The following is a 109649-nucleotide window of genomic DNA, read 5'->3' as shown; positions in this document are numbered from 1 at the left end:
ACACTGGATCGCCGTGCGGCGCAGGCGGATATCTCCACGGCCGAGATGATGGCAACGGCCGCAACGATTTCCGAGCCGGAGATGGCCCCCGTGCGCCCCGCCGCCCCGGGCGCGCATCCGACGCGGTCGCATCCGGTGCAGTCCCAGGTGTTGGAGGAGGCCCCGGCGGGCAACCGCAAACCGCTGTTGTTCGTGGGTGGGTTCGCGGTGGGGCTGGTGATCGTGGCTGTGGTGTTGGCGGCGATGTTCAGTAATTCGGGGTCGGGATCGTCTGGGGCGCAGACGAATTCGACGTCGGTCGCCGCGTCGGCCAGCGCCAGCAGCACGGCGTCGGCGAACGCCGCGCTTGGGCAGACCAAGGGTGTGAGCGACGCGGATGTCGGCTTGGCCGCATCCATGATCGAAAAACAGTTCTACAACGCCATTCTGGACTCCGACTTCGACACGGCGTGGTCGCATCTCACCCCTGCGGCTCAGCAGGTGTACGGGAGTGAGGATGCGTTCCAGACGTACTGGTCGCAGCACCAGATCACGCACTACTCCGAGATCGAGGGCGTGCGGAACACCCCCAACTCCGACGGCTCCGTGGACATGCGGGTGTCGAGTCTCAGCTACGGCGGCAAGACCAAGACGAATGTGCCGCTGCGCGTAATCAATTCGAAGTCAGGTCCGCAGATCGATAGCGATACTCGCTGAGCGAAACCGGCAGGGGCTGGGCGGTTTCCGGCGTTCCCGAATCATGGCGGTGGCGTTAGGCTTCGGGTATGAGCACGCGAGAGATGTTGCGGGGGGAGCGCGCCGAGTTGGTGGCGTTGCTGCGTGGGTTGTCGGATGCGGAGTGGTTGGCGCCGTCGTTGTGTGCGGGGTGGCGGGTGCGGGATGTGGTGGGGCATCTGTTGTACGACTCGGTTTCGCTGCTCGATTACGCGGGGGTGTCGGTGCGGAGCCGGTTGTCGTTCGATGGGACCAACAACGCGCTCGTGGATCGGTTCCGGTCGTTGTCGACGGCGGAGTTGGTGGATCGGCTGGAGAACTCCGGGGAGCACATCACGCGGTTCATGCCGGGGGTGGGGCTGGCGGACATGCTCGTTCATCAGCAGGACATTCGGCGGCCGCTCGGGAAGCCGCGCGAGATTCCGGCCGAGCGGTTGCGGTTCGTGCTGAGCCATCCGGATCCGTTCGCCCAGCCCAAGCGGTATGTCCGGGGGCTTCGGCTGGTCGCCACGGATGTGGAGTGGTCGCAGGGGTCCGGGCCGGAGGTGCGCGGGCCGGGGGAGGCGCTGGCCCTGGCGATGGTCGGGCGGGCGGTCGCGCTCGCCGATCTCGAGGGGGAGGGGCTGGAGACGTTGCGCGGGCGCATGCCGGGGTGAATCCGCACGCCGACGGCGGTGAATAACCATTGGCACCGACCCGATAGTCTGGTAGCTGGCCCTCGAGCCCTCCGATGACCAGCACCGACGAAGGATTCGCCACCGCCATGACATCCCGCATCGAGCTCGCCCGCGTCGATCTGCGCGGTCGTACTCCCACCGCCGCCGAGCTGCGCGCCGCGCTGCCGCGCGGGGGAGTCGACGTCGACTCGGTGCTGCATCGGGTGCGGCCGGTGGTCGAGGCGGTGCGCGATCGCGGGGTGGCCGCGGCCATCGAGTTCAGCGAGCGTTTCGACGGGGTCGCGCCCGCCGCGGTGCGGGTTCCGGCCGCCGAACTGGAACGGGCCCTGGCCGAACTCGATCCGGCCGTGCAGGCCGCGCTCGAGGTCGCCATCGCCCGCACCCGCGCCGTGCACGCCGACCAGCGCCGCACCGACACCACCACCCAGGTCGTGCCCGGCGGCACGGTGACCGAGCGCTGGGTGCCGGTCGAACGGGTCGGGCTGTACGTGCCCGGCGGCAATGCCGTCTACCCGTCCAGCGTCGTGATGAACGTGGTGCCCGCCCAGGCCGCGGGCGTCGAATCCCTCGTGGTCGCCTCGCCTCCGCAGGCGCGCTTCGGCGGGCTGCCGCATCCGACCATCCTGGCCGCCGCACGGCTGCTCGGCGTCGCGGAGGTGTGGGCGGTCGGCGGCGCGCAGGCCGTCGCGCTGCTGTCCTACGGCGGCACCGACACCGACGGCGCCCGCCTCGATCCGGTCGACATGATCACCGGCCCCGGCAACATCTACGTCACCGCCGCCAAACGGCTGTGCCGCGGCCTGGTCGGCATCGACGCCGAGGCCGGGCCCACCGAGATCGCCGTGCTCGCCGACGCCACCGCCGACCCCGCGCACGTCGCCGCCGACCTGATCAGCCAGGCCGAACACGATGTGCTCGCCGCCAGCGTGCTGGTCACCGACAGCGTCGAGCTGGCCGATGCCGTGGACGCCGCGATCAACGCGCAGCTGGACGTCGTCAAACATCGTGAGCGCGTGTCGGAGGCGTTGTCCGGCAAGCAATCCGGCGTCGTCCTCGTCGACGACATCGCGCAGGGCCTGCGCGTGGTCAACGCCTACGCCGCCGAACACCTCGAGATCCAGACCGCCGACGCGCCCGCCGTCGCGGCCCGGGTGCGCAGTGCCGGAGCGGTTTTCGTGGGGCCGTGGTCCCCGGTCAGCCTCGGCGACTACTGCGCGGGCTCCAATCACGTCCTGCCCACCGCGGGCTGCGCCCGGCACTCCTCGGGGCTGAGCGTGCAGACCTTCCTGCGCGGCATCCACGTGGTCGACTACAGCGAGGCCGCGCTGAAAGACGTTGCCGGACATGTGGTCGCGCTCGCCGACGCCGAGGATCTGCCCGCGCACGGGCAGGCCGTGCGGATCCGATTCGAGGCGCTGTCGTGACCGCCCCCGGTTCGGCCGTCACCCTCGACGATCTGCCGCTGCGGGAGGCCCTGCGCGGTAAAAAGCCTTACGGCGCACCGCAATTGACGGTTCCGGTGCAGCTGAACACCAACGAGAATCCGCATCCGCCCAGCCGGGCGCTGATCGACGATGTCGCCGAGGCCATTCGCGCCGCCGCCGCCGACCTGCACCGTTACCCGGATCGGGACGCGGTCGCGCTGCGCGGTGACCTCGCGGCGTATCTGACCCGGCAGACCGGGGTGGCGCTGGACGTGTCGAACGTGTGGGCGGCCAACGGGTCCAACGAGATCCTGCAACAGCTGTTGCAGGCGTTCGGCGGAAGCGGCCGCAGCGCAATGGGTTTCGTGCCGTCCTACTCGATGCACCCGATCATCTCCGAGGGCATCGACACCGAATGGGTCGAGGCCAAGCGCGCCGCGGACTTCTCCCTCGACGTCGACTACGCGCTCGCCTGCATCGGTGAACGCCGCCCCGACATCGTCTTCGTGACCAGCCCCAACAATCCCACCGGGCACAGCATTCCGCTCGCCGATCTGGTTCGCGTCCTCGACGCGGCCCCGGGGCTGGTGATCGTGGACGAGGCGTACGCCGAATTCTCCGGCGCGCCCAGCGCGATCGAGCTGATCGATCGCTATCCGGCGAAACTCGTTGTGACCCGGACGATGTCGAAGGCGTTCGCGTTCGCCGGGGGACGGCTGGGGTATCTGGCCGCCGCGCCCGCGGTGATCGACGCGCTGCTGCTGGTGCGACTGCCCTATCACCTGTCGGTGGTCACGCAGGCGGCCGCGCGGGCGGCGCTGCGGCACGCCGACGAGACGCTGGCCTCGGTCGCCGAACTCGCCGCCCAGCGCGACCGGGTGGCGAAGGCGTTGCGCGAGATGGGTTTCGAGGTCGCCCCGAGCGACGCGAACTTCCTGCTGTTCGGCCGGTTCGCCGATGCCCCGGCGGCCTGGCAGAAGTACCTGGACGAGGGCGTGCTCATCCGCGACGTCGGCATCCCCGGCTATCTGCGGACCACGATCGGCCTCGCCGCCGAGAACGACGAATTCCTGCGGGTCAGCGCGAAGCTGGTCGGGACGGAGGTGGTGTCATGAGTGAGAACCGGACCGCGCGGGTGGAACGCACCACCAAGGAGTCCAGCATCGTCGTCGAGCTGGATCTCGACGGCACCGGGCGGACCGACATCGCCACCGGCGTGCCGTTCTACGACCACATGCTCACCGCGCTCGGCGCGCACGCCAGCTTCGATCTGTCGGTGCGCGCGGAGGGCGACATCGAGATCGAGGCGCATCACACCGTCGAGGACACCGCCATCGTGTTCGGGCAGGCCCTGGGTAAGGCGCTCGGCGACAAGCAGGGCATCCGGCGGTTCGGCGACGCGTTCATCCCGATGGACGAGACCCTCGCGCACGCCGCGGTCGACGTCTCCGGGCGACCCTACTGTGTGCACACCGGCGAGCCGGAACACCTGCTGCACACCGTGATTCCGACCAACGGGCCCGGCGCGCCCTATTCGACCGTGTTGAACCGGCACGTCTTCGAGTCGATCGCGCTGAACGCCCGCATCGCCCTGCACGTTCGGGTGCTCTACGGCCGCGACCAGCATCACGTCACCGAGGCCGAATACAAGGCGGTGGCACGGGCTTTGCGCGCGGCGGTGGAGTACGACCCGCGGGTGTCGGGCGTCCCGTCGACGAAGGGAACGCTGTGAGCAAGACCGTCGCGCTGCTCGACTACGGCTCGGGCAATCTGCACTCGGCGCAGCGCGCGCTGATCCGCGCGGGCGCCGACGTCACCGTCACCGCCGACCACGAGATCGCCTTGGCCGCGGACGGTTTGGTGGTGCCCGGCGTCGGCGCGTTCGCCGCCTGCATGGACGGGCTGCGGTCGGTGCGCGGGGAACGCATCATCGGCAAGCGGCTGGCCGGGGGGCGGCCGGTGCTCGGCATCTGCGTGGGGATGCAGATCCTGTTCGCGCGCGGCGTCGAATTCGGGGTGGAGAGCGAGGGCTGCGCCGAATGGCCCGGCACCGTCGAACGCCTGCCCGCCCCCATCCTGCCGCACATGGGCTGGAACACCGTGTCCGCGCCCGCCGACAGCGTCCTGTTCGCGGGCATGGACGCCGACACCCGCTTCTACTTCGTGCACTCCTACGCCGCCCAGAAATGGGAGTGGACCGACGAGGGCACGCTGTCCCCGGCCCGCCTCACCTGGGCCGAACACGGCGGGCCGTTCCTGGCCGCGGTCGAGAACGGGCCCCTGAGCGCGACCCAGTTCCACCCGGAGAAGTCCGGGGACGCGGGGGCCGCGCTGCTGCGGAACTGGGTGGCGTCGCTGTAGGGCGAGGCGGCTCGCCGTAACCCCTTACGTCTGGACCGGATCCACGTGGTCGGCGAGCCAGCGGCCGTCGACGTTGCCGAGGTTTACGCGCAGGACCGTGCGGTTGGGGCGGGGGATGCCGAAGGTGGCGTCGCTGCGGGTGTTCTGGTCGACGGTGACGACGGTTTGCGCGTGGGCGGGATCGGAGGTGTCGGTGCGGCATTCGACGGCGACGGCCTCGGCGCGGGTGTGCGCGGCCTCGGCGCGGGCGCGGCGGTCCTCGGCGGAACCCTCGAACTGGCCGCGGAACTCGCCGGTGGAGCGGTCCAGGACGCGGCGGGTGTAGTCGTCGTAGTTGGCGTAGTCGTAGGTGGTGAACTGCCAGCCGAAATCGCAGGCCGCCTGGGTCAGCGGATCGGTGGGCGCGGCGCCGGCGGGCGGGGCCGCCAGGGCGATGGTCGCGACGAACGCCGATGGCAGTGCGAACGCCAAGCGCCGCAAGCACATCCGGGACATGGCTCACCCCTCGTGGTCGATGACGTGGACAAACGACTCGGTGTCCGGGCCCCCGCACCATGACACATCCTCTGTCATCTGTTTCCCGCCGACCGGCCCGTCAAACCCCCGGCACCGCGTGACCGGCGTCCCAAACGGGACATCCCGATGCGGGAAACGGGAAGTCAGCCCAGTAAGCTGCGCACGTGAGTCTTGTGCTGCTACCCGCCGTCGATGTCGCCAATGGTGAGGCCGTGCGCCTGGTCCAGGGGGAGGCCGGGAGCGAAACCAGCTACGGCGCGCCGCGCGACGCCGCGCTCGCCTGGCAGGAGGCCGGGGCCGAGTGGGTGCACCTCGTGGACCTCGACGCCGCCTTCGGGCGCGGCTCCAATCGGGACCTGCTCGCCGAGGTCGTCGGCGAACTCGACGTGAAGGTCGAACTGTCCGGCGGCATCCGCGACGACGAGTCGCTGAAGGCCGCCCTGGCCACCGGCTGCGCCCGGGTCAACATCGGCACCGCCGCCCTCGAGGATCCGGCGTGGTGCGCCCGCGCGATCGGCGAATACGGCGACAAGATCGCCGTCGGTCTCGACGTGCGGCTCATCGACGGCGAGTACCGGCTGCGCGGGCGCGGCTGGGTCAGCGACGGCGGCGACCTGTGGGAGGTGCTCGAACGCCTCGAACGCGACGGCTGCACCCGCTACGTCGTCACCGACGTCACCAAGGACGGCACCCTCACCGGCCCCAATCTGGATCTGCTGCGCGAGGTCGCCAATGCCGCCGAGGCCCCGGTGATCGCGTCGGGCGGGGTGTCCACCCTCGACGATCTGCGGGCCATCGCGGAGCTGACCGACGACGGGGTGGAGGGCGCGATCGTCGGAAAGGCGCTCTACGCGGGCCGATTCACGTTGCCCGACGCGCTGGCGGCGGTGCGCTGAGGCGATGACCGTCCGGGACCGCAGCGCGCTGCTCGCCACGGCGAGCGAGATTTTGGATTCGGCCACAGCGCGTTTCGCCGAGGGGATCGGCGCGCCCAGCGCGGTGCAGAAGGGCCGCGGCGACTTCGCCACCGCCCTGGACCTCGAACTCGAGCGCACCCTCTCCGCGCGGCTGCGCGAACACACCGGAATCCCGGTGCACGGCGAGGAGTTCGGCGGCCCCGAACTCAGCTCCGGCACGGCGTGGGTGCTCGACCCGATCGACGGCACCTTCAACTACTCCAACGGGCATCCGCTGTCGGGGATGCTGCTGGCGCTGGTCGACGACGGCGAACCGGTGCTCGGCCTGACCTGGCTGCCGCTGCTCGGCCGCCGCTACGCCGCCACCCTCGACGGGCCGGTGCTGTTGGACGGAAAACCGTTGCCGCCCTTGGCTTCCGCGCGGCTGTCCGATGTGATGATCGGCTTCGGGGCGTTCAACATCGACAGCCACGGCCGCATCCCCGGGCGGTTCCGCTTCGATCTGCTCGGCGCGCTGAGCCGGTTGTCGGGGCGGATGCGCATGCACGGCTCGACCGGCATCGACCTGGCGTTCACCGCCTCCGGGGTGCTCGGCGGCGCGATCGTGTTCGGCCATCACCCCTGGGACAACGCCGCCGGGGTGGTGCTGGTGCGCGCGGCCGGGGGCGTGGTCACCGATCTGCGCGGCGAGGAGTGGACGCTGGACTCCAAATCCGTGCTGGCCGCCGCGCCCGGGGTGCACGCCGAACTGCTCGAGATGATCGATATCGCGGTCGAGAGCGCCGCGGAGGAGAGGACCGAATGACCCTCGCCGTACGCGTGATTCCGTGCCTGGACGTGGACGCCGGGCGGGTGGTGAAGGGCGTGAACTTCGAGAACCTGCGCGACGCGGGCGATCCGGTGGAACTGGCCGCCGCCTACGACGCCCAGGGCGCGGACGAGTTGACCTTCCTCGACGTCACCGCCTCCTCCGGCGACCGCGGCACCATGATCGATGTGGTGACCCGCACGGCGGAGCAGATCTTCATCCCGCTCACCGTCGGCGGTGGCGTGCGCACGGTCGACGACGTGGACCGGCTGCTGCGCGCGGGCGCGGACAAGGTCTCGGTCAACACCGCGGCCATCGCCGCGCCGGAGATCCTGCGCGAGATGTCGGAGCGGTTCGGCTCGCAGTGCATCGTGTTGTCGGTGGACGCGCGCCGCGTGCCGGAGGGCAATCCGCCGACCCCGTCGGGCTGGGAGGTCACCACGCACGGCGGCAAGCGCAGCACCGGCATCGACGCGATCGAATGGGCCGCGCGCGGAGCCGAATTGGGGGTCGGGGAGATCCTGTTGAACTCGATGGACGCCGACGGCACCAAGGCCGGATTCGATCTGGCCATGCTCACCGCGGTGCGCGCGGCGGTGTCGGTGCCGATCATCGCCAGCGGCGGCGCGGGCGCGGTCGGCGATTTCGTCCCGGCCGTGCGGACGGGCGCGGACGCGGTGCTGGCCGCGAGCGTGTTCCACTTCGGCGACCTGACCATTGCGCAGGTCAAGGACGCCATGCGGGCCGAAGGTATCGTCGTACGGTGACCACGAGTTTGGATCCGGCCATCGCGGCCCGCCTCAAGCGCAACGAGGCCGGGCTCGTCGCGGCCATCGCGCAGGAACGCGCCACCGGCGCCGTGCTGATGATGGCGTGGATGGACGACGAGGCCCTCGCGCGCACGCTGGCCACCCGCAAGGCCACCTACTATTCGCGCTCGCGGCAGCAGTACTGGGTCAAGGGCGAGACGTCCGGGCACACCCAGTACGTGCACGAGGTCCGCCTCGACTGCGACGGCGACGCCCTGCTGCTGATCGTCGATCAGGAGGGCGCGGCCTGCCACACCGGCACCCACACCTGCTGGGACGGGGACGTCCTGCTCGGCTGAGAGTCCTTGCGGCCCTTCGGGATTCAGTCCCCGGGCGGGCTGGGGCGTCCGCTGGACTGCCCGATGCCCCGCTCGACCCCGAGCTCGAGCTGGCGGACCAGCGCCGTGGCCAGTTCGAGCAGCTCCCGGGTCTGGTTCTCGTCCAGCCCGTCGAACACCAGCCCGCGCACGGCGTCGAGATAGCCGGGCGTCGCCTCCTGCACCTTGCGGAAGCCCGCGTCGGTGAGTACGGCGTGCGCGCCGCGGCGGCCGGGCAGCACCTCGCGATGGGCCCAGCCGAGCCGTTCCAGTTTGGTCACGACATGCGACAGGCGGGATAGCGAGGCATTTGCCTTATAGGCGAGTTCGCTCAACTGAAGGCGATGACCGGCCTCTTCGGAAAGCACTGCCATGACCAGATATTCGAAGTGAGTGACCCCCGACTCGCGCTGTAGCTGCGTGTCCATCGCCGCGGGCAGCCGCGTCGTCAGCGCGACAAGTGTTCGCCACGCTTGCTGTTCGATGGGATCCAACCACTTCGTCACTTCGCGACCTCTCTTGCAGCCAAGTGACGTGATTTCATTGGCAATCTGACTACTTATCGAGACTTCAATTCACGGTCACTCGCGGCCTCAAGTTTGCCACGGTTTCGCTCGCTGGCAACCCCGTTCCGAATGACGTGACATCTATCACCACTGGTCAGACGCCCGGATCGGGGTATTCGCCCGGTGGCGGCGCGGGCGCGACCGGGCGCGCTGCGGTGTCGGCTCGATGTTTGCCTCCGCGCTTGCGCAGCCGCCGGCGGGTCAGCAGGAACAGCAGCAGCACGAACAAGACGGCCGCGACGATCGCGCCGACGAGCGTCGCCCCGCGGAAGCCGGGCGCGTCGACGTCGAGGACGCGCTCACCGGCGTGCGCGGCGTTGCTGCCGCCCGCGACGATCGACAGCGTCATGAGATTGGGGAGCGCGGCGACGATCGCCAGCACGGCCGCGGCCCCGGCGACGAACCGGCCCCCGCGCCGCCGCCACATCAGCGCGGCCGCGAGCAACAGCAGCAGCGGTATGAGCGTGCCCGCGAAGCCCAGCACGAGCCCGGACCAGATGCCCTTGGCGAAACTGCCGTGCCCGGACATGTCCGAGACGCGCTGCGCCCACCACCTCGGAATGAACGCGGACAGCACCAGATACGCGATGACCAGCACCACGATCACCAGCCCGAGGCCGATGATCCGGTTGCGCCACGGGTGCGCGGATCCGGTGCCGGAAGGTTGCTCCACGGTCGGCGACGTCATACCCCACAGGGTATGCGCTCGACCGCCGCTCGGGTCGTTGTGCCGAATGGCGTTTCGGATCAGCCCTTTCGCTGGCGCAGGAACTCCAGCGCGGCGTCCGCATGGTGATTCGCCCGCAGTTCGCTCGCGATCACGGTGAGAATGGTTCCGTCCGTATCGATGACGAACGTCTGCCGCTTGACCGGGGCCAGCTTGCCGAGCAGGCCGCGCTTGACGCCGAACTGCTCGGCGACCGTGCCGTCGGCGTCGGACAGCACCGGATAGGCCAGGCCCTGCTTGTCGGCGAAGCCCGCCTGGGTGTCCACCGAATCGGTGCTGATGCCCGCGCAGGACGCGCCGAGGGCGGCGAATTCGGCCGTGAGATCGCGGAAGTGGCACGCCTCGGCCGTGCACACCGGGGTGTTGGCGGCCGGATAGAAGAACAACACCAGCGGCCCGTCGGCCAGTAGTGCGTCGAGGGAGCGGGCGGTGCCCGTCTGATCGGGCAGTTCGAACCGGGGAGCGCGCTGGCCTTGCTTCATGACAGGGACAGTACCGGGCGCGCGACGCGCCCGGCACCGCTGCGAGAGGCGGTCAGACGCCGAGCAGCGCGGCCACTTCCGGGTTCTTGATCTGCATGACGTCGAGGATGCCGTGCGCCTTGAGGAACGGCTTCAGTTCCCTGATGCGGTCGGTGTGCTCGGCGTACTCCTGCGGGAAGTTGCCGGGATCGAGGCTCTCCAGCGCCTTGACGTAGGTGACGAACGAGGCGAGCGCGTTGTGCTTGCCCGGCACGAGCGGGGGCGCCTGGTTCATGTTCATCATCCGGGGCGGCTGGGTGGGCATGCCGCCCATCGGCTGTCCGGCAGCGCGCCGCGGACCCTCCTTCGACGTCGGCTGCGAGGGGTACATCGCGGGGAACTCCTCTCTCGGGTGGCTTGTGTTCGTCCTACTTATTCGTGGCCGGACCGGGCTCGGCTGTGTGTGAATGCCGCGGGGTCCGCCGAAACCCGGTTGTCCGTGCCTGGAATGATGAAGAAATGCACGGCCCCGCAACCGACCGTCTCGGAGAGTCCACCACCACGACCCGCGAGCAGTTCCGAGCGCTGGCGGCCGAGCACCGCGTGGTGCCGGTGGTCCGAAAGGTGTTGGCGGACTCGGAGACTCCGCTGTCGACGTATCGCAAGCTGGCCGCCGATCGGGCGGGCACGTTCCTGCTCGAGTCCGCGGAGAACGGGCGCTCGTGGTCGCGCTGGTCGTTCATCGGGGCGGGCAGTCCCAGCGCGTTGACCGTGGTGGACGGGGAGGCGGCCTGGCTCGGCGCGGCGCCCGCCGACGCGCCGTCGGGGGACGAACCGCTGCTCGCCCTGCGGGACACGCTCGAACTCCTGCGCACCGAACGGCTGCCCGGCCTGCCGCCGCTGACCGGCGGGTTGGTCGGCTACTTCGCCTACGACATCGTGCGCCGCCTCGAACGCCTGCCCGAACACGCCGCCGACGATCTGCGCGTGCCGGACATGGTGATGCTGCTGGCCACCGATCTGGCCGCGTTCGACCATCACGAGGGCGCGATCACGCTCATCGCCAACGCCGTGAACTGGAACGGCACCGACGAGCGGGTCGACGAGGCGTACGACGACGCGCTCGCGCGCCTGGACCGGATGACCGCCGCGCTGGCCGCGCCCGCCGAGTCGACGGTGTCGATCTTCGACCGGCCCGAGCCGGACTACCGGCGCCGCCGCACGGCCGAGGAGTTCGGCGCGGGGGTGCGGCGGCTGGTCGAGGAGATCGAGGCGGGCGAGGCGTTCCAGGTGGTGCTGTCGCAGCGGTTCGAGATGGACTACGACGGCAGCCCGCTGGATCTGTACCGGATGCTGCGGGCGTCGAATCCGAGCCCGTACATGTATCTGCTGCACGTGCCGGACGGGTCGGGCGGCACCGCGTTCTCCATCGTCGGGTCCAGCCCGGAATCGCTGGTGACGGTGAAGGAGGGCGTCGCCACCACCCATCCGATCGCCGGAACCCGTTGGCGCGGAACGACTCTCGAGGACGATGTGCTGCTCGAGAAGGATCTGCTGGCCGACGAGAAGGAGAACGCCGAGCATCTGATGCTCGTCGATCTGGGCCGCAACGATCTGGGCCGGGTGTGCCGGCCGGGCACCGTGCGCGTCACCGACTACCGGCACGTCGAGCGCTACAGCCATGTGATGCATCTGGTTTCGACGGTCTCGGGCACGCTCGCCGAGGGCCGCATCGCGCTCGACGCGGTGCAGGCGTGCTTCCCCGCGGGCACGCTGTCGGGCGCGCCGAAGGTGCGGGCGATGGAACTCATCGAGGAACTCGAGCCCACCCGGCGCGGCGTCTACGCGGGCGTGGTCGGCTATCTCGACTTCGCGGGCGACGCGGACACCGCCATCGCCATTCGCACCGCCCTGCTCAAGGACGGCATCGCCTACGTCCAGGCGGGCGCGGGCATCGTCGCCGACTCCAAGGCCGAATACGAGGACGCCGAGTCCCGCAACAAGGCCATGGCCGTCCTCAAGGCCGTCGCCGCCGCCCGCACCGTCCGCACCTTCGCCCCCGATATCGACGGCAAGGCCGAATGAGCTCCCCGGGAACCGAACCGCCGCAAGGGGATTCGAGCGAGGCGGGCGGGAAGCCGCGACGGTATCCGGTGGGGGCGGTGGTGTTGCTGGTGATCGCGGCGGGGGCGTTGTGGGCGTCGTCGCGGCTGACGTGGGTGACGTTGCGGTCGTCGGACGGGTTGACCGAGCCGCGGACGCGGGAGTTGAACGGGGGCTTGTGGTTCGGGGCCATGACGCCGCTTGCGCTGGTGTTGCTCGCGGCGGTCGCGGCGGTGCTGGCGACGCGCGGATGGCTGCGGCGGCTGGTGGGGGTGGTGGTCGCGGTCGTGGCGGCGATGGCCGCCGTGCCGGGGTTCGCCCTGCTCACCCACCACGGCAAGGTGGCCGAACGGGCCGCGCGGCTGGCCGAACTGCCCGCGCGGGCGCAGGTCGAGCAGGTCACCACGGCCGCGTTCCCGGCGCTGCTGAGCGTTCTCGGCGCGCTGGCCGCGTTCGCTGCGGGAGTGTTGCTGGCCCGGATGCCGCAGACCTCGCCCCGGCTCTCGGGCCGGTACGACAATCCGGTCTTCCGGCGGGCCGACGCGGCCGGGCAGGTCGCGCAGCGGCAGGCGAAAGCCGCCGCGCCGCAAGCGGATTCGAGCGAATCCGCCGAGCCGGGGCAGCTGTCGGAGCGGGTGCTGTGGGACGCGCTGGACGCCGGAACCGACCCCACCGACGACGATCCCGGCCGCCGATGAACGCCCCGCCACGCCGTCGCCATACCGAACACCCCGCCTTCGGTGCGCGAAACATAGCCATTTACTCTTTATCAGCATCGGTGAGACAGCGCCTGGGGGGATTCTCAGGCAGCAAGTCCGTCTCCCCAGAAAGGATTCGAGCCAGATGACGGTACTCGACTCGATTCTCGACGGGGTCCGTGCGGATGTGGCCGCTCGGGAAGCCCTCCTGGATTTCCAGGCCGTCAAGAAGGCCGCCGCCGCGACGCCCCCGCCGCGCAACGGACTCGCCGCGCTGCATCAGGACGGGGTCGGAGTCATCGCCGAGGTCAAGCGCGCCAGCCCCTCGAAGGGTTCGCTGGCCGACATCCCCGACCCGGCCCAGTTGGCCAAGGCGTACGAGGACGGCGGCGCGCGCATCATCAGCGTCCTCACCGAACAGCGCCGCTTCCACGGCTCGCTCGACGACCTGGACGCCGTGCGCGCGGTGGTCGACGTGCCGATCCTGCGCAAGGACTTCGTCGTCGGCCCGTACCAGATCCACGAGGCTCGCGCCCACGGCGCCGACGTCATCCTGCTGATCGTGGCCGCCCTGGAACAGGACGTGCTGTCCTCGCTCATCGATCGCACCGAATCGCTGGGCATGACCGCCCTGGTCGAGGTGCACACCGAGGAGGAGGCCGATCGCGCGCTCACCGCGGGCGCGTCGGTCATCGGCGTCAACGCCCGCAACCTCAAGACCCTCGAGGTCGATCGCGACGTCTTCGCCCGCATCGCCCCCGGCCTGCCGACCGAGGTGATCCGGGTGGCCGAGTCCGGCGTCAACGGCACCGCCGACCTGCTCGCCTACGCGGGCGCGGGCGCGGACGCCGTGCTCGTCGGCGAGAGCCTGGTCACCAGCGGCGATCCGCGCGTGGCGGTCTCCGAACTGGTCACCGCGGGCACCCATCCGTCCTGCCCGCGCCCGCTGCGCCGGGGAGCCACCCGATGACCGACGCCTCGACGGCCCTGCCGCAGGCCAGCGCGGGCATCGCCCAGCGCAGCCACGAACCCGATCCGGGTGGTCACTTCGGCGTCTACGGCGGCAGGCACGTGCCCGAGGCGCTGATGGCGGTGATCGAGGAGGTCACCGCCGAGTACGACAAGGTGCGCGTCGATCCGGCCTTCCTGAACGAGCTCGACCGGTTGCAGCGCGACTACACCGGCCGGCCGTCGCCGGTCTTCGAGTGCACGCGCCTCGCCGAGCACGCGGGCGGCGCGCGGATCCTGCTCAAGCGGGAAGACCTGAACCACACCGGATCTCACAAGATCAACAATGTGCTGGGGCAGGCGCTGCTCGCCAAGCGGATGGGCAAGTCGCGGGTCATCGCCGAGACGGGCGCGGGACAGCACGGCGTCGCCACCGCGACCGCGTGCGCGCTGCTCGGCCTGGACTGCGTGGTCTACATGGGCGCGGTCGACACCGCGCGGCAGGCGCTGAACGTGGCCCGGATGCGGTTGCTCGGCGCGCGGGTCGTGTCGGTGACCACCGGGTCGCAGACCCTCAAGGACGCCATCAACGAGGCGTTGCGCGACTGGGTCACCAATGCCGACGACACCTACTACTGCTTCGGTACGGCCGCGGGGCCGCATCCGTTCCCGCTGATGGTGCGCGACTTCCAGCGCGTCGTCGGGCTGGAGGCGCGCGCCCAGGTGCTCGCGCTGACCGGTCGGCTGCCCGATGCCGTAACCGCTTGTGTCGGTGGGGGTTCCAACGCGATCGGCATCTTCCACCCGTTCCTCGAGGACACCGGCGTGCGGCTGATCGGGTTCGAGGCGGCGGGCGACGGCGTCGAAACCGGAAGGCACGCGGCCACTTTCACGGGTGGCCGGCCGGGGGCGTTCCAGGGCGCGTACTCCTACCTGTTGCAGGACGAGGACGGCCAGACCATCGAATCCCATTCCATCTCAGCGGGTTTGGACTATCCCGGCGTCGGGCCCGAGCACGCCTACCTCAAGGACATCGGCCGCGCCGAGTACCGTCCGATCACCGATGTCGAGGCGATGGACGCGCTGCTGCTGCTGTCCCGGACCGAGGGCATCATCCCGGCCATCGAATCCGCGCACGCCGTCGCGGGCGCGGTGGCGCTGGGCCGGGAACTGGGCGAGGGCGCGATCGTGCTGGTGAACCTGTCCGGTCGCGGCGACAAGGACATGGACACCGCGGCCCGCTGGTTCGGGCTGTTCGACGAGGAGACCGTGCAGTGAGTCGTCTGGGCAACACCTTCGCCGCCTGCCGTGCCGAGAACCGGGCCGCGCTGATCGGCTACCTGCCCGCCGGGTTCCCGGATCTGGCCGGTTCGATCGCCACCTGCACCGCGATGGTCGAATCCGGTTGCGACATCATCGAAGTCGGCGTCGCCTACTCCGATCCGGTGATGGACGGACCCACCATCCAGGCCGCCACCGAACAGGCGCTGCGCGGCGGGGTGCGGGTGCGCGACGTGTTCGCCGTCGTCGAGGCGATCAGCGCGGCGGGCGGCAGGCCGGTGGTCATGACGTACTGGAATCCCGTGTTGCAGTACGGCGTCGACCGTTTCGCCCGCGATCTGGCCGCCGCGGGTGGCCTCGGCATGATCACCCCCAATCTCATCCCCGAGGAGGCCGACGACTGGTTCGCCGCCTCGCGCGCCCACGACCTGGACCGCATCTTCCTCGTCGCCCCCTCCTCCACCGAGGAGCGCCTGGTCTCGACCCTCGAGGCCACCAGCGGTTTCGTCTACGCCGCCTCCACCATGGGCGTCACGGGAGCCCGCGACACCGTCTCCTCGACGGCCCCCGAACTGTGCGCCCGCGTCCGCGCCCACTCCGACATCCCCATCGGCGTCGGCCTCGGCGTCCGCAACGGCACCCAGGCCGCCGAGATCGCCGCCTACGCGGACGGGGTGATCGTGGGTTCGGCCCTGGTCTCGGCGGCGGCGGAGAGTCTCGACGCGGTGCGGACGCTGACGGCCGAATTGGCCGAGGGCGTGCGCTCGGCGACCGTCGCCTCCTGACCGCGAAATCAGCGTGGGTCGCGCGCTGCCCGGGTGTCCAGATGATCGCTGGGTAAGCTGGGCGCGTGGACTCCATTTCCAAGGTCGTCGTGCGCCGACGCCTCCACGACAAGGATCCGGACAGGGCGTGGTGGCGCAAACGTCCGGTCTCCGAGCGGGTCGCGCACGTGGAGGAACTTCGAGCCGATTACTACGGTTGGGGGCCGGATGGAACTGGACCGCGACTTCAGCGAGTTCATCGCGTCCTGCGTCGAAAATGACGTCCGGTTCCTCGTAGTCGGTGGTTACGCCGTAGCGGCCCATGGGCATCCGCGTTTCACCAAGGATCTGGACATCTGGGTGTGGCTGGATCCGGGCAATGCCGATCACCTCGTCGCGGCACTGCGCGCATTCGGCTTCGGATCGCTGGGTCTGCGTGCCGACGACTTCCTCGAAGAGGGCGTGGTCGTGCAACTCGGCCATCCGCCGAAGCGCATCGACATCCTCACTTCGGTGGATGGAGTCGAATTCGATCCCTGCTGGGACCGGCGGGTGCAGGTGACGATCGGGGATCAGGTCGTGCCGTTTCTCTCGATGGCCGACTTGATCGCCAACAAGAGAGCATCGGGCCGTCCGCAGGATGTCGCGGACGCGGCTGCTCTCGAACAGCTCGACTCGCACGAGCCCTGACCCGGCGCCGCGGCTCGGCCGGATTCCGTTACGGTGGGGCGCGTGACTTGTGCAGTCCTGGCAGACAGTGTTGTTGCGCACGCCGGTTCGGTGGGTGTGCTGGCCTATATACCGAGTCCGCCGCGGGGGGTTTGGAACCTCGGGCCGTTGCCGGTGCGGGCCTATGCGCTGTGCATCATCGCGGGGATCGTGCTCGCGATCTGGTGGGGGGAGAAGCGGTGGCAGCAGCGTGGGGGGCAGGGCGGGGCCGTGCTGGACGTGGCCATGTTCGCGGTGCCGTTCGGGTTGGTCGGGGGGCGGCTGTATCACGTGGCGACCGATTGGCAGAAGTACTTCGGTGACGGTGGGCATCCGCTGAACGCGTTGAAGGTGTGGGAGGGCGGTCTCGGGATCTGGGGGGCGGTGCTGCTCGGCGGGGTCGGGGCGTGGATCGGGTGCCGGGTGTATCGAATCCCGTTGCCCGCCTTCGGTGATGCGATCGCGCCGCCGATCCTGCTGGCGCAGGCCGTCGGGCGGTTGGGCAACTACTTCAATCAGGAGCTCTACGGGCGGCGTACGGATCTGCCGTGGGGTCTGGAGATCTACGAGCGGTTCGGCACCGACGGGCAGCTCGACATGATGAACGGCGTGTCCACCGGCGTGGTGGAGCGGATCGTGCAGCCGACGTTTTTGTACGAGCTGCTGTGGAATCTGCTGGGCGTCGCGGTGCTGATCTGGCTGGACCGGCGCTATCGGATCGGGCACGGCCGTCTGTTCGCGCTGTACGTGGCGCTGTACACCTTCGGCCGGTTCTGGGTGGAGCTGCTGCGCGACGACGAGGCCACGCATGTCTTCGGGCTGCGCATCAACACCTACACCTCGATCATCGTATTCGTGTGCGCCATCGCCTATTTCCTGCTCGCCACCAAGGGACGGGAGACGGCCGCGGCCCTGCAACCCGCCACCGATCGGCCGTGGCCGTGGCAGATCGGGAAGTTGCGGGCTCGGGGCGCGGAAAGCGCTGCGCCCCAAGTGGATTCGGCGACCTCGGGGGCGACCGCGGTGGCGACCGAGCCGGAGCCGGACATCGAGGAATCCGATTCCGGCAACGAATCCGAGCCCGACGGCGATGAATCGGCGAGCGATGCGGCCGAATCCGATCCCGCGAAGGCGGGTGACTCCGGCCCGAAATAGCGAGGAGAACGAGCAGTGACCGATCCCTATCAGCAACAGCCCGGTTATGGCCCGCAGTACGGTCCCGCGGGGACGGGGCCCGGTGCGCCGCCGCCGTACGACCAGCCGCCGTACGGCCCGGCGCCCTATCCGCAGCCGCAGTACGGGTATCCGTCCGCGGCCGTGCCGCCGGGGGTGGATCCGGCGGCGCCCTACGGGCGCAACGTGTACGGCGAGCCGTACTCCGACAAGTCGAAGCTCGTTGCGGCGTTGTTGCAGTTCTTCCTCGGGTTCTTCGGGGTCGGGCGGTTCTATCTGGGGTATCCGGGGATCGGGGTGGCCCAGTTGGTGGTGAGTGTGGTGACCTGTGGGGTGGGGCATATCTGGGGGATCATCGATGGGGTGATGATCTTGACGGGGAAAGTTCGCGATCCTCATGGGTTGCCGTTGCAGGAGAATTAGTTCCTCGCTTCGCTCGGAAACATGGGGGAGGGGCGAGGGGATCGAATCGCGCTGAGCGCAATCCTCGGATTTCGCATCCTCATGTCGTACACTCACCTCTCCCCCGGAGAGAGGTACCCCATTGCGCCGCAAGCTGTTCGCCGCCGTGTTCGTCGTCGCCGCCGCCACGGGACTGCTCACCGCGTGTGGGAGCGATGATCCGAACGTGTTGAAGGTGGGGACCGAGGGGACGTACGCGCCGTTCAGTTTCCAGGGTGGGGACGGGCAGCTCACGGGGTACGACGTCGAGGTCGTGCGGGCGGTGGGCGAAAAGCTCGGCAAGAAGGTCGAATTCGTGCAGACGCCGTGGGACGCGATCTTCGCGGGGCTCGAGTCCAAGCGGTTCGATCTGGTCGCCAATCAGGTGACGGTGAACGCCGAGCGGCAGAACAAGTACGCGCTGTCGCAGCCGTACACCACCTCCGACGGCGTGCTCGTCACCGGCGCAGGCAACGGGTCGATCGCCACGCTGGCCGATCTGTCGGGTAAGACGTGCGCGCAGTCCTCGACGAGCAACTGGAGCAAGGTCGCCTCGGGCGCGGGCTGCAAGGTCGAGGCCGTCGAGGGTTTCGTGCAGGCGATCCAGCTGCTCAAGCAGGGGCGGGTCGATGCGACCGTCAACGACACCCTGGCCGTCGCCGAGTACACCAAGAAGACCGGCGACACGGGCGTGAAGGTCGCGGGCAAGACCGGGGAAACCAGCCACCAGGCGTTCGCCGCCCGCAAGGACGAGGGCAAACTCGTCGACGACATCAACGGCGCCCTCGACGCCCTGCGCGCCGACGGCACCCTCGCCAAGATCTCGGAGAAGTACTTCGGCACCGACGTCAGCAAGTAATCGGTAACCCTGTCAACGGGTATGGACTCCGCAACCTGGGCGCTGATCCGGCACAACCTCTGGCCGATGCTCGAGGCGACGGTCACCAAGACGTTGCCGCTCACCGCGATCAGCTTCGCCGTCGGCCTCGTGATCGCGCTGGCGGTCGCGCTCGCGCGCATGTCGCCGATCCGGCCGGTGTCCGCCGCGGCCCGGTTCTACATCTCGATCATTCGCGGCACGCCGTTGCTCGTGCAGTTGTTCGTCGTGTTCTACGGGCTGCCCGAACTGAACATCGTGATCGATCCGTTTCCCGCCGCGGTCATCGCCTTCAGCCTGAATGTGGGTGGCTACGCCGCCGAGGTGATCCGCGCGTCGATTCTCTCGGTGGCCGAGGGGCAGTGGGAAGCGGCTCAGGCGCTGGGCCTTTCGCACGTTCAGACGCTCGCCTCGATCATCCTGCCGCAGGCCGCCCGCATCGCCGTGCCACCGCTGTCCAATACGCTCATCTCCTTGGTGAAGGACACCTCGCTGGCGTCCACCATTCTGGTGACTGAACTGTTGCGGGTGGCGCAATTGGCGGCCGCGCCGACGTTCGACTACTTCACCCTCTACGGTGTCGCGGCGGTGTACTACTGGATAATTTGTTTGATACTCGGATTTGCGCAAACGCGGTTGGAAACCCGGCTCGCGCGGCACGTGGCCCGGTGACGCTCGTCATGTTTTCCCCGATTGATAGCGAAGGGTATGCCCGCTCAGCGTCCGGGCCCGGGCAGGACTAGGCTCGAGCCCGTGATGCGACGGACAAAGATTGTGTGCACCCTCGGACCGGCGACCGCCTCCGAGGACCGGCTCCGCGAACTTGTCGAAAGCGGCATGGACGTGGCCCGGTTGAACTTCAGCCACGGCGAACACGCCGATCACGCCGAAAACTACCGCAAGGTCCGCAAGGCCGCGGACCAATTGAGCCGTGCCGTCGGCATTCTCGCCGATCTACAGGGCCCCAAGATCCGCCTCGGCCGTTTCATCGACGAGCGCACCACCTGGGCCACCGGGGAAGAGGTGCGCATCACCGTCGACGACGTCGAGGGCACCCACGACCGCGTCTCCACCACCTACAAACAGCTCGCGCAGGACGCGAAGGCCGGTGACCGCCTGCTCGTCGACGACGGCAAGGTCGGCCTGACCGTCACCCGCGTCGAGGGCAACGACGTCGTCTGCCGGGTCACCGAGGGCGGCCCGGTCTCCAACAACAAGGGCGTCTCGCTGCCCGGCATGGACGTGTCGGTGCCCGCCCTGTCCGAAAAGGACATCGCCGACCTGGAATTCGCGCTGAACCTGGGTGTGGACTTCATCGCGCTGTCGTTCGTGCGCTCGCCGTCGGACGTCGAGCTGGTGCACGACATCATGGACCGCGTCGGCCGCCGCGTGCCGGTGATCGGCAAGCTGGAGAAGCCCGAGGCCATCGACAATCTCGAGGCGATCGTGCTGGCCTTCGACGCGATCATGGTCGCCCGCGGCGACCTGGGCGTCGAACTCCCGCTCGAGCAGGTGCCGCTGGTGCAGAAGCGGGCGATCCAGATGGCCCGCGAGAACGCCAAACCGGTCATCGTGGCCACCCAGATGCTCGAATCGATGATCGGCAACTCGCGCCCGACCCGCGCCGAGGCGTCGGACGTGGCCAACGCGGTGCTCGACGGCGCCGACGCGGTCATGCTGTCCGGCGAGACCTCGGTGGGCGCGTACCCGATCGAGGCGGTGCGGACCATGGCCCGCATCGTGCACGCGGTGGAGTCCGAATCCTCCACGCGCGTACCGCCTTTGACGCATGTGCCGCGCACCAAGCGCGGCGTCATCTCCTACGCGGCCCGCGACATCGGCGAGCGGCTCAACGCCAAGGCGCTGGTCGCGTTCACCCAGTCCGGCGACACCGTGCGCCGCCTGGCCCGGCTGCACACGCCGCTGCCGCTGCTGGCGTTCACCCCGCTGCCGGAGGTGCGCAGCCAGCTCGCGCTGACCTGGGGCACCGAGACATTCCTCGTGCCGCCGGTGGGCACCACCGACGAGATGATCGGTCAGGTCGACAAGGAGCTGTTGTCGCTCAACCGCTATCAGAAGGGCGACCTGGTGGTGATCGTGGCCGGGTCCCCGCCCGGTACCGTGGGTTCCACCAACCTGATCCACGTGCATCGCATCGGCGAGGAGGACCACTGAGGTGAGCAGCGCGTCACTGGGCGAATCGGTTCCGACCGGTACGAGCGACCTGGAGGTGCTGCTGGGTCTGCTGGACCTGGAGCAGCTGGGGGAGGACCATTTCCTCGGCCACCACCCGGAGAAGGTGTGGAGCCGCACCTTCGGCGGTCAGCTGGTGGCGCAGGCCATCGTGGCCGCCGGTCGCACCGTCGGACCGGAGCGCCCGGTGCACGCGGTCAACGCGCACTTCGTGCGCGGCGGCGATGTGAAGAAGCCGATCGAGTACCGCGTGGAGCGCCACCGCGACGGCCGCGCGTTCGCCAATCGCACGGTCACCGCGTATCAGGACGATCAGGAGCTGTTCGTCATGCTGGCGGCCTTCCAGGACTGGGCCAAGGGCCTGGAACACGCCGCGCCGCAGCCGCAGGTCCCCGACCCCGAACAGCTGCCGCGCGTGGAGGAGTCCTTCGTCGGGCTCGAGGACCGCTTGCAGATGTTCGTCAACGCGCCGCATCCGATCGATATGCGCTACACCAACGATCCGGCGTGGGTGCTCAAGAACACCGGCGGCACACTGGAATACAACCGGGTGTGGATGAAGGCCGACGGCCACCTGCCCGACGACCCGCTGATTCACGTTGCGACGCTGGGTTATTCGTCCGATACCACGGTGCTGGACTCGATCATCACCACCCACGGCCTGTCCTGGGGTTTCGACCGCATCGTCGCCGCCACCGTGAACCACTCCATCTGGTTCCACCGCCCGTTCCGCTTCGACGACTGGGCGCTCTACGCCACCCAGTCGCCGGTGGCGGCGGGCTCGCGGGGGCTGGCCACGGGCCACTTCTATTCGCGCGCAGGCGAATTGCTGGCCACGGTCGTGCAGGAGGGCGTGATCCGGCACTTCCCGCCGCGCCGCTAGATCAGTTCCCGGTTCTCCTCGAGATCGAAACTCTCGCGGTGCAGGGCGTGGATGGAATGGGGGACCGCGTCGACCGCGCAGATGCCGAGGATCAGTTTCCGTTCCAGGGTGGCGAGGTCGGCCTCGGTGAGCAGGCGCTGGTCGCCGACGAGGCTGAGGGCGATCTCGTAGGTGCGGCGGGCGCCGGGGTCGGCGCCCGGATGATCCAGGCGCCATTGGGTTTCCAGCACGGTGTGGTCGGGTTGGTCGGGGTCGACGGGCAGGGTGAACCGCCAGGCGAACACGTCCCGGTCGGCCACATGATCGTCGACGACCCGGCGCACGGTGTCGACGACGCGTTCGAGGGCTTCCGGTGTCACATAAACATGGAGCGAAACATCCGAAATGCGTTTCGGCATGTCTGAGTCCTGTTCTTGTGTCGGACCATCGGAATCGTTCCGCGGGGAGTGTAATCCCTCATTACCCGGAATGGGGAGGACACATGCGTGTCCCCCCGCATGTTTCGAAATTCGTCAGGCGTGTCGGCCGATTCGCGGCAACGGTTCGTAGGGGGGCCGCTCGTCACGGCCCCCGGGTAAGACCACCAGCCGCGGGCGGCCGCGGGTGTCGAATCCGCTGTCCTCGTGCACCCGGTGCACGTGCAGGGCGAGCATGAGCGGCACGACCGCCTCGGCGATCCGGTCGCCCACCTCGCAGAACTTGTCGGCCGACAGGCCGACCGGATCGGCGATGTTCTCCCGGCCGACGAGCGCGAGATCGTCTCGGGCCCGGTCGATCTCGGCGATGGTGCGCGCCCCGCTGACCTTCGCGATGCGATGCGCCTCGAGCAGCGTGAAGGTGCGTCCGGCCGCGGCGGGGACGAGTCTCATGATCTCGTCGCGGATTTGCTCGGTCATCGCCAGCACGAGATCGGCGCGTTCGATCATCGCCGCTTTGAGTTTGCGGGCGCGGAAATCGTCGGCGTTCGCGCCGAGACCGGTAATGGTCTGGGCGGCAAGTGGTTCCACGCCGAATCCGACGAGGGCCCGCGTGCCCGCGCTCTCCGCGGTAAGGTCGGTCAGTCCGTATTCGGCCGCGAGCGCGCGGGTGACACGCTCGGCGATCACCGACCTACACACATTGCCGGTGCAGACGAACAGGACGTGCATGGCTGCTACGGTAAGCCGCGCGGGTACCCCATATGAAGGGCGATAAGCCTGCCCCGCCCGTTTTTGGTCAGATGTTCATCAATTGGTAGCGAGTTGTGTACCGGCGTTGGCCGAATGGTTGCCCGCAATTTCTTCTCATCCGGAATTATCCGGGTAAATGGCGTTTTCCGCGACGACGGGGGCGACTTTCGGATCGGTGGCCCGCACCCGGCCGCGCGTGGAGAACAACCGTCCGCGCGACGGCACCGTGGGCGCGAAGCGGGCGAGTCCGGTCGGGGTGGTCATGTCGTCGTACATGGCGTCGATCCCGCCCCGCGCGAAGTACGCCTCGTGCCAGAACCCGGTCCCGCCCGAGTCGCGCAGGAACCGCTGCCACCAATCCCGGTGTGGCTCCGACCGGGTCCACCGCTCGAGGCTGTCCAGATCGCGCCAGTACTGCCGCGCGCCCCAGTGCGGCGGAATCAGCGACCAGATGATGTCCTCGTGCGACAGCAGCCCGTCGGGCCGGTCCTTGTGCGACCGATACAGCTTCGGCCCGAGCCCGAGCAGCCGCAGCATCCCGCGCGGCGTGCGCACCCGCATGCCCAGATAGATGACGACCAGATCCGGATACGCCGACAGATCCGCCGTCAGCCGGTTCACCCGCATGTCCCGCGTGCCTCCACTATTCGTTCGCCCTACGCGGATGTACGGGGTTTCGATCCGAAAGGTTCAGCGCAGGGCGTCGGCGACGATACGGGCGGCGTCGGCGAGCAGGGCGTTGTCGGGCTGGGCTCGTTGGTCCGGTTTCGCGGTGAGGACGGCGATGACGACGGGTTCGCCGCGGTCGGTCCAGGCGACGGCGATGTCGTTGGCGGAGGCGTAGTCGCCGGTGCCGGTCTTGTCGCCGACGGTCCAGGTGTTCGGGAGTCCGGCTCGGATGCGTTGTGCGCCGGTGGTATTGGCGATGAGCCAGGACTCGAGGAGGTCGCGTTCCGGGGCGCCGAGGGTGTTCTCGACGACGAGTTTCCGATAGTCGGCGGCGATGGCTCGTGGGGTGGTGGTGTCGCGGTCGTCGCCGGGGATCGAGGTGTTGAGGTCGGTTTCCCAGCGGTCGGAGCGGGTGGTGTCGTCGCCGATGGTCCGCAGGAACGCGGTGAGGGCGGGTGGGCCGCCGAGGAGTTTCAGGATCTGGTTGCCCGCGGTGTTGTCGCTGCGGGTGATGGCGGCCTCGCAGAGTTCGGCGACGGTCATGCCGGTGTCGAGTCTGGTCTCGGTGGTGGGGGAGTAGGGGACGAGGTCGTCGTGGGTGTAGTGGATGGTTTGGTCGAAATAGCCTGTGGCCAAGGGGTGTTCGTGGAGGAGGGCGGCGCAGGCCAGGGGTTTGAAGGTGGAGTCGAAGGCGAAGCGTTCCGATTCTCGGTGGGCGAGGGAGTCGGTGGCGTAAACGCCCAGGCGGGCACCGTATTTGGTTTCGAGGTCGGTGAAGCGTTGGGCGGTATCCGTATGTCCGCCGGTGGAGCATCCGGTCAGTAGGGCCGTTGCCGCGACCATGGCCGCGCCTGTCCATCGCTTCAGCACGCGGAGCATCCTGCCATTCCGTGCTAGTCGGTCAAGGCGTCGCGCAGTTCCGTCATGGAGTCGACGATGGCCGTCGGGTGGTGGGAGGCGAGTTCGTCGCGATCGTCGCTTCCGCCGGTGAGGGCGATGGCGGGCATCCCGGCGCCGTCGGCGGCCTCGATGTCGGTGGTGGAGTCGCCGACGTAAACGCATGTGCCCGAGGTCAATCCGAGCTCGTGCATCGCCTCGTCGAGCAGACGGGTGCTCGGTTTCAGGCCCGAGACATCGGCGGAGGTGCGGCCGAACACGCCCGCCACATACTCGCGCAGCCCCTGTGCCTTCAGGTAGGTGTCGATGGCCTCGGGGGCGTTGTTGCTGACGATGGCGACGACGCCGCGCCCGGCCGCGCGTCGAATGACCTCGTCGGCCCCCGGGGCGAGCGGCGCGGAGCCCGCGGCCCGCACCTCGATGTCGGCGAGTCGTCGTTCGATCTTCGTCGCGAGGTCGGGGTCGCGGTCGGCGACGTATTCGAGGACGTCGAAGGGGTCGTCGGCGTCGGCGACCTGGTCGAGCAGGGGGGAGTCCAGGGCTGTGACGAGTTCGCGGGCGGCTTCGCGTTCGGTCAGGTGGGCGAAGAGGTCGCATACCGGGCCGTCGAAGTCGAGGAGGAGGTTGGGGCGGTTTCGCAGGACTTCCGTCAGTGTGGTCACGAACGCGCCTCCCTGGGTCGATGGGAATTGTCTGTCGGAGCCTATCCGTCGTGGGCGCGTGGAAACCTCGGGCGAACCGAATTCATACGGTGTCGGTCGGTTTCGCTGAGCCCGTTCGAAGTGTGGGTGCTACTTCGTCTGGGGGCACTTGGGGATCTGGCTGCACCTGTGGTTCGAATACTGGTTCACACGCGCTTCCTTGCACCAGGCGCATTGGCAGGTACACGTCATGAGGCACTCCTTCGACGGGGTGATGGTGAGTTCGAGCGTCGAGCGACTACTCGATTTCCGATGCTATGAATTCCCGGTCTTCACCGGTATCCGTTCAACGTACGACAGAGCACTGGAGCGCGGCCGGTCGTCGGTCCGAAGGCGATGTGCCACACGAGTTTCGCCACACCGCCGGGTCACCGGAGATGGACGCGCACGCGAATATCGAAGGGGTACAACGGATGTCCGAGCACAGGTCCGCTCCGAGCGGAAACAACCCCCTACCCTGGTGCCGAGTGTGGGACTCGAACCCACACGTCCTCACGGACAACGGTTTTTGAGACCGTCGCGTCTGCCAGTTCCGCCAACTCGGCGCACCGGGGGAAAAGCATAGCGGGTGGGGGCGGGGGAACCCAATCGGGTCTGGCCATGGGGCTTTGCGCTGGGTAGATGGGTTGCTTCCGGGGTTGAACGGTACGCTTTAGGGCACTCGGGCGTGTGCCGGGCCGGCGTGGGTGGGCGTGTGGTCGCGGTGGGCGAGGAGTGTCGGCATCGGAACCACGAGGGGTCTGTCTATGGGAACGTCAGCAGGGGGCGCTAAGAAGGATGCGGTCTCCGCCGCGAAGCGCGTGGTGGTGGCCGAGGACGAGGCTCTCATCCGCATGGACCTGGTGGAGATGCTGTCCGAAGAGGGGTATCAGGTGGTGGGCGAGGCCGGGGACGGCCAGCAGGCGGTGGACCTCGCGGAGGAGTTGCGGCCCGATCTGCTCATCATGGACGTGAAGATGCCGCGCCGCGACGGGATCGACGCGGCCGCCGAGATCGCCTCGAAACGCCTTGCGCCCGTGGTCATTCTGACCGCCTTCAGCCAACGTGACCTGGTCGAGCGGGCCCGCGACGCCGGGGCGATGGCGTACCTGGTCAAGCCGTTCACCAAATCGGATCTGGTGCCCGCGATCGAGTTGGCCGCCAGCCGGTTCCACGAGATCACCGCGCTCGAGAGCGAGGTCGCCAACCTGTCCGACCGGCTCGAGACCCGGAAACTGGTCGAGCGCGCCAAGGGTGTGCTGATGCAGACCCAGGGGCTGTCCGAGCCGCAGGCGTTCAAGTGGATTCAGCGCACCGCGATGGATCGCCGCACGACGATGAAAGCCGTCGCCGAGGTCGTATTGGAGAACCTGGCCCCGAAGTCGTGATTGCGGGAAATTAACGCTCCCGCAACACGGTGAGGTAAATACTGGGGCTCGAAGTCACGCGAATGACTCGAATGTGATGCGGAGCTAACCTCGCGCCGCTAAGTTCTGTCCCGAGCCGACGTTGGTCGGCTTCCACCCGGTGATCCCGGGCGGATGGGCAGGATTAGAGGTGAAACGTGCTCAGTTCGACAAGGCGCGGTCGTACCACGCGAGGTTTGTTGGCGATCGCCGCTGCCGCGGCGCTGGTGCTGACCGGATGCAGTTCGAAATCCACGAACAACAGCGGTGGCACGGAGTCGGGCACCAGCGGGGGGAGCAGCGGCCTGTCGATCCAGCCGCTGGGCCCGGTCGACGCGAGCGGCAAGCTGGGTTCGGCGTCGTCGAGCGCCACCGCGGCCGACCCGGCCGGTGACGGCAAGGCCACCTGCGCCCCCGGCACCGCGATCGCCTTCGCGGGCGCGCAGACCGGACCGAACGCCGCCCTCGGCATCAATATCTCGATGGGCGCGAAACTCGCGATCGACAAGCACAACAAGGCCAACCCGAACTGCAAGGTCGACCTGAAACTGTTCGACACCGAGGGCGAACCGCAGAAGGCCACCTCGGTCATCCCGCAGGTCATCAACGACAAGTCGGTGGTCGGCCTGGTCGGTCCCGCCTTCTCCGGTGAGACCAAGGCGACCGGCCAGATCCTCTCCGACAGCGGCCTGGCCGCGCTGACCTCCTCGGCCACCAACGCGACCCTGTCGACCAACGGCTGGAAGACCTTCTTCCGCGGCCTGGCCAACGACGACGTGCAGGGCAGCTCGGTCGGCAAGTACCTGGCCGCCAAGTACAAGAAGGTCTGTGTCGTCCAGGACGACAGCGACTACGGCACCGGCCTGGCCAAGTCCATCACCGCGGGCCTCGGCTCGGCCGCCGATCCGTCCTGCGCGGCGGGCGTGAAGACCGGCGACAAGGACTTCTCGGCCACGGTCACCAAGATCTCCTCGGCCAACCCGGACGCGGTGTTCTACTCCGGCTACTACGCCGAGGGCGCGCCGCTGGCCGCGCAGCTGAAGTCCGGTGGGGTGAAGGCGACCTTCGTCGGCCCCGACGGCGTCAACGATCCGCAGTTCCTCACCCAGGCCGGCAGCGCCGCCAAGGACGCGGTGCTGACCTGCCCCTGCGGTCCGGCGCCCGACCAGTTCGAGAAGGAGTACCAGGCGCTCAACGGCCAGAAGTCGGGCGTCTACTCGGTCGAGGCCTACGACCTGGCCACGATCCTGCTCAAGGCGATCGACAGCGGCAAGGTGACCCGGCCGGACGTGCTCGGCTACGTCCGCGGCTACGAGGGTGACGGCACGGGTGGCCGCCACTACAAGTGGAACGACGCGGGTGAGCTGACCAACGCGGTGGTGTGGATCTACCAGGTGAAGTAGCCCGACGAGGAGACAGCACGTGCGGGGCGTCTGCCGGATTCTGCCCCGCGCGTGCTGTTGTCGTCCCGGGCGTGAATGAGGGTTGGAGAGTATGACCACGACCGCACTGGCCGATGCGACGCACCTACTGGGTGCCTCGATCGGGTTCGACTACCAGGGGCTGTTCGACAATTTCTGGCGGCTCACCGTCGACGGCATCACCTACGGGTCCATCTACGCGTTGGTCGCCGTCGGCTACACCTTGGTCTACGGCGTGTTGCGCCTGATCAACTTCGCGCATTCCGAGGTGTTCATGCTCGGCATGTTCGGGCAGCTGATCGGGCTGATGCTGCTGGGCTTCGCCGCCGCGCCCGACGCCTATACGCAGGGCGTCGTGCTGACGTGCGTCTATCTGGTGGCGGCCATGATCATCGGAATGTTGGTGTCCGGCGGCGCGGCCGTCGGGCTGGAACGGGTGGCGTATCGGCCGTTGCGCAAACGCGGGGCGCGGCCGCTGGCGTTCCTCATCACGGCGATCGGAATGTCGTTCGTATTGCAGGAATTCGTGCACTTCATTCTGCCCAAGATCAATCCGAAGCTGGGCGGAACCAATGCGCAGCAACCGATTCGGCTCGTGGAGCAGACCCCGCAGTTCAGCTTCCTCGGCGCGACGGTCACCAATGTCATGATCATCATCGTGCTGGCGGCGGTGGCCCTGGCGGTCGGCACCGAGGTGGTGATCAACCGGACCCGGTTCGGGCGGGCCATTCGCGCGGTCGCGCAGGACCCCGACACGGCGACGCTGATGGGCGTGTCGCGCGAGCGGGTGATCATGCTGACCTTCCTCATCGGCGGCGTGCTCGCGGGCGGCGCGGCGCTGCTCTACACCCTCAAGGTGCCCAACGGGATCATCTATCTGGGCGGATTCATCCTGGGCATCAAGGCGTTCAGCGCCGCGGTGCTCGGCGGCATCGGCAATCTGCGCGGCGCGCTGCTGGGCGGGCTGCTGCTGGGCGTGGTCGAACAGTACGGCCAGATCCTGTTCGGCACGCAGTGGCGCGACGTAGTCGCGTTCGTGGTGCTGGTGCTGGTGCTGATGGTGCGCCCGACCGGCATCCTCGGCGAAAGTCTCGGGAGGGCTCGGGCATGAGCGTCACCGTCACCAAACCCCCCGCGCCGCAACCGGTTTCGCGGCACGGCGTGGGCGATGCCCTGCGCGGTTGGTGGGAGGGGCTGAGCCGCCCCGCGCAATGGGGCGTCGGCATCCCGGTGCTGGCGCTGCTGGCCCTGCTGCCGCTGTTCCCGCCGCCCGGAATCGATACGCCCAGTTACAATTTCGGCCTCGTCATGGCCCAGGTCGCGATGTATTGTCTCGTCGCCATCGGCCTGAATGTCGTTGTCGGGCAAGCGGGTCTGCTGGATCTGGGCTATGTCGGCTTCTACGCGGTCGGCGCGTACACGGTCGCGCTGCTCACCAGCAAGAACAGCCCCTGGAACCAGACCGCGGGCGGCTGGCTGGATCCGAAATGGGCGTGGCTGGCGTGCCTTCCGCTGGCGGTGGTGGTCACCGCGCTGTCCGGGCTGATCCTCGGCTCGCCGACGCTGCGGCTGCGCGGGGACTACCTGGCCATCGTCACCCTCGGCTTCGGTGAGATCGTGCGGCTGCTCGCCGACAACCTCAACGAGATCACCAACGGCAGCCTCGGCCTGTCCGAGGTGGCGTACCCGCATCTGGGTGAGTCGGACAATCATCCGAAGGGCTGGTTCTCCGCGGGCAACGGCGGCAACCCCGACAGCATGAACCTGCTGGACCGCGCGGGCTACGGCACCTGGTGGTACTGGTTCGGCATGGTCCTGATCGTGGTCATGCTGCTGGTCGTGGGCAATCTCGAACGCAGCCGGGTGGGCCGCGCGTGGGTGGCCATCCGCGAGGACGAGGACGCCGCCGAGATCATGGGCGTGCCCACCTTCAAATACAAGCTGTGGGCGTTCACCATCGGCGCGGCCGTGGGCGGCATCTCCGGCGCGATGTACGCCGGACAGGTGCAGTTCGTGAATCCGACGCAGTTCAATGTCGTCAACTCGATGCTGTTCCTGTGCGCGGTCGTCATCGGCGGGCAGGGCAACAAGCTCGGCGTGCTGGTCGGCGCGTTCATCATCGCCTACCTCCCGGCCCGGCTGGCCTCGGTGAAGATGGTCTCCGACGAGACCACCGGCTATGTCTATCTGCTGATCGACGTGCTGATCTTCGCCGCGCTGTATCTGCTGTACCGGTTCCGCGGCGAGCGGCTGCCGGTGTGGCCCCGGCGCGGGGTGGTGCTCGGCATGATCGTCACCGGCGTGCTGGCGGCGCTGCTGCTGGGCAGCGTGCTGCTGTTCCGCAAGGGCGGGGCGCAGTCCCTCGGCGACCTGAAGTATCTGTACTTCGGTATCGCGCTGGTGGTCATGATGATCCTGCGGCCGCAGGGCCTGTTCCCGGTGCGGCAGAAACTGCTGACCTACGGCAGACAGGTGGTACAGGCGGTTCGGCGACCGGCCGAACCCGAACCGATCGGAGCGGGCCGATGACCGGGCCGGGCGCGGGTGGCGCGCTGTTCGACAACGAGGACATGGCCGCGGGCTACCGCGAGACCGAACCGGCGCCCACGGCGGGCGATGTGGACGTCACCGCCGTGCTGCCCCAGTTCGCCGACGCCGAGACCGTCGCGGAACTCGTTGCGCCGCAACGGGAGATCCTGACCGCGGTCGGGGAACCGTTGCTGCGCACCGAGGGTCTCACGGTCCGCTTCGGTGGTCTGACCGCGCTGGACGATGTGAGTTTCGAGATCCGCCGCGGCGAGATCCTCGGCCTCATCGGACCCAACGGCGCGGGCAAGACCACCTGCTTCAACGCGATCAGCGGCGTGTACCGCCCGTCGGCGGGCACGGTGTACTTCGACGGCAAACCGCTCACCAAGAGCAAGCGCAACGAGATCACCCGCCTCGGCATCGCCCGCACCTTCCAGAACATCCGGTTGTTCGGCGAGATGACCGCGCTGGAGAACGTGGTGGTCGGCACCGACGCCCGGCATCGAACCTCGGTGCCGGGGGCCGTGTTCCGCAGTCCGCGGCATCGGCGCGAGGAACGCGACGCCATCGAACGCGGGATGGCGCTGCTGGAATTCGTGGGCATCGCGCCGCGCGCGGTGGAGAAGGCGCGCAACCTCTCCTACGGCGATCAGCGCCGCCTCGAGATCGCCCGCGCGCTCGCCACCGAACCGAAGCTGCTGTGCCTGGACGAACCGGCCGCCGGATTCAATCCCAGCGAGAAGTCGGCGCTGATGGATCTGATCCGCAAGATCCGCGACGACGGGTTCACCGTGCTGCTCATCGAGCACGACATGCGGCTGGTCATGGGCGTGACCGACCGGATCGTGGTGCTCGAGTTCGGCCGCAAGATCGCCGACGGGCTGCCCACCGAGATCCGCGACGATCCCGCCGTGGTCGCCGCCTACCTGGGCGTGGCCGACGAGCAGATCGCCGAGGCGGGGTCGACCGAGGCGGTCGCCGACATCGCCGCGCAGGTCGCCGAGCCGGTGGCCCAGCCGCCGCTGCATCCGGTCCCCGCGCCCAGCGGCGAACCGCTGCTGGTGATCGAGGACATGGTCGTCAACTACGGCAGAATCCAAGCGCTGCACGGGGTTTCGCTGCGGGTGGACCAGGGCGAGCTGGTGACGCTGCTGGGCGCCAACGGCGCGGGCAAGACCACCACCATGCGCGCGTTGTCGGGGCTGCTGCCGTTGACCGGCGGGCGGATCCTGTTCGAGGGCCGCGACATCACCCGCGTCAAGGCCCATGATCGGGTGAAGTCCGGGCTGATCCAGGCGCCGGAGGGGCGCGGGGTGTTCCCGGGGATGACCGTGCAGGAGAACCTCGACATGGGCTGCCACGCCCGGCCGTTCCAGGAGCGTTCGGAGTACGGCAAGACCCTGGAGTGGGTGTTCGAGCTGTTCCCGCGGCTGGCCGAGCGCCGCAAACAGGTCGGTGGCACGCTCTCCGGCGGCGAACAGCAGATGCTGGCGATCGGGCGGTCGCTGATGGCCCGGCCCAAGCTGCTGCTGCTCGACGAGCCGTCGATGGGGTTGGCGCCCATGGTGATCCAGCAGATCTTCCGGATCATCGGCGAGATCAACGCCCAGGGCACCACGGTGCTGCTGGTCGAGCAGAACGCCCAGCAGGCGCTCGTGCGCAGCGACCGGGCCTACATCCTGGAGACCGGCGAGGTCACCAAGACCGGCACGGGCCGGGAACTGCTCACCGATCCGGCCGTCAAGTCGGCCTACCTCGGCGTGGCGTGAGGCGCGACGGTGGTGGCGTCACGGGTTGTCGGTGCCGGTCCCTAGACTCTGTGCCGTGACCCCAGCCACCACCGATCAGCGTCAGAGCAGTGCGTCCGCAGCGACCCCGGGTGAGCGGCCCACCCTCCTGCTGCTGGACGGGCACTCGCTGGCCTACCGCGCGTTCTACGCGCTGCCCGCGGAGAACTTCAAGACCGTCACCGGTCAGACCACCAACGCGGTGTACGGGTTCACCGCCATGCTGATCAACCTGCTGCGCGACGAGAAACCCACGCACGTTGCCGCGGCGTTCGACGTGAACCGCAAGACCTTCCGCACCGAGACCTACCCGGAGTACAAGGCCAACCGGATCACCACCCCCGACGAGTTCCGTGGTCAGGTCGAGATCACGCAGGAGGTGCTGGGCGCGCTCGGCATCCCGACCATGGCGCTCGAGGGTTACGAGGCCGACGACATCATCGCCACCCTCACCAGTCAGGCCGTGCCGCAAGGGTTCCGGGTGCTCATCGTCTCCGGCGACCGCGACGCGATCCAGTTGGTCAACGACGACGTGACCGTGCTGTATCCGCGCAAGGGCGTCTCGGAGCTGACCCGGTTCACCCCGGCCGCGGTGGAGGAGAAGTACGGGCTCACCCCCGCGCAGTATCCGGATTTCGCGGCGCTGCGCGGCGACCCGAGCGACAATCTGCCCGGCATCCCGGGCGTGGGGGAGAAGACGGCCGCCAAATGGGTGCGCGAGTACGGCGATCTGGCCACGCTCGTGGACCGGGTCGATCAGGTCAAGGGCAAGGTCGGCGACGCGCTGCGCGCCAATCTGTCCAGCGTGGTGCTCAATCGGCAGCTGACCGAGATGGTCAAGGACGTGCCACTGCCCTACACCCCCGACCAGCTCGCGCAGCAGCCGTGGGATCGGGACAAGATCCATCGGCTGTTCGACGATCTGGAATTCCGGGTGCTGCGGGATCGGCTGTTCGAGACCCTCGCGCCGCCGGAGCCGGAGGCCGAGTCCGGCTTCGAGATCAGCGGCGGCGCGGTCGAACCCGGCGCTGTCGCCGACTGGCTGGCCGAGCACGCGAAAGCCGGTGTGCGCCACGGTGTTTCGGTCGCCGGTACCTGCACCCCCGTGCAGGGTGATGTACGGGCGATCGCCATCGCGGCCGCCGACGGGGAGGGCGGCTACTTCGACGCGGTGTCGCTGACGCCCGAGGACGAGCGGGCGCTGGGGGCGTGGCTGGCCGATCCCGCGGTGCCCAAGGCGGTACACGAGGCCAAGGCCGCCATGCACGCGCTGCGGGCGCGGGGCTGGACGCTGGCGGGGCTCACCAGCGATACCGCGCTGGCGGCGTATCTGGTCCGGCCCGGGCAGCGCACGTTCAATCTCGACGATCTGTCGTTGCGGTACCTGTCGCGGGAGCTGCGCATCGACGCCGCCGAGGACGCCCAGCTGTCGCTGCTCGACGATTCCGAACAGGTCGACGCCGAGCTGGCGCAGGGCGAGATCCTGCGCGCGCGAGCGGTTTCCGACCTCGCCGACGCGTTCGACGAGGAGTTGCGGGGCATCGAGTCCACGAAACTGCTCACCGAGATGGAACTTCCGCTGCTGGGCGTGCTCGCCGAGCTGGAGGAGGCGGGCATCGCGGTCGACGTGGACGCGCTCGAGCGGTTGCAGTCCGAATTCGCCGGGCGCGTCACCGACGCCGCCAACGCGGCCTACGAGGTGATCGGCAAGCAGATCAACCTCGGTTCGCCCAAGCAGTTGCAGGTGGTGTTGTTCGACGAGCTCGACATGCCGAAGACCAAGCGCACCAAGACCGGCTACACCACCGACGCCGACGCGCTGGAATCGCTGTTCGAGAAGACCGAGCATCCGTTCCTGGAACATCTGCTCGCCCACCGGGACGCGACCCGGCTGAAGGTGACCGTGGACGGCCTGCTCAAGTCGGTCGCCGACGACGGGCGCATCCACACCACGTTCAACCAGACCATCGCCGCGACCGGACGCCTGTCCTCGACCGAGCCGAACCTGCAGAACATCCCGATCCGCACCGACACCGGACGCCGCATCCGGGACACCTTCGTCGTCGGTCCCGGTTTCGAATCGCTGATGACCGCGGACTACAGCCAGATCGAGATGCGCATCATGGCCCACCTGTCCAAGGATGCGGGTCTGATCGAGGCGTTCAACTCCGGCGAGGACCTGCACACGTTCGTCGCGTCCAAGGCGTTCGACATCCCGATCTCCGAGGTGCATCCGGAGATGCGCCGCCGGATCAAGGCGATGTCCTACGGGCTGGCCTACGGGTTGTCGGCGTACGGGCTGTCCCAGCAGCTCAAGATCAGCGCCGAGGAGGCCAAGGCCCAGATGGAGGTGTACTTCAACCGGTTCGGCAATATTCGCGACTACCTGCGCGACGCCGTCGACCAGGCCCGCAAGGTCGGCTACACCGAAACCCTCTTCGGCCGCCGCCGCTACCTGCCCGACCTGGACTCCAGCAACCGCCAGCGCCGCGAGGCCGCCGAACGCATGGCCCTCAACGCCCCCATCCAGGGCACGGCCGCCGACATCATCAAGGTCGCGATGATCAACGTGCAGAACGCCATTCACGCCTCGGGCCTGAAGTCGCGGATGCTGTTGCAGATCCACGACGAACTCCTCTTCGAGGTCGCCGCCGGGGAACGCGAGGCGCTGGAAACCCTTGCGCGCGAACACATGGCGAAGGCGATCGACCTGTCGGTGCCGCTGGAGGTGTCGGTGGGCGTGGGCCGCAGCTGGGACGCGGCGGCCCACTGAGCCGGGCGATCAGTACGCGATGAAGAGGATCTCGTCGCGGGAGTAGTCGTGGCCGGGGTGGTTCTCGGCGAGGTGGGCCTTGGTCTTCTCGACGAGATCGTCCTCGTCGGTGCCGGTGATGTATTCCCCGCAGGGGCAGCTGAGCCTGGTCTTCATGTCTCCGATCATCCACGGGAACCGGTGTGGGCGCATCCGTTCGGGACGTCCAGCGGTTTCCGACTGGCTCGCGACACGGTCGGCGGCCGGGGTGAGGATGGGTTCATGATCGAGACGACGGCGGTTCTGGGGGTCGCGGCGGCCGCGTTGGGGATGGTACTGACGCCCGGGCCGAACATGATGTATCTGGTGTCGCGGACGGTGTCGCAGGGGCGGCGGGCCGGGCTGGTGTCGTTGTCGGGGGTGGCCGTCGGGTTTCTGGTCTATCTGCTGGCGGCGACGGCCGGGATCACCGCTGTGTTCGCCGTGGTGCCCGGGCTCTATCTCACGGTGAAGTTGGCGGGGGCGGCGTATCTGGGATATCTGGCGTGGAAGACGTTGCGGGGCGGCGTATCCGCCTTCGAGGCGTCCGAGCTCCCGCCGGACCCGACCCTCAGGCTGTTCGCCATGGGGCTGGTGACGAATCTGCTCAATCCCAAGATCGCCATCATGTACATGGCGCTCATCCCGCAATTCGTCGATCCGGCCCACGGGCGCGTCTGGGCCCAGAGCCTCTGCCTCGGTGCGGTCCAGATCGCCATCGCCCTCACCGTCAACGGCCTGATCGTTCTCGGTGCGGGCGCGATCGCGGCGTTCCTCGCGGGTCGCCCCGTCTGGGTGCGCACCCAGCGCTGGATCACGGGCACCGCCCTCGGCGCGATCGCCGTCCTGCTCGCCACCGACCGCGCCCGCCCGGCTCCGGCCTGACGCTCGCCGAGCGGCGCGACAAACGGTGCCGCTCAGCCTCGCTCGCGGACCCGCTCGACGTAGGCCGCGCATTCCTGGATCTGGTGGCGTCAGCGGCGGCGGGCGCCGAGGAGATGGTGGACGGCGGGTCGCGCCGCCCGATCGGAATCACCCGAAAACGGACCGACGCGGCGGTTGGCCAGCGAGTTGCCGTGGGCGTGTCGCAAGGCTCGGGCCTGCCCGAAGAGGGGGCGCTGGATGTTGCCTAGCAGGTCAGCGGGCATTGGTGTGGCGTTTACGGAAGATTGTGACGAAGTTACTCCTGGGTTCCGGGTGAAAATGGTTGCCATCGCGGGGGCGAGTCCATATCCTCGTTCACGTGCCGAACCCCGCCGCCAGCCGCAGCGCAGCGCTCGATGTCGCCGACCGCGACAGCGCCGCGCGTCTCTCGCTCACCGCGATGATGGCTGCCGGTCGACTTCTCGTAGTACTTCGCCGTAGCGGGGTCTGAATTCGGACCGGCCCCCTCGCTGCGGCCGTACAGATTTGCTCCAGCTGGTCCCCTCCCTCTGTCATCAGACACGACGAAGCTTCGGGAAGACCTAGTCCAATGACCATCACCATAGACACGCGCGACTTCATCTCCGCCGCACCCAAGGGCCTGCGGGCCGAATGCGCCGGACTGACCCCCACCGAGTTCCACGATCGCTACTGCGGCCCGACCGGACCGATCAAGCTCAGCGACTGGACCCGCCTCGACCAGGGCCTGCCGGTGGCGACCTACACCGCCACCCTCGACTTCGCGGGCCGGCAACGGACCGTGATCACGGCCGGTAGCCCGGTCGCGGCGCTGACCTCGGCCCTCTACGACGAGGGCTACCCGGTCGAGATCCTCAAGTTCCATCAGCGCCGAACCGCCTCGGGCACAGCGACTTTCGTGCAGTGCGAGTCCAACGGCCGCCGCGGCTGGGGCGCCGCCCTCGCCGACGACGGCCCCGAGTCGACCGTCCGCGCCATGATCGCGGGCATCAACCAGCTCGGCCGCTGACCGCGTACGACAGCGCCGCATCACCGGAAAGGTGATGCGGCGCTTGCCGTTTCGGGACTACTGCTCCTGCTGCTGATGCTCGGCCAGCTGCTTGCGCACCTCGTCCATGTCGAGCGCCTTCACCTGCGTGACGAGGTCCTCGAGCGCGGCCGCGGGCAACGCGCCCGGCTGCGCGAAGACGAGCACGCCCTCCTTGAAGGCCATGATGGTCGGAATGGACCGGATCTGCGCCGCCGCGGCCAGCCCCTGCTGCGCCTCGGTGTCGACCTTGCCGTGCACCACGTCGGGATGCTGCTCCGAGGACGACTCGAAGGTCGGCGCGAACTGCTTGCACGGCCCGCACCAATCGGCCCAGAAGTCGACCAGAACGATGTCGTTACCGGTCACGATCTCGTCGAAGTTCTGCTCGGTCAGAGTCTGGGTGGCCATGGGATCCTCTCGTTGTGTGTACCGGATGCAACGTCGCGAACTCCGGTTCTCTTCCGTCGGCTGCTCACCGTTCCTTGGCGGGTACCCAGGACGGTAGCGGGGTAAGCGGCGGACCGCGCCGTTCGATGGCACTCTGGTAGCGGAACGCAATCCGAGCAGGGGGAGTAGAGCGATCATGCGGACGGTTCATGTGCGGACAGTGGTGGGCCGAGGCGTACACCGGCGATTTCGCGGAGGCACTGCGCGCGGAGGTGACCGACGCCGAGCAGCGGCTGAGGCAGCGATTGTCGGGGGCGAGAGCCGTGGTGTGGACCGGTCGGCGCCGCGCCCAGGAGGTCGCGTTGCACCGGATGTTGGCAGGCCGTGCGGATAGCGGCTCGCTCCACGCGATCGATGTCTCGGCGGCGCAAGCGGATTCGGTGGCGGAGATGTCGCCCGAACGGCTCGCGGCGCTGCTGGGAAGCGAGCGCCCGGTCACCGACGACGAACGCGCCGAACTGGCCCGCTCGTGGTCGGACCTCGAGGCGGAGAACGCCCCGTTCCGGGTGATGTCGGAACAGGGGTTGCGCTCGGCGCCCGTCACCCATTTCGACGAGCGTCTGCTCGCCGCGATTCCCGCCGAGGCCACGCCCATGACCGCGGTCATCGCCGAGGTCATGGGAACCCACGCGTATCCGGTGATGGATTACGTTCTGCAACAACGGCTCATCGATCTCATCGATACCGGCCGCGTCACCGCGCAGGGCGATCCGAGGGTCGCGCGCTCCTGCCGGATCATGACAACACCGACCACTCCCGCCGCCGATCCCCGTCCCACCGCCTGACCCCCACCCCCACCCCCGCGAACTCCCGATCGCTCGACACCGCGTGGAACGCCTCGCCCACCTGTTGTGGGCGGAGGCGGCGGGCCAGGGTGATGTGCGGGGTCCAGGCGTCGGGGCGGACGGTGGCGGGGATGCCGGGGCATTGGGCTATCACGGCGAAGACTCGGCGTTGCAGGTCGAGGAGGGGTTCGGTGGGTACGAGGGGGCGGACCAGGATGGGGTGGCGGGAGCCGAAGATCAGCAGGCCGCCGAGGCGGAGGGGGATCGGGCGGAAGGTCAGGGTGGTGAGGGTCTCCTCGAGGCGGGGCCAGATCTGGCGGGCCACCGCGAGGGTGATGTGGGGGCGGTGGTCGGGGGACGGGCCGGGCAGGCCCGCCTCGGTGAGCAGGGACCACTGGCGGCGGATCTCCGCGTCGGTCGCGTCGTCCACCAGCAATTCCACCGACTGCACCATGATCTCGCGAACATACGCCGCCCCCGAGTGTCCGTGCGGCGGTTCGCGGTATCCGGTGTTCGCGCCGCGCGGCGGACCGGTCAGGATGGACCCGTGAGCGAACGGGCGGCGATACGACTGGGGCTGATCGAGGGGGACGGGATCGGCCCGGAGGTGGTCCGGGCGACCCGGCTGGTCGTCGACGACGCGCTGGGCGCGGGCGTGGAGTGGGTGCCGCTGCCGATGGGACAGGCCGCCATCGACGAATTCGGTTCGCCGCTACCGGATCTCACGCTCGACGCGCTGGCCGGACTGGACGGGTGGATCCTGGGTCCGCACGACAACGCCGCCTACGCTCCCGAACATCGCACCGGCACCCCGCCCGGCGGCGCGATCCGCAAACGGTTCGGGCTGTACGCGAATATCCGTCCGGCGCGGGCGTTTCCGGGCGTGCGGGCCGCCGCGCCCGATATCGATCTGGTGATCGTCCGGGAGAACAGCGAGGGCTTCTACGCCGACCGCAATATGGTCGCCGGAGCGGGCGAGTTCCGCCCGACCCCGGATGTGGCGCTGTCGGTGGGCGTGGTGACCCGCGCGGCGTGCGAGCGGATCGCGCACGAGGCGTGCGCCCTCGCCGCGACCCGGCGCAAGCGGCTCACCATCGTGCACAAGGCCAATGTCCTGCCGCTGACCATGGGCCTGTTCCGGGACGTGTGTCACGAAGTGGCACAAGGATATTCGGGGCTGACCGTGACCGACGAACACGTCGACGCGGCCGCCGCCCATCTGGTCCGCGCCCCGGGGGACTACGACGTGCTCGTCACCGAGAACCTGTTCGGCGACATCCTGTCCGACCTCGCGGGCGAACTGAGTGGTTCGCTGGGCCTGGCCGCCTCGCTGAACTGCTCGGCCACCCAGGCCATGGCCCAGGCCGTGCACGGCGCCGCGCCGACACTGGCCGGCCACAATCGCGCCAATCCGGCCGCGCTGCAACTGTCCGCGGCCATGCTGCTGCGGCTGCTCGGCGCCCGTCGCGCCGACCCGGCCCTGACCCGGGCCGCCGACCACATCGACCGGGCGATCGCGGCCACCCTCGCCTCCGGCGTGGCGACCGCCGACCTCGGCGGCCTGGCCTCGACCACCGAATTCACCGAGCACGTGCGCGCCCGGCTGAACCGCTGGTGATAAGGTCCCGAACTCGGCGGGTAACCGCCACGCGTGCCTCCGGCGCGCATTAACCTTCGGTAACCGACCGGCACAGTCGGTCCGAATCGCCTAGATTTCGAACGGCGGGCGACGCCCGGTTGTCGCCCACCCGAACATGGAGGGCTGCTGTGTCTGTTCGTCGTGGATTTCTCCTGCGAGCCGCGTGTCTCGTCGCCGGTGGCGCGCTGGCGTTGACGGGCTGTACCAAGAACACCGAGGACAACGGTCCGAAGGTGGACAAGGTTCAGGTCTCGAAGGTCGACGCCATCGCCGCCAAGCTGCCCGCGGACGTCAAGCAGTCGGGCAAACTGGTCGTCGGCGTGAACATCCCGTATCAGCCGAACGAGTACAAGGATCCGGGCTCCGGCAAGATCGTCGGCTTCGACGTCGACCTGATGGACGCGGTCGCGACCGTGCTCGGCGTGCAGGCCGACTACAAGGAGTCCGACTTCGAGAAGATCATCCCCGCCATCGAGGCCGGGACCTACAACGTGGGCATGTCCTCGTTCACCGACAACGTCGAACGCCAGAAGACCGTCGACTTCGTCGACTACTTCTCCGCGGGCATCCAGTGGGCCCAGCAGAAGGGCAAGGCGATCGACCCGAACAACGCCTGCGGCAAGAAGGTCGCCGTGCAGCGCACCACGATCGAGGACACCGACGAGATCCCGGCCAAGAGCAAGGCGTGCACCGACGCCGGCAAGCCCGAGATCCAGAAGGTCCCGTTCGACGAGCAGAGCGCCGCGTCGACCGCGCTGGTGCTCGGTCAGGTCGACGCCATGTCCGCCGACTCGCCGGTGACCGCGTACGCCATCAAGCAGAATCAGGACAAGATCGAACCCGCCGGTTCGATCTTCGAATCCGCGCCGTACGGCTGGCCGGTGAAGAAGGGCTCCCCGCTGGCGGCCGTGTTGCAGGAGGCCGTGCAGCATCTGATGGACTCCGGTGACTACCGCAAGATCGCCGAGAACTGGGGCGTCCAGGAGGGCGCGATCACCAAGTCCGAGATCAACGGCGCGAAGAGCTGATATCCGGTGAGCCCCCAGGACTTCGACGAGTCCGCCGAGCCCGCCCCGATCAAGGCCGTGCCGCTGCGGCATCCCGGCCGCTGGATCGCCGCGGCGATCATCCTGGTGCTGGTCGCGCTGTTCGTCTACGGCGCGGCCACCAACCCGGCCTATCGGTGGGACACCTACGGCAAGTATCTGTTCGATTCGCGGATCGCGGGTCAGGGCGTACTGGTCACCCTCGAGCTGACCGTGCTGGCCATGGCGATCGGCGTGGTGCTGGGCATGATCCTCGCGGTCATGCGGCTGTCGCCGAATCCCGTTCTGCGCGCGGTGGGTTGGGTGTATCTGTGGATCTTCCGCGGGACGCCGGTGTACGTGCAGTTGGTGTTCTGGGGGCTGTTCCCCTCGCTGTACAAGACGATCGATCTCGGAATCCCGTTCGGCGGACCGCATTTCGCGCATCTGAACATTCAGGGCTGGTCGGCGGCGTTCTTCTTCGCCATGCTCGGCCTGGGCCTGAACGAGGCCGCCTACATGGCCGAGATCGTCCGCGCGGGAATCAATTCCGTGGGTGAGGGGCAGCGCGAGGCGTCGTTCGCGCTGGGTATGTCGTGGAGTCAGACCATGCGCCGGACCGTGCTGCCGCAGGCGATGCGGGTGATCATCCCGCCGACCGGCAACGAGCTGATCAGCATGTTGAAGACCACCTCGCTGGTGGCCGCCATCCCGCTGACCACCGACCTGTACGGCCGCGCCCGCGACATCTACGGCGTGAACTTCCAGCCCATCCCGCTGCTGCTGGTCGCGGCCACCTGGTATCTGGTGGTCACGAGCATCCTCATGGTGGGCCAGTTCTATCTGGAGCGGTACTTCGCGCGGGGGTCGAGCCGTCAGCTGACCAACAAACAACTGGCGGCCCTGGCCCGGGCGATGCCCTCGGAGGTCGGGAAATGAGTACGGCCGCAACGACTCCCATGATCCAGGCCCAGCAGGTGTGCAAGAACTTCGGCGCGTTGCAGGTGCTCAAGGGCGTCTCGCTGGAGGTGCCGCGCGGCGAGGTGATGTGCCTGATCGGCCCGTCCGGTTCCGGCAAGTCGACGTTCCTGCGCTGCATCAACCACCTCGAACAGGTCAACGCCGGGCGGCTGTACGTCGACGGCGACCTGATCGGCTACCGCGAGAAGAACGGCAAGCTCTACGAGCTGAGCCCCCGGCAGGCCGCCGCGCAGCGCCGCGACATCGGCATGGTGTTCCAGCACTTCAACCTGTTCCCGCACCGCACCGCGATCGAGAACATCATCGAGGCGCCCACCCAGGTCAAGCGGCTGCGCAAACAGGACGCCCGCGCCCGGGCCCGCGAACTGCTGGACCGGGTGGGCATGGCCGACAAGGCCGACACCTATCCCGCCCAGCTGTCCGGCGGCCAGCAGCAGCGCGTGGCGATCGCCCGCGCGCTGGCCATGGATCCCAAGCTCATGCTGTTCGACGAGCCGACCTCGGCGCTGGACCCCGAACTGGTCGGCGAGGTGCTGGGCGTCATGCGGGAACTGGCCGCCTCGGGCATGACGATGATCGTGGTGACCCACGAGATGGGCTTCGCCCGCGAGGTGGCCGATCAGCTGGTGTTCATGGACGGCGGCGTGGTCGTCGAATCCGGTGATCCGCGCGAGGTGCTGGCGAATCCGCGCCACGAACGGACGAAGGCGTTCCTGTCCCGAATCCTGTGAGTCACCGCGCCAGCGCGATACGCAGTTGGCCGAGCAGGACTTTCGTGGCGGGCGATCCCGAGCGGTCCGCCCGCCACGCCAGGGCCAGCCGCCCGCGCAGCTCCGGCTCGGTGATCGCCAGCGTGCGCACCGCGAAGGTCGCGGCCTCGGCGGGGGTGAGCGCGGGGACGATGGCGGTGCCCAGACCGCGGGCGGCCAGCCGAAGCAACAGCGGCGGCGCGGCGGCCTCGAAGGCCACATTCGGTTCGAAACCCGCCGCCGCGCAGGCCCTTTCGAACACGCCTCGGATGCCCGTGCCGCGGGTGAGGCAGATCAGCGGCCGATCCCGCAACTCGCGCAAGGGGATTCGGTCCCGAGCGCCGGGATCGTCGATCGGGACGGCGGCCTGCACGGCGGCGTCGTAGACGATATCGGTCTCGATCCTGGAATCGATTGGCGCGCCGGTCAATCCGATGAGCGCGATATCGAGCGCGCCGCGCGCGAGAGCGTCGAGCATGGCGTCCGAACTCGTCTCGGTGAGGGTGATCTCGACCTGCGGATGGTCGTGGTGGAAGGCGGCGAGGACCGGGGCGATGTCGAGTTCGCCGGACGCGACGCCGGAGATCGTGCCGAGGCGGACGTGGCCGCGCAACAGCCCGGTGAACTCGTCGACGGTGTCGCGGACCCGATCGGCGGCGGCGAGCGCGGCGCGGGCGTGCGGGAGGACGGCCGCACCGGCGTCGGTGAGGGTGACCGTGCGGCCGGAGCGGTCCAGAAGGGGTTGTCCCAGTTCGCGTTCCAGCTGCCGGATCTGCGCCGACAGGCCGGGCTGGGCCAGATGCAGGCGGGCCGCGGCGCGGGTGAAGTTGGCCTCCTCGGCGACGGTGACGAAGTAGCGCAACTGGCGAAGCTCCATAAGCGATCATTCTAGTTTCCAGAAGATCTATCTGTTTCACTTCTCGACCGGACTGCGGAATCGTCGAGGGCATGACGAACAACGACCTCATCTGCTCCGGCCCGATCCTCCGTCCCGGGGACGACGGCTACGCCGCGGAGATCGCGGGCTTCCAGACCGCCTACACCCACCGCCCCGCCCTCGTGGTCGGGGCCCGGCACACCGAGGACGTCCGCGCCGCCGTGGAATACGCCGCGCGCCACCGGCTTCCGATCGGCGTGCAGGCCACCGGCCATGGCCTGTCGGTGCCGCTCGACGGCGGCGTGCTCGTCAGCACCCGCCGCATGACCGGGATCGAGATCGATCCGGCCGCGCGCACCGCGAAGGTCGCGGCCGGGGTGCGGGCGGGCGCGCTCATCGATGCCGCCGCGCCGCACGGACTGGCCCCGCTCAACGGCTCGTCGCCGTCGGTCGGCGTGGTCGGCTACCACCTCGGCGGCGGGCTCGGCATCCTCGCCCGCACCTTCGGCTACGCCGCCGACCGCGTGCGCGCGATCGAACTCGTCACCGCCGACGGGCGGGTGCGCACGCTGCGGCCCGGCGACGAACTCTTCGGCGCGGTGCTGGGCACGGGCGGCAATTTCGGCGTGGTCACCGCGCTGGAACTCGACCTGGTCCCGCTCACCTCGGTCTACGGCGGGCAGCTGATCTTCGATACGGATCTGGTGGAACCGGCGCTGGAGGCGTGGCGGCTGTGGACCCAGGACGTTCCGGACGAGACGACCTCGGGGTTGACCCTCATGACCATGCCCGACATCCCGCCCGTTCCCGCTCCGCTGCGCGGCCGCTACATCGCCACGATCAATATCGCGCACGTCGGTCCGGACGGCGACCGCCTGGTCGAACCGTTGCGGCGCATCGGGACTCGCCTGAAGGACGACCTGCGGACCATGCCCTACACCGAGACCCACACCATCTACAGCGATCCCGATTTCCCGCACGCCTACACCGCCACCAACCTGCTGCTGTCGGAGCTGAACGCCGATGCGGCGCAAGCGTTCCTGGACGCGACCGCCGACGCGCCCGTGGTCGCCAACCTGCGCCACCTCGGCGGCGCGCTGCGCCGGCCCGGACCCGCCACCGTCGACCACCGCGACGCGGACCACCTCGCCCGGTTCATCACCGAACCCGGCGGCGACGAGATCCGCGGTCTGCACGACGGCATCGGAAAAGCCCTGTCGCCGTGGGCGATCGGGCACAGCCTGAACTTCCTCTACGGCGCGGGCGACTGGGCCGGCGAGCGACAGACCCGGGCGGGCTACACCGAGTCGACCTATGCCCGGCTGGCCGCGCTGAAGGCGACCTACGACCCGGCCAACCTCTTTCGCGCGAACCGCAACATCGTGCTATCTTCATGATATCACTTCAATATTGGGAGGATGTCATGGAGCTTCGTCCGGCCTTTCGGGTGAACGGGTTCCTCATGTTGTTGGTTCTGCTCGTCGTGGGCGGGGCCGGGCTGTTCGGGGGCGTGGCGGTCACCTCCGCCACCGCCGACGGTGACGGCGGCTCGCCCGCGGGCGCGATCATCCTGTTCGTGGTGGTCGGGCTGGCGGTCCTGCTGCTGTCCGGGCTCACCCCGGTCGGCCCGAACGAGGCCAAGGTCGTCCAGTTCTTCGGCCGCTACATCGGCTCGGTCAGCGATCCCGGCTTCTTCTGGGTCGTCCCGCTGACCAACAAGCGCCGAATCTCGTTGCGGGTCCGCAACTTCGAGACCCAGAAGCTCAAGGTCAACGACAACGACGGCAACCCCGTCGAGATCGCCGCGGTCGTGGTCTACCGCGTGGTCGACAGCTTCAAGGCCGCCTTCGCCGTCGACGACTACGAGGAGTACGTGCAGACCCAGTCCGAGGCCGCGGTCCGGCACCTGGCGACCGTGCACCCCTACGACTCCGACGACCCGAACCGCACCAGCCTGCGCAACGGCACCGAGGTCGCCGAGGAACTGACCACCGAACTCAGCGAGCGCACGGCCCTGGCCGGGATCGATATCCTCGAGGCCCGCATCACCCACCTCGCCTACGCGCCCGAGATCGCCCAGGCCATGCTCGTCCGCCAGCAGGCGTCGCAGATCGTCGCCGCGCGCAGCCGTATCGTGGAGGGCGCGGTCGGCATGGTCGGCATGGCCCTCGATCGGCTCGCCCGCGAGGGCATGGTCGAACTCGACGAGGAGCGCAAGGCCGCGATGGTGTCGAATCTGCTGGTCGTGCTGTGCGGCGACCGATCCGCCCAGCCCGTCGTCAACACCGGCTCGCTCTACTCCTGATGGTCAAGCGCGAGCCGAAGAAGGTGCTGCTGCGGCTCGACCCGGCCGTCCACGAGGCCATCGCCAAGTGGGCGGCCGACGACCTGCGCAGCGTCAACGCCCAGATCGAGTACGCGTTGCGGATGGCCCTGGAGCAGGCCGGTCGGTCCCCTAAAAACAGGGGTTAGAAAAGACCCCCTACCCGCTTTGTCCGGAATTTATTACCAGACGGTCACGTGTTGGGCACGAAACACCACTGGAAGTGCGAAAAGGCCACGAATCGGTACCGTGGTCGCGTGCCGATCGCGTTCGATACCAAAGGACTACAGCAGCTCGACCAGACCAGATGGAGCAACCCGGCCACCGGCGATCTGGTGACCCTCACCTATATCGATCAGGTGCCGGATCTGCCCGCGTCGTTGGACGACCCGGATACCTTGCGGCGCAGGCTCACCGAGCTACAGGCCGAGTTCGGTTGCCTCATCGAGGCGCACGCCGTCACCGTCGACGGGCAGCCCGCCCTGGTGCGGCTGGAGAAGTTCCCGCTCGCGGAGCGGTCCGGGCTGGGCTTCACCGCGGGCATCGTGGTGCCGAAGGCGACCTGTAGCGCGATCCTCAAGATCATGTGCGTGGAGACCGGCCGCTCCGGGACCCGCGAGGCGGCGATCGTGCCGAAGGTCGGCTTCCAGAACATGTTCCCGCCGCATCCGTACGCGCCCGAGGTGAAGGGCAAGCTGCCCTACAACGCCGCCGACGACGCGCGCTGGGATCCGCAGTTCCCCGACCACCCGCTCACCCGCGCTCGCGGCTGGATCTCCTACGCCAGCCGCACCGCCCGGATCGATCCGCGCTTCGCGGCCCTGCCCGCGTTCGCCGGTCCGGCCGCCGCGTCCACCCCCGAGGCCGTGTCCGTCGGCGCGGCCCCGGCGGAGACCATGCCGTTGCGGCAGGTCTAGCGCTCGGGTCGCTCGGTCACGAAAATGGCTGTGCCCGGGAAGATCTCGCCGCGCAGCGGACTCCACTGACCCCACTCGCGGTCGAGCCACTCGGGCCAGTCCGGTTCGACGATGTCGAGCAGGACCAGACCCGCGGCCACGATCTCGCGCACCCGGTCGCCCATCGTGCGGTGGTGTTCGGCGTAGGTCGGCGCGCCGTCCGCGTCCACCTCCACATAGGGGGTGCGATCGAAATAGGAGATGCGCGCGCACAACCCCTCCGGGCCGGGGTCGTCGGGAAACACCCAGCGCATCGGATGATTCACCGAGAACACCCAGCGCCCGCCCGGCCGCAGCACCCGAGCCACCTCGCGCATCACCAGCGCCGAATCGGCTACGAACGGAATCGCGCCGAAGGCCGAGCAGGCCAGATCGAACGACGCGTCGGCGAACGGCAGCGCCTCGGCCCCCGCCTGCACCAACGGCACCCGCGGCCCGCCGCGGTCCATGGCCGCCACGCCGCGCTCGAGCATCCGCCGCGACAGATCCAGGCCCACCGGCCGCGCGCCCTGCCCCGCGAGCCACCGGGAACAGGGCGCCGAACCGCAGCCGATCTCCAGCACGCGTTTGCCCGCGACGTCGCCGAGCAGATGCCAGTCGCCCTCGTGCAGACCCTCGGGGCACCAGACGAATTCGCCGCCGGGGGAGTCCACGCCGAGGAAGTCGGCGTGCGTGTCGTGATACTGCGCGGCGTCGGCGTCCCACCATCGCCGGTTGGCGCGCTGGCTGGCCTGGGAATCGATCTCGCGGCGGGTCACTCCGGTGGTGCCGAGGAGGGCGTTGGCCTGGGCGTGCCGATCCTCGTCGAGCGCGACCGGATGATCTTCGGGCATCATGTAAGAGTATCCAGTTTGCCCAGGGGGACCCTTGTTTGCTTGTCGCATCGCACCTCGCGTACGCTGTTCCCCGCGAGTGTCTTCAGTATTTCGTACCGGAGCCGCGCGTGCTGTGAGGTTACATGCGTCGAGTACAGCGTTGTGCAGTGCGGCAGCGATGTGCTGTGCATGTCCAACGTAGTCCCCTGGCTGTGATTTCACGGCAAAACCGAAAGTTCCAATGTCCTCTACCGACCACAATCCGTCCGGAGCAACCCAACACATGCCCACTACGACCACCTCGCCGCAGGTTGCCGTCAACGACATCGGCTCTGCCGAGGATTTCCTCGCCGCGATCGACAAGACGATCAAGTACTTCAACGACGGCGACATCGTCGAAGGCACCATCGTCAAGGTCGATCGGGACGAGGTCCTGCTCGACATCGGCTACAAGACCGAAGGTGTCATTCCTTCCCGTGAGCTTTCCATCAAGCACGATGTCGACCCGGCCGAGGTCGTTTCCGTGGGCGATGAGGTCGAAGCCCTGGTCCTCACCAAGGAGGACAAGGAAGGCCGCCTGATCCTGTCGAAGAAGCGCGCGCAGTACGAGCGGGCGTGGGGCACGATCGAGGAGCTCAAGGAGAAGGACGAGGCCGTCAAGGGCACCGTCATCGAGGTCGTGAAGGGCGGTCTGATCCTGGACATCGGCCTGCGCGGCTTCCTCCCGGCTTCGCTGGTGGAGATGCGCCGCGTCCGCGATCTGCAGCCGTACGTCGGCAAGGAGATCGAGGCCAAGATCATCGAGCTGGACAAGAACCGCAACAATGTGGTCCTGTCCCGCCGCGCCTGGCTCGAGCAGACCCAGTCCGAGGTCCGCAGCGAGTTCCTGCACCAGCTGCAGAAGGGCCAGGTCCGCAAGGGCGTCGTGTCCTCGATCGTCAACTTCGGCGCGTTCGTCGATCTCGGCGGCGTCGACGGTCTGGTGCACGTGTCGGAGCTGTCCTGGAAGCACATCGATCACCCCTCCGAGGTGGTCGAGGTCGGCATGGAGGTCACCGTCGAGGTGCTCGACGTCGACCTGGATCGCGAGCGGGTCTCGTTGTCGCTCAAGGCGACTCAGGAAGATCCGTGGCGTCAGTTCGCCCGCACCCACGCCATCGGCCAGATCGTGCCCGGCAAGGTCACCAAGCTCGTTCCGTTCGGCGCGTTCGTCCGCGTCGAGGAGGGCATCGAGGGCCTGGTGCACATCTCCGAGCTGGCCGAGCGCCACGTGGAGGTGCCGGATCAGGTCGTGCAGGTCGGCGACGACGCGATGGTCAAGGTCATCGACATCGACCTGGAGCGCCGCCGGATCTCGCTGTCGCTGAAGCAGGCCAACGAGGACTACCACGCCGAGTTCGACCCGTCGAAGTACGGCATGGCCGACAGCTACGACGACCAGGGCAACTACATCTTCCCCGAGGGCTTCGACCCCGACACCAACGAGTGGCTCGAGGGTTACGAGAAGCAGCGCGAGGAGTGGGAGTCCCGCTACGCCGAGGCGGAGCGTCGCCACAAGATGCACACCGCGCAGATGGAGAAGATGGCCGCCGACGCCGCCGCCGAGGCCGCGAACGGCGCCCCGTCGAACTACTCCTCCGAGAGCGGCGAGCGTTCCTCGTCTGCGCAGTCGGAGCCCGCGGGTGGTTCGCTCGCCAGCGACGCGCAGCTCGCCGCGCTGCGTGAGAAGCTCTCCGGCAACGCGTAATTCGCCACGCTAGGCACAATGGCCCCGGTCACCCGACCGGGGCCATTTCTTTGTCCGATGTTTCCCGGCACGCCGGTGGCTCCCGGGGGCCCGCTGCGGTAGCGTCAGCGCCGATCGTGCCCACCTCCGCGAAAGGGTCTGACCGTATGGGGCTGTTCGACGGCATCAACCGGCGTGATTTCCTGGCGAAGGCGCTGGCCGCCGGTGGGGCGGGGGCGCTGGCGTCGTGGGCGAATCCGATCATCGAGCGCGCGCACGCGGCCGACCCCGCGGGCACGGGCGGGCTCGGCGACATCGAGCACTTCGTGCTGCTGATGCAGGAGAACCGGTCCTTCGACCACTACTTCGGAACGCTTTCGGGCGCACGGGGATTCGACGATCGGTCGGCGGTGTGGCGGCAGTACGGCTGGGCGCCGGGCGTCGGGCCGACCCCGGACGGCTATGTCGAGCCGTTCCGCCTCGACACCACCCGCGGCGCGACGCTGGACGGGGAGTGCGTCAACGATCCCGACCACAGCTGGGCGGGTATGCACGCGTCCTGGAACGGCGGGCGCAACGACGGCTGGATGCCGATGTCGATCGCCAGTGTGGGCCCGGCGAACGCGCCCGCGGCCATGGGCTACTACACCCGCGCCGACATCCCGGTGCACCACGAGCTGGCCGACGCGTTCACCCTGTGCGATCACTACCACTGCTCGGTGCTCGGCCCGACCGACCCGAACCGGCTGTACTGGGTGTCGGCGACCATCGACCCGGACGGACTGGCCGGTGGTCCCCTCGTCGAGACGCCCACGCTGATCCCGCAGAACGCCTACAGCTGGCGGACCTTCCCGGAGAACCTGTCCGAGGGCGGGGTGAGCTGGAAGATCTACAACAACCGCGACGTGGGCCCGATCTCGTCGGTGATCCTGGACGGCATGATGGGCTGCTTCAAGCAGGCCGCCGATCCGAATTCCGAACTGGCGCAACGGGGTAAGGCCCCGGTGTATCCGAGCGACTTCGCCGCCGACGTGGCCGCGGACCGGCTGCCCGCGGTGTCGTGGGTGATCCCGCCGTTGTTCAACTGCGAGCATCCGGCGCTGCCCCCGGCGTTGGGCGCGGTCGGCATCATGCAGGTGCTCGACATCCTCACCTCGAATCCGCGGGTGTGGGAGAAGACGGCGCTGATCGTGAGCTACGACGAGAACGGCGGCTTCTTCGACCACGTCACCCCGCCGACCGCGCCGCCCGGCACGCCGGGGGAGTTCCTCACCGTCGATCTGGCCCGCGTCCCGGCCGCGAAGGGCGTGGCGGGGCCGATCGGCCTCGGCTATCGGGTGCCGTGTTTCGTCATCTCCCCGTACTCGCGCGGCGGCCTGATCGCCTCGGAGACCTTCGACCACACCTCCCAATTGCGCTTGCTGGAACGGCGTTTCGGCGTCGACGTCCCCAACCTCACGGCGTGGCGGCGCTCGGTCACCGGCGATATGACCTCGGCCTTCGATTTCGCCGCCACCCCCGACGCCGTGCCGCCCCGCATCACCGATCCCAATCCCGGTGCGGCCGCCGCACTGGAACAGTGCGGGCCGAATCTCGCGCTGGGCACGGCCGACAAGGGCATCCCGTATCCGGTGCCGCCGAACTCGATGCCGAGCCAGGAGCCGGGGAGCCGTCGCCGGCCGAGCGGAATCGTCTGAGGCGCAGCGCCTTTCGGGCCACCGATCCGCTCGGCGTGTCCGCACGTCGAGGGCGCGGCGGAACGGGATGGCGGTGCCCACGACGGCCGCTGGCCCCACGCGAAATCAGTTGGCGGTGGCGGGAATCCAGCGGTTCGGGGCGAGGGCGCGCAGGCGCATGGCGGCGAAGCTGTGGCGGGCGGGGCTGAGCAGGGCGGTCAGCCAGGGGCGACGGTACTCCGCGAGTGCGGTCGCGACGGCGGGCAGGTGGATGCAGTGCACCTTGCCCGGGATACCCAGTCGGTGGCGACCCGTCTGGATGTTTTTGGTGCCCAATGGTCTTCCTTTGCTAACTCGAACTGCCTGGATCGCCTGCGGCGAAAGATTAGCGGAACAAAAGTGTGTGGCGCCATATATTGCGTAACTTCGACCCCGGCGTGTCGGAAAGTTGTGAACCTACGGTCCGGATACGGACGAAAAAGTGTCGGTTCGATAACTCCCCAGTCACGGAATGGGCAATTCATCGGGAAATGCGTGAAAGTGACTGTCCCCGTGGGTACCAGCCGCCTTCGGTCCGCGCGGGGTGCGTGCGACGGGTGCGCGCGCGGGATGCGAGACTGATCGAATGTTGCGAATCGGTCTCACCGGAGGCATGGGCGCGGGCAAGTCGACGGTGGCGCGGCTGCTGGTCGAACGGGGTGCGGTGCTCGTGGACAGCGACGTCATCGCCCGCGAGGTGGTGGCGCCCGGCACCCCCGGGCTGGCCGCTCTGGTCGAGGCGTTCGGTCCCGAGATTCTCGCCGCGGACGGCAGCCTGGACCGGCCCGCGTTGGCGGCCAAGGCTTTCGCCGACGACGAATCGCGCACCCGGCTGAATTCCATCACCCATCCGCTGGTGGGTGAGCGCACCGCCGAACTCATCGCGGCCGCGCCCGCGGACTCGATTGTGGTGCAGGATGTTCCGCTGCTGGTGGAAAACGGCATCGGCGCACTGGTGAATCTGGTCGTCGTGGTGATGGCCGATGTCGAGACGCGCATCCATCGGCTCGAGGAATTCCGGGGTATCTCCCGCGCGGACGCGCAGGCCCGGATCAAGGCCCAGGCCACCGACGATCAGCGCCGGGCCGCGGCGGATGTGCTGCTGGACAACAACGGTGATCCCGCCGACCTGGCTCCCCGGGTCGCCGCGCTCTGGGACGGGCGGCTGGTGCCGTTCGAGCGCAATCTCCGCACCCATACCCGGCCCCCGCGCGCCGAGGTGCGCCTGGTCGCGCCGGATCCGGGTTGGGCGGACGCGGCTCAGCGGCTCATCGCCCGTCTGGCGCTGGCGTGTGGCGCGGCGGCCCGGCGCATCGACCACATCGGCTCCACGGCGGTGCCCGGCCTGCCCGCCAAGGACGTGCTCGACCTCCAGATCACCGTGGCCGATCTCGACGCCGCCGACGCGTTGCGAGAACCGTTGCAGCGGGCGGGTTTTCCCCTCGTCCCGGAATACGACCGCGACGATCCGAAGCCCGGCGCCGATCCGGCGCGGTGGGGCAAGCGGCTGCACGTCAACGCCGATCCGGGCCGCCCCGCGAATATCCATGTGCGCGTGGACGGTTGGCCCAATCAGCGCTTCGGCCTGATCTTCCGGGACTGGCTGCGCGCCGAACCGGCCGCCCGCGAGGAGTACCTCGCGGTGAAACGCAAGGCCGAGGCCGCCGCGGCGGGGCTGACCGGGGAGTCGGCGATCCAGGCGTATCTCGACGTCAAGTCGCCGTGGTTCGACGACGCCTACCCGCGCGCGCTGGCGTGGGCGACGCTCAATCCCTGAGCCAGGTCAGTTCGATCCCGCGCGCGGCCAGCCAGCGATCGAAGTTGTGGCCGTGCGCGGCGATGCCGTCGAGGGCGGCGGTCGCGGTGGCGATCGCCCCCTGCGCCTCGGCGAGGTCGAGGTAGCCCGCGGCGTGCGCGACGAGCAACTCGTCCACGTCGAGCAGGACCGCGTCGCGATCGTTGCGGACCACGATGTCGAGATACAGATCGATCGACCGCCAGCGGCCCGGCTCCAGCTCGCGGAACTCGCCGATGTCGACGTAGTAGTCCTGATCGCGCTCGTGCCCGGGATTGTGGTGGAACTTCGTGGCGCGCAATCCGAGTTCGGGCAGCAGCCACGACTCGAGGTAGCGGAACTCGACGTGGTCGGCGGGGCGGCCCATGTACAGCCCCCACGGGGTGACCTCGTAGCGATCGACCGGACGGTGGAAACCCTTGCGGTCGATATTGATCATGTCGGCGAGGTTGAAGTACTCGACCTTCGGCCGGTGCAGATCCACCCCGGCCTGATCCGTTGCCCCCGTCATCCACGCCGCCTCTCGCGTCCGGTTCCAGCACCGGCGAACGCCTCGCCCGCGCAGACGATTATGCCCGCGCGGTCGGCGCGGTTCAGAGCCAGCTCAGCGTGACGCCGCGGGTGGCGAGCCAGCTCTCGAAGCGGTGGTCGTGGGAGGCGATGCCGTCGACGACGGCGGTCGCGCGCTGGAAGGCTTGCTGAGCGGTCGCCGCATCCACGTGCCCGGCGGCGTGCGCGGCGAACAGCTCGTCGACCCCGCGCAGTTCGGGGACGCGGCCGTTGCGGGCGACGATATCGATGTAGTGGTAGACCGCCCGCCAGCGTTTGGGCTCGATGCGCGCGAATTCGCCCACGTAGATGTGGTAGATGGGATCCCGATCGTGACACGCGTTGACGTGATGCATCGTCACCTGGAGCGAGAGATCGGGCAGCACCCAGGTCTCGGTGTAGCGGTTGGGCGGGATGTCGGCGGGACACACCAGATACAAACCGAACGGTTCGACATGGCAACTGTCCACCGGATGCACGAAGCCGCGCGCATCGGTCCTGGTGAGGTCGCTCAGATCCACGTACTCCACGCGGGGGCGGTGGGGAGCGGGCGTCGCGGGGGAGGTGACGGCGGTGGAACCGGCACCACTGGGTCGCTTCGAGAACAACATGGGTACTACTCCATCGGACGCGGTGCTGCGCGGGGCTCGGGTGCGTCCCACGAGTCCGGCCAGCGCGGGCATCGCGAGAAGTGAGAGATGAAAACCGGCCATGACGCGCCGCCCTTCTCGATCCTTGCCGAATCTCGGACCGGATCAGAGTACACCCCAGCAACCCCCGCCGTGTGAACGTGAACAGACCGGAATTGTCCTGTCGCGGAATCGCTATCACCGGTGAGCCGGCTTGGGGCACCGGACAATTCGGACAATCTGTTGCGGGGGGGATGTGGCCGATTCTCGTTGCCGCGGTGGTGCTCGACGGGGGCCAGCAACCTCGGGTGAGGCGGGTGTGGCGGCATTGCTCGCGTGCTGCCGGAGCCGGTACGTCGGGGTGCCGTTTTTCGGCGTCGGAGGGTGGGCATCGAGGGTGGGGCGGAAAAGGCGGGATGATCCGGCGAGTGGGCCGAAGATATTGCCGCGCAGGACGGTTCGGCCCGAACGCGGTGCCGGATGCGGCGTTCCGGCGTGCCCGTTTCGCGGAGCTTTCTCCAAAGGCGTTCGAGTGCAGTTCTTTTCGGTGTGACCGGCTCGTGTGTCGGAATTCGCCGCTCGTCGGCTCGCGGCGTGCCGTCGTCCTTGGATCGGCCGTGCCGTGTCAATTGCCCAGGGGTAGCGAATGTTCCCGTTTCGGACTCGGCGGCGGTCTCCCGGGCTCTGGTCCCGCGCGTTTCGGGAGGTGTGGGCAACCCATGCTTCTCCGTGTTGAAACGTGAGATGAGTCACGCCCTCGTCTCGGCGCGTCGCTCCGACCGGCCCCCCGGAGAGCGAGCTCCTGTTTGTTGTCGGTGGGTCGTCCTAGGCTTGGTGACATGGCATTCGCAACCGAGATTCCCGCCGAGGGGAACACACCGCTGGCGCATTCGGAGTTCCGGCCCATCGGCGAGATCGAGCGGGCGGACGGCCGGTTCGAGGTGGTCAGCGAGCATCGCCCGGCGGGCGATCAGCCCGCCGCGATCGAGGAGCTCGAGCGCCGCCTGCGCGCGGGGGAGAGGGACGTGGTGTTGCTCGGCGCCACCGGCACCGGCAAGTCGGCCACCGCGGCCTGGCTCATCGAGCGCGTGCAGCGGCCGACCCTGGTCATGGCCCCCAACAAGACGCTGGCCGCCCAGCTGGCCAACGAACTGCGAGAGATGTTGCCGCACAACGCGGTCGAGTACTTCGTCTCCTACTACGACTACTACCAGCCCGAGGCGTACATCGCCCAGACCGACACCTACATCGAGAAGGACAGCTCGATCAACGACGACGTCGAGCGGCTGCGGCATTCGGCCACGCAGAATCTGCTCTCGCGCCGCGACGTCGTGGTGGTCGCCTCGGTGTCGTGCATCTACGGCCTGGGCACGCCGCAGTCCTATCTCGACCGCTCGGTCCCGCTCGAGGTCGGCGGCGAGGTCGACCGCGACAAGCTGCTGCGGCTGCTGGTCGACGTGCAGTACACCCGCAACGACATGTCCTTCACCCGCGGCAGCTTCCGGGTGCGCGGCGACACGGTCGAGATCATCCCGTCCTACGAGGAGCTCGCGGTCCGCATCGAGTTCTTCGGCGACGAGATCGAGGCGCTCTACTATCTGCACCCGCTCACCGGCGACGTCGTGCGGCAGGTCGACCGGCTGCGCATCTTCCCCGCCACCCACTACGTCGCCGGGCCGGAGCGGATGGAACGCGCGGTGCGCGACATCGAGGTCGAACTCGCCGAGCGGCTCGCCGACCTGGAACGCCAGGGCAAACTGCTCGAGGCCCAGCGGCTGCGCATGCGCACCCAGTACGACCTGGAGATGATCCGCCAGGTCGGATTCTGCTCGGGCATCGAGAACTACTCGCGCCACATCGACGGCCGCCCCGCCGGATCCGCCCCGGCCACCCTGCTCGACTACTTCCCCGACGACTTCCTGCTGATCATCGACGAGTCGCACGTGACCGTCCCGCAGATCGGCGGCATGTACGAGGGCGATATGTCGCGCAAGCGCAACCTGGTCGAATACGGCTTCCGGCTGCCGTCCGCGGTCGACAACCGCCCGCTCACGTGGGAGGAGTTCGCCGACCGCATCGGGCAGACGGTGTACATGTCGGCCACCCCCGGTCCCTACGAATTGGGCCAGACCGGCGGCGAATTCGTCGAGCAGGTCATCCGCCCGACCGGCCTGGTCGACCCGCACGTCGTGGTCAAGCCGACCAAGGGCCAGATCGACGACCTCGTGCACGAGATCCGGCTGCGCACCGAGCGCGACGAGCGGGTGCTGGTCACCACGCTCACCAAGAAGATGGCCGAGGACCTCACCGACTATCTGCTCGGCATGGGCGTGCGGGTGCGCTACCTGCACTCGGAGATCGACACCCTGCGCCGGGTCGAGCTGCTGCGGCAGCTGCGGCTGGGCGACTACGACGTGCTGGTCGGCATCAACCTGCTGCGCGAGGGTCTGGACCTGCCCGAGGTGTCGCTGGTGGCCATCCTCGACGCCGACAAGGAGGGCTTCCTGCGGTCGACGACAAGCCTCATCCAGACCATCGGCCGCGCGGCGCGCAACGTGTCCGGCGAGGTGCACATGTACGCCGACAAGATCACCGACTCGATGCGCCAGGCGATCGACGAGACCGAACGCCGCCGCGCCAAGCAGATCGCCTACAACGAGGCCAACGGCATCGACCCGAAGCCGTTGCGCAAGAAGATCGCCGACATCCTCGATCAGGTCTACCGCGAGGCCGACGAGACCGAGGTGGTGGAGGTGGGCGGCTCCGGCCGCAACGCCAGCCGCGGCCGCCGGGCTCAGGGCGAGCCCGGCCGCGCGGTGAGCGCCGGTGTCTACGAGGGCCGCGACATCAAGGCCATGCCGCGGGCCGAATTGGCCGATCTGGTCAAGGAATTGACCGCCCAGATGATGAACGCCGCCCGCGAACTCCAGTTCGAGCTGGCGGGTCGCCTGCGCGACGAGATCGCCGACCTGAAGAAGGAGCTGCGGGGAATGGACGCGGCCGGGTTGAAATGAGTTGCGGCTCAGCCCTGTTGGGCCATCCACTCGTTCACGCGCCGCTCGGCCTCGTCGCGCGGCACGTCCTCGACGCGGGTCATCACCACCCAGCGGTGCCCGAACGGATCCATGACCGCGCCGTAGCGGTCGCCGGTGACGAAGGTGGCCGGATCGTCGACGTGGCGGGCGCCGTGTTCGCGGGCCAGCTTGGTCACCGCGTCCACGTCGGGGCAGTAGTGCACGATGCTGGTGTGCACCCAGTCGTGGGCGGGGGCGCGCAGGCCGTGCTCGGGGACGGGCATGCCGACCTGGATGGTCGAATCGCCGATCTTCAGTTCGGCGTGCGCGGCCTGTCCGTCGGGCAGATCGTTGCGGCTGAGCACCTCGGCGCCGAAGACGGCCCGGTAGAACTCGATCGCCTTGTTGGCGTCCGAGGTGGCGAGGAAGCAGGTGATGGAGTGGTAGCCCTCGGGAATCGGATTCACTGTGTTCGTCATGGCTCTCACTCTGCCCGGCCGGGCCGCGCGGATCTTGTAAGAACGCGACACGCCGGGAATTCGTCGTGACCCCGGGGGAGGATTCCGCGAAAGCCGTTGCGCCGGAACGGGTTCCGGTGCCGCCGCCCGAGGTGGCCAAGGGCATTCTGCGGCCGCGCGAACAGGAGCGGCACCGCAGTCTCGGCCGGTTGCCCGCCGGAGAGGAGACCGCGCGGTTCGTGGAGTGGTACTGGTTCGTCGCGTGGGATCTGCGCGGGCGTCCGGACTACACCGCCGAGGTGCTGCCCTTCCCGAGCGTCAACGTCACCTTCGAGCGGACCCACTCCCGCTCCGGCGGCTGGGTCAACGGCGTCTGCACGGTGAAGTACACGCGGGAGCTGTCCGGGCTGGGGGAGACGTTCGGGGTGAAGTTCCGGCCCGGCGGGTTCGGGGCCTTCACCGGGCTCGACGTCGGCTCGTTCCGTGACACCGCGGTCGAATTGACCGACGTGCTGCCCGACGCGGTCGGGCTGACCGAGAAGGTGCTGTCGGCGACCGAGGCCACCGACCGCCGCGACCTCGTCGAGGGGTTCCTCGCCGACGCGGCGCGGCGCATTCCGGCCGACGAGTCCTATGCGCTGGTGCTGCGCGTCATCGCGGCGATGGAGGCCGATCGCGACCTCACCCGCGTCGATCAGGTGACCGAACGGTTCGGCATTCCCGTCCGCACGCTGCAACGACTGTTCCGCCGATACGTCGGGGCCGGGCCCAAATGGGTGCTGCGACGCTACCGGTTGCAGGACGGCGCGCAGCTGCTCGCCGAGGGGCGGACCGGCGATCTGGCCGCGCTCGCGCTGGACCTCGGCTACTTCGATCAGGCCCATTTCTCCCGCGAGTTCGCCGCCGAGGTCGGAATGCCGCCGCTGGAATACGCGCGGAGTTCGATAGGCCCCGCGTGAATTCGGGTACTCCCCGTGGCGACAGGTGAGTTGCCGACAACGACGGGAGTTGGCGATGGATGTAGTGGTGTTGATCGGGCGGATCCTGTTCGTCCTGCTGTTCCTGAGTTCGGCGATCGGCCACCTCACCCAGGCCGAGGCCATGGGTGGCTACGCGGCGAGCAAGGGTGTGCCGTCGGCGCGGCTGGCCGTGTTGGGCACCGGGGTGTTGCTGCTGCTCGGCGGGTTGAGTGTGCTGCTGGGGATCTGGGCCGATCTCGGCGCGCTCCTGCTGCTGGTGTTCCTGCTGCCGACGGCGTTCCTGATGCACGCGTTCTGGAAGGAGTCCGATCCGCAGGCGCGGCAGGGGGAGATGGTGAATTTCAACAAGAATGTGGCCCTGGCGGGTGCGTGTCTGATGCTGTTCGCGTTCTTCGCGCACACCCGGGATCTGGGGTTGACCATCACCGGGCCGCTTTTCCATCTCGGCTGAGGCATTTTGCGCGAGGGACCGGCGAGCATTGTGAATCGTCACTACTCGCCGGTCCCTCCCGCGCGCGAGGCCGGCGGCTCGCGAGAGATTGTGACGAAAATCCCAGTGGCGCAAGACCGTTCGGTTCGTGAGCGGAAACCGGCAGGTGGCGGTGACGAGCGTTACTCGACGCGCCGGTGTGATGTGTTGCGATTCGGGATATTTCCGGTGCCGTAAAGGTTATCGTCTAGCGCAGTTGCCGCGCGTTACCCGGGAGTACGGGCGTATCGCGACGGCATCCGATCCCTTTGGACGTTTGGAGGACAGATGACCGCCTATCGGACCATTGTCGTCGGTACCGATGGCTCCGACTCGTCGTACGTCGCCGTCGAGAAGGCCGCGGCACTCGCGGGTGCCGCGGGCGCCACGCTCTACATCGCCTGCGCCTACTACCCGACCGATGATCGGGACGTCGCCGCGGCGGCCGATGTGCTCAAGGACGAGGCCTACCAGGTCCGCGGCTCGGCGCCCACCAACGAGATCCTGCGCACCGGCCGCGACCGCGCGACCGCCGCGGGCGCCACCGACATCGTCGAACGCGCCATCGTCGGCGAGCCGGTCGAATCCCTGCTCAACCTCGTCAAGGAACTCGACGCCGACCTCCTCGTCGTCGGCAACCGCGGCCTCAACACCCTCGCCGGCCGCCTCCTCGGCTCCGTCCCCTCCGACGTGGCCCGCAAGTCCCGCACCGACGTCCTCATCGTCCACACCGTCCGCTGAGGCCCGTCGCCAGGCCCCGAACCTCCCGAGGTTCGGGGCCTCGTCTTGCCCTGCCCTCGCCGATCGGGCCTCGGCTGTTCCGCCCCGCCGGTTGAGCTGGTCGTTTCTCTCGTATGCGGGGTGGACTCGAGTCTCTTGTGCGCGGGGGCGGGCCTGTTGTGCGCGGGGGTGGGCTTGGGTCTGTTGTGCGCAGGGGTGGGCTTGGGTCTTCTTTGTGTCCCTGTGCTTCGGCCCCCAGGGCCGGAGCACAGGGCTTCCTCACTCCCGCAGCGCCCCCAACACCTCCGGCAACTCCGCGCTGTGCACCACGGACAACCGCTGCGTCGCGCGGGTCAACGCGACATACAGGTCGTTGAGCCCCCGAGGTGACTCGTCCAGAATCCCCTGCGGTTCCACCAGGACCACCGCGTCGAATTCCAAACCCTTGACCTCCGCCACGCTCAGCACGCGCACGGAATCGCCCGCGAGGTCGGCGAATTCGGGTACCAGGGCGTGCGGGGCGAGTACGGCCGTGATGCCGGGCCGGTCGGCCTCCTCGGCCACCAGCTTCGCGACCCGCTCGGCGCGGTCGGTGGCCGAGACGTGGAAAGCCTCGGGCGCGCAACCGGATTCGCGCACCGAGCGGGGGACGGTGGCGTCGGGGTCGATGGCGGCGAGGACGTCGGCGGCGACGGCCATGATCTCGGCGGGCGTGCGGTAGTTGACGGTCAGCTCGGTGAGCTTCCAGCGGTTGGCCACATACGGTTCGAGCATCCGCTGCCAGGACGACGCCCCGGCGGGGTCGCCGGTCTGGGCGACGTCGCCGACGACGGTCATCCAGCGATTCGGTATGCGCCGCATGACCATTCGCCACGCCATCTCCGACAGCTCCTGGGCCTCGTCGACGATGACGTGCCCGTAGGTCCAGGTGCGGTCGCCCGCGGCGCGTTCGGCGGTGGTCTGACGGGTACGCACCTGCTGGCGCTCGGCCAGCTGACTCGCGTCGATCAGGTCGTAGGCCATGAGGATCTCCGGATCGAGCTCGTCCTCGAGATCCTGTGGAGCGGAACCGGTGAGGATGTCCAGCGCGTCCTGCGCCTCGGCGAGCTGGGTGCGCCAGCGCCGCCGGGCCCGCTCGCGCTCCTCGGTGTCGTCGACGCCCAGCAACTCGGCCAGCTCGTCCAGCAGCGGGGCGTCGGCGGCGCTGAAATCGCCGTGGTCGGGCCGGTACAACGCCGCGCGATCCTCCTCGGACAGCTGATCGGCCGCCCGCGCGAGCCGCTTCGGATCGGCCCACAGCCCGGCGAGCACCTCCTGCGGTGACAGGATCGGCCACAGCCCGGCGATCGCGCGCTGGATCTCGGCGTCGGCGCGCATCTCGTCGCGGATCTCGGTGAGATCGGCCTGGCTCAACAGGTTTCGGCCGCCGGTGAGATCCTTGCCCATCGTCTGGGCCAGCTGTTCGGTCAGCGCGTCGACCACCGAGGCCGCGAACACGGGCCGCGCCAGATTGTGCGGCCGCCGCGAGGACCGGGCCCGCCCGCGCGCCTTGGTGACGATCTTGCGATCCAGCGTGAGGTCGTACCCGTCGAAGCGCAGCCGGATCGGCTCGCCGGGCACCTGCTGCCAGTCGCGCACGCCCTTCTTCAGCACCTCGAGCATGTCCAGCGAACCCTTCAGCTCGCCCGCGCGCAGCGAATCCTCCAGTGCCGCACGCACTCCCGGATACAGATTGCCGATGGTCGACAACAGCACCCCGGTCTCGCCGAGCGAGGGCAGCACCTGCCCGATGTAGTCGAGGAACGTGGTGTTGGGCCCGATGATGAGCACCCCGGCCTTGTCCAGCTGCTGCCGGTAGGTGTACAGCAGATACGCCGCGCGATGCAGCGCCACCGCCGTCTTGCCGGTGCCCGGACCGCCCTGCACCACGAGCACGCTCTTGTGCTCGGAGCGGATGATGGCGTCCTGCTCGCTCTGGATGGTCTCGACGATGTCGTTCATGTGCCCGGTGCGGGCGGCGTTCAGCGCGGCCAGCAGCGCGCTCTCGCTGCCCACCCCGCCCTCGTCGGAGTCCACGGCCCCGGCCTGCCGGGCGGTGTCGAGATCGAGGTACTCGTCGGTGACCGCGGTGACCTCGCGATTGCGGGAACGGATGTGTCGTCGCCGGGTGACCCCGTCCGGTTTGGCGGTCGTCGCGAGATAGAACGGACGCGCCAGCGGGGCACGCCAATCCAGCAACAGCGTCGCGTAATCGTGGTCCTCGTCGAGAATGCCGAGGCGGCCGATATAGCGTTGCGCGTCGTTCTCGGTGTCGGCCAGATCGATTCGACCGAAACACAAACCGTGTTCGGCCGCATCGTATTTCGCGAGATCCTCGGAATAGAGCTGGGTGAACGACTCCCGTTCGCTGCGCGCCTGCGGGGTGCCGCCGGTTTCGAGCAGCACTTCCCGTAGTCGGCGCTGCGCGTAGGCGCGCATCTCGTCGAGCCGCTGGTACAGCCGGGCGAGGTGGACCTGCTCGCGCTCGATTTCCGCCGCGCGGTCGTTCGCCTGTCTGTCCTCGGTGAGGCGGTCGGGCAAAATGGAACTCCTTGTCACCACAGTCGGCCGGAAATGGGGGCCGCGCGCGAGCAGAAAACAGAGTTGTCGAGTCTAGTTCGGGTTCGTCGCACTCGCCGTAACCCGAGGTCAGCCCGGCGGTGTCGGGTGCCGGGGGCGGGGGTGCGCGTCGGTGGTGTTCGGCGGTGTCGTGTCGAGAACCGGGGTGAAGTGCTCGACGACCGGAAAGGGCTCGTAGAAGTGGTGCAGTAATCGCCGCCACCGCTCGTACCGCGGCGTGCCGCGAAATCCCGCGGTGTGATCCTCGACTCGATCCCATCGCACCAGCAGCAGATAGGTGCCCGGACTCTCGATCGATCGTGACAGCGTGAGCGAGCGGAATCCGGGTGTCGCGGCGATGAGCGCGCGTGCCTCGGCGAAGGCCGCCTCGAACTCCGCGGTGCGATGAGGGGAAACCGGAAGCAGCGCGTGTTCGAGAATCATCGGCGGGTCTTTCAGGACGCGTGGGTGCTGTTCGGTCTCCGCCCGAGGGCGTCGCCCTCACGATGACCGTTCGGTTTCGCACGGTACATCGCCACGTCCGCATCGTGCAGCACGGCTTCGGGACTGCGGGCGTCGCCGGGGCACAGCGGGGTGACGCCGATCGACGCCTCGACGCGAATGCGATGCCCGCGCGCGATGATCGGCTCGGCCATCGCGGCTCGCAGCCGGGCCACGAGCCGGTCCAGGTCGGCGGGCGTCGTGTGGCCCGACAGCAGCACCAGGAACTCGTCGCCGCCGATCCGGCCGACCACGTCCTCGGCCCGCAGCCCGCGCTGCAAGCGCTGCGCGACGATCTGCAACACGGTGTCGCCGATGGCGTGCCCGAGGGTGTCGTTGATTCGCTTGAACCCGTCCAGGTCTATGAACAACACCGTGGAGACCGGTCGCTCCTCACTGATCCCCAGCGCCGCCGCGAGCCGCGCCAGCACCAGCGATCGATTGGCCAGCCCGGTGAGCGGATCGTGGGTGGCCTGATACTCCAATTGCCTTCTGCTGGCACGGAATTCGGTGACATCGTTGAACGACGACACCGCCGACGAGTGCGGATCCCCCGGATTGAGCAGTCGGCTCGACCCCGACAACCACCGACGTTGCCCGTCGGCCCGATCGATCCCGAACACATACCGCGAGATGGTCTCCCCGGTGGCCAGCGTCCGCGCGACCGGATGCCGCGACATCGCCAACGGCTGCCCGTTGGCATCGAGCAGATCCAGCCCGAGCGAGTCGATGGTCCGGCCCACCGGATCGTCGTCGGGACGCCCGAAGATACGCGCGGCCGCCGGATTGATCGATTCGATCCGCCCCGCCCGATCGATCACCACCACCCCCTCCTCGAGCTGAGACACAACGGTGGTGTAGTGCTGCTCGGCCCGCCGCTGCCCGGCCTCGGCCCGCCGCTGCGCGGTGAGATCGTGCACGACGACCTGATACGCCCCGCGCCCCTGCCACACCGTGGCGACCGACACGGCCTCCACGGGCACGGCGCTCCCGTCGCAGCACAGCAGGGTGACCTCGGCCCGGGTCACGAGGTTGGGTGTGGTGGGTGTGGTGGGGGCCTGGGTTGCGGTGTCGGGTGTGGCGGCCTGGGTACCGGTGTCGGGTGTCGTGGCGGCCCGGGGTGCGGTGGCGGGCCGGGTTGCGCTGTCAGGTGTGGCGGCGGCGTGGGTACCGGTGTCGGGTGTCGCGGCGGCCCGGGTTGCGGCGTTGGGCGTGGTGGCGGGCTGGGTAGCGCTGTTGGGCGTGGCGGCGGCTGGCGTGGCGTGGTCGGGCGTGGCGGCTGCCTGCATGGCGGTGTTTGGTGTGGTGGCCGATTGGGTTGCGGTGTTTGGGGTGTCGGCGGCCAGGCCAGCGCGATCGAGCATGAGGGCCGCGTGGCGATCGAGGAACCGCGCGAGCGGTTGCCCGATGAGCCGCTCCACCCCGTCGGCGCCCAGCAGCCGGGCCATCGCCGGATTCGCGTACACGATGACGCCGCGTTCGTGGACGATCATCCCGTCGGGGCTGTGCTCCACCAGGAATCGGTACCGCTCGTCACCTGCTTCCACACGTACCCCCTGATCATCGGTGTCACTGCAACGGGACATGGATCAAGCCGGTCGTGGCTCGGGCACTTCATCGGGTACCGCTCGACGTTCATTACACCCGCCGAATGCCCACTCCACCCCCGCCCATCCCCCGGGCGTGTCCCCAGCCCCACGAACCCAGGTATACGAACCCAGCCGCACCCCTTGTTCGAATCCGCACCCCGTACAGGGCCCTACAACGGGTGCGGATTCGGATAAAGGGTGCGGCTGGGTTCGTGCGCCTGGGGGTGGTGGGGTTGGGTGGGTACTCTGGGTGGGCGGTCGCTGTCGTGCGGCCGGGCAATCCGTCGGCGTCCGCCGAGATCCCGCTTCGCGCCTGGTCGGCGCCTGCGCGCCGGAACTTGTCGGTGGGTGTGCCTAGCATGGCGGCCGGGATGAATCTGGATGCCGAACACGAGTGAGAAGGGACGGCCTGTGGCGGATCGCCTGACGGTGCGTGGAGCGCGGGAGCACAACCTCAAGGGGGTGGATCTCGACCTGCCCCGCGACAGCCTCATCGTGTTCACCGGGCTGTCCGGTTCCGGCAAGTCGAGTCTCGCGTTCGACACCATCTTCGCCGAGGGGCAGCGCCGGTACGTCGAGTCGCTGTCGGCGTACGCGCGGCAGTTCCTCGGCCAGATGGACAAGCCCGATGTGGACTTCATCGAGGGCCTGTCCCCGGCCGTGTCGATCGACCAGAAGTCGACCAACCGCAACCCGCGGTCCACGGTCGGCACGATCACCGAGGTCTACGACTACCTGCGCCTGCTGTACGCCCGCGCGGGCACCCCGCACTGCCCGGTCTGCGGCGAGCTGATCGCCAAACAGACCCCGCAGCAGATCGTGGACCAGGTGCTGGCGATGGAGGAGGGCATCCGCTTCCAGGTGCTCGCCCCCGTGGTGCGCACGCGCAAGGGCGAATTCGTCGACCTGTTCGACCAGCTCAACACCCAGGGCTACTCACGCGTGCGCGTCGACGGCGTGGTGTATCCGCTCACCGACCCGCCCAAGCTGAAGAAGCAGGAGAAGCACGACATCGAGGTGGTGGTCGACCGCCTCGCCGTCAAGCCGAGTTCCAAACAGCGCCTGACCGATTCGATCGAGACCGCGCTGCGGCTCGCCGACGGCATCGTCGTGCTGGACTTCGTCGACCGCGACGAGCACGCCCACGACCGCGAACGCCGCTTCTCCGAGAAGCTGGCCTGCCCCAACGGGCACCCCCTCGACATCGAGGATCTGGAACCGCGCTCGTTCTCGTTCAACTCCCCCTACGGCGCCTGCCCCGACTGCGCGGGCCTGGGCATCCGCAAGGAGGTCGACCCGGATCTGGTGGTGCCCGATCCGGAGCTGAGCCTCGCCGGTGGCGCGATCGCGCCGTGGTCGCGGGGCCAGACCGCCGAATACTTCAACCGCCTCCTCCAAGGCGTGGCCGACGCGATCGGCTTCTCCATGGACACCCCCTGGAACCAGCTGCCCGCCAAGGCGCGAAAGGCCGTGCTGGAGGGCAGTTCCGATCAGGTGCACGTCTCCTACACCAACCGCTACGGCCGCAAGCGGTCCTACTACGCCGACTTCGAGGGCGTCATGCCCTTCCTGCAACGGCGGCTCGAGAACACCGAGTCCGAGCAGATGAAGGAACACTACGACGGCTACATGCGCGACGTCCCGTGTCCGGTCTGCCACGGCGCCCGCCTGCGCCCGGAGATCCTCGCGGTCACCCTGAACGCGGAAGGGGGCCGCAAGTCCATCGCCGAGGTCTGCGACTTCTCCATCCGCGACTGCTCCCGGTTCCTCAACTCCCTCGAACTGGGCGAGCGCGAGGCGGCCATCGCGGGCCAGGTGCTCAAGGAGATCCAGGCCCGGCTCGGGTTCCTGCTCGACGTCGGCCTCGAGTACCTCACGCTCTCGCGCGCGGCGGCCACGCTGTCCGGCGGTGAGGCGCAACGCATCCGGCTCGCCACCCAGATCGGTTCGGGTCTGGTCGGCGTGCTGTACGTGCTCGACGAGCCGTCCATCGGCCTGCATCAGCGCGACAACCGCCGCCTCATCGAAACCCTCACGCGCCTGAGGGATCTCGGCAACACGCTCATCGTCGTCGAGCACGACGAGGACACCATCCACGCCTCGGACTGGGTGGTCGACATCGGCCCGCTCGCCGGTGAGCACGGCGGCCAAGTGGTCTACAGCGGGTCGTACCCCGGACTGCTCGCCGACCCCAATTCGCTGACGGGAGCGTATCTTTCGGGCCGCGAGCGCATCGAGGTGCCGCTGGTGCGGCGGCCGGTGAACAAGAAGAAGCAGCTCACCGTCGTCGGCGCGAACGAGCACAATCTGCGCGGCATCGACGTGAGTTTCCCGCTGGGCGTGCTCACCTCCGTCACCGGCGTGTCGGGCTCGGGCAAGTCCACCCTCGTCAACGACATCCTCGCGACGGTGCTCGCCAACAAGCTCAACGGCGCGCGCCAGGTCCCCGGCCGGCACACCCGCATCAACGGCCTCGACCATCTCGACAAGCTGGTACAGGTGGACCAGTCCCCGATCGGCCGCACCCCGCGCTCGAATCCGGCCACCTACACCGGCGTGTTCGACAAGATCCGCACCCTCTTCGCGGCGACCACCGAGGCGAAGGTGCGCGGCTACCAGCCCGGCCGGTTCTCGTTCAACGTGAAAGGCGGCCGCTGCGAGGCGTGTTCGGGCGACGGCACGCTGAAGATCGAGATGAACTTCCTGCCCGACGTGTACGTGCCGTGCGAGGTCTGCCACGGCGCGCGCTACAACCGCGAGACGCTCGAGGTGCACTACAAGGGCAAGACCATCGCCGAGGTGCTGGACATGCCGATCGAGGAGGCGGCCGAGTTCTTCGAGCCGGTCACCTCGATCCACCGCTACCTCAAGACCCTCGTCGACGTCGGCCTGGGTTATGTCCGGCTCGGGCAGAGCGCGCCGACGCTGTCGGGCGGCGAGGCCCAGCGCGTCAAGCTGGCGGCCGAACTGCAGAAGCGATCCACCGGCCGCACGGTCTACATCCTCGACGAGCCGACCACGGGTCTGCACTTCGAGGACATCCGCAAACTGCTCGGCGTGATCAACGGTCTGGTCGACAAGGGCAATACGGTCATCGTCATCGAACACAACCTGGACGTCATCAAGACCTCCGACTGGGTGATCGATATGGGCCCCGAGGGCGGTTCCGGCGGCGGCACGGTCGTGGCCGAGGGCACCCCGGAAGACATTGCGGCCGTTAGCGAGAGCTACACCGGTCAGTTCCTGCGCGAGGTCCTCGCCGCCGCGCCCGCCGCGGATCCGAAACCGGCCCGCAAGACGACCAAGGCCCGCAAGACCACCCGCGGCAAGGTCGCGGTCGGTTAGGCGTCGTCGCCGAGCACCCGCGCCCGCACCTCCGGCGACCATTCGACGTACTCCATGTCGACCCCGTCCGGATGCCGGAGGTAGGCGAATCGCCCGGTCGGGCTGACCCGGGGGCCGTCGCGCACGACGACCCCCGCGGCGGCGAGTCGATCGATCAGCTCATCGAGATCGTCGACCACCACCGGGCCCACGGTGCCGCGATAGCGATCGGTGTGCTCGGGTTCGCCCGCGATGAGCAGGAAGTCGCCCACGGCCGCGAGTTCGGCGCGCTCGAAATCGACGCGGAGATCGGCGGCCGCCCCGGTCAATTCCTCGTAGATCGGCAGCGACGCGTCGAGATCGGCCACGAACAACCGGGCATAGGTCTTCAGGATTCGCACACCGCGCACGCTACGGTGACCGCACCGCTCCCGACAGTACGCACTCGAAGGTAACCGCCCATGCCCGAGAACGCCGAGGACCATCCGGCGCACGCGATCGCCCGCCGCGTGCACACCGTCCTGTCCACGAAGTGGGCCCTGGCCACCCTCGAACAGATCGCCGCGGGCCACCACCGCTTCCGCGAACTGCACCGCGCTCTCCCCGGCGTCAGCGCCAAGGTCCTCACCCAAACCCTGCGCCGCCTCGAAAACCACGCGCTCATAACACGTTTCGACCACGCCACCCCCAACCCGCGCGTCGACTACACCCTCACCGCGCCGGGCCGCGACCTGCTCCGCACGGTCCACGGCCTGTGCGCCTGGTCCCGCGACCACCTCGACCGGCTGCTCACGGCTCCGGCGCACCTGTCGGCCGAACGGACGACGGACGCGCGCCCGCACCCTGGATAGCATCGAAACCGCGGGATCGCCGCGGATGAGCGGCGGCGGCCCGGCGGTTGGGGAGGCACCCAATGGGCTTGCGGGACAACACGTTCGGCTCGCGGCCGATGTCGTTCGGCGATCTGGTCGGCGGCGCGATCGGCGCGACGCGGCTGAACTGGAAGGTGTCGATCGGGTTCACGTTCGGGGCGATCGTCGTGGCGCTGGTCGCGCTGTGGTCGGTGTGCACGTCCGTGATCGGCTTCGCCGTCTCGGGGGCCGGGAGTTCGCTGAACGGCCTGGTCGCCGCGATGCTCGGGACGCTGGCCGTGTTCGTGGCGGCGCTGTTCGCGGTGGGCATTCCCGCGGACGCGGCGATCAACGGGGTGTGCGTCGTCGCGGCCGAGCACGCGATCCGAGGGGAGAGCGTCGGGCTCGGCGCGGTGATCGCGCGGGTCCGGCCGAGGTTCCTGCCGTTGTGCCGCCTCATGGTCGTGTTCTACATCCTGATCCTGGCGCCGGATTGGCTCGCACTGCCCGTGATCCTGTTCGCGGGCGGCAATCTGGTTGTCCTGCCGGTCGTCGGAATCGCCGTCTTCGCCCTCGGGGTGCTGTTCGGTCTGGCCCCGGTGGTCATGACCCTAGAGGGCCTGGGAGTCGTTGCGTCCCTGCGCCGTTCGGCCGCCCTGGTACGCCAGTGCTTCGGCCGCATCCTCGCGCTGCACATATTGTGGGCGATCCTGATGACAACCGTCCTGGCCATATCCTTCGTGCCCATCGGCCTCGTCACCATCACCCTCCCATCAGCGACGGTCGTGGTGTTCGTCCCGCTGTACCTCCTGCTGGCGACAGCCATAGCCTTCCCCCTGTTCCGAGCCGCCCAGACCCTGATGTACCTGGATCTGTCTGCGCGAGAGGCGGATTCGGGTCCGCCCGCGCGAGAAGCGGATTCGGCTCTTCCCGCGCAAGGGGCCGATTCGGCTCTGCCTGTGCGTAAAGCGGAACTGAGCTTGCCTGCGCGAGAGGCGAATTCGGCCCTACCCGCACGGCGCGGCGGGGCTTGGTTCCCCGTGCTGGTAGTCGTCGGTGTCCTCGTGGTGTCCGGCGACGCCACCTGGTGGGTTACCCATCGGACTACCCCGATGAGCGACTCGGCAGCATCCTCGTGGAACTACCCCACCGAGGGCGAAACACTCAGCGCCGGAACGCGTTCGGTTACCCGATGTGGGCAGCCGCCCGTGCTGACGCCGGTCGGGTATCGCACCGATCAGAGCGGCCTCGTCGTCCGCATGGAGTTGCGGGCCCGCTGCCCGCACGGCGATATCGTCTCCACCGACGCGCTGCGGATCAGCCTCACCGACGGCGGTCATCCCGTCGCCTCGGGTGTCTTCGACTTCTCCGGCACACCGCTGTACCTCCCGGACCCCGCCGTCTCCGTCGAGCACGAATTCCGGTTTCCGCTGGGCGCCTTCTGGCGGCTGCCGACCTCGCTCGACGGCCGATCGGGGTCGAGCGCGCAGGCGATCGGCGGCGGCCGCACCGTGCTCGTCGAATGCGCCGACGCGGGCACGAGTCACGGTCCCGCACAAGGCGAATACCGTGACGCGGCGGCCGGGAACGCGCCGAGCGCGGGGACCCCGGCCGCCACCGCCGGGGACGCCGAATCCGCCGCGCTGGACGCCCTGCGCGCGCAGGCCGACGCCGATCGTGCCGTGATCGCCCAGGACCTCGCCGATCGGTGGGTGCCGCAACTGTCGTCCAAGCGGGTCGGGCTGGTCGCCCCGGACGTGGACGGCCGCGTGGTCACCTGGTCCGCCGTGGAGATCCTGAATCAGCATCTGCGCCTGCGGTTGCGCTACCCCGAGGTCCGGCTGCTCTGGAGCGACGAATGGCAGACCTTCGACCTACGCGGCTGGTGGGTCACCATCGCCGGGGTCACCTTCCCCGACGCCGCGCCCGCCAACGGCTGGTGCGACGACCACGGCATCGTCGCCGATGAATGCTTCGCCAAACTGGTGAGCAATACCCGTGATTCGGCCGGGACCACGCGCTATCGGCGGTGAGGGCGCGATCTGCGATAGTGAACCCGTGGCCGAGCAACAGGATTTCGAGGCGGTGTTCCGGGTCTTCGACCAGGACGGGAGCGGGGCCGTCGAGGTGGGGGAGCTGGAGGCGATGGTGCGGGCGGTCGGCGGCAAGCGCAGCGGCGAGCAGATCCGGGAGCTGTTGAACGAGCTGGACTACGACCTCAACGGCAAGCTCACCTACTCGGAGTTCGCGCGGCTGTGCGAGGAGCTGTTCTCGCCGGGGGAGTGAGTCAACCCGCCGTCCCACCCAGGAAGTGCACGACCTCCCACAGATGGTCGTCCGGGTCGGCGAAGTAGCCCGCGTAGATGCCCCACGGTCGTTCCAGGGGCGCTCGCACGATCCGCCCGCCCGCCCGTTCGGCGCGCTCGAGGGTGCGGTCGACGTCGTCGCGGTGGTCGACGAAGACGCCGAGGCTCATCGGCGACCCGGCGACGCGTTCGGCGGGGATGCCCGCGTCCAGGGCGAGGTCCGCGCGTCCGTACAGCGACAGGATGAGCCCGTCGGCGAGGGTGAACATGGCCACCGCGCCGCCGGGAGTGGTTGCGTCCCTGGCGAATTCGGTGCCGATGATGCCCTCGGTGGTCAGGCCCAGGCCGTCGCGGTAGAACCGCACCGACCGTTCCAGATCATCGACCCCGAGGGTGACGGCGGCGATGCCGATCCGCATACGAGACTCCTTCCGTTCGTGGTCGCCTCAGTAAAGCGCCCGCGACCGCGGAAGGTCTTGAACGAATCGGACGTCACTGCGCCGATTGCAGCACGCCGGTGATCAACCGGCGCTGTTCGGGCGTCAGGTTCGGATCGGCGCATTCGACGGTTCGCCCGTCGACGGCGATCCGGTACACGTAGCCGTCGGGGATCGGCGTCGCCGGGGTGTCCGACCCGGCGGCGAGCACCTGCCGGGCGAGGTCCTCCCATTCGGCGGCGTCGTCGCGTCCGGCGGTGTCCAGTTCGGCGGTCTTCGGCTTACCGGTGAGCCCGCCGCTCCGCGTGACCACAATGAGCATGGGCACTATGCTCGCATACTCCCCGCGATCGGGGAGCCGAACGAAAACCGTTGTCCGACAGTACCGCAGCCGTTCCCGCGCCGCCCCGTCGCGGCGGCTCGCGGGCCCTGGCATACCGTGAGCCCGTGGACGCCTGCGCCGAATGCGGATTCGACTACGACCTGGCCCGAGCCGCCGAGGTCGCGGATCGCGCCGTCGCCTACGCGGCCGACTACGCCGAGCTGCTGGCGCTCGACCCGTCGCTGCTGCGGCGGCACGCCGATCCGGGCGTGTGGTCGCCCCTCGAATACGCCTGCCACGTCCGTGACGTCCTGCTGGTCATGCGTGAACGCGTGCTCGCCGCCCGCCGCACCGACACCCCGACCGCCACTCCCATGGGCCGCGACGAGCGTGTCGACCACGACGGCTACGCCGACCAGCGCCCCGAGGACGTGGCCCGGCAACTCCGCGACGCCGCCCTGCTCCTGGCCACTGTGCTGAACCGCCTCGGCGAGTCCGACTGGGAGCGCACCCTCGTCTTCACCTACCCCGCCGAATCGCTGCGCTCGCTCCGCTGGATCGCCCTGCACACAGAGCACGAACTCCACCACCACCTCCTCGACATCCGCCGCCAGGTGACCGCCCGATGACCACCGACCCTCGCCTCTGGATCATCGACGCCGCCAATGTTATCGGCTCCCGCCCGGACGGCTGGTGGCGCGACCGCCCCGCCGCCGCCCGCCGCCTGCTCACCCGCCTCGCCGCCTGGACCCGACACCTCCCCGCCGGGTCCACGATCCTCGTCATCCTCGAGGGCGCAACGAAACCCGTTGCGGCCGAAGACTTCTCGCCCGTCCGCACAGTGGCCGCCCCCGGCTCGGGCGACGACACCATCGTCGCGGAGGCAACCTCCGCCACCGAGGACGGCATCGCCCCGATCACCGTAGTCACCGCCGACCGTGGCCTCCGCACCCGACTGACCCCACTCGGCGTGAATATCGCAGGCCCACAACAACTCTGGTCACAACTCGACCAGATACCCGACTCCTGATCCTCAACGCCCTCGCCCACAAGCCTCCATCGGCAGCCCACCGCCGACTCCGAGTATGCCGCCCGGCTATCCAAAACCTCTGCCCCACAAGAGTTCTCGCACCGCTGTTTATCCCACCCCGCCACGAGTCCCCGTCGCCGCCCCACTGCCGACGCCGGATTTGGCCACCCGTACGCTCGCCGCGCCCGCTGTTGATCCCACCCGGCCACGAGCCTCCGTCGGCGACCCGCTGCCGACGCCGAATAGCGCCGCCCCGCTCACTCACCGCGCCTGCTGTTGATCCCACCCCGCCCCCGTCCCCCGATGCCGCCCGGCGCGGCGTCGACGGAAGAACACCTCCTCCGCCGACTCGTGGGGAATCGCCGCCGCGATCACCTCGAGCCGCGGGTCGTCGCGGTATTCCGCCAGGTGCCACTGCAAGCCGGTGCGGCGTTCCGGCGGAAGCGTCGCCCAGATCGCGCCGACGTGGGAGCGGACCTCGGCGTCGGCGCTCGCGAGGAATTCCAGCAGGGGCGACCAGAGGTCGGCTTGCGTTGCCAGGGCGGGCAATTCGGCCAGCGTCGCGGGGGACAATCCGGCCAGCATCCGCGCGCCGCGTTGCCGGATGTCGGCGGGGGCGGCGCGGAGCAGCGCGAGCAGGCCCCGCCAGGGCGCCGGGCGCGCCTCGCCGTCGAGGCCGCTGACGAGCGCGTGCAGCGCCGGATCGTGGGCGAGGATCGGGTTGGTCGCCAACCGTCCCAGGGCGCCGGGGCCGAGATGCCCTGTGACGGTGAGCAATTCGGGGACCGCGCGGACCCGGAGGGCGTTGTCGACGAAAGTGCTCAACTGCGGGATGGACCCGATGGTGAACAGGATCTCGCCCACCGCCGCCACCGTCTCCGGGTGACAGCGGGAGAAGATCGACAACGCCGCCGCCTGCAACTCCGGCGACCCCGCCAGCACGGTCCGGATCATGCGCGGAATGCGTTGCGACGCACCGACCAGCAGGTGCCGGACGATCGCGTCCACGCTGTCGGCCTCGAAGGCGTAGGCCGCGGAGAAGATCAGCCCCGCGTCGTCGTCGACACCGTGCTCCACCGCCTCGATCAGAGCCGGTGTCGCGTAGGCGAGGAACGGCCCCGCCGTGATGTAGTCGCGACGGCGCAGGATCTCGTTGACCACCCGCACCACCGGTCCGGGCGGCGCCAGATCCGCGAGCAGGCCCAGCGCGCGCGGGTCCAGATACGGCGCGCAGTCGGCCGCGTAGGACGGGTTCAGCATGCTGACCGTCTCCACCGCCTTCTTCGGATGATCCACCCCGACCGCCCCCGCCGCGCGTCCGGTCATCATCGGCGGCACCAGCCGCTGCACCAGCGGCAGTGAGATCGTCAACGGGATGATCGGCACCAATTTGCTTATCCGCGAGAACATTTCGGCGTGCTGATCGAACAGCGCGTTGGCCAGCCGCTGCTGGATCTCGTGCAATCGATCGGCCCCCAGCCGTTCCAGATGCGCCAGCCGCTCCGGCGGCACGTGCAGGGTGCGGGCGAGCAGGACCAGCTGCGCGCGGGTGACCAGATCGCTCATCGGTCGAGCCGGTCGCCGAACATGATCTTCTTCGTGATCCCGCGCAACGGCCGGGGCAGCGCGCCGACCATGGCGTCGACGGCCTCGTTCAGCGCGGCCGTCTCGTGCCGCCGCGCGGCATGCAGCAACACCAGCAGATCGGTGACCTCCCGATCGCCGAGCTCGTCCAGGGCCGCCAGCGGCCCGCCCAGTTCCCGTTCCAGATCCGATCTCGCGGTCATGCTGCTCCTGGTTCGTCCGTGTCTCGCATGGTAGGAGCCCGGCCGGGACGCCAGGGGCGAATCCGTCCGGGTTTGCTCCATCTCACGGGACGTGCCGCGGGCGGTGCTCGGCAAGGAAGATCGAAAGACCCTGTTGGACTTCACAGTTGATGATCACGACCGCTGTGTCATCCCCTCGGCCGCGGCGGCGACGTACCGGTTGGGGGTGCGCTGATCGTTACCGTGAGTCTCGCTCGATTCACAACTCGGCCAGCAGGGGGCCATGATGAGTAACAGTGCAGAGGGGGCGGTGGGCCGTCGGCGTTTCCTGACCTACACGGCCTGGCTCGCGGCGATTCTCGGCGTACGTCCACTCCTTCCGGCGGCGTCGCCGCCGATCGCGCACGCGGCCGGGCCGCTGGGCCCGGGGGACGCGTTCGCGCTGGACACCATGCGCGCGGTCGCGGTGATGGTGTTCCCGGGCGCGGACGACTGGTCGCGGGCGCAGGGGGTGAGCCGAAACGCCCCGGGGCCCATCGAATTCGGGGGCGGCGAGTTCCTGATGGACCTGTTCGACCACTATCTGGCCGCGGGCGATCAGCTCACCCGCCCGGTGGCGGTCGGCATCGGCGAGGCGTTGCAAGATCTGGGCATACCGGTGGCACCGTTCCTCGGGATCTCGCCCGAGCAGGCGCGCACGGTCGATCAGGCGCTGGGCTACGCCTACGCCGATCGGTGGCTGCCGTTGTCGGGTCTGATGGCGCTGATCCTGACCTTCGGGTCGGTGCTGGTCGCGCCCGGTTCGGTGGTGGGGCCGCTGGGTTCGCCGTTCGCGCGGCTGAGCCTGCGCGACAAGTGCCGGGTGGTGGAATTGCTGGAACGTCCACTGCCGGAACTGGTTTCGATCGTGGATCGGGTGCTGCCCGGTCCGCTGCACGGCTCGGCGAGCGGCTTCCTCCAGTTCGGCGGCGGCATCCTGCTCGACGGCGCGGCCTTCGCCGTGCACTCGGAGCTGTACCTGTTCGATCCCGCGACTCGCGATGTGCGCCAACGTCCCCCGTCGTGGGAGCTCACCGGCTATCGCCCGACCGGACTGGTCGACGGGCAACCCGATCTGATCGGCTACTACCAGGGCCGGACGGAGGTGCCCGCCGATGCGTGACGTCATCGTGATCGGAGCCGGGGGCGGCGGCCCCGTCGTCGCCGCCGAACTCGCCGGGCGCGGCCTGGACGTGCTGCTGCTGGAAGGCGGTCCGCGCCACGCGGATCCGCGTTCGCAGTGGTCGCACGCGGAGAACGACGCCAACAACCCCAACACCGGTTTCCTGCGCTTCGGGCCGGAGGACCGCCGCAAACCCTCCTGGTTCCGGGAGTGGGCGGGCAATATGTTCGTGTGGGAGCTGTCCGGCGTCGGCGGCACCACCCAGCACTACTTCGGCAACTGCCCGCGGCCGTTTCCCGGTGTGTTCCAGGGCTATTCGGGCCCGGACGCCGCGGCCTACGACCGCGCGCACGAATTCCCTTTTCCCTATGAGGAATTCGTGCCGTATCTGGAGTGGGTCGAGGAGACGCTGCCGGTGCAGACCGCGGCCATGGGCACCAAGGAGAGCATCTCCTTCCGCGGCTGCGAGGCCGTCGGGCTCCCGGTGCAGACCACCCGGACGAGCTATCGGGATTCCTTTCGCCCGCAACAGAACGCGATCCTGCAACCGGGCGGCAATGCCGGGCGCACCGACCGCGAGGACCTGCTGACCTACCCGGCCGCGACCGGATGTACCTTCTGCGGCCACTGTTTCCAGGGCTGCTATCAGCCGGTGCGCGCCCCGCGCAACCAGTTCGCCAAGCGCTCCACCGACAACAGTTACGTCCCTTTGGGTTTGGCCGCCGACGCGGTGCGCCCCGGCGGTCGTCCGGTGCACCTGCTCGCCGACTCCTTCGTCACGACGATCAACTGGGAGCAGCGCGGGGACCAGGCCGTCGCGACCGGCGTGACGTGGCGGAACAACTCCAGCGGGGAGGTGTTCACCGAGGACGCGGCGGTGGTGGTGCTCTCCGGCGGCGCGTCGGGCAGCCCGCGGGTGTGGTTCAACAGCGGCCTGCCCAATCCCAACGACTGGGTCGGGCGCGGCCACACCGACCATTACCTCGACTGGGTGGTCGGCGTGTTCGACGAGTACACCGGAAACTCCAAGGGCGCCAACTCCTCCGCCCGCATGGACTTCCCCGGCCACGGCTGCATCGAACCCGTCGGCCTGACCCCGGCCATCCAGGCGTTCTCGATGAACCTGTCCGACAGCGGGGTTCGCGGCGTCTACGACAACGGGCGCGGCCCGACCGGCCCGTGGGACGGCCGGGCCGGCCGCCTCGTCGGCCAGGAGCTGATGGACCTGCTCGGCACCGGCATCGACAACCTGCTCAACTTCCTGATCCTCACCGACGACCGGGTCGAACCCGACAGCCGGGTCACCACGTCGTTCTTCCCGGCGGACGAGAACGGCGCCCCGGCGAAGATCGATGTGGTCGGCCGCCGCCGCTCCGCCGCCACGCACGCGAATCGGGAGTGGGTCGCCACCCGCGGCGCGGAGATCATGCGCGCGGCCGGGGCGCGCACGGTGTACCGGATGGATTGGGCGCCGCTGCTGTTGCACGTGCAGTCCTCCATGCGCATGGGCACCTCCCCGCACGATTCGGTGCTCGACGTCAATGCCGAATCCCGTTGGGTGAAGCGGCTTTTCATCGCAGACAACTCCGCCCTGGCCAATTCGCTCGGCGGTCCAAATCCCACGCTGTCCACGCAGGCGCTGGCGACTCGCACCGCGGAGCGGATCTTCCGGATCTACTTCGGGGGTGACAGCTGGGTGGACAAGGAGTCGCCGATCCCGAGTACGGACAAGCGGATCTCGGCGCGGTTGGCGGAGTTGGGGCTGTGAGCTGCGGAGGTTGACGGCGGAGGGCTCGTGGCACAGTATGAACGTACGTTCATGAACGAGCGTTCATAATGGGAGGTGTGCCATGAACCCGATCGTCAACACCGCGCAGTCGCAGGCGTGGAACGGCTACGAGGGCTCGCACTGGGCCGACAATTACGACCGCTACGACGCGGTGAACGGCGGGTACAACGAACCGCTGCTCACCGCGGCGGGCATCGGGCCCGAGGATCGGGTGCTCGATATCGGTTGTGGCACCGGGCAATTGACGCGGCTGGCGGCCCGCCGGGCGCGGTCGGCGACCGGGGTCGACCTGTCCGGGCCGATGCTGGCGCGGGCCCGGGAGCGGGCGGCGGCCGAGGGGGTGACCAATGTGTCGTTCGAGCAGGGCGACGCGCAGGTATTTCCCTTTCCCGCAGGCGGTTTCGATGTCGCGACGAGTCGGTTCGGCGTCATGTTCTTCGCCGATCCCGTGGCCGCGTTCGCCAATATCGCGCGGGCGCTGCGGCCGGGCGGGCGACTGGCGTACGTCGCCATGCCCGCGGACGCTGACACCGATATCAGCGCGGTGTTCGCCGCCGCTGGGGAGCATCTGCCCGGGTTCGGGATCGGTCACGGGTTCGACGCGCTGGGCGATCCGGACGGTACTCGGAAGCTGTTGGGGGAGGCCGGTTTCGGGGATGTCACGGCGCGTGTGCTGGAATCGTCCGGATGCTGGGGCGAGAATGTCGCGGCGGCAACGGAATTCGTCATGGGCTGGGGTCCGGTCCGCTACCACCGCGAACGCAACGGCTTCGCCACCGACGACCGCGTCCGCGCCGCCGTGTCCGCCGCCCTCGAACCCCTGGCCCGGCCCGACGGGGTGTATCTGCGGGGCGCGGGTCTGCTGGTCACCGCGTCGGTCCCGCTACCGTGAGGGCATGTCACCGAGGAAGGCCGCGGCGCTGCGTGATCGCGACGACGCGGATCTGCGCGCCCATCTGGTCGCCACCGCCCGGCGGCTCATCGCGGAGCAGGGCGGCGCGGGCCTGACCGTGCGCGCCATCGCGCGCGCTGCCGGTGTCGCCGACGGCGTGCTCTACAACCACTTCGCCGATAAGGAGGAACTGCTCGCCGCGGCCCTGCGCGCCCACGTGGACGCGGTCCACGCCGAACTCGCCCCGCCCCCGACGCCGGGCGCGGGCACCCTCGCCCAGAACCTGCTCGGCTGGCTCGACCACGGCCTGGCCCTGCACCGCGGCATCCTCCCCGTCTTCACCCAACTCCTCGCCCACCCCGCCGTCCTCACCCGCTACGCGCAAACCCCCGGCGCCCAACCGGATTGGCGCGACGCCCTCACCACCCACCTCACCGCCGAACGCGCCCTGGGCCGCATCACCCCCACCGCCGACCTCGACGCCACCGCCGCCCTCCTCGTCGGCATCTGCCACGACGCCGTCCTCTCAGCCCTCTTCCCCGGCGGCCCCCCACACCCCATCACCACCCCCACCGCCGTCATCACCACCCTCCTCCCATCCCTCACCCCCTGAAAGCACTCCAACCCAGCCGCACCCCTTATCCGAATCCGCACCCCCTGCATGGCTCTACAACGGGTGCGGATCCCAATAAAGGGTGCGGCTGGGTTCGTGTACGGGGGGGTCAGTAGACCGGGCCGGTGTACTTTTCGCCGGGGCCCTGGCCGGGGGCGTCGGGGTGGGCGGAGGATTCGCGGAAGGCGCGTTGGAGGGATTGGAGGCCCTCGCGGATCGGGCCGGCGTGGGGGCCGAGGTACTCGACCGAGGCGGTGACCAGGCCGGCGAGGGCGGTGATGACGCGGCGGGCCTCGTCCAGGTCGCGGCGGGGGCTGGTGTCGGGGTCGTCGTCGGCCAGGCCCAGCTTCTCGGCGGCCGAGCTCATCAGCATGACGGCCGCGCGGCTGATCACCTCGACGGCCGGGATGTCGGCCAGGTCGCGCACGGTCTCGGGCTCGTTCAGCGGGGCCTCACTCATGGCCCGTAGCATGGCATCCGGACCCGATGTGCCTGGTCGCGGGGGCGGGCGATTGGGAGGTTCGACGCGGGGGATGTTAAGCTGTCCTGCGACGACCGCCCCGGTCCGGTACCGGGGCCTGTAAGTGGAGCCCGACTCCCACCGCCGGCCGGCGACACGCCAGGCTCGACGGTCCGGTCGCCCATCGTTCGCGATGGGTTCCTCGTGCGGCATATGCCCCGCACAGGGTCGACGCGAGTCGTTCGCGTCGGCGATCGGTCGACATCGGGCCCCGTGGCGGTGAAATACCGCACCGGGGCTTTCGTGTTGGATATGGGGTTGCAGTTATAGCTTGCGGTCGTTGGACGACACCGCTTGACCTAGGAGGCCCCATCAGCACTGAGACCCGCATCAACGATCGCATCCGCGTGCCCGAGGTCCGGCTCATCGGACCGGGCGGCGAGCAGGTTGGGATCGTGCGTGTTGAAGATGCACTGCGCGTCGCCATGGAGGCAGACCTCGACCTGGTCGAGGTCGCACCGGATGCGCGCCCACCGGTCTGTAAGATCATGGACTACGGCAAGTTCAAGTACGAGACCGCGCAGAAGGCGCGCGAGTCCCGGAAGAACCAGCAGCAGACCGTGATCAAGGAGCAGAAGCTCCGCCCCAAGATCGATGACCACGACTACGAGACGAAGAAGGGCCACGTCCTTCGCTTCCTGCAAGCCGGCTCGAAGGTCAAGGTCACGATCATGTTCCGCGGTCGTGAGCAGTCGAGACCCGAACTCGGGTTCCGCCTGTTGCAGCGGCTGGCGTCCGATGTGGCCGACTACGGCTTCGTCGAGACCTCGGCCAAGCAGGACGGCCGGAACATGACCATGGTCCTCGCCCCGCACAAGGGCGCGAAGACGCGGACGAAGGCACAGCAGGCGGCGTCGTCGCAGCGTGATGCCGCGCCCGCCACCGGTGGTGACGCTCCGGCCGCCCAGGCCGACGGGGCCCCCTCGTAGTAATCCCGATACAGCAACCGGCGGGATGCGCGCTTTCGGCGTGCCCGCCGGCCGAGACAGATTGAGGAATCCATGCCGAAGATGAAGAGCCACAGCGGCACCTCGAAGCGATTCAAGGTGACCGGGAGCGGCAAGTTGCGTCGCCAGCAGGCGAACCGTCGTCACCTGTTCGAGCACAAGCCCACTCGCCGGACTCGTCGTCTGGACGGCACGGTGGAGGTCGCCAAGGCCGACGTCCGTCGCGTCAAGAAGCTGCTCGGTATCTGAGTTCGCTCTCCGCGATTCGTTTACTTCCCGACCATCCCCCGGGCGCCGCGCGCGCCCCTCGATCGAAACAAGGACTGACCAGTGGCACGCGTCAAAAGGGCCGTCAACGCTCAGAAGAAGCGCCGTACCGTTCTCGAGGCCAGCAAGGGCTACCGCGGCCAGCGTTCGCGGCTGTACCGCAAGGCCAAGGAGCAGCAGCTCAAGTCGCTGACCTACGCCTTCCGGGACCGCCGGGCGCGCAAGGGTGACTTCCGCAAGCTGTGGATCGCCCGCATCAACGCGGCGGCCCGCGCCAACGACATCACCTACAACCGCTTCATCCAGGGCCTCAAGCTCGCGGGTGTCGAGGTGGACCGCAAGATCCTCGCCGAGCTCGCCGTCTCCGACGCCGAGGCGTTCACCGGCCTGGTCGCGGTCGCGAAGGCCGCCCTGCCGGAGGATGTCAACGCCCCGGCCGCCTGAATCACCAGGTGACACAACAGCATTCGGAACGACCCGCCGCCAGCGCTCCCAGAGCGCGGCCGCGGGTCGTTTCGTCGGGTGTGCGCCGGGGTCGGCGATGACCGACGCCGTGATCGACTGGCGCAATCCGCGGATCGTGTCCGCGGTGAAACTCCACCGCGCCCCGCAGCGCCGCAAGACCGGCCTGTTCCTCGCCGAGGGCGCGAATTCCGTTGCGGCGGCGCTGGATACCGAGCGGGTGCGGGAACTGTTCTACACCGCGCGCGCCGCCGAACGCGAACACGAACTGGTCGCGAGCGCCGTCGCCCGGGGGGTGCGCGCGACGCCGGTGAGCGAGCGCGCCGCCGAGCACCTGGGGGAGACGGTCACCCCGCCCGGCCTGGTCGCCGTCTGCGAGAGCGTGGATGTGCCGCTCTCCCAGGTTCTTTCGGACGCGCCGCGGATGCTGGCCGTTCCCGTGGAGATCGCCGACCCCGGCAACGCGGGCACCCTGATCCGCGTCGCCGACGCCGTCGGCGCGAACGCCGTTGTGCTGGCCGGTGATTCGGTCGACCCGCACAACGGCAAATGCGTCCGCGCCTGCGCCGGAAGCCTTTTCCACGTCCCGATCGCCCGCGAGCGCGACACCGGCGCGGTCCTCGACGCGCTCGCCGAGGCGGGCGTCACCGTCCTGGCCACGACCGCGACCGGCGAGGTCGATCTCGACGACGCCGACGAGATCCTCTCCGGCCCGGTCGCCTGGCTGTTCGGCAACGAGGCGCACGGCTTGCCCCGCGAGGTCGCCGCGCGCGCGGACCACCGCGTCCGCATCCCCATCCACGGCCGCGCCGAGAGCCTGAATCTCGCCGCCGCGGCGGCCATCTGTCTCTACGCGAGCGCCCGCGTCCAGCACCGCGAGTTTCGATCATGACCCACCGGCAACCCCTCGAACACGACGAACGAGAAAGGATGCCGATATGACCTTCCAGGACGTGCTCGCCCAACTCCGCCAGGACATCACCACCGCCGAGGACCGCGGCGACACCGAAACCGCCGACCGCCTCCGCGGCGAACTCGAGAAGGCCCAGCGCGAGGGCGACAAGCCCGCCGAGGAGCTGTAACCGGTCAGGAATCGAGAAGCGCTGGTCGGCGGGTTCTCCGTACCGTTTCCGTACTGGTTCCGGACGATGAGGAGAATTCGATGAGCGCGTGGATCCGGCAGGGACATCGGTGGGCGGCGGTCGCTTTCGTGGTGACGATCGTGGTCGCCGTGGTGGGCGCAGCGGTGGGGGCGCAGTGGGCGTTGTATCTGCCGCTCGCGCCGCTGGCCGTGCTGGCGGTGTCCGGGTTGGTCATGTTCGTGCGGGGGTGGGGGCGGGCGGTCTCGCCGGTGCGGCGGATCCACCGGGCCGCGGTGGTCGTGTTCGTGGTGACCGTGCTGGCGACCGTGGTCGCGCTCGCGCAGGAGGAGCCGATCGTGTGGGTGTCGTATCTGCCCCTGTTCCCGCTCGCGGTGCTGCTGGTCTCGGGGGCCTACATGTTCCTGCGGACCTCCCGGCGGCCCGCGGCGGTGGCCGGTTAGACTCGACGGCGATGATGACCGGGACGGCGCCACGCCACGCACAGACGGGTGACCCGGTGCTCACCTGAGCGCCGCGCGCGCCCGGTCGCGGGCGCCTCCTCCGCCGTGATTGTTCTCGAGCTCGAAAGATCAATCACGACAGGAGTTCTCATGACCGCACGGTTCAATCACACGATCATCGCCGCGAAGGACCGCACGGCCTCGGCCGCGTTCTTCCGCGACATCTTCGAATTCGCCGACGCGCCCTCGTGGGGCGTGTTCACCAATCTGCTCTGCGACGACGGGGTGCTGTTGCAGTTCGCCGAGCCGCCAGTGGAGTCGATTCAGATGCAGCACTACGCGTTTCTCGTCGACGACGAGCTGTTCGACCGCGCCTACGCGCGGCTGGTCGAGCGCGGTATCGACCACTGGGCCGACCCGCACGGCCGCCGCCCCGGCGAGATCAACGACGAATACGGCGGCCGCGGAGTGTATTTCAGGGATCCGGCCGGGCACGGCCTGGAGATGATCACCCGGCCCTACCTCTGAATACGCCTACCCGGCCGCCTGCCACAGGGCGAGGGTGGCGCCGCCCGGCTCGGCCACGACCACCACCGAGCCCGGCGGAAGGTCCACGCGCGGCCTCACGATCCGGCCGCCGAGACCGACGGCGCGTTCCGCGGCGCCGTCGACGTCGTCGACCGGAACGTACGGAATCCATTGCGGCGGACGGGAATCCCCCTCCGGCAGGGGTGTGAAGCCGCCCCACACCGCGTCGCCCTCGCCGAGCATCGGCCCGGCGGGGGTCTCGGTGACGCCCCAGCCGAACAGCTCGGTGTAGAAGCGGCGGGAGGCGTCGAGATCGGTCGTGCGGACGTCGTGGAACACGAAATGTTGGGACATGCGTCCTAACTTTAGGTCGCTTGTCCCAATTCGGCAACGGCGGCGGTAGATTGTTCACCGTGAGACCCGTGATCGAGGCCAACCGCCGCGGCAAACGCGAGCAGATCATCGACGCCGCGAAACACGTCCTGGCCCGGGACGGCCTGTCCGCCTGTACCGCGCGCGCCGTCGCCGACGCCAGCCCCCTCACCAAGAGCGCGGTCCACTACTACTTCGCCGATATCCACGAGATCATCGACCTGGCCATGCGCGACCACGTCTCGGCGCTGGTCGACCAGCTCCGCGCCGCCGCCGCCACGGAATCCACTGCGCCGGAACGGCTCTGGTCGGTCGCCGAGGCGTATCTCGCCACGTTCGCCGACCGGCCCAGCGTGGCCTACCTGTGGTTCGAGTACTGGATCGACACCGGCCGCCGCGGGCAGTCCGCCGCCATCACGGGCGCGCTGGACGACATGCACGCCCTGCTGCGGGAGTTGGCGGCGGACATTCCCGTGGACGACCCGGACGAGACCGCCCACACCCTGCTGTCCTGGCTGATGGGCACGATCGTCCAGCAACGTCTTCGTCCCCGCCCGCCCGAGGCGTTGCGGCGCGAGATGGCGAGGATCCTCAGCTGAAGTCCGGTGCGGTGGTCCGCAGCCGTTTGATCTCGTACACGCCCGGCACGTCCACGACCGCGTCCCACAGTCGCCCGGCGTCCTCGCCCTTCGGGGCGGGGCTCACGACCGGGCCGTTGTAGACGGCGTCGCCGACACCGAGGACCGGGGTGCCGACCTCGTCGCCGAAGGCGTCCTGGGACTCCTGATGAGAGTTGCGGATCGCCGCGTCGTAGAAGTCGGAGTCGGCGAAAGCGGCCAGCTCCGTGGGCAATTGGGCGTCGGCGAGGGCGGCGGAGAGATCGACGTCCCCGCCGCGGACGTGCAGCCGGGTACCGAGGGCGGTGTACAGGCGGGCTACGGCTTCGTTGTCGTGCTGGTCGCCCGCCGCGGCCAAGACCCGCAGCAGATCCGCACCCTGGTCGAGCGTCCCCTCGTTGAGGATCGACAGGCTCATGAGTCGCCATTGCGTCCGCACGTCGCGCACCCCCTCCACCTCCACCAGCCACCGCGACGTCAGCCAGGTCCACGGGCAGATCGGGTCGAACCAGAAGTCCACGGTGGTCATCGGGCGCTCCTCACGGTCGGCTCAGATCCAAACGGTTCCCAGCCAGACGGTTACCGCCGCGAGGACGAGCAAAACGATATTGAGGCCGATGACGCGGGTCTCCCCGCGCGCGACGTGCACGGCCGTGCCCCCGATCTGGACCAGGACCAGCCCGATCGCCGCCGCGATGGCGAGCCAGGGCGCGATACCGGTGAGGGGCGGGAGGATCAGCCCCGTCGCCCCGGCGATCTCCAGCGCGCCGATGAGGCGGACGACGGGCATCGGAATCTGATCCACCCAGCCCATCATCGGCCGCAGATCCGCTTGGCTCCGAAGCACTTTCATGCCCCCGGCGTACAGATAGAACACGGCCAGCAGCCCGGCGACGATCCAGTAGGCGACGTTCATGACGACCCTCTCGATGGTTACTGTCGGTAAGCAGCCCCATCATGCGTTACCGTCGGAACCCGTACAAAAGGCACACACAGGTAACCATCGGGGGAGATCGATGTCGGACTACCAGCACACCTGCATGATTCGCGGTGACGGCGGCCGGACCATCCGCGCGATCCTCGACCGGATCTGCGACAAGTGGGCGCTGCTCATCGTGGTCACCCTCGATCGCGGCGCGCTGCGGTTCACCGAGTTGCAGCGGCAGATCCCGGGCATCTCGCAACGCATGCTCACCCTGACCCTGCGCAATCTGCAACGCGACGGCCTGGTCTCCCGCACCGCCTACGCCGAGGTCCCGCCCCGCGTCGAATACGAACTCACCGCCACCGGCAAGAGCCTCATCCCGCCCGCACTGGCCCTCGCCGGGTGGGCCATCGAGCACATCGAGGAGATCGAGGCCAGCCGGGCCGGTTTCGATGAGCGGTAAGGCGTCTGGACGGTTGTCCGAAAATGGTTTATGCAGAACGTATGCCAGCGAACCGTCCCCCCGGCCTCGATTCGCCGATCACCAAGGTGATCCTCAAGTACGGGTCTCGCGCCCAGTCGTGGGTGTACCGCCGCAGCGGCGGGCGCATCGGCACGACGTGGCGGATCGGCGCGGGCTTCCGCAAGCCGGTTCCGACGTTGCTGCTGGAACATCGGGGGCGCAAATCGGGTAAGACGTTCGCGGCTCCGCTGCTGTACCTGCGCTCCGGGGACGACATCATCGTGGTCGCCTCCCAGGGCGGTGCGGCGAATCACCCGCAGTGGTACCGCAATCTGCTCGTCGATCCCGATACCCACGTCCAGATCGGGCCCGAGCGCACACCCGTCCGCGCCCGCGAGGCTACCGACGCCGAGCGCGCCGAGCTGTGGCCGCGTCTGGTCGAGCTGTACGCCGACTTCGACTCCTACCAATCCTGGACCGACCGCAAGATTCCGGTCGTCATCCTGTCACCGAGGTGACGTGAAACTTCCTGGACGCCAGGAAGTTTCACGCGGCCCGCGCCGGGAGGCGGCGCTCAGGACTTGTGGGGGACCGCGGTCACCAAACCGCCGTCGACGATGAACTCCGAACCCGTCGAGTATGCCGATTCGTCGCTGGCCAGGAACAGTATGAAGGTCGCGACCTCCTCCGGCTCGGCGGGACGGCCGAGCGGGATGGTCACCAGATCGTCGGGGATGTTCTCGGTCATGGGCGTGCGGATCAGGCCCGGGTGCACCGAGTTCACCCGAATCTTGTGCTGCGCCAACTCGAGTGCCGCCGACTTCGCCAGACCGCGCACACCCCATTTGGACGCCACGTAACCGTGCGCCCACGGCGCGCCGCGCAGCCCCTCGATCGAGGAGATGTTGATGATCGACCCGCCGCCCGCGGCGATCATCGGCTCGACCGCCGCGCGCATCCCGAGGAATGTGCCGGTGAGGTTGACGTCGATGATCTTGCGCCACCGTTCGATATCGAACTTGTGCAGCGGCCCGCCGTTCACGATGCCCGCGTTGTTCACCAGCACATCGAGTTTGCCGAACTCGGTCACGGCCGTGGCGACCGCGGCGTCCCACTGCTCGGGCCGGGTGACGTCGAGGGAGACGAACCGGGCGGCGTCGCCGAGCTCCTCGGCCACGGCCTTCCCCTCGTCGAGCACGTCCCCGATCACCACCCGGGCGCCCTCGGCCACCAGCAGCCGGGCGTGAGCCGCGCCCATTCCCCGGGCGCCACCGCTGATCAACGCCACTTTTCCGTCTACGCGTCCCATGGCCGGAACGCTACCATCAAACTGGAACAGGTTCTAGACACTGTTCCGGAACCCTGCTCCGTAGACGTGACGAGGAGAGAACATGGCAGTCCGTGTCGCCCACATCGGCACCGGCAATGTCGGTCGGCTGGCGCTGATCGAGCTGATCACCCATCCCGGGTACGAGTTGACCGGCGTCTGGGTGTCGAGCCCCGACAAGGTCGGCAGGGACGCCGGGGAGCTGGCCGGGCTCGGGCGGCACACCGGCGTCGCCGCGACGAGTGAGCTGTCGGACATCCTTGCCGCGCAACCGGATTGCGTCGTGTACTGCGCGATGGGCGACACCCGGCTGCCGGAGGCGATGGCCGATGTCCAGCGCATCCTCGCCGCGGGCATCAATGTGGTCGGCTCGGCTCCCGGAGTTCTCCAGTACCCGTGGGGTGTGGTCCCGGACAAGTACATCGAGCGCGTGGAACAGGCGGCGCGCCAGGGGAATTCGAGCGTATTCATCACCGGTGTCGATCCGGGGTTCGTCAACGATCTGCTGCCCTTCGCGCTGGCGAGCACATGCCGGGAGATCGAGCGGATCCGCTGCCTCGAGATCGCCGACTACGCCACCTACGACGGTTCGATCGTCATGTTCGACGTCATGGGCTTCGGCAAGCCGATGGACGAGGTGCCCATGCTGTACCAGCCCGGTGTGCTGAGCCTGGCATGGGGGACCGCCATCCGGCAGCTCGCGGCGGGGCTGGGCCTCGCCGTGGACAAGATCACCGACTTCGTGGAGCGGGTGCCCGCGCCCGAGGCGTTCGACGTGGCGGCAGGGCACATTCCCGAAGGAGGTTTGGCCGCGGTGCGTTTCGAGATCCACGGGATCGTGGACGGGCATCCGGCGATCGTCATCGAGCACGTCACGCGGCTGCGGGGGGATCTGCGGCCGGATTGGGCGCAGCCCGCGCAGCCGGGCGGGTCGTATCGGATCGAGATCACCGGGGAGCCCTCCTACGCGGTCGATATCTGCCCGACCAGCCGGTACGGGGACCACAATCACGCGGCCATCGCCGCGGCGGCCGGGCGCATCGTCAACGCGATTCCCGCGGTCGTCGCGGCCGAGCCCGGTATTCGAACGACCATGGATCTGCCGTTGATCACGGGCACGGGGCTCTACGCTCCGCCTCTGAGTCAGGGATCGGGAGACCGATGAATCGGATTGTCAGCCTTCGGGATTCGCGCGCAACCCCGGCAGGACGAAGCGCCGCATGTGCCGCAGCACGGCCGCCGGGTCGTCGGCGTCGAGGGTCTCGCCGGGCATGGTGCCGAAGCTGATCAGGACGCGGGCCACCCATTCGGCGACCTCACCCGGATCGTGCGCCGGGTGGATCTCGCCACGGGCGATCGCGGCCTCGACGAACGGTCGCCAGAACGCGCCGAGGTCCGGGACCAGTGCGGTGACACCCGCACCCGCGCAGGCGGCGAACTCCTCCGGCTCGGCCGCCCGCAACCGTAGCGGCAGCGCGCCCGGGTCGTCGTAGGCGCCGCGCCCGATCCGCACCCCGGCCACCAGCTGTTCGGCGAAGCTGGCGAGGGTGTCGAGCTCGGCCCGCGCCCCGCTCCAGAACGACTCGTTCAACCGCACGATCGCCGCCCCCAACAGCGACGACTTGTCCGGAAAGTGCCGATACAGCCACGCCCGCGACACCCCCGCCTCCTCGGCGACCTCGCTCACGGTGGTCGCGCGAATACCCTTGCGCGCCAGGAGAACCTGCGCCGCGTCGAGCAGCCGATCCACCACCTGTGTCGTCGATACCTCGGTCACGCGCCCCCGCTTTCGCCGCCAGTTCCGGGGGAAACGATAGCAAGTCGGCTCAGGAACTCGGCTCGCTCGTCGGGTCGAACCGGGCGACGAGCCACAGTCTCTTGATCTCGCCCTCGCCGATGGTGTAAGTCTCCTGAACCTCCCCGTGGCCCCCGTGGTCTCGGAAACCGCTGATCGTCACCTGGTATTCGGTGCCGTCGACGCGCACGATGTCGTTCTCGTGGACGATCGGCAGGCGGACCACGTCGTCGACGTCGCCGGGCACGTTGGGTGTCTCGTCGTGACGGAAACGCAGCGTGAACGTGTGGTCGAACCCCTCGTCCTGGAAGTCCACCGTGACCTTCAGGAACACCGAGAACTGGCTGTGCTCCAACACGACCCGGCGGTTGTAGTGGGCGAAGATGCCCAGGTTGAAATCCGTGCCGTCCAGCTGCGCGTCCACGCCGGTGAGTCCGGTGAAGTCGTATCCACTCTTCTCGCCGCCGTCCGCGCCGGTACCCCATCTGAGTCTGGACTTGGTGCCGTCGGGCGCCTGCCGCAGCCCCTCGAACTGCGATTCGTCCACGCTGACCCGCGTCCACACGCCCTTGGTGTCGACCTTTCCCATAACCGAGGCCCCCTCGATCCGATCGCGTCGGCGATCTGCCGTTGCGACTCCATCATCCGCCCCCACCGCGCGCCCCGTGACCGAAATCGATTGCACAACAGTCGACTTCGACCAACAAACCATCCGCCCCGTCTTCTACTCGCGGCCGTGCGGTGGAGACGATTGCCCGGTTTCGCCTCGGGAACTCATTCGATCTGCCATCCTGTCCCCAGTAGACAGAATTCAGAATCTGTCTACAGCTCGGAAGGGATCAAGGATGTACCTACCGCGGACCGCGGTCATAGGCGCGGGGATCAGCGGGTTGACTGCGGGAAAGATGCTGGCGGACTACGGGATTCCGTACGTGTGCTTCGAGTCCTCGGATCGGGTGGGGGGGAACTGGGCGTTCGGGAATCCGAACGGGCGCAGTAGCGCGTATCGGTCGTTGCACATCGACACCTCGAAACATCAGCTGTCGTTCCGGGACTTCCCGATGCCGGAGGAGTATCCGGACTTCCCGCACCACAGCCAGATCAAGGAGTACCTCGACTCCTATTGCGCCGCTTTCGATCTCGGGCAGGCCATCGAGTTCCGGAACGGGGTGACGCACGCGCGGCGGCTGCCCGGGGGCGGGTGGGAGCTCGACACCGAGCGGGGGGAGACGCGGCGGTTCGATCTGCTGGTGGTGGCCAACGGGCATCACTGGGATCCGCGGTATCCGGACTTCCCGGGGGAGTTCACCGGGGAGACGTTGCACGCGCATCACTACATCGATCCGCGGACGCCGCTGGACTTCCGGGATCAGCGGATTCTCGTGGTGGGCTTGGGGAACAGCGCCGCCGATATCGCGGTGGAGTTGTCGTCGAAGGCGCTGGGGAATCGGCTGGTGTTGTCGACGCGGTCGAGCGCGTGGATCGTGCCCAAGTACATCGCGGGCCGCCCGGCCGACAAGTACTACCGGACGACGCCGTATCTGCCGCTGTCGTGGCAGCGCAAGATCGCGCAGTGGGGGCAGCCGCTGACCGCGGGGCGGCCGGAGAACTACGGGCTGCCCACGCCGAATCACAAGTTCTTCGAGGCACATCCGACGCAGTCGGTGGAGTTGCCGTTGCGGCTGGGATCGGGGGATGTGATCCCCAAGGGCGATATCGAGCGGCTCGACGGGCGGACCGTGCACTTCCGGGACGGCACGCACGAGGATTTCGACGTCGTCATCTACGCCACCGGCTACAACATCACCTTCCCGTTCTTCGATCCGGAGTTCATCAGCGCGCCGGACAATCGGATCGACCTGTACAAGCGAATGTTCCTGCCGGGCATCGAGGATCTGGTGTTCGCGGGGTTCGCGCAGGCGACGCCGACGCTGTTCCCGTTCGTGGAATGTCAGGCCCGGCTGATCGGGGCGTACGCGGTGGGCCGGTATCGGGTGCCGTCGGAGGCGGAGATGCGGCGGGTCATCGTCAGCGATCAGCGGCGCTACACCGGGCACATGCTCGATCGGCCGCGGCACACCCAGCAGGTGGACTACTTCCTCTACGAGCACGACATCCGGGTGCGGGAACTACCGGCCGGGGCGCGGCGGGCGCGGGTCGCCGGGCCGCCGCGCTGGGCGGGGGAACGGAGCGGAGCGGAGGCGACACGATGAGGTCTGTTCGATTCTCCTCGAGCGGAACGACCTGTGACGCACGGTTTTTCGAGCCGGAGCCCGGCGGCCCGTTCGAAGGGCCGGGCGGTTGCCCGGTCGTGGTGATGGCGCACGGGTTCGGCGGCACCAAGGATTCGGGACTGGAGCCGTTCGCGCGGGCGTTCCGGGCGGCGGGACTGGCCGCGTTCGTCTTCGACTATCGCGGCTTCGGCACGTCGGAAGGGCAACCGCGGCAACGGATCTCGATGGCCGGGCAGGCGGACGACTATCGCGCGGCGATCGGCGCGGCCGTGCGGCAGCCCGGGGTGGACGCCGAACGTGTTGTGCTGTGGGGTGTTTCGATGGCGGGCGGTCATGTGCTGACCGTCGCGCCGGGCCGCCCCGAGGTGTGCGCGGTGGTCGCCATGGTGCCGCTCGTATCCGGTCCGGCGGCGGGACGGCACGCGTTGCGGCAGGTCGGGGCGCTGGCCATCGCCGGGTCGACGGTGTCGGGGATGCGCAGCGCGGTGTCGTCCCGGCTGGGCGGGGCGGCCGGGATGATGCCGTTGGTCGGCAGGCCGGGGGAGCGGGCGGCGCTCACCGCAGACGGGTTCTACGACGCGTATGTCGGGCTGGCCGGTCCGACCTGGCGCAACGAGGTCGACGCGGCGGTCGGGCTGGACGTCGGCGGGTTCCGGGTGGGTCGCGAGGTGGAGCGCATCGCCGCGCCGATCCTGATCCAGATCGCCGACTTCGATCGGGCGGCACCGCCGCAGGCCGCGGCGAAGGTGGCGTTCCGGGCGCGCGCCGAGGTGCGGCACTATCCGGCGGATCACTTCGATCTGTTCCCCGGGCGGCCGTGTCACGACACCGGGTTGGCGCACCAATTGCATTTCCTGCGTAGGCATCTCGGAGTGGAGGCGGTATGAGCCGGACAGCGGTGGTGACGGGCGGGGCGTCGGGAATCGGGGCCGCGACGGTCCGGGCCCTGGCGAGCGAGGGGTATCGGGTCGTGGTGGCCGACCTGAACGCGGACGCGGCCCGGGCGCTGGCCGACGAACTCGGCGGTGACGTGCGGTCGGTCGGCATGGATGTGACCGACGAGGCTTCTGTCGCAACGTTTTTCGAGTCCGAATCCGCGGATGTGGTCGTGCACTGCGCGGGTGTCTCGGTGCCCGGAGCCATCACCGAACTCGAGCTCGCGGGCTGGCAGACCACCGTCGACGTCTGCCTGACCGGGACGTTCCTGGTGCTCAAGCACGCCGGGCGGCATCTGTCGGACGGCGGCGGCATCGTGTGCATCGCCTCGCTCAACGGACGCCAGCCCGGTACCGGGATGGCGGCCTACTGCGCGGCCAAGGCCGGGGTGCTCATGCTGGTCGAGGTGGCGGCAATGGAGTTGGCGGAGCGCGGAATTCGCGTCAATGCCATCTCCCCGGGACTGGTCGACACGCCGTTGGTGGCGGGCGTGGCCTTCGTGCCGGGGCTGCGGGAGGAGTACCTCGAGAACACACCCCTCGGACGCAGCGGGCGGGCCGAGGAGATCGCGGACCTCGCCGTGTTCCTCGTCTCGGACAAGGCGACCTGGATGACGGGCGCGGCCATCGATCTCAACGGCGGGGCGCATCTGCGCCGGTATCCCGATGTGCTGGGCAAGGTTCGGGCGTTGGCGCAGGGCGGCTGAAAAAGAAATTCGCGAAACGAGGGAACCGATGGGGGCGCTTCGACATCCAAGAAGATGACGAACCGAAGAATCCATCGACCGGGGGTAAGCGAATGAACAAGTACGCGAAGAACATCGGCGCGGTCGCGGGCGGCGTGCTGGCGGTGTGGTTGGCCACGGGTGTGTCCGTGCCCGCCGCGAATGCCGCCGGGCCCGGCGACGCGCGCTGCCATGTGGACGCCGTGAAGGCCATGAATCCGCACAATTCCAAGGGCACGCCCACCGATATCGTCGGAAAGGGGAGTATCAGCTGCACGGCGGCCATCGACTCGCTGTACATCGATGTCGAACTCCAGCGCAAGGAAGGCGGCGGCTGGAAGAAGGTGGGCGGCGGCCACAATGAGGTCAGCAATCCCGCCGCGGGGACGAAGCTCGTCGCGCAGGGGGCCACCACCTGCGCGGACGGCGAGTATCGGACGGCCGCTCGCGGGGGCGGGGTGTACGGGGGAGTACCCTCGCAATCCTCGGCGTGGCAGTATTCGGACACCGTGGTGAATCCGTGCGACAAATAGCGGCCGAGGACGCGAATGGGTTGGGAGGCCGGGTGAGCGGGACGGAATGGGAGATGTTCTGCTCGGAGGTTCGCGGGATCGCCGAGCGTTACGACCTCCGGGTGTACAGCTACCCGGGTATCTTGTTGCTTCCCAGCGGATCCCCCTCGTTCGAGGACGAGGCGAAGGGATCCAATCCACACATCAAGTTGGTGGATATGGGGGATGCCTCGGTACGCATCGAAACCGGTTGGTGCGTCCGGGCCGTCGCCGATTACGAGATCCAATTCGAGGACAGGCCGTCCCAGGCGGCGGCGGCGGTCGAGGCGATCATTCTCGGGGGCGCGGAAGAATATGTGATCACCGATGACGAGGGTCATTGGGTGGCGTACGGGTGGAGTATTCGCGGCAAGGATTCCGTGATGTCGCAACCCCCGCACACCACCTCGGGACGCAAGGCGGTTCGTCGGCTGCTGCCCTGGCGGTGATCGGCGAAGTCCGTTGGGGCACAGGCGGTTTCTCAGCGGGCGAGTTGCAGGGTCAGGGCCGCCGCGACCGGGGCCAGGTACAGCAGCGGGAAGACGCTCGTGGCGTACGAGTGCGCCCGGATCGCGGTGGCCGTGGCGCCCAGGAAGTAGAGGATCAGGCCGATGGCGGCGGCGACGCCGATCGCCGGGATGAACAGGCCCACCAGAAGTCCCAGTGCCCCAGCGGATTTGGCAAGGGCCAGCCAGTTCCACCACGGCCGGGGGACGCCGTACCGCTCGAGTGGCTCGACGACGAACCGCTGTTGGGAGAACAGCGAGTAGCCCGAGAAGCCGACCCACAGGGCGGCGATCACGGCGACGACATGGTAGGTGGTGTTCATGGCGGTTCCCTTCGCTCGTGGTGTCGTCGGGTTGACGACGCCGCGAGCGCGGGTGTGACATCAGGCCCCGGTGTGCAGGTGCGCGGCCCACAGGGACGGGGTGGCCGGGAGGGCGTCGCGGGCGGTGCGGATCGCGTGGTGCAGGGCGTACGGGGCTCGGGTCACGTCGAATGTCGTGGGCGCGGTGTGCAGACCGCTGTAGAAGCTGTCGGCGATGTCGCTGGCCGTGCCGTCGTCGATCGTCCACAGGGTACCGATCACGTGCGGATATCCCGCGAGTTGGAAGGCGGAGGCGAGGTGGAGGGATTCGTCGACCAGGCGCGTGCCGCCGTCGGCCGTGTCGCAGGCGGACAGGTATGCCAGGCGGGCGCGGTCGAGGTGGATCGGGGCGAGCGCGGCCACGGTGAGCGGCGAGGTGGCGTCGTCGCGTAGCAGCAGGCGGCTGAGCGAGGGATCGTCGGGGTCGGTCGCGCCGTGGCAGGCGAAATGCGCTACGCCGCAATCGGAGAGGAGGTCCAGCACGGTGGCCGTGGTCGGCTCGGTGAGCACGGTCGCGCCCGGCAGGTGGGCGGCGACCAGTCGGGCCTCGTCGAGCACATGATGCAACCGGCCCGCGACGCCTGGCGTGGTGGGCATGGCGACGACCAGGCCCCGGGGCGGGGTGGCCGGATCGGTGGCGGCGAGGCGTTGCCGCGCGTAGCCGAGGGCGGCGACCGTCGGGGTGTAGGACGGGACGACCCGATCCAGTACCGTTCTCGGCTCGGAATCCGTTGTGCGCGTGTGGTATCCGGCCGCGTGCAGGGGGAGTTGACCGAGTAGCCCGCCGGGTGACAGCCAGATTCGGGGGCCGTGCTGCCCGTTGGTGATCGGCTCCCGGTAGCCCAGCGCGTCCAGGAGGGGGCCTATCGCGTTGTCCCACAGCCATTCCAGTGTCTCGGTCAAATGTCGTTGCGCCGCTTGCCGTTCCGGTCCGGTGGCGCCGTGGTCGGCGGTGTGCAGCGCCGCCCGGAAGGCCGCCGCCCGCTCCCGCACGATCTGCGCGGACAGGCCGGGCAGCGGGTGGGCGGAGATGCCGTCCGCGGTCAACAGCAATGCGTCGCTGCGGTAATCGCTGACGCTGAACGCGATCACCGGTCCGTCGGCGGCCTGCGCGCGCAGTTGTTCGGTCGACGGCGGCAGGGCGAAGGTCTCGAACCCGGGTTCGGAGCGGATTCGAGTGAGCGTGCGCTCGAACGCGCGGGCCAGCTCGACGCGGTCCGAGTCGCCGGAATCGTTGAGCCGGTCCCGCAGCCGGACGAATTCGGCGGCGAGTTCCGGGTGCTGGTCCGCGAGATCGGTGACATCCGTGCGGATCTGGAGCGTCCGGCCCAGCAGCACCGCCCGCCCGGCCTCCAGCAGGCGCAGCGCCAGATCGGCTCGATTCGTTTCGGGCGTAGCGGGGTTGTGGGGTGTCAGATCGGCTTGGTCCGCCGGGCGCACAGTGGGATTGCGCGGGATTGGATCGGCTCGATCCGCCTCGGGCACCGGGGGATTGCACGGCGGCAGATCGGCTCGGTCTGCCTCGGGTGCAGCGGGGTTTCGGGGTGGCAGATCGGCTCGGTCTGCCTCGGGTGCAGCGGGGTTTCGGGGTGGCAGATCGGCTCGGTCTGCCTCGGGTGCAGCGGGGTTTCGGGGTGCCGGATCGGGTCGATCCGTCTCGGGCGCGGCGGGGTTTTGGGGTGCCAGATTGGCTCGGTCTGCCTCGGGTGCAGCGGGGTTGTGGGGTGCCGGATCGGGTCGATCTGCCTCAGGTGCAGCGGGATTGCGGGGCGCTGCGGTGGACCGATCAGCTTGGGGCGCAAGGGGATTGCGGAGGGTTAGGGCGGCGGCGTCGGCGGCGAAGCCGCCGGATTCGCCTATTGCGAACTGTTGGTCGGAGCGTTCCAGTTGTCTGGGGGCTACCTCGGGGAGGAGGCGGATTGCGGTGGCGATGAGGGCGGCGGCCTCTTGCGGGTGGGTTGGTGCGAGTAGGTCGGCGGCGGCGCGGGCTGCGAGGATGCGTGGTTGTGGTGGGGAGATCTCGAGGTGCGCGGCGGCCAGCGCGGCCGATTGGGCTTCGTTTCGGTCGGGTGCCGTTCCCGCGCGCCAGAATCGCGTCATCAACGCGGCGGCCAGTGCGAGCAGTCGTTCGGCGCGGTCGGGATGGTCGGTGGGGGTCAGGTTTGCGCCTTGACGCAGGGTGGTGACGGCCTCGTCGAGGTCCGCTGGGTTGTCGGTCTGCTCGTATCGGGCGCGGAGGGCGCGGCCGAGGCCGGACAGCATGGTCGCGTGTTCGCGGTGGTCGGCGGGCGTTTCCGCGACCGCGCGGCGGAACAGTGCGATCATCTCCGCGAGATCTGTTGGCGCGGAATTTGATTCGAATCTTCTCCACAGGGCGTTGCCGAGATTCATCAGCAGGAAGGTCGTCGCCGAATACTCGGCCGGGGCCGCGTCCACGGCTTCGCGCAGGACGGTGATGGCCTCGTCCAGATCCGACCGGATTCCCCTGCGCTCGAAGCGCTTTCGCAGGGCTACGCCCAGGGTGGTCAGGCGACCGGCGCGCACCCCGCTGTCCGTGGTTGCGGCCGCGCCCAGCCGGGCGAACCGAATGGCCTCGTCCAGGTCCCGCGTCGAACCCGTCAGGCCGAAGCGATCGACCAACGCCCGGCCGAGGCTGCTGGCGCGTTCCGGGTAGGTCGGAACGTCCGTGCTCATGGCCGCGACGGCCGCGCGGCCCACCTGGATCGCCTCGTCCAGATCCGCCGGGTTCCCGGTGCGCTCGAACTGGGTGCGCAGGGTGATCCCGAGGTTGGCCAGGTACAGGGCGCGATTCGGGTCGTCGTCCGGCGCGGCCGCGACCACCTGCCGGGCCAGCTCGACCGCCTCGTCCAGATCGGATCGAATTCCGGTGCGCCAGAACCGATTCAGCAACGACTGGCGGAGGGTGTTCATGGCCTCGGTCCGGATGGGGGCGTCGGCGGGAAGGTCGTGCAAGGCCCGCCGCGCGTGGGCGACGGCCGCGTCGACGTCGGCGGGCGCGCCGGAATGGTCGAAACGGAATCGCAGGCTCATCCCGAGGGCATGGCGGAGTTCGGCGCGAACGGCCTCCGGCATCGACGCGGGAAGGCGGGACACCACGTGTTCGCCGAGCGCGATGGCCTCGTTCAGGTCGGCCACAGTCCGGGTGCGCGCGTACCGGTCCGCGAGCGCACCGGCGACCCTGATCAGCCATACCGCGCGGGCGGGTTCGAGCGGACCCCTCGTCGCGGTCGCGCGGTGCCGCAACGCGATCGCGGCGTCGAGGTCGGCGGGTGTGCCCGTCCGGCGGAATCGGGTCATGAGGGCGGCGCCGAGAATGTCGATCCTGCGGGACAGGCTCGGATCGCCGGAGTCGGTGCGCGCGAGCGCGTCTCGGATCAGGTGGATCGCGTCGTCGAGATCGGTGGTCGCGTGCGTGCGCTCGAACCGGATGTACAGGCTGTGCCCGACCGCCGCGAGCAGGTCGAGATGGAAGGGGGTTCCGGCGTCGATCCGGTCCAGGGTGTCCCGGCCGATGGCGATGGCCTCGTCCAGATCGGCCGGGGCGGCGGTGTGGCCGAACCGGATCGCCAACGCACGGGCCAAGTGGTATCGGGTGGCCGGGAAGTCGGGGTGGCCGGGCTCGGTGTCGGCGGCCAGTCGCCGGGCGGCGCGGATCGCGTCGTCCAGCTCGGCAACGGTTTTCGCGCGGTTGACGCGCCCGCGCACGCGGTCGAGACCGGACACGTCGCCTCCCCTCGACCCTTGGCTATTCGATCACCTGTGGCATAACGTATTCCGACGACATGATCAAGCCGGGCGCGGCCCGGAGTTCAGGGGGTCGGGTGCAGCCGTCACAAGACGCCGGGCAGGTCGCGGCCGGATTGGCCTATCTGTGCGGGCATTTGGCGGATGTCCGGGAAACGCTGGGCGAGGACGGGAACGAACCGCTGCGTCGGCTGCTCGAGGTCGTGCGGTCCGGTGACGCCGCCGACGTCGGTCCGGCGCTCGACGCGGTCCACTCGGCCTTGCGGAGCGCGGGGGACGCACGGGGTTTGTACGGGAATCAGCGCGGGATCGGTCCGGTCGGGGTACGGCATCTCGAGGTCGTCTACCGCTGCCCGTTGGGGCGGTGCACGGGCCGCGCGGCCGGTGAGATCGACGAGGATTCCCCGCGCTGTGCCGTCGCCGGGCGAGAGTTGTTGCGCGAGCGGCTTTCCTGAATGGGCGGGCTGTGGAGCGAGCTGGCCAAGAAGCTCGCCGAGAAGTGGCTGACGCTGCTGGTCCTGCCCGGCGCGTTCTATCTCGCGGTCGCGGCGGCCGCACTCACGCTGGGCCACGCGCACGCGCTGGATGTCGGTCTGCTCGTGCGCAGGATCACCGCCTATGCCAAGGATCCCGCCGTCGGCACCACGGGCGGGCAGGTCGCGTTGTTGGCGGGGATTCTCGCCGGTGCGGCCGCGGCCGGGCTGTGCGCGCAGGCCGTCGGCACGCTGGTCGAACATCTCGCGCTGGCCGCCGACTGGGCCACCTGGCCGCGCCTCGTGTATCGGCCCGCCCGCTGGGCGGTCACCCGGCGCAGGCGGCGCTGGGAGGCCGCGGGCGCGGCCTACGACGAGGAACTGCGCAAGGCGCTGGCCCCCGATCCCGCCGACCGTCCCGATCCCGTACTCCGGCATCGCGCGGCCCGTACCCGCGCCCGCGTCGCGGTCGAACGGCCGGAACGACCCACCTGGAGCGGCGACCGCGTCCACGCCGCGGCCGTTCGGCTCGATCGAGACCTCCACCTCGACCTCGCCACCGTCTGGCCCCCGCTCTGGCTATTACTCCCCGACGCGGTCCGCACGCAGATCACCGACGCCCGAACGGCATCGACCCGCGCGTCCACGCTCGCCGCGTGGTCGATTCTCTATGTGCCGCTGACGATTTGGTGGTGGCCCGCCGCGCCGCTGGCTCTGGTCATCGCCCTGACCGCCCGCCACCGCATCCGCGCCGCGACCGACACCTACGCGACGCTGCTCGAGAGCGCGACGTGGCTCCATATCGGTTCGCTCGCAACGCAACTCGGGATCGAGCACGAAGGGGTGGTCACCCCGCAGCTCGGGCACGCGGTGACGCGGCTGTTGACGTCGGCGGAGTCTAATCGATGAGTTGCAGATTCACGATGGTCTCCCGCACGCTGTTGCGGGCGGCCTCGGCGGTGGCGGAGTCCGGGGAGTAGGCGCTCACCGAGATCCACGTATTGCCTTGCTGCGGAACACAAGTCACATTGACGATGACATTGTTGTTGCCGCCGATCAGCATGTAGTCCCCGTCATTGGCGGTCTCCCACACCTGATATCCGTGCTGGCGCAGGGAGTCGTCGGCGAAGCCGAGGCAGACATTGAGGGAGTTGGGCTTGGTGAAGGTGCCCCAGTGCGCGAACATGATCGTTGCTCCGTTTCGTGTGGTGGGTTGGGTTCGCGACGGAGCGTATGGAGGTCGTGGGTTGGGGGCCTAGCGTAGGGGGCTACCTGTTCGCCCTGTTCACGGGCGTGGCGGTGAGGCGGCGGAGGGCGGCTCGGCCGGGCGGGCCCCAGGTGGATTTCCCGCCGGGGCGGTTGTGGTCTCCGGCGTGGCCGATGAGGATGCCGCCGAGAGCGCGCATGGCGGCGCAGCCGCGGGCTCGGCGGAGGGTGGCGGGGTCTCGGGGGTGGATGGCATGGAAGTGGGGGATGGTGTCATCAGGGAGGAGAAGCCAAGGGGCGGTGAGGTCGTAAGCGGGATCGCCCGCGCAGAGGTCGCCGAAGTCGATGATGCCGGAGAGGGTGCCGTCGGTGGTGAGGATGTTGGCGGGGTGGAGGTCGCCGTGGAGCCAGAGGGGCGGGCCCTGCCAGGCGGGGGCGGTGATGGCGTCGTGCCAGACGGCGCGGACCGCGTCGGGGTCGGGGATCAGGCCCAATTGTTCTGCCCTGGTGAGGCTTTGAAGGAACGTGTCGGTGTAGTCGGCTAGCGGGCCGCCGCGATCGCGGCCTGTCGGAGCGTCCTCGGGCGCGGGGCGGTGCAGGGCCGTGAGGAAGGCCGCGAGGGTGGCGGCGGCTTCGCGGCCGCGGGTGATGGGGGAGCGGTCGGCGGGGGTGCCGGGGACCCACGTGGTCACGATCCAGGGGCGGGGGAAGCGTTGGGAGGGGTGGCCGTAACGCTGGGGTACGGGAACGGGGAGGGGAAGGTGCGGGGCGAGTGCGGGAACCCACCTGTATTCCTTGCGGAGCAGTGCGTCGGCGGATTCCGTCGCCCAGGGCAGGCGGACGGCGAGGTCGTCGCCGAGCCGCCACAGCTGGTTGTCCCAGCCTCGGGCGCCGAGGCGGATGGGGAGACCCGCCAGGTCCGGGTGCTGATCGCGCAGAAGGTCGCGCACCAGTTCGGCGGTGACCTCGATCCCGTTGTGCTCCACCGGGGTTACGTTATGCGGTCAAGTGGTGGTCGAGCCAGGTGTCGATGTCGTGGTGGGCGGCGGCGGCCATGGGGGTGGGGCGGAAGGTGAAGGCGTGGGGGGATTCGGGGTAGACGCGGAGGTCGATGTTGTTGTGGGCGGCGGACAGGCGGGCGGCTAGGGCTAGGTTGTCTTCGAGGACGGGGTCTTGGTCGCCGATCAGGAGGAGGGTGGGTGGGAGGTTGGTGAGGTCGGCGTAGAGGGGGGAGATGTCGGGGTCGGTGCGGTCGGGGGCGTGGGCGGCGTAGGCCCGAATGAAGTATTCGTCGGCGTAGCGGCGGCCGCCGGGGGTTTGTCCGGCGAGGTCGTAGGCGCCGAATTGCAGGACGGCGCCGGTGAATCGGTGGATCAGGGCGCGGTCGCGGAGGCGGAGCAGGGTGGTCATGGCCAGATTCGAACCGGCGGATGCGCCGATGATCGCCAAACATGTTGTGCCGAAGGTGGTTTCGGCGTGTTCCAGGAGCCACAGGGCGGCGGTTTCGCAGTCCTCGGGGGCGGCGGGCCAGGGGTGTTCGGGGGCCAGGTGGTACTGGACGCTGACCACGGCGACGCCGAGGGCGTCGGCCAGTCGGGCGTTGCGGGTGTCGTCACCGGCGTTCGCGCCGAGGTAGAAGCCCCCGGCGTGGATGTCGAGCAGAGCGCCTCGGATCTCGCGCTGTCGCGGAAGCGTGATTCGCACTGGGACGCAACGGTTCTCGGCCTCGGCGGTGTGCTCGGTCGCCCTGGTGTCCGCCGAGAAGGGGGTCTGCGCGGCCCGCACGCGCCGGAGTTCCTCGATGCCGGTGGGGCCCACGCCCGGTTGTCTGGTGGCGTTGAACCGTCGGGTCTCCTCGGCGAATTCGAGGAGCCTCTCGTCGATCAAATGGGTCAGCCCGATCTGCATGAGCAGGATCCAATCAGGCGGCGCGGCGGATGTCGAACAACCGAATCGTCTGTGCCGGAGCGTTTTCGGTTGTCGTCCGAGGTCAGTCCAGGCAGAACTCGTTGCCCTCGATGTCCTGCATCACGATGCAGGACTCGTTGAAGCCGTCCGCGGCGAGCAGCCGCACGCGCACCGCGCCGAGCGCGACGAGCCGAGCGCACTCCGCTTCCAATGCCGCGAGCCGTTCGTCTCCCGTCAACCCGGTGCCCACCCGCACATCCAGATGCACCCGGTTCTTCACCACCTTGCCCTCGGGCACGCGTTGGAAGAACAGCCGCGGCCCCACCCCGTTCGGATCGACACACGCGAACGCGGACCCCTGTCGCTCGGCTGGCAACGCGCTGTCGAATTCCTGCCAGCTCGCGAACCCCCGCGGCGGAGGCGGCACGACGTAACCCAGGATCTCGCACCAGAATCGAGCGACACGCTCGGGGTCCGCGCAGTCGAAGGTGACCTGGATCTGTCTGACCTGTGCCATCGGTCCACCCTAGCGGGCCACGCCGCGAGCATCGGGAGGGACGCGGGAGAACACCGCCACCAGGAAATCCGACCCCTCGGTGAACGGGCGGAGATCCCAGGTCGAGAGCCTTAAATCCGTTGTGAGACCGGACTTTTCGGCGTCGGCGAAGAACTGCGGGAACTCGTAGCCCCGGTCCGCGCCGAAACCGACGATCAGGCGGCCGGTGGGGGCGAGGTGGCGGGCGAAATTGGTGAGGACGGGGGTGCGGGTGGTGGGGGCGAGGAAGGTCATGACGTTGCCCGCGCAGACGATGGCGTCGAACTCGGTGGGGAGGTCGAGTTCGGCGAGGTCGCCGACGAGCCAGGTCGGGCCGGGGTGGTCCTGTTCGGCGGCGGCGATGAGGATCGGGTCGACGTCGACGCCGGTCACGACGTGACCGGCTCGGTGCAGGTAGCCGCCGATGCGGCCGGGGCCGCAGCCCGCGTCGAGGACCCGGGCGCCGCGGGGGAGCATCGCGTCGACGAGGCGGGCCTCGCCGACGATGTCGGCGCCCTGGGCCGCGAGGGTGCGGAAGCGTTCCACGTACCAGGTCGAGTGGTGGGGGTCGGCGGCGGTGAGGTCCTCCCACTGGCTGGGGGTGCGTTCGCTCACGGTTGTCTCCTCGGGGTCGGCATGTGTTCACTCTGCCATTACCGGGGTGATCGGCGGCGTAAGGGACGGGTCTTGACATTCGCGCGTCGGTGTGGCTACACGGTAGGCGAAAAGTGATGTGCCAGAACACCTTTCGAAACAGGCGCGATGTGTATAGCATCGGGTTCATGCCAGGATTCGAATACGCGACCCTGCGGGAGCAGGTTGCCGCGTTGCGGGACAAGAAGGTGTCGGCCGTCGAGTTGCTCGAGGCGAGTATCGCGCGAATCGAGCGGTTCGACGACAAGATCAATGCGGTCGTGGTACGGGATTTCGATCGGGCCCGGGTCGCCGCGAAACACGCCGATGAGGTGCTGGCGCGTGGGGAGGGTGGGCCACTGCTCGGGGTGCCGGTGGCGGTGAAGGAGTCGTTCCATGTCGCCGGTCTGCCGACGACGTGGGGGGATCCGGCCGCGGAGGGATGGCTGCCCGAGGAGGACGCGGCCTTGGTGACGCGGGTCAAGGGTGCGGGCGGGGTAGTGCTCGGTAAGACGAATGTGCCGCTGGCACTGCATGATTGGCAGTCCTACAACGCCATCTACGGCACGACGGCCAACCCGTTCGACCTGACGCGCTCGCCCGGCGGCTCGTCCGGCGGGTCGTCGGCGGCGCTCGCGGCCGGATATGTCGCGCTCGCGCTCGGGTCCGATATCGGTGGCTCGCTGCGGGTGCCCGCGCACTTCTGCGGCATCTACGCGCACAAACCGTCCCGCACGCTGCTCCCCGGGCGCGGGAACACGCCGCCCCGGGTGCCGGTCCTGCCGGTGCCGCAGGACCTGCCCGTGGTCGGGCCGATGACGCGCACCGCCGCCGACCTGACCTACGCGACGCTGCTGCTCGCCGGGCCCGACGAGGTGGAGGCGGTCGCGTACCAGCTGGCGCTGCGGCCACCGCGGCACACCGAGTTGGACGGGTTCCGCGTGCTGGTCGTCGACACGCATCCGCTGGTGCCGACCTCGGCGGTCATCCGGGAGGGGTTCGAGCGGATCGCGCGGGGGCTCGAGCGCGCGGGGGCCGTCGTCGCCCGGCACAGCGCGGCGCTGCCCGATCTCACCGTGACGGCGAAAACCTATCTGACACTGTTGATGTCGCAGTTCGGCGGCGACATGTCACCCGATGAGCACCGCAGGCTCGAGGCCGCCCTGGCCGAGCTGCCGCCCGGCGACGACGGGGTGGAGGCCACCATTCTGCGGGCGTTCCTGATCAGTCACGGCGACTGGGTCAAGGCCGACCGGACGCGCCACGCCCTCGCCGCCCAATGGCGACGGCTCTGCGGCGAATTCGACGTGGTGCTGTGCCCGGTCACCCCGACACCCGCGTTCCCGCACGATCATTCGGAGATGGACCAGCGCACGCTCGAAATCGACGGGGCCGCTTACCCTTACAACTACAACCTCATGTGGGCGAGTATCGCGACGCTGCTCGGGCTGCCGTCGACGGCGGTGCCGATCGGGCGGACGGATGAGGGGCTGCCGTTCGGGATGCAGATCGTGGGGCCGTTTTTGGAGGACCATACGACGTTGCGGTTCGCGGAGTTGGTGGAGCGGGAGTTCGGGGGGTTCGTGGCGCCGCCGGGGTTCGAGTGAGGTCAGGCGGGGTGGTGTTCAGGCCCCTGCTCGCACGACAGGCGAGTAGCACCCCGGCATTGCGACAGACAAGCTGCACGCGCGGCACCGAATGCCTCCCACTTACCGGACGTGGATACCTGCGAGACGATAGGCGCATCCTGGAATTGCCGAAATTACCCCTGCGAGTTTAAAGGCCGGTCGCCGATTTGATGGCAGCGGCGGCGAGTGCAGTACCGATCGCGGTTGCCGCGCCGAGTGCCCAAGTGCCCAGCTTTGCCAAGTGGCTCATGACTCTTGGGCCGTCGCCTTCGTCGGCGGCCGTCGCGGCGGCTCCGATCTCTGCGACGGCTGCATCCTCTTCGCGAGTGGAGGCAAGACCTCGCGCATACTGGCGAAGTCGCTCCAGCTCGGACGCCAGGGCAGGTAGATCGTCGGATTTGCTGTCGTTACTGAATGCGCTCCATGCCTGCTGAAAGTTGACGTGGTGTACGTGGGCATTCGGGCCCTGGATTGCCTGACCGTACGACTGATACTTATCGCCCATGACTACTTCCTGTACGTACGAACGGGTTCGCTCATCGTAGACCCCGTGTAGATCTACCAGCGCCGAAGCATAACGATCGACAGCTTGCTGATCGGGAAGATCCAAGAAGTCTTCTTCGAACAGCTCGAGCTCGCCCTTGAGGGTGCTCTGCAAGCACTCGTCCGGTGAGAACGACCGAGGTTGATATTCGGCAGGCGGCCATTCGACGACGGTTTGCGACCGCCCAGTCAATATGATCGTCGGGATTGCGATCCCCGCGAGCAATCCGTCGGCGTAGGTTGGATGTGGACCTTGGAAGGAGATCGCAAGGTTTGCGCCCCGTAACAGTTCGCAGCTTGCATAGGGGTCCACATCGTGGGACAGCACGAGACAGTCGTAGTCTGCGTCGCGTTCAATCCATTCGTGCAGTCCGTCCGCCATGCCGAGGGGCAGATGCTCGATTCCGACGACTACGCATGCCCGTCTTGTCGTCGATGGGCGAAACTTGGGGGGATTGGAGTCATGCATGAACATCTTGAACGTTCGGAGGGCGTGACGATGTTCGCGGGCCTCGCGGAGATACCAGCGAGATGAAAACCGTTGCTGTGTAAGTCGCGCGGAGAGCGCTGTGGTCGGGACCGTGTCCTCGACGAAGACCAATAGTGGAGTCCCGGTCTTAACGGCAAGATTGATCTCATACAAGATGTGCGGCGATACGCCATCTTCCCGGCGACTCAATACTGCGATCATCCCGTCGCTTGCGTTGAGGTGTCGCTGGAGCTTCGCGCTGTTGACCGAGCTGGAGGGAGGGTCGAGGCTCAAGGTCAATCCCTCACTGCGGATCAGCCTGGCGAAGAAGTCGACGACTGCGGCGTCGCGTTCCCTGTAGCTGTGCGAGAAGTAAACGATGCTCATCAGACCGCCGAGGTGTTCCGTTTCGACAGAATGCTATACGAGTTGAGGCCAGGCCGCCGCCGACCTGATGTCATTGCTGGAGGCGGCTGGACTCCGCGGGCGCGAAGACTCGCGGCGAGCTCGAGGGGCTGCTGTACGCCAGCGGTATGCATGACAGCCTTTACCGGGCCGCGGGAAGGCGGTATTCCAGGCGGCTCGGCCCAACATTCAGGTGATGCGCCGCCCTTGCTCACACAACACGGTAACACCATCGTGGACTGCCTCCAGGGCCGCCGACAGACGGTCGACGAGTAGCGGTTTCACCAGCGCAGCAGCGTCTTTCAGGGAACAGAAGGCTGCCGAGAGGATTTCGGTCGGGTTGAGTGCCATGGTGTTGAGGTCGGGTTCGGTCAGGATGCCGCCGTCGAAGACGAAGATGATTCTTTCGGGGCGGTTGTCTTGGGGGCGAACGTAATCCACGACCAGGAGGCGGCCTGTCGGGGTGTGCCAGCCGATCTGGGCTCGACCAGTAACACCCGGTCGCGCGGATCTCGGAACAGCACTCCGGCGGCCGTGCGCTTGCGGTTCAGTGTGGTGACGTACTGGTGTACCGGCAGGTTGTGGGGGTCGGATGTCTCGGATTCGCTCGACGTGGTCACGCGCGACACGGTAGCGACGTCCTGGGTGACTCGGGCGGAGGCGGGTTGCGTTTCGAGTTCGGCTGTGGCGGTGGAGGACCGGACCGGTGTGGTCCGGTCCTCCTGTTTCTATGCCCAGGGGCCCACGCCGCCGATGCGGTCGATGGTGATGTGGGTCAGATATCCGGCGGGCGAACCAGGGGGTGGGAAGCCGATGTTGGGGCCCAGGAGGGAGGTGGCGATTTCGTCCAGGAGTTCGGGGGCGCCGCCTGGATTCGAATGAGGTCATGCGGGTGGGCCAAAGTCGCCGCCGCGTAGGAGGGGGTCGTGGGACGTTGCCGCCGCTGGGCACGGTCAGTGCCTTGTGAATCCGCCGTTGACGGCGATGGGGGCGCCCGTGGCGTCTGTGCCGAGCATGGTCGAGATCTGGTGGTCGCCCGAGGTTGCGATGGTCCAGAAGCGTAGTGTCACAGCGGAATCGCCCTGGGTGCAGGTTTGTACGGGAGGGTCGAGTTTGGCGGTGTCGCCGCGGGTGACCAGCGTCCAGGAGCAGCTGTCGGGGGTGTGGGCGATCAGGCGGTTGCCGTAATTGGTTGTGAGGGTGATGGTTTCGGGCTTGGCGGTGTCGGCGGTCCAGGTTCCCTGGAAGGATTTGGCGGCCGCTGGATCGTCCTCGCGGGTTTTGGTGCGGGCGCCGTGCTGGAGGGTGAAGGTGTAGTCGGTGTTCTGGTGGTGGCTCAGGGCGGTGATGGATTCGGTTTCCTTGTCGCCGGTTACGCGGACGGTCCAGGCGGTTGTGGTGTAGGTGTAGCCGAAAGTGGGGTTGTGGCAGGTCTGGTTGGCGGGGTCGAGGGTCAGGCCGTCGGTTGTGGTCTTGAATTCCCAGGTGCAGCCGACGTCGGTGCGGCCGGTGACTCGGCCGGGGGAGGGGGAGGTGAAGATGATGTCGCCGATCTGCGGTGCGTCGGGGGCGCCGGGGATGTTCTCGGTCGCGTAGTTGGTCATGGTCGAGTGGTCGGGGAAGTTGTAGTTCCAGCGGCCGAGGTAGATGTCGGCGGTGGTCGGCTCCGCGACGGCCTCGGGTGCGGCGAAGACGACGGCGGCAGTCAGCAGGGCGAGTGCGGGCGCGAACGAGCGGGACATGGCTCTCACGGTCTTTCGGTTAGCTATCCTGAATGTACGGAATCCCCGATTACTAGGAAATCTAGCAATAAGGATGGCGAGAGGACAGCGGGATGTCAACCAGGAAAAGCGATTTGATCGATGGCGTGCTGTCCGGGATCGGCCGCACCGCCGAACGCAGTATGCGCATGAATCAGGGCGCCGCCGCACGACTGGGCGTCAACGCGACCGACATGCAGGTGCTGCAACTCCTCCAGTCGGGGCCGCGCACCGCGGGTGAGCTCGCGAAACTGACCGGCCTCACTACGGCGTCGATGACCGGTCTCATCGACCGGCTCGAGAAGGCGGAGTTCGTGACGCGGGTCCGTCACGCCACCGACCGGCGTCGTGTGCTGATCCACCTGAACGACGGCCGCGCTCGCGCCGACATCGCGCCCCTGTACGGCCCCCTCCTGGGCACTTGGCGGCGGGCGTTGTCCGCCTACACCGTCGAGGAACTGACGCTCATCACCGACTTCCTCGCCCGCGTCGAGGAAGGCTTCGACCAAGCGCTCGGCTCGCGGGAAGACTAGCTAGTGTTCGGGTTTCGGGTAGTCGTCGTAGAAACCCGCCCCGGATTTGGCGCCGAGCTTGCCTTCGTCGATGTATTTCTGGAGCAGGATGCGCGGGCCCTCGGGGAGGTTGGGGTTGTCCTTGGCGTAGTGCTGTTCGATGTCGAGGACCACGTCGAGGCCGACCTGGTCCATCATTCGGAACGGGCCGGCCTTGGTGCCGAAGTTGAGGGCGAACATTTCGTCCACGTCCTGGGGGATCGAGACGCCTTCGTAGACGACCTCGAGTGCTTCGCGTTTGATCGCTGCCCAGATACGGTTGAAGATGAAGCCGGTGCTCTCCGTGCGGCACAGGAATGGGTGCAGGCCGTATTCGGGGAAGGTGTGCAGGACGAAGTCGATGATCTCGGGGGCGGTGTGGCCGTTGGACATCACGTCCAGGACCGTCGAGCCGGGTGGCATGTAGAAATGCGTGTTGAGCATGCGGTTGTTGGTTTTCAGGCCCTCGGTGAACAATCGGCTGGCGTACGACGACGAGTTGGACGAGACCACGGCGTCCGGCGGGCAGTCCGCGTCGAGTTGCGCGAAGATCGTCTTCTTCAGGTCGAGGTGTTCGGGAACCGCCTCGATCACCAGCCAGGCTCGCGCCACCGCCGTCTGCTGCTCGGGCACGTAGGTGATGGTGCCCGGCGTGCCGCCGTCGACCGTCGCGGCCACCGCGGGCAGCTCGCCCATTGCCCAGTCGACGGCCCGATTGCCTTGTGCCGCAGCGGGATCGGTGATCTGCACCACCCCGCCGCGGGTCGCGAACATCAACGCGATACGCCTGCCGAGCGTGCCCGCGCCGATCACGGCGACCGGCCGATCGCGGTAGTCCTGCGGAATCGTGCTCACCATGGGCTCCTTCGACTCGAATCGGCGACTTGCCTTCTGGCGGAATGTCATTCGTGGATTCACCGCTACAGCTCGGCCAGGGCCAGACCGGTCAGCGCGCCTCCGGTGCGGGCGATCACCGTGTCGATGCCCTCGTCCAGATCGACCAGGCGGATCGAGCCGCTCAAATCGCCTACGTAGAAACGGGATTCGCTCACGGCGGCCACTCCGATCGCCTCCCGATAACCACTCGACAGGATCCGCACCGATCCTGGCTCGGGACGCACCGGCGCGCGGTTGAGAGTGTTGCCCGTGGGTTCCTTGCCGCGGTCGGTCCACACCAGCGTGTCACCATCGTCGCGCAGTTCCAGGTCGATCGG

123 protein-coding genes, 1 tRNA gene and 1 pseudogene (2 of these 125 running past the window's edge) are annotated in these 109649 nt (G+C 68.7%); 77 read left to right on the top strand and 48 right to left on the bottom strand.

Going from position 1 to position 109649, the window contains the following annotated elements; all coding sequences use genetic code 11:
- From ACWDSJ_RS18185 to hisH, 6 genes are all read left to right on the top strand, one after another.
- Positions 1-696 carry the 3' portion of a serine/threonine-protein kinase gene (locus ACWDSJ_RS18185; protein WP_450033228.1) on the top strand. The gene continues 870 nt to the left of window position 1, outside the view, so 696 of the gene's 1566 nt are visible here — the last part of the coding sequence; its start codon lies off the left edge, out of view; it ends in the stop codon at positions 694-696.
- A 68-nt stretch (positions 697-764) separates the two neighbouring features.
- Positions 765-1370 (top strand): maleylpyruvate isomerase family mycothiol-dependent enzyme, encoded by a 606-nt coding sequence (locus ACWDSJ_RS18180; RefSeq protein WP_450033227.1) that lies wholly within the window; start codon positions 765-767, stop codon positions 1368-1370.
- A gap of 107 nt (positions 1371-1477) precedes the next feature.
- Positions 1478-2815, top strand: a complete 1338-nt coding sequence (gene hisD / locus ACWDSJ_RS18175; RefSeq protein WP_450033288.1) for a histidinol dehydrogenase — start codon at positions 1478-1480, stop codon at positions 2813-2815.
- A complete protein-coding gene (locus ACWDSJ_RS18170; protein ID WP_450033226.1) occupies positions 2812-3930 on the top strand; it encodes a histidinol-phosphate transaminase in 1119 nt (372 codons plus the stop codon). The genes hisD and ACWDSJ_RS18170 overlap by 4 nt, the downstream gene beginning before the upstream one ends.
- Positions 3927-4547, top strand: a complete 621-nt coding sequence (hisB, locus tag ACWDSJ_RS18165; protein WP_387361819.1) for an imidazoleglycerol-phosphate dehydratase HisB — start codon at positions 3927-3929, stop codon at positions 4545-4547. The genes ACWDSJ_RS18170 and hisB overlap by 4 nt, the downstream gene beginning before the upstream one ends.
- Positions 4544-5176, top strand: coding sequence for an imidazole glycerol phosphate synthase subunit HisH (gene hisH, locus ACWDSJ_RS18160; protein ID WP_450033225.1), 633 nt, complete (start codon positions 4544-4546; stop codon positions 5174-5176). Before hisB ends, hisH begins: the two co-directional genes overlap by 4 nt.
- 24 nt (positions 5177-5200) lie before the next feature.
- Here hisH and ACWDSJ_RS18155 read toward each other — a convergent pair whose 3' ends face one another.
- The gene (locus tag ACWDSJ_RS18155; RefSeq protein WP_387361823.1) at positions 5201-5671 is read right to left on the bottom strand and encodes a hypothetical protein; all 471 of its coding nucleotides are present in this window, start codon (positions 5669-5671) and stop codon (positions 5201-5203) included.
- 185 nt (positions 5672-5856) lie between these two features.
- Between ACWDSJ_RS18155 and priA the strand changes: the two genes are divergently transcribed.
- From priA to hisI, 4 genes are read left to right on the top strand one after another with little or no spacing between them, the layout of a single operon-like run.
- Positions 5857-6588, top strand: a complete 732-nt coding sequence (gene priA, locus ACWDSJ_RS18150) for a bifunctional 1-(5-phosphoribosyl)-5-((5-phosphoribosylamino)methylideneamino)imidazole-4-carboxamide isomerase/phosphoribosylanthranilate isomerase PriA (RefSeq protein WP_450033224.1) — start codon at positions 5857-5859, stop codon at positions 6586-6588.
- A gap of 4 nt (positions 6589-6592) precedes the next feature.
- Positions 6593-7414 carry an inositol monophosphatase family protein gene (locus tag ACWDSJ_RS18145; protein ID WP_450033223.1) on the top strand — a complete coding sequence of 274 codons (822 nt, stop codon included), beginning with the start codon at positions 6593-6595 and terminating at the stop codon, positions 7412-7414.
- On the top strand, positions 7411-8184 hold the full coding sequence (gene hisF / locus ACWDSJ_RS18140) for an imidazole glycerol phosphate synthase subunit HisF (RefSeq protein ID WP_450033222.1): 774 nt from the start codon (positions 7411-7413) through the stop codon (positions 8182-8184). The genes ACWDSJ_RS18145 and hisF overlap by 4 nt, the downstream gene beginning before the upstream one ends.
- Entirely contained in the window at positions 8181-8525 is a 345-nt protein-coding gene (gene hisI, locus ACWDSJ_RS18135) for a phosphoribosyl-AMP cyclohydrolase (RefSeq protein ID WP_450033221.1), read from the top strand. Before hisF ends, hisI begins: the two co-directional genes overlap by 4 nt.
- A 23-nt stretch (positions 8526-8548) precedes the next feature.
- On the opposite strand, the gene ACWDSJ_RS18130 is transcribed toward hisI, so the two are convergent.
- The 4 genes from ACWDSJ_RS18130 to ACWDSJ_RS18115 form a co-directional block, all read right to left on the bottom strand.
- On the bottom strand, positions 8549-9049 hold the full coding sequence (locus ACWDSJ_RS18130; protein WP_387361833.1) for a MarR family winged helix-turn-helix transcriptional regulator: 501 nt from the start codon (positions 9047-9049) through the stop codon (positions 8549-8551).
- 154 nt (positions 9050-9203) lie between these two features.
- On the bottom strand, positions 9204-9797 hold the full coding sequence (locus ACWDSJ_RS18125) for a permease (RefSeq protein WP_387361835.1): 594 nt from the start codon (positions 9795-9797) through the stop codon (positions 9204-9206).
- A 59-nt stretch (positions 9798-9856) separates the two neighbouring features.
- Positions 9857-10318, bottom strand: a complete 462-nt coding sequence (locus tag ACWDSJ_RS18120) for a peroxiredoxin (protein ID WP_450033220.1) — start codon at positions 10316-10318, stop codon at positions 9857-9859.
- Between the two features lie 52 nt (positions 10319-10370).
- Positions 10371-10688, bottom strand: a complete 318-nt coding sequence (locus tag ACWDSJ_RS18115; RefSeq protein ID WP_387361839.1) for a hypothetical protein — start codon at positions 10686-10688, stop codon at positions 10371-10373.
- Between the two features lie 128 nt (positions 10689-10816).
- Between ACWDSJ_RS18115 and ACWDSJ_RS18110 the strand changes: the two genes are divergently transcribed.
- From ACWDSJ_RS18110 to ACWDSJ_RS18055, 12 genes are all read left to right on the top strand, one after another.
- Positions 10817-12382 (top strand): anthranilate synthase component I, encoded by a 1566-nt coding sequence (locus ACWDSJ_RS18110; RefSeq protein ID WP_450033219.1) that lies wholly within the window; start codon positions 10817-10819, stop codon positions 12380-12382.
- The gene (locus ACWDSJ_RS18105) at positions 12379-13098 is read left to right on the top strand and encodes a TIGR02234 family membrane protein (RefSeq protein ID WP_450033218.1); all 720 of its coding nucleotides are present in this window, start codon (positions 12379-12381) and stop codon (positions 13096-13098) included. Before ACWDSJ_RS18110 ends, ACWDSJ_RS18105 begins: the two co-directional genes overlap by 4 nt.
- Positions 13099-13243: 145 nt before the next feature.
- Positions 13244-14068 (top strand): indole-3-glycerol phosphate synthase TrpC, encoded by an 825-nt coding sequence (trpC, locus tag ACWDSJ_RS18100; RefSeq protein WP_450033217.1) that lies wholly within the window; start codon positions 13244-13246, stop codon positions 14066-14068.
- Positions 14065-15324: a tryptophan synthase subunit beta gene (gene trpB / locus ACWDSJ_RS18095; protein ID WP_450033216.1), complete on the top strand. Its 1260-nt coding sequence runs from the start codon at positions 14065-14067 to the stop codon at positions 15322-15324. Before trpC ends, trpB begins: the two co-directional genes overlap by 4 nt.
- Positions 15321-16112, top strand: coding sequence for a tryptophan synthase subunit alpha (gene trpA / locus ACWDSJ_RS18090; protein ID WP_450033215.1), 792 nt, complete (start codon positions 15321-15323; stop codon positions 16110-16112). The genes trpB and trpA overlap by 4 nt, the downstream gene beginning before the upstream one ends.
- Before the next feature lie 207 nt (positions 16113-16319).
- Complete coding sequence (locus tag ACWDSJ_RS18085; protein WP_450033214.1) at positions 16320-16781, top strand: hypothetical protein; 462 nt, start codon at positions 16320-16322, stop codon at positions 16779-16781.
- A 42-nt stretch (positions 16782-16823) separates the two neighbouring features.
- The gene (gene lgt / locus ACWDSJ_RS18080) at positions 16824-17954 is read left to right on the top strand and encodes a prolipoprotein diacylglyceryl transferase (protein ID WP_450033213.1); all 1131 of its coding nucleotides are present in this window, start codon (positions 16824-16826) and stop codon (positions 17952-17954) included.
- A gap of 15 nt (positions 17955-17969) precedes the next feature.
- Entirely contained in the window at positions 17970-18395 is a 426-nt protein-coding gene (locus ACWDSJ_RS18075; protein ID WP_450033212.1) for an NINE protein, read from the top strand.
- A 121-nt stretch (positions 18396-18516) separates the two neighbouring features.
- Positions 18517-19272, top strand: a complete 756-nt coding sequence (locus ACWDSJ_RS18070) for an amino acid ABC transporter substrate-binding protein (RefSeq protein WP_387361857.1) — start codon at positions 18517-18519, stop codon at positions 19270-19272.
- 21 nt (positions 19273-19293) lie between these two features.
- On the top strand, positions 19294-19962 hold the full coding sequence (locus ACWDSJ_RS18065; RefSeq protein WP_450033211.1) for an amino acid ABC transporter permease: 669 nt from the start codon (positions 19294-19296) through the stop codon (positions 19960-19962).
- Positions 19963-20043: 81 nt separating this feature from the next.
- Entirely contained in the window at positions 20044-21465 is a 1422-nt protein-coding gene (gene pyk, locus ACWDSJ_RS18060; RefSeq protein WP_387361861.1) for a pyruvate kinase, read from the top strand.
- 1 nt (position 21466) lies between these two features.
- A complete protein-coding gene (locus ACWDSJ_RS18055; protein WP_387361863.1) occupies positions 21467-22366 on the top strand; it encodes an acyl-CoA thioesterase in 900 nt (299 codons plus the stop codon).
- Here ACWDSJ_RS18055 and ACWDSJ_RS18050 read toward each other — a convergent pair.
- The 6 genes from ACWDSJ_RS18050 to ACWDSJ_RS18025 all read right to left on the bottom strand — a co-directional run bounded on the left by ACWDSJ_RS18050 (position 22363) and on the right by ACWDSJ_RS18025 (position 26347).
- Entirely contained in the window at positions 22363-22725 is a 363-nt protein-coding gene (locus ACWDSJ_RS18050; RefSeq protein ID WP_387361865.1) for a hypothetical protein, read from the bottom strand. The genes ACWDSJ_RS18055 and ACWDSJ_RS18050 overlap by 4 nt on opposite strands.
- A 153-nt stretch (positions 22726-22878) precedes the next feature.
- Complete coding sequence (locus ACWDSJ_RS18045; RefSeq protein ID WP_450033210.1) at positions 22879-23514, bottom strand: arsenate reductase/protein-tyrosine-phosphatase family protein; 636 nt, start codon at positions 23512-23514, stop codon at positions 22879-22881.
- 135 nt (positions 23515-23649) lie between these two features.
- Positions 23650-24162 (bottom strand): phenylacetaldoxime dehydratase family protein, encoded by a 513-nt coding sequence (locus ACWDSJ_RS18040; RefSeq protein ID WP_450033209.1) that lies wholly within the window; start codon positions 24160-24162, stop codon positions 23650-23652.
- Between the two features lie 63 nt (positions 24163-24225).
- Positions 24226-25047: a class A beta-lactamase gene (bla, locus tag ACWDSJ_RS18035; protein ID WP_450033287.1), complete on the bottom strand. Its 822-nt coding sequence runs from the start codon at positions 25045-25047 to the stop codon at positions 24226-24228.
- A gap of 50 nt (positions 25048-25097) precedes the next feature.
- Positions 25098-25763, bottom strand: coding sequence for an HAD family hydrolase (locus tag ACWDSJ_RS18030; protein WP_450033208.1), 666 nt, complete (start codon positions 25761-25763; stop codon positions 25098-25100).
- A gap of 497 nt (positions 25764-26260) precedes the next feature.
- Positions 26261-26347 (bottom strand) — tRNA-Leu (locus ACWDSJ_RS18025).
- A gap of 201 nt (positions 26348-26548) precedes the next feature.
- On the opposite strand from ACWDSJ_RS18025, the gene ACWDSJ_RS18020 reads away from it, so the two are divergent.
- The 7 genes and pseudogenes from ACWDSJ_RS18020 (at position 26549) to polA (ending at position 35697) form a co-directional block, all read left to right on the top strand.
- Positions 26549-27169 carry an ANTAR domain-containing response regulator gene (locus ACWDSJ_RS18020; protein WP_387361878.1) on the top strand — a complete coding sequence of 207 codons (621 nt, stop codon included), beginning with the start codon at positions 26549-26551 and terminating at the stop codon, positions 27167-27169.
- Between the two features lie 215 nt (positions 27170-27384).
- On the top strand, positions 27385-28590 hold the full coding sequence (locus ACWDSJ_RS18015) for a branched-chain amino acid ABC transporter substrate-binding protein (protein ID WP_387361880.1): 1206 nt from the start codon (positions 27385-27387) through the stop codon (positions 28588-28590).
- A gap of 91 nt (positions 28591-28681) precedes the next feature.
- On the top strand, positions 28682-29719 hold the full coding sequence (locus ACWDSJ_RS18010) for a branched-chain amino acid ABC transporter permease (protein ID WP_450033207.1): 1038 nt from the start codon (positions 28682-28684) through the stop codon (positions 29717-29719).
- Complete coding sequence (locus ACWDSJ_RS18005) at positions 29716-31137, top strand: branched-chain amino acid ABC transporter permease (RefSeq protein WP_450033206.1); 1422 nt, start codon at positions 29716-29718, stop codon at positions 31135-31137. The genes ACWDSJ_RS18010 and ACWDSJ_RS18005 overlap by 4 nt, the downstream gene beginning before the upstream one ends.
- Positions 31134-32090: pseudogene (locus ACWDSJ_RS18000) on the top strand (ABC transporter ATP-binding protein); the annotation flags it as partial. The gene ACWDSJ_RS18005 and the pseudogene ACWDSJ_RS18000, both read left to right, overlap by 4 nt.
- A 120-nt stretch (positions 32091-32210) precedes the next feature.
- A complete protein-coding gene (locus tag ACWDSJ_RS17995) occupies positions 32211-32906 on the top strand; it encodes an ABC transporter ATP-binding protein (protein WP_387362302.1) in 696 nt (231 codons plus the stop codon).
- A 55-nt stretch (positions 32907-32961) separates the two neighbouring features.
- Positions 32962-35697: a DNA polymerase I gene (polA, locus tag ACWDSJ_RS17990; protein ID WP_387361886.1), complete on the top strand. Its 2736-nt coding sequence runs from the start codon at positions 32962-32964 to the stop codon at positions 35695-35697.
- Positions 35698-35706: 9 nt separating this feature from the next.
- Here the strand turns inward: polA and ACWDSJ_RS17985 are convergent, their stop codons facing one another.
- A complete protein-coding gene (locus ACWDSJ_RS17985) occupies positions 35707-35853 on the bottom strand; it encodes a DUF1059 domain-containing protein (protein WP_387361888.1) in 147 nt (48 codons plus the stop codon).
- A gap of 105 nt (positions 35854-35958) precedes the next feature.
- On the opposite strand from ACWDSJ_RS17985, the gene ACWDSJ_RS17980 reads away from it, so the two are divergent.
- Positions 35959-36600 (top strand): LysE family translocator, encoded by a 642-nt coding sequence (locus ACWDSJ_RS17980; protein WP_450033205.1) that lies wholly within the window; start codon positions 35959-35961, stop codon positions 36598-36600.
- 89 nt (positions 36601-36689) lie between these two features.
- On the opposite strand, the gene ACWDSJ_RS17975 is transcribed toward ACWDSJ_RS17980, so the two are convergent.
- Positions 36690-36863: a hypothetical protein gene (locus ACWDSJ_RS17975; protein WP_450033204.1), complete on the bottom strand. Its 174-nt coding sequence runs from the start codon at positions 36861-36863 to the stop codon at positions 36690-36692.
- A gap of 326 nt (positions 36864-37189) precedes the next feature.
- Between ACWDSJ_RS17975 and ACWDSJ_RS17970 the strand changes: the two genes are divergently transcribed.
- Positions 37190-37627 carry a 2-isopropylmalate synthase gene (locus ACWDSJ_RS17970; RefSeq protein ID WP_387361894.1) on the top strand — a complete coding sequence of 146 codons (438 nt, stop codon included), beginning with the start codon at positions 37190-37192 and terminating at the stop codon, positions 37625-37627.
- Between the two features lie 57 nt (positions 37628-37684).
- On the opposite strand, the gene trxA is transcribed toward ACWDSJ_RS17970, so the two are convergent.
- Positions 37685-38056 (bottom strand): thioredoxin, encoded by a 372-nt coding sequence (gene trxA, locus ACWDSJ_RS17965; protein WP_450033203.1) that lies wholly within the window; start codon positions 38054-38056, stop codon positions 37685-37687.
- Between the two features lie 188 nt (positions 38057-38244).
- Between trxA and ACWDSJ_RS17960 the strand changes: the two genes are divergently transcribed.
- Positions 38245-38880: a DUF3658 domain-containing protein gene (locus tag ACWDSJ_RS17960; RefSeq protein WP_450033202.1), complete on the top strand. Its 636-nt coding sequence runs from the start codon at positions 38245-38247 to the stop codon at positions 38878-38880.
- On the opposite strand, the gene ACWDSJ_RS17955 is transcribed toward ACWDSJ_RS17960, so the two are convergent.
- Positions 38831-39334, bottom strand: a complete 504-nt coding sequence (locus ACWDSJ_RS17955; protein WP_450033201.1) for a 2'-5' RNA ligase family protein — start codon at positions 39332-39334, stop codon at positions 38831-38833. The genes ACWDSJ_RS17960 and ACWDSJ_RS17955 overlap by 50 nt on opposite strands.
- A 93-nt stretch (positions 39335-39427) precedes the next feature.
- On the opposite strand from ACWDSJ_RS17955, the gene ACWDSJ_RS17950 reads away from it, so the two are divergent.
- The 4 genes from ACWDSJ_RS17950 (at position 39428) to ACWDSJ_RS17935 (ending at position 43256) form a co-directional block, all read left to right on the top strand.
- Positions 39428-40498, top strand: a complete 1071-nt coding sequence (locus tag ACWDSJ_RS17950; RefSeq protein ID WP_450033200.1) for an isocitrate/isopropylmalate dehydrogenase family protein — start codon at positions 39428-39430, stop codon at positions 40496-40498.
- A gap of 149 nt (positions 40499-40647) precedes the next feature.
- Positions 40648-41547, top strand: a complete 900-nt coding sequence (locus tag ACWDSJ_RS17945; protein WP_450033199.1) for an ABC transporter substrate-binding protein — start codon at positions 40648-40650, stop codon at positions 41545-41547.
- A gap of 6 nt (positions 41548-41553) precedes the next feature.
- Positions 41554-42483 carry an amino acid ABC transporter permease gene (locus ACWDSJ_RS17940; protein ID WP_387361905.1) on the top strand — a complete coding sequence of 310 codons (930 nt, stop codon included), beginning with the start codon at positions 41554-41556 and terminating at the stop codon, positions 42481-42483.
- Complete coding sequence (locus tag ACWDSJ_RS17935) at positions 42480-43256, top strand: amino acid ABC transporter ATP-binding protein (protein ID WP_450033198.1); 777 nt, start codon at positions 42480-42482, stop codon at positions 43254-43256. Before ACWDSJ_RS17940 ends, ACWDSJ_RS17935 begins: the two co-directional genes overlap by 4 nt.
- A gap of 1 nt (position 43257) precedes the next feature.
- On the opposite strand, the gene ACWDSJ_RS17930 is transcribed toward ACWDSJ_RS17935, so the two are convergent.
- Complete coding sequence (locus tag ACWDSJ_RS17930) at positions 43258-44151, bottom strand: LysR family transcriptional regulator (RefSeq protein WP_450033197.1); 894 nt, start codon at positions 44149-44151, stop codon at positions 43258-43260.
- A 71-nt stretch (positions 44152-44222) separates the two neighbouring features.
- Between ACWDSJ_RS17930 and ACWDSJ_RS17925 the strand changes: the two genes are divergently transcribed.
- From ACWDSJ_RS17925 to ACWDSJ_RS17910, 4 genes are all read left to right on the top strand, one after another.
- Positions 44223-45548, top strand: coding sequence for an FAD-binding oxidoreductase (locus ACWDSJ_RS17925; RefSeq protein WP_450033196.1), 1326 nt, complete (start codon positions 44223-44225; stop codon positions 45546-45548).
- Between the two features lie 26 nt (positions 45549-45574).
- A complete protein-coding gene (locus tag ACWDSJ_RS17920) occupies positions 45575-46456 on the top strand; it encodes an SPFH domain-containing protein (protein WP_450033195.1) in 882 nt (293 codons plus the stop codon).
- The gene (locus tag ACWDSJ_RS17915; protein WP_387361914.1) at positions 46456-46623 is read left to right on the top strand and encodes a hypothetical protein; all 168 of its coding nucleotides are present in this window, start codon (positions 46456-46458) and stop codon (positions 46621-46623) included. Before ACWDSJ_RS17920 ends, ACWDSJ_RS17915 begins: the two co-directional genes overlap by 1 nt.
- 108 nt (positions 46624-46731) lie before the next feature.
- Positions 46732-47391: a hypothetical protein gene (locus tag ACWDSJ_RS17910; RefSeq protein WP_450033194.1), complete on the top strand. Its 660-nt coding sequence runs from the start codon at positions 46732-46734 to the stop codon at positions 47389-47391.
- On the opposite strand, the gene ACWDSJ_RS17905 is transcribed toward ACWDSJ_RS17910, so the two are convergent.
- A complete protein-coding gene (locus ACWDSJ_RS17905; protein WP_387362304.1) occupies positions 47388-48263 on the bottom strand; it encodes a class I SAM-dependent methyltransferase in 876 nt (291 codons plus the stop codon). The two genes, ACWDSJ_RS17910 and ACWDSJ_RS17905, sit on opposite strands and share 4 nt — an antisense overlap.
- A gap of 265 nt (positions 48264-48528) precedes the next feature.
- Here ACWDSJ_RS17905 and rpsA point away from each other — a divergent pair, with 265 nt between their 5' ends.
- The gene (gene rpsA, locus ACWDSJ_RS17900; protein ID WP_387361918.1) at positions 48529-49992 is read left to right on the top strand and encodes a 30S ribosomal protein S1; all 1464 of its coding nucleotides are present in this window, start codon (positions 48529-48531) and stop codon (positions 49990-49992) included.
- A 146-nt stretch (positions 49993-50138) separates the two neighbouring features.
- Positions 50139-51668 (top strand): phospholipase C, encoded by a 1530-nt coding sequence (locus ACWDSJ_RS17895; protein WP_450033193.1) that lies wholly within the window; start codon positions 50139-50141, stop codon positions 51666-51668.
- Positions 51669-51773: 105 nt separating this feature from the next.
- On the opposite strand, the gene ACWDSJ_RS17890 is transcribed toward ACWDSJ_RS17895, so the two are convergent.
- Complete coding sequence (locus tag ACWDSJ_RS17890) at positions 51774-51983, bottom strand: hypothetical protein (protein ID WP_387361922.1); 210 nt, start codon at positions 51981-51983, stop codon at positions 51774-51776.
- 289 nt (positions 51984-52272) lie between these two features.
- On the opposite strand from ACWDSJ_RS17890, the gene coaE reads away from it, so the two are divergent.
- Entirely contained in the window at positions 52273-53463 is a 1191-nt protein-coding gene (gene coaE, locus ACWDSJ_RS17885) for a dephospho-CoA kinase (protein WP_450033192.1), read from the top strand.
- Here the strand turns inward: coaE and ACWDSJ_RS17880 are convergent.
- On the bottom strand, positions 53453-53992 hold the full coding sequence (locus ACWDSJ_RS17880; protein WP_387361926.1) for a DUF402 domain-containing protein: 540 nt from the start codon (positions 53990-53992) through the stop codon (positions 53453-53455). The two genes, coaE and ACWDSJ_RS17880, sit on opposite strands and share 11 nt — an antisense overlap.
- Positions 53993-54074: 82 nt before the next feature.
- Positions 54075-54641 (bottom strand): hypothetical protein, encoded by a 567-nt coding sequence (locus tag ACWDSJ_RS17875; RefSeq protein WP_450033191.1) that lies wholly within the window; start codon positions 54639-54641, stop codon positions 54075-54077.
- Positions 54642-55498: 857 nt separating this feature from the next.
- Here ACWDSJ_RS17875 and uvrB point away from each other — a divergent pair.
- Entirely contained in the window at positions 55499-57673 is a 2175-nt protein-coding gene (gene uvrB, locus ACWDSJ_RS17870) for an excinuclease ABC subunit UvrB (RefSeq protein WP_450033190.1), read from the top strand.
- Positions 57674-57681: 8 nt separating this feature from the next.
- On the opposite strand, the gene ACWDSJ_RS17865 is transcribed toward uvrB, so the two are convergent.
- Positions 57682-58152: a VOC family protein gene (locus ACWDSJ_RS17865; RefSeq protein WP_450033189.1), complete on the bottom strand. Its 471-nt coding sequence runs from the start codon at positions 58150-58152 to the stop codon at positions 57682-57684.
- A 65-nt stretch (positions 58153-58217) separates the two neighbouring features.
- Between ACWDSJ_RS17865 and ACWDSJ_RS17860 the strand changes: the two genes are divergently transcribed.
- From ACWDSJ_RS17860 to ACWDSJ_RS17850, 3 genes are all read left to right on the top strand, one after another.
- Positions 58218-59090, top strand: a complete 873-nt coding sequence (locus tag ACWDSJ_RS17860) for a helix-turn-helix domain-containing protein (RefSeq protein ID WP_450033188.1) — start codon at positions 58218-58220, stop codon at positions 59088-59090.
- Positions 59091-59145: 55 nt separating this feature from the next.
- Positions 59146-59562, top strand: a complete 417-nt coding sequence (locus ACWDSJ_RS17855) for a DoxX family membrane protein (RefSeq protein WP_450033187.1) — start codon at positions 59146-59148, stop codon at positions 59560-59562.
- A gap of 306 nt (positions 59563-59868) precedes the next feature.
- Positions 59869-60321, top strand: coding sequence for a universal stress protein (locus tag ACWDSJ_RS17850; RefSeq protein WP_387361938.1), 453 nt, complete (start codon positions 59869-59871; stop codon positions 60319-60321).
- A 258-nt stretch (positions 60322-60579) separates the two neighbouring features.
- Here ACWDSJ_RS17850 and ACWDSJ_RS17845 read toward each other — a convergent pair whose 3' ends face one another.
- The 3 genes from ACWDSJ_RS17845 to ACWDSJ_RS17835 all read right to left on the bottom strand — a co-directional run bounded on the left by ACWDSJ_RS17845 (position 60580) and on the right by ACWDSJ_RS17835 (position 64946).
- Positions 60580-62880: a HelD family protein gene (locus tag ACWDSJ_RS17845; RefSeq protein WP_450033186.1), complete on the bottom strand. Its 2301-nt coding sequence runs from the start codon at positions 62878-62880 to the stop codon at positions 60580-60582.
- A gap of 108 nt (positions 62881-62988) precedes the next feature.
- The gene (locus ACWDSJ_RS17840) at positions 62989-63342 is read right to left on the bottom strand and encodes an antibiotic biosynthesis monooxygenase family protein (RefSeq protein WP_450033185.1); all 354 of its coding nucleotides are present in this window, start codon (positions 63340-63342) and stop codon (positions 62989-62991) included.
- 11 nt (positions 63343-63353) lie between these two features.
- Positions 63354-64946 carry a diguanylate cyclase domain-containing protein gene (locus ACWDSJ_RS17835; RefSeq protein ID WP_450033184.1) on the bottom strand — a complete coding sequence of 531 codons (1593 nt, stop codon included), beginning with the start codon at positions 64944-64946 and terminating at the stop codon, positions 63354-63356.
- A 453-nt stretch (positions 64947-65399) separates the two neighbouring features.
- Between ACWDSJ_RS17835 and uvrA the strand changes: the two genes are divergently transcribed.
- Positions 65400-68333, top strand: a complete 2934-nt coding sequence (gene uvrA / locus ACWDSJ_RS17830; RefSeq protein WP_450033183.1) for an excinuclease ABC subunit UvrA — start codon at positions 65400-65402, stop codon at positions 68331-68333.
- On the opposite strand, the gene ACWDSJ_RS17825 is transcribed toward uvrA, so the two are convergent.
- A complete protein-coding gene (locus tag ACWDSJ_RS17825) occupies positions 68330-68713 on the bottom strand; it encodes a VOC family protein (protein ID WP_450033182.1) in 384 nt (127 codons plus the stop codon). The genes uvrA and ACWDSJ_RS17825 overlap by 4 nt on opposite strands.
- Positions 68714-68773: 60 nt before the next feature.
- On the opposite strand from ACWDSJ_RS17825, the gene ACWDSJ_RS17820 reads away from it, so the two are divergent.
- The 3 genes from ACWDSJ_RS17820 to ACWDSJ_RS17810 all read left to right on the top strand — a co-directional run bounded on the left by ACWDSJ_RS17820 (position 68774) and on the right by ACWDSJ_RS17810 (position 71449).
- Positions 68774-69163, top strand: a complete 390-nt coding sequence (locus ACWDSJ_RS17820; RefSeq protein WP_450033181.1) for a winged helix-turn-helix transcriptional regulator — start codon at positions 68774-68776, stop codon at positions 69161-69163.
- A gap of 62 nt (positions 69164-69225) precedes the next feature.
- Entirely contained in the window at positions 69226-71196 is a 1971-nt protein-coding gene (locus ACWDSJ_RS17815) for a hypothetical protein (RefSeq protein WP_450033180.1), read from the top strand.
- 25 nt (positions 71197-71221) lie between these two features.
- Complete coding sequence (locus ACWDSJ_RS17810) at positions 71222-71449, top strand: EF-hand domain-containing protein (RefSeq protein WP_450033179.1); 228 nt, start codon at positions 71222-71224, stop codon at positions 71447-71449.
- Between the two features lies 1 nt (position 71450).
- Here the strand turns inward: ACWDSJ_RS17810 and ACWDSJ_RS17805 are convergent, their stop codons facing one another.
- Both ACWDSJ_RS17805 and ACWDSJ_RS17800 read right to left on the bottom strand, forming a co-directional pair.
- Complete coding sequence (locus ACWDSJ_RS17805; RefSeq protein WP_450033178.1) at positions 71451-71888, bottom strand: VOC family protein; 438 nt, start codon at positions 71886-71888, stop codon at positions 71451-71453.
- Between the two features lie 73 nt (positions 71889-71961).
- On the bottom strand, positions 71962-72228 hold the full coding sequence (locus tag ACWDSJ_RS17800) for a protealysin inhibitor emfourin (protein WP_450033177.1): 267 nt from the start codon (positions 72226-72228) through the stop codon (positions 71962-71964).
- A gap of 125 nt (positions 72229-72353) precedes the next feature.
- On the opposite strand from ACWDSJ_RS17800, the gene ACWDSJ_RS17795 reads away from it, so the two are divergent.
- Both ACWDSJ_RS17795 and ACWDSJ_RS17790 read left to right on the top strand, forming a co-directional pair.
- Positions 72354-72857: a DinB family protein gene (locus tag ACWDSJ_RS17795; protein ID WP_450033176.1), complete on the top strand. Its 504-nt coding sequence runs from the start codon at positions 72354-72356 to the stop codon at positions 72855-72857.
- Positions 72854-73258, top strand: coding sequence for a hypothetical protein (locus ACWDSJ_RS17790; protein WP_450033175.1), 405 nt, complete (start codon positions 72854-72856; stop codon positions 73256-73258). The genes ACWDSJ_RS17795 and ACWDSJ_RS17790 overlap by 4 nt, the downstream gene beginning before the upstream one ends.
- Positions 73259-73519: 261 nt before the next feature.
- Here ACWDSJ_RS17790 and ACWDSJ_RS17785 read toward each other — a convergent pair whose 3' ends face one another.
- Positions 73520-74824 (bottom strand): hypothetical protein, encoded by a 1305-nt coding sequence (locus ACWDSJ_RS17785; RefSeq protein ID WP_450033174.1) that lies wholly within the window; start codon positions 74822-74824, stop codon positions 73520-73522.
- Positions 74821-75045, bottom strand: coding sequence for a hypothetical protein (locus tag ACWDSJ_RS17780; protein WP_387361963.1), 225 nt, complete (start codon positions 75043-75045; stop codon positions 74821-74823). Before ACWDSJ_RS17780 ends, ACWDSJ_RS17785 begins: the two co-directional genes overlap by 4 nt.
- Positions 75046-75310: 265 nt before the next feature.
- Here ACWDSJ_RS17780 and ACWDSJ_RS17775 point away from each other — a divergent pair, with 265 nt between their 5' ends.
- The 4 genes from ACWDSJ_RS17775 to ACWDSJ_RS17760 all read left to right on the top strand — a co-directional run bounded on the left by ACWDSJ_RS17775 (position 75311) and on the right by ACWDSJ_RS17760 (position 79480).
- The gene (locus ACWDSJ_RS17775) at positions 75311-76186 is read left to right on the top strand and encodes a hypothetical protein (protein ID WP_450033173.1); all 876 of its coding nucleotides are present in this window, start codon (positions 75311-75313) and stop codon (positions 76184-76186) included.
- Complete coding sequence (locus tag ACWDSJ_RS17770; protein ID WP_450033172.1) at positions 76179-77954, top strand: GMC family oxidoreductase N-terminal domain-containing protein; 1776 nt, start codon at positions 76179-76181, stop codon at positions 77952-77954. Before ACWDSJ_RS17775 ends, ACWDSJ_RS17770 begins: the two co-directional genes overlap by 8 nt.
- 82 nt (positions 77955-78036) lie before the next feature.
- Positions 78037-78867, top strand: a complete 831-nt coding sequence (locus tag ACWDSJ_RS17765) for a class I SAM-dependent methyltransferase (protein WP_450033171.1) — start codon at positions 78037-78039, stop codon at positions 78865-78867.
- A gap of 4 nt (positions 78868-78871) precedes the next feature.
- The gene (locus ACWDSJ_RS17760; protein ID WP_450033170.1) at positions 78872-79480 is read left to right on the top strand and encodes a TetR/AcrR family transcriptional regulator; all 609 of its coding nucleotides are present in this window, start codon (positions 78872-78874) and stop codon (positions 79478-79480) included.
- Between the two features lie 109 nt (positions 79481-79589).
- Here the strand turns inward: ACWDSJ_RS17760 and ACWDSJ_RS17755 are convergent, their stop codons facing one another.
- Positions 79590-79940, bottom strand: coding sequence for a DUF1844 domain-containing protein (locus tag ACWDSJ_RS17755; RefSeq protein WP_450033169.1), 351 nt, complete (start codon positions 79938-79940; stop codon positions 79590-79592).
- A gap of 326 nt (positions 79941-80266) precedes the next feature.
- On the opposite strand from ACWDSJ_RS17755, the gene infC reads away from it, so the two are divergent.
- From infC to ACWDSJ_RS17720, 7 genes are all read left to right on the top strand, one after another.
- Positions 80267-80929, top strand: coding sequence for a translation initiation factor IF-3 (infC, locus tag ACWDSJ_RS17750; protein WP_387362306.1), 663 nt, complete (start codon positions 80267-80269; stop codon positions 80927-80929).
- A 72-nt stretch (positions 80930-81001) separates the two neighbouring features.
- Positions 81002-81196, top strand: a complete 195-nt coding sequence (gene rpmI / locus ACWDSJ_RS17745) for a 50S ribosomal protein L35 (RefSeq protein ID WP_387361975.1) — start codon at positions 81002-81004, stop codon at positions 81194-81196.
- An 81-nt stretch (positions 81197-81277) separates the two neighbouring features.
- Positions 81278-81658: a 50S ribosomal protein L20 gene (gene rplT / locus ACWDSJ_RS17740; RefSeq protein ID WP_387361977.1), complete on the top strand. Its 381-nt coding sequence runs from the start codon at positions 81278-81280 to the stop codon at positions 81656-81658.
- 97 nt (positions 81659-81755) lie between these two features.
- Positions 81756-82568: a TrmH family RNA methyltransferase gene (locus tag ACWDSJ_RS17735; protein ID WP_450033168.1), complete on the top strand. Its 813-nt coding sequence runs from the start codon at positions 81756-81758 to the stop codon at positions 82566-82568.
- Positions 82569-82614: 46 nt separating this feature from the next.
- A complete protein-coding gene (locus ACWDSJ_RS17730; protein ID WP_450033167.1) occupies positions 82615-82758 on the top strand; it encodes a hypothetical protein in 144 nt (47 codons plus the stop codon).
- Between the two features lie 80 nt (positions 82759-82838).
- Complete coding sequence (locus ACWDSJ_RS17725; protein WP_450033166.1) at positions 82839-83219, top strand: hypothetical protein; 381 nt, start codon at positions 82839-82841, stop codon at positions 83217-83219.
- Between the two features lie 150 nt (positions 83220-83369).
- On the top strand, positions 83370-83747 hold the full coding sequence (locus ACWDSJ_RS17720; protein ID WP_450033165.1) for a VOC family protein: 378 nt from the start codon (positions 83370-83372) through the stop codon (positions 83745-83747).
- 6 nt (positions 83748-83753) lie between these two features.
- Here the strand turns inward: ACWDSJ_RS17720 and ACWDSJ_RS17715 are convergent, their stop codons facing one another.
- Positions 83754-84101, bottom strand: a complete 348-nt coding sequence (locus ACWDSJ_RS17715; RefSeq protein ID WP_450033164.1) for a VOC family protein — start codon at positions 84099-84101, stop codon at positions 83754-83756.
- A 59-nt stretch (positions 84102-84160) separates the two neighbouring features.
- Here ACWDSJ_RS17715 and ACWDSJ_RS17710 point away from each other — a divergent pair, with 59 nt between their 5' ends.
- Entirely contained in the window at positions 84161-84718 is a 558-nt protein-coding gene (locus ACWDSJ_RS17710; RefSeq protein ID WP_450033163.1) for a TetR/AcrR family transcriptional regulator, read from the top strand.
- On the opposite strand, the gene ACWDSJ_RS17705 is transcribed toward ACWDSJ_RS17710, so the two are convergent.
- Positions 84711-85265: a DsbA family protein gene (locus tag ACWDSJ_RS17705; protein ID WP_450033162.1), complete on the bottom strand. Its 555-nt coding sequence runs from the start codon at positions 85263-85265 to the stop codon at positions 84711-84713. The genes ACWDSJ_RS17710 and ACWDSJ_RS17705 overlap by 8 nt on opposite strands.
- A 21-nt stretch (positions 85266-85286) precedes the next feature.
- Positions 85287-85652, bottom strand: a complete 366-nt coding sequence (locus tag ACWDSJ_RS17700) for a DoxX family protein (RefSeq protein WP_450033161.1) — start codon at positions 85650-85652, stop codon at positions 85287-85289.
- A gap of 100 nt (positions 85653-85752) precedes the next feature.
- Here ACWDSJ_RS17700 and ACWDSJ_RS17695 point away from each other — a divergent pair, with 100 nt between their 5' ends.
- Entirely contained in the window at positions 85753-86124 is a 372-nt protein-coding gene (locus ACWDSJ_RS17695; protein ID WP_387361996.1) for a winged helix-turn-helix transcriptional regulator, read from the top strand.
- Positions 86125-86165: 41 nt separating this feature from the next.
- Entirely contained in the window at positions 86166-86642 is a 477-nt protein-coding gene (locus tag ACWDSJ_RS17690; protein ID WP_450033160.1) for a nitroreductase family deazaflavin-dependent oxidoreductase, read from the top strand.
- Between the two features lie 56 nt (positions 86643-86698).
- Here ACWDSJ_RS17690 and ACWDSJ_RS17685 read toward each other — a convergent pair whose 3' ends face one another.
- Positions 86699-87433, bottom strand: a complete 735-nt coding sequence (locus ACWDSJ_RS17685; protein ID WP_450033159.1) for a glucose 1-dehydrogenase — start codon at positions 87431-87433, stop codon at positions 86699-86701.
- A gap of 82 nt (positions 87434-87515) precedes the next feature.
- Here ACWDSJ_RS17685 and ACWDSJ_RS17680 point away from each other — a divergent pair, with 82 nt between their 5' ends.
- Positions 87516-88616, top strand: coding sequence for an NAD(P)H-dependent amine dehydrogenase family protein (locus ACWDSJ_RS17680; protein ID WP_450033158.1), 1101 nt, complete (start codon positions 87516-87518; stop codon positions 88614-88616).
- A gap of 9 nt (positions 88617-88625) precedes the next feature.
- Here ACWDSJ_RS17680 and ACWDSJ_RS17675 read toward each other — a convergent pair whose 3' ends face one another.
- Positions 88626-89228, bottom strand: a complete 603-nt coding sequence (locus ACWDSJ_RS17675; protein ID WP_450033157.1) for a TetR/AcrR family transcriptional regulator — start codon at positions 89226-89228, stop codon at positions 88626-88628.
- 49 nt (positions 89229-89277) lie between these two features.
- Positions 89278-89835, bottom strand: a complete 558-nt coding sequence (locus ACWDSJ_RS17670) for a choice-of-anchor K domain-containing protein (protein ID WP_450033156.1) — start codon at positions 89833-89835, stop codon at positions 89278-89280.
- Between the two features lie 256 nt (positions 89836-90091).
- Here ACWDSJ_RS17670 and ACWDSJ_RS17665 point away from each other — a divergent pair, with 256 nt between their 5' ends.
- From ACWDSJ_RS17665 to ACWDSJ_RS17645, 5 genes are all read left to right on the top strand, one after another.
- Positions 90092-91459, top strand: a complete 1368-nt coding sequence (locus ACWDSJ_RS17665) for a flavin-containing monooxygenase (protein WP_450033155.1) — start codon at positions 90092-90094, stop codon at positions 91457-91459.
- Positions 91456-92367, top strand: coding sequence for an alpha/beta hydrolase (locus ACWDSJ_RS17660; protein ID WP_450033154.1), 912 nt, complete (start codon positions 91456-91458; stop codon positions 92365-92367). The genes ACWDSJ_RS17665 and ACWDSJ_RS17660 overlap by 4 nt, the downstream gene beginning before the upstream one ends.
- Complete coding sequence (locus tag ACWDSJ_RS17655) at positions 92364-93122, top strand: SDR family NAD(P)-dependent oxidoreductase (RefSeq protein WP_450033153.1); 759 nt, start codon at positions 92364-92366, stop codon at positions 93120-93122. The genes ACWDSJ_RS17660 and ACWDSJ_RS17655 overlap by 4 nt, the downstream gene beginning before the upstream one ends.
- Positions 93123-93214: 92 nt before the next feature.
- The gene (locus ACWDSJ_RS17650) at positions 93215-93673 is read left to right on the top strand and encodes a hypothetical protein (protein ID WP_450033152.1); all 459 of its coding nucleotides are present in this window, start codon (positions 93215-93217) and stop codon (positions 93671-93673) included.
- 101 nt (positions 93674-93774) lie between these two features.
- On the top strand, positions 93775-94140 hold the full coding sequence (locus ACWDSJ_RS17645) for a hypothetical protein (RefSeq protein ID WP_450033151.1): 366 nt from the start codon (positions 93775-93777) through the stop codon (positions 94138-94140).
- Between the two features lie 32 nt (positions 94141-94172).
- Here ACWDSJ_RS17645 and ACWDSJ_RS17640 read toward each other — a convergent pair whose 3' ends face one another.
- Positions 94173-94520 (bottom strand): DoxX family protein, encoded by a 348-nt coding sequence (locus tag ACWDSJ_RS17640; RefSeq protein WP_450033150.1) that lies wholly within the window; start codon positions 94518-94520, stop codon positions 94173-94175.
- A gap of 60 nt (positions 94521-94580) precedes the next feature.
- Positions 94581-98303, bottom strand: a complete 3723-nt coding sequence (locus ACWDSJ_RS17635) for a CHAT domain-containing protein (RefSeq protein ID WP_450033149.1) — start codon at positions 98301-98303, stop codon at positions 94581-94583.
- A gap of 98 nt (positions 98304-98401) precedes the next feature.
- Between ACWDSJ_RS17635 and ACWDSJ_RS17630 the strand changes: the two genes are divergently transcribed.
- Together ACWDSJ_RS17630 and ACWDSJ_RS17625 are read left to right on the top strand one after the other, a co-directional pair.
- Complete coding sequence (locus ACWDSJ_RS17630) at positions 98402-98779, top strand: hypothetical protein (protein ID WP_450033148.1); 378 nt, start codon at positions 98402-98404, stop codon at positions 98777-98779.
- Positions 98780-99706, top strand: coding sequence for a hypothetical protein (locus ACWDSJ_RS17625; protein ID WP_450033147.1), 927 nt, complete (start codon positions 98780-98782; stop codon positions 99704-99706). It begins immediately after the preceding gene.
- Here the strand turns inward: ACWDSJ_RS17625 and ACWDSJ_RS17620 are convergent.
- The 5 genes from ACWDSJ_RS17620 to ACWDSJ_RS17600 all read right to left on the bottom strand — a co-directional run bounded on the left by ACWDSJ_RS17620 (position 99696) and on the right by ACWDSJ_RS17600 (position 103061).
- Positions 99696-99983 (bottom strand): hypothetical protein, encoded by a 288-nt coding sequence (locus ACWDSJ_RS17620; RefSeq protein ID WP_387362027.1) that lies wholly within the window; start codon positions 99981-99983, stop codon positions 99696-99698. The two genes, ACWDSJ_RS17625 and ACWDSJ_RS17620, sit on opposite strands and share 11 nt — an antisense overlap.
- Before the next feature lie 82 nt (positions 99984-100065).
- Positions 100066-100989: an aminoglycoside phosphotransferase family protein gene (locus tag ACWDSJ_RS17615; protein ID WP_450033146.1), complete on the bottom strand. Its 924-nt coding sequence runs from the start codon at positions 100987-100989 to the stop codon at positions 100066-100068.
- A 10-nt stretch (positions 100990-100999) separates the two neighbouring features.
- Positions 101000-101911 carry an alpha/beta hydrolase gene (locus ACWDSJ_RS17610; RefSeq protein ID WP_450033145.1) on the bottom strand — a complete coding sequence of 304 codons (912 nt, stop codon included), beginning with the start codon at positions 101909-101911 and terminating at the stop codon, positions 101000-101002.
- A gap of 82 nt (positions 101912-101993) precedes the next feature.
- Positions 101994-102428 (bottom strand): VOC family protein, encoded by a 435-nt coding sequence (locus ACWDSJ_RS17605; RefSeq protein ID WP_387362031.1) that lies wholly within the window; start codon positions 102426-102428, stop codon positions 101994-101996.
- A gap of 9 nt (positions 102429-102437) precedes the next feature.
- The gene (locus ACWDSJ_RS17600; protein WP_450033144.1) at positions 102438-103061 is read right to left on the bottom strand and encodes a class I SAM-dependent methyltransferase; all 624 of its coding nucleotides are present in this window, start codon (positions 103059-103061) and stop codon (positions 102438-102440) included.
- A gap of 167 nt (positions 103062-103228) precedes the next feature.
- On the opposite strand from ACWDSJ_RS17600, the gene ACWDSJ_RS17595 reads away from it, so the two are divergent.
- Positions 103229-104686, top strand: a complete 1458-nt coding sequence (locus ACWDSJ_RS17595; RefSeq protein WP_450033143.1) for an amidase — start codon at positions 103229-103231, stop codon at positions 104684-104686.
- 169 nt (positions 104687-104855) lie between these two features.
- Here the strand turns inward: ACWDSJ_RS17595 and ACWDSJ_RS17590 are convergent, their stop codons facing one another.
- The 3 genes from ACWDSJ_RS17590 to ACWDSJ_RS17580 form a co-directional block, all read right to left on the bottom strand.
- Positions 104856-106106 (bottom strand): hypothetical protein, encoded by a 1251-nt coding sequence (locus ACWDSJ_RS17590; protein ID WP_450033142.1) that lies wholly within the window; start codon positions 106104-106106, stop codon positions 104856-104858.
- Positions 106107-106313: 207 nt separating this feature from the next.
- Complete coding sequence (locus ACWDSJ_RS17585; protein ID WP_450033141.1) at positions 106314-106565, bottom strand: hypothetical protein; 252 nt, start codon at positions 106563-106565, stop codon at positions 106314-106316.
- Between the two features lie 512 nt (positions 106566-107077).
- On the bottom strand, positions 107078-107866 hold the full coding sequence (locus ACWDSJ_RS17580; protein ID WP_450033140.1) for a hypothetical protein: 789 nt from the start codon (positions 107864-107866) through the stop codon (positions 107078-107080).
- Between the two features lie 92 nt (positions 107867-107958).
- Between ACWDSJ_RS17580 and ACWDSJ_RS17575 the strand changes: the two genes are divergently transcribed.
- On the top strand, positions 107959-108417 hold the full coding sequence (locus ACWDSJ_RS17575; RefSeq protein ID WP_450033139.1) for a MarR family winged helix-turn-helix transcriptional regulator: 459 nt from the start codon (positions 107959-107961) through the stop codon (positions 108415-108417).
- On the opposite strand, the gene ACWDSJ_RS17570 is transcribed toward ACWDSJ_RS17575, so the two are convergent.
- Positions 108418-109293: a 3-hydroxyacyl-CoA dehydrogenase family protein gene (locus tag ACWDSJ_RS17570; RefSeq protein ID WP_450033138.1), complete on the bottom strand. Its 876-nt coding sequence runs from the start codon at positions 109291-109293 to the stop codon at positions 108418-108420.
- Positions 109294-109355: 62 nt separating this feature from the next.
- Positions 109356-109649 carry the final stretch of a hypothetical protein gene (locus ACWDSJ_RS17565; RefSeq protein ID WP_450033137.1) on the bottom strand. Its footprint extends 609 nt past the window's final position, so 294 of the gene's 903 nt are visible here — the last part of the coding sequence; its start codon lies off the right edge, out of view; it ends in the stop codon at positions 109356-109358.

It is taken from the genome of Nocardia sp. NPDC003482, assembly GCF_053588115.1.
This window is presented reverse-complemented; position numbering and strand designations above follow the sequence as displayed.

Bases quoted from the DNA above. Each gene is read 5' to 3' on its own strand.
- ACWDSJ_RS18180 (WP_450033227.1), top strand. From the start codon at position 765: ATGAGCACGCGAGAGATGTTGCGGGGGGAGCGCGCCGAGTTGGTGGCG.
- hisD (WP_450033288.1), top strand. From the start codon at position 1,478: ATGACATCCCGCATCGAGCTCGCCCGCGTCGATCTGCGCGGTCGTACT.
- hisB (WP_387361819.1), top strand. From the start codon at position 3,927: ATGAGTGAGAACCGGACCGCGCGGGTGGAACGCACCACCAAGGAGTCC.
- ACWDSJ_RS18155 (WP_387361823.1), bottom strand. From the start codon at position 5,671: ATGTCCCGGATGTGCTTGCGGCGCTTGGCGTTCGCACTGCCATCGGCG.
- ACWDSJ_RS18145 (WP_450033223.1), top strand. From the start codon at position 6,593: ATGACCGTCCGGGACCGCAGCGCGCTGCTCGCCACGGCGAGCGAGATT.
- hisF (WP_450033222.1), top strand. From the start codon at position 7,411: ATGACCCTCGCCGTACGCGTGATTCCGTGCCTGGACGTGGACGCCGGG.
- ACWDSJ_RS18125 (WP_387361835.1), bottom strand. From the start codon at position 9,797: ATGACGTCGCCGACCGTGGAGCAACCTTCCGGCACCGGATCCGCGCAC.
- ACWDSJ_RS18120 (WP_450033220.1), bottom strand. From the start codon at position 10,318: ATGAAGCAAGGCCAGCGCGCTCCCCGGTTCGAACTGCCCGATCAGACG.
- ACWDSJ_RS18115 (WP_387361839.1), bottom strand. From the start codon at position 10,688: ATGTACCCCTCGCAGCCGACGTCGAAGGAGGGTCCGCGGCGCGCTGCC.
- ACWDSJ_RS18110 (WP_450033219.1), top strand. From the start codon at position 10,817: ATGCACGGCCCCGCAACCGACCGTCTCGGAGAGTCCACCACCACGACC.
- ACWDSJ_RS18105 (WP_450033218.1), top strand. From the start codon at position 12,379: ATGAGCTCCCCGGGAACCGAACCGCCGCAAGGGGATTCGAGCGAGGCG.
- trpC (WP_450033217.1), top strand. From the start codon at position 13,244: ATGACGGTACTCGACTCGATTCTCGACGGGGTCCGTGCGGATGTGGCC.
- trpB (WP_450033216.1), top strand. From the start codon at position 14,065: ATGACCGACGCCTCGACGGCCCTGCCGCAGGCCAGCGCGGGCATCGCC.
- ACWDSJ_RS18085 (WP_450033214.1), top strand. From the start codon at position 16,320: ATGGAACTGGACCGCGACTTCAGCGAGTTCATCGCGTCCTGCGTCGAA.
- ACWDSJ_RS18065 (WP_450033211.1), top strand. From the start codon at position 19,294: ATGGACTCCGCAACCTGGGCGCTGATCCGGCACAACCTCTGGCCGATG.
- ACWDSJ_RS18045 (WP_450033210.1), bottom strand. From the start codon at position 23,514: ATGCACGTCCTGTTCGTCTGCACCGGCAATGTGTGTAGGTCGGTGATC.
- ACWDSJ_RS18040 (WP_450033209.1), bottom strand. From the start codon at position 24,162: ATGCGGGTGAACCGGCTGACGGCGGATCTGTCGGCGTATCCGGATCTG.
- bla (WP_450033287.1), bottom strand. From the start codon at position 25,047: ATGGTCGCGGCAACGGCCCTACTGACCGGATGCTCCACCGGCGGACAT.
- ACWDSJ_RS18020 (WP_387361878.1), top strand. From the start codon at position 26,549: ATGGGAACGTCAGCAGGGGGCGCTAAGAAGGATGCGGTCTCCGCCGCG.
- ACWDSJ_RS18010 (WP_450033207.1), top strand. From the start codon at position 28,682: ATGACCACGACCGCACTGGCCGATGCGACGCACCTACTGGGTGCCTCG.
- ACWDSJ_RS18005 (WP_450033206.1), top strand. From the start codon at position 29,716: ATGAGCGTCACCGTCACCAAACCCCCCGCGCCGCAACCGGTTTCGCGG.
- ACWDSJ_RS17995 (WP_387362302.1), top strand. From the start codon at position 32,211: ATGGTCGTCAACTACGGCAGAATCCAAGCGCTGCACGGGGTTTCGCTG.
- ACWDSJ_RS17985 (WP_387361888.1), bottom strand. From the start codon at position 35,853: ATGAAGACCAGGCTCAGCTGCCCCTGCGGGGAATACATCACCGGCACC.
- ACWDSJ_RS17980 (WP_450033205.1), top strand. From the start codon at position 35,959: ATGATCGAGACGACGGCGGTTCTGGGGGTCGCGGCGGCCGCGTTGGGG.
- ACWDSJ_RS17975 (WP_450033204.1), bottom strand. From the start codon at position 36,863: ATGCCCGCTGACCTGCTAGGCAACATCCAGCGCCCCCTCTTCGGGCAG.
- ACWDSJ_RS17970 (WP_387361894.1), top strand. From the start codon at position 37,190: ATGACCATCACCATAGACACGCGCGACTTCATCTCCGCCGCACCCAAG.
- trxA (WP_450033203.1), bottom strand. From the start codon at position 38,056: ATGGCCACCCAGACTCTGACCGAGCAGAACTTCGACGAGATCGTGACC.
- ACWDSJ_RS17960 (WP_450033202.1), top strand. From the start codon at position 38,245: ATGTGCGGACAGTGGTGGGCCGAGGCGTACACCGGCGATTTCGCGGAG.
- ACWDSJ_RS17955 (WP_450033201.1), bottom strand. From the start codon at position 39,334: ATGGTGCAGTCGGTGGAATTGCTGGTGGACGACGCGACCGACGCGGAG.
- ACWDSJ_RS17935 (WP_450033198.1), top strand. From the start codon at position 42,480: ATGAGTACGGCCGCAACGACTCCCATGATCCAGGCCCAGCAGGTGTGC.
- ACWDSJ_RS17930 (WP_450033197.1), bottom strand. From the start codon at position 44,151: ATGGAGCTTCGCCAGTTGCGCTACTTCGTCACCGTCGCCGAGGAGGCC.
- ACWDSJ_RS17925 (WP_450033196.1), top strand. From the start codon at position 44,223: ATGACGAACAACGACCTCATCTGCTCCGGCCCGATCCTCCGTCCCGGG.
- ACWDSJ_RS17920 (WP_450033195.1), top strand. From the start codon at position 45,575: ATGGAGCTTCGTCCGGCCTTTCGGGTGAACGGGTTCCTCATGTTGTTG.
- ACWDSJ_RS17915 (WP_387361914.1), top strand. From the start codon at position 46,456: ATGGTCAAGCGCGAGCCGAAGAAGGTGCTGCTGCGGCTCGACCCGGCC.
- ACWDSJ_RS17905 (WP_387362304.1), bottom strand. From the start codon at position 48,263: ATGCCCGAAGATCATCCGGTCGCGCTCGACGAGGATCGGCACGCCCAG.
- rpsA (WP_387361918.1), top strand. From the start codon at position 48,529: ATGCCCACTACGACCACCTCGCCGCAGGTTGCCGTCAACGACATCGGC.
- ACWDSJ_RS17895 (WP_450033193.1), top strand. From the start codon at position 50,139: ATGGGGCTGTTCGACGGCATCAACCGGCGTGATTTCCTGGCGAAGGCG.
- coaE (WP_450033192.1), top strand. From the start codon at position 52,273: ATGTTGCGAATCGGTCTCACCGGAGGCATGGGCGCGGGCAAGTCGACG.
- ACWDSJ_RS17880 (WP_387361926.1), bottom strand. From the start codon at position 53,992: ATGACGGGGGCAACGGATCAGGCCGGGGTGGATCTGCACCGGCCGAAG.
- ACWDSJ_RS17875 (WP_450033191.1), bottom strand. From the start codon at position 54,641: ATGTTGTTCTCGAAGCGACCCAGTGGTGCCGGTTCCACCGCCGTCACC.
- uvrB (WP_450033190.1), top strand. From the start codon at position 55,499: ATGGCATTCGCAACCGAGATTCCCGCCGAGGGGAACACACCGCTGGCG.
- ACWDSJ_RS17865 (WP_450033189.1), bottom strand. From the start codon at position 58,152: ATGACGAACACAGTGAATCCGATTCCCGAGGGCTACCACTCCATCACC.
- ACWDSJ_RS17855 (WP_450033187.1), top strand. From the start codon at position 59,146: ATGGATGTAGTGGTGTTGATCGGGCGGATCCTGTTCGTCCTGCTGTTC.
- ACWDSJ_RS17850 (WP_387361938.1), top strand. From the start codon at position 59,869: ATGACCGCCTATCGGACCATTGTCGTCGGTACCGATGGCTCCGACTCG.
- ACWDSJ_RS17840 (WP_450033185.1), bottom strand. From the start codon at position 63,342: ATGATTCTCGAACACGCGCTGCTTCCGGTTTCCCCTCATCGCACCGCG.
- ACWDSJ_RS17820 (WP_450033181.1), top strand. From the start codon at position 68,774: ATGCCCGAGAACGCCGAGGACCATCCGGCGCACGCGATCGCCCGCCGC.
- ACWDSJ_RS17815 (WP_450033180.1), top strand. From the start codon at position 69,226: ATGGGCTTGCGGGACAACACGTTCGGCTCGCGGCCGATGTCGTTCGGC.
- ACWDSJ_RS17805 (WP_450033178.1), bottom strand. From the start codon at position 71,888: ATGCGGATCGGCATCGCCGCCGTCACCCTCGGGGTCGATGATCTGGAA.
- ACWDSJ_RS17800 (WP_450033177.1), bottom strand. From the start codon at position 72,228: ATGCTCATTGTGGTCACGCGGAGCGGCGGGCTCACCGGTAAGCCGAAG.
- ACWDSJ_RS17790 (WP_450033175.1), top strand. From the start codon at position 72,854: ATGACCACCGACCCTCGCCTCTGGATCATCGACGCCGCCAATGTTATC.
- ACWDSJ_RS17785 (WP_450033174.1), bottom strand. From the start codon at position 74,824: ATGAGCGATCTGGTCACCCGCGCGCAGCTGGTCCTGCTCGCCCGCACC.
- ACWDSJ_RS17780 (WP_387361963.1), bottom strand. From the start codon at position 75,045: ATGACCGCGAGATCGGATCTGGAACGGGAACTGGGCGGGCCGCTGGCG.
- ACWDSJ_RS17775 (WP_450033173.1), top strand. From the start codon at position 75,311: ATGAGTAACAGTGCAGAGGGGGCGGTGGGCCGTCGGCGTTTCCTGACC.
- ACWDSJ_RS17770 (WP_450033172.1), top strand. From the start codon at position 76,179: ATGCGTGACGTCATCGTGATCGGAGCCGGGGGCGGCGGCCCCGTCGTC.
- ACWDSJ_RS17765 (WP_450033171.1), top strand. From the start codon at position 78,037: ATGAACCCGATCGTCAACACCGCGCAGTCGCAGGCGTGGAACGGCTAC.
- ACWDSJ_RS17760 (WP_450033170.1), top strand. From the start codon at position 78,872: ATGTCACCGAGGAAGGCCGCGGCGCTGCGTGATCGCGACGACGCGGAT.
- ACWDSJ_RS17755 (WP_450033169.1), bottom strand. From the start codon at position 79,940: ATGAGTGAGGCCCCGCTGAACGAGCCCGAGACCGTGCGCGACCTGGCC.
- rpmI (WP_387361975.1), top strand. From the start codon at position 81,002: ATGCCGAAGATGAAGAGCCACAGCGGCACCTCGAAGCGATTCAAGGTG.
- ACWDSJ_RS17735 (WP_450033168.1), top strand. From the start codon at position 81,756: ATGACCGACGCCGTGATCGACTGGCGCAATCCGCGGATCGTGTCCGCG.
- ACWDSJ_RS17730 (WP_450033167.1), top strand. From the start codon at position 82,615: ATGACCTTCCAGGACGTGCTCGCCCAACTCCGCCAGGACATCACCACC.
- ACWDSJ_RS17725 (WP_450033166.1), top strand. From the start codon at position 82,839: ATGAGCGCGTGGATCCGGCAGGGACATCGGTGGGCGGCGGTCGCTTTC.
- ACWDSJ_RS17720 (WP_450033165.1), top strand. From the start codon at position 83,370: ATGACCGCACGGTTCAATCACACGATCATCGCCGCGAAGGACCGCACG.
- ACWDSJ_RS17715 (WP_450033164.1), bottom strand. From the start codon at position 84,101: ATGTCCCAACATTTCGTGTTCCACGACGTCCGCACGACCGATCTCGAC.
- ACWDSJ_RS17705 (WP_450033162.1), bottom strand. From the start codon at position 85,265: ATGACCACCGTGGACTTCTGGTTCGACCCGATCTGCCCGTGGACCTGG.
- ACWDSJ_RS17700 (WP_450033161.1), bottom strand. From the start codon at position 85,652: ATGAACGTCGCCTACTGGATCGTCGCCGGGCTGCTGGCCGTGTTCTAT.
- ACWDSJ_RS17695 (WP_387361996.1), top strand. From the start codon at position 85,753: ATGTCGGACTACCAGCACACCTGCATGATTCGCGGTGACGGCGGCCGG.
- ACWDSJ_RS17690 (WP_450033160.1), top strand. From the start codon at position 86,166: ATGCCAGCGAACCGTCCCCCCGGCCTCGATTCGCCGATCACCAAGGTG.
- ACWDSJ_RS17685 (WP_450033159.1), bottom strand. From the start codon at position 87,433: ATGGGACGCGTAGACGGAAAAGTGGCGTTGATCAGCGGTGGCGCCCGG.
- ACWDSJ_RS17680 (WP_450033158.1), top strand. From the start codon at position 87,516: ATGGCAGTCCGTGTCGCCCACATCGGCACCGGCAATGTCGGTCGGCTG.
- ACWDSJ_RS17670 (WP_450033156.1), bottom strand. From the start codon at position 89,835: ATGGGAAAGGTCGACACCAAGGGCGTGTGGACGCGGGTCAGCGTGGAC.
- ACWDSJ_RS17665 (WP_450033155.1), top strand. From the start codon at position 90,092: ATGTACCTACCGCGGACCGCGGTCATAGGCGCGGGGATCAGCGGGTTG.
- ACWDSJ_RS17660 (WP_450033154.1), top strand. From the start codon at position 91,456: ATGAGGTCTGTTCGATTCTCCTCGAGCGGAACGACCTGTGACGCACGG.
- ACWDSJ_RS17655 (WP_450033153.1), top strand. From the start codon at position 92,364: ATGAGCCGGACAGCGGTGGTGACGGGCGGGGCGTCGGGAATCGGGGCC.
- ACWDSJ_RS17650 (WP_450033152.1), top strand. From the start codon at position 93,215: ATGAACAAGTACGCGAAGAACATCGGCGCGGTCGCGGGCGGCGTGCTG.
- ACWDSJ_RS17640 (WP_450033150.1), bottom strand. From the start codon at position 94,520: ATGAACACCACCTACCATGTCGTCGCCGTGATCGCCGCCCTGTGGGTC.
- ACWDSJ_RS17625 (WP_450033147.1), top strand. From the start codon at position 98,780: ATGGGCGGGCTGTGGAGCGAGCTGGCCAAGAAGCTCGCCGAGAAGTGG.
- ACWDSJ_RS17620 (WP_387362027.1), bottom strand. From the start codon at position 99,983: ATGTTCGCGCACTGGGGCACCTTCACCAAGCCCAACTCCCTCAATGTC.
- ACWDSJ_RS17610 (WP_450033145.1), bottom strand. From the start codon at position 101,911: ATGCAGATCGGGCTGACCCATTTGATCGACGAGAGGCTCCTCGAATTC.
- ACWDSJ_RS17605 (WP_387362031.1), bottom strand. From the start codon at position 102,428: ATGGCACAGGTCAGACAGATCCAGGTCACCTTCGACTGCGCGGACCCC.
- ACWDSJ_RS17595 (WP_450033143.1), top strand. From the start codon at position 103,229: ATGCCAGGATTCGAATACGCGACCCTGCGGGAGCAGGTTGCCGCGTTG.
- ACWDSJ_RS17590 (WP_450033142.1), bottom strand. From the start codon at position 106,106: ATGAGCATCGTTTACTTCTCGCACAGCTACAGGGAACGCGACGCCGCA.
- ACWDSJ_RS17580 (WP_450033140.1), bottom strand. From the start codon at position 107,866: ATGTCCCGCTCGTTCGCGCCCGCACTCGCCCTGCTGACTGCCGCCGTC.
- ACWDSJ_RS17575 (WP_450033139.1), top strand. From the start codon at position 107,959: ATGTCAACCAGGAAAAGCGATTTGATCGATGGCGTGCTGTCCGGGATC.
- ACWDSJ_RS17570 (WP_450033138.1), bottom strand. From the start codon at position 109,293: ATGGTGAGCACGATTCCGCAGGACTACCGCGATCGGCCGGTCGCCGTG.